The organism is Ruegeria sp. YTSA105, assembly GCF_059610225.1.
Genome location: NZ_JBXWNE010000015.1, coordinates 1 through 100395 on the forward strand (window position 1 = coordinate 1; position 100395 = coordinate 100395).

Here is a 100395-nt window from a genome sequence, read left to right on the forward strand (position 1 = left end):
AGAAGAGATCAGACATGTTCACCGCTCGTTTTTGAACCGTGAATCACGCCGCAAAACGGAAATCAATGGGTCCTGACGCTAGACAATATGCAATGGAAACAAGAGGCAGATCAGGGGCTAATTCGGGGGTCAGTTGCACCGCTTACGCTTAAAGAATACATCAACGGATTCTACAACCCGGGCCACCGACATTCAGCACTGAGCGGGAGCATCCGGTCGCATATTGAGGGTTCGGGCATCCGTATCAAGAAAAAACCGACGCAAGCAGCGCCGGTTTTCATAGTCTCATCCTAAGAGACTGCTAACGGTGTCAGCCGAATACACGCCCCAGTGCGCCATCGACAGCATCGGTGATTTGGTCGATGTCATCCGCGGTGGCAATCAGCGCTGGTGAGAAGCACAGAGTGTTGTTCCGACCGGGGACCGAGCGGTTGGTGACGCCGATGATCACGCCTTGCGCCATGCAGTCGGCCACAACGGCCTGGGCAAGCTTCTCATCAACTGGCTCACGGGACGCGCGGTCTGCGACCAGCTCAGCCCCCAGGAACAAGCCTTTGCCGCGTACATCGCCGATGACCTTGTGCTTTTCCATCAGCGCCTGAAGGTTGCCCGTCATCCGGTCGCCCATGGCCGTGCAGTTGCCCAACAGGTTTTCATCCTCGATAATCCGCATGTTCTCGATCGCGGCCGCTGGACCGGCGGTGCAGCCACCAAATGTCGAGATATCGCGGAAATAGCCCATCGGGTCCGAGGCGTCTTCTTTGAACATGTCAAAGACTTCCTCAGTAGTTACCATGCAGGCGATGGCGGCATAGCCCGAGGCGACACCCTTGGCCATGGTCACAAAATCTGGCTTTACGCCATATTGTTGGTAACCGAACCAGGTGCCGGTGCGGCCCACGCCGCAGACGACCTCGTCGATATGCAGCAGGATATCGTATTTCTTGCAGATTTCCTGTACGCGCTGCCAATACCCTTCGGGCGCTTCGATCACGCCGCCACCGGCGGTCACGGGCTCAAGGCACAGGGCGCCAACCGTATCGGGGCCTTCGCGCAGGATCACCTCTTCGATCTGATCCGCGGCCCATTCGCCGAAATTCTCTTCGGGCGCGCCGTCCAGCTCGTGCTTGCGGTATTCCATGCAATGCGGCACGCGGATGAAACCGGGGGCGAAAGGCCCGTACTGCGCGTTGCGCTCGTCCTGACCACCTGCCGACATCGCTGCCAGGGTCGAGCCGTGATAGTCGCGGTCACGGTACAAAATCTTGGTCTTCTTGCCGCCGTATTTCTTGTGGGCGATTTGGCGAACCATCTTGAACGCCTTCTCATTCGCCTCGCTGCCCGAGTTGGTGTAATACACGCGGCTCATGCCAGGCATTTTCTCGATCAGCTTTTCGGCGAACAAAGCACCTGGGATCGAGCCTGCCGAGTTGGCGAAATAGCACAGCTTCATCAGCTGGTCGTAAACCGCCTTACAGATCGATTCGCGGCCATAGCCGACATTCACAGTCCATACGCCGCCCGATACAGCGTCCAGATGCTCTTTGCCTTTTTGATCCCAGACACGCATGCCCTTACCTTCGACAATGATGCGCGGGTCGTTGGTTTCAAAGGGTTTATGCTGGATCAAGTGGTGCCAAATATGGGCGCGGTCGGCTTCGACGACGCGGGAAAGATCGTTTTCGTTGAACGTGCCGTCCATGACATGTCCTTTCAAAATTAGCGTGTGCACATCTTGCAGAGGCGGTGTTGCCTCGGCTTGTATATTCGATGGCTCAGATCAGCGTGAATGGCCAGTACAAGATAGGGCCAGATCGGGTGGGTTGGTATCGCCAGTCGGGCACAGCACAGTTATTTGGCCGCCTCAGCCCGTATTTCTACGGGTTTGTCATGGGACTATGTTTGTGTTCAATTCGCGCAACTTGCGATTTGGGAGGATCCGCAGATGACAGGGGCCAACATATATGAACGCCACTTGGATCAATGCCAGGCGAATTATACGCCGCTGTCACCGCTAAGCTTTATCGAACGGACGGCGCAGGTCTACCCTGATTACCCGTCAGTTGTTTATGGCGTCCGCCGGTATTCCTGGGCCGAAACCTATACCCGTTGTCGTCGACTGGCGAGCGCTCTGGATAGGCGTGGAATAGGGCGAGGAGATACAGTTTCGATCATCGCAGCAAACATCCCCGAACTGTACGAGGCCCATTTTGGCGTTCCCATGGCCGGCGCCGTGCTGAACGCGATTAACACCCGGCTGGACGCGCCGATCATTGCCTTCATCCTGAACCATGCTGAATCCAAGGTGCTGCTGGTCGATCCGGAATTTTCTGCAATTGTGCAAGACGCATTGGAACAGGTTGATCACGATATTCTCGTCATCGATATCGAAGATCCCAGCTTTGACAGTGGCGAGAAACTGGGCAGCCTGACCTATGACGCGCTCTTGGCCGAGGGTGATCCTGAGTTCGCCTGGTCCCTGCCAGCGGATGAATGGGATGCGATCACCCTGAATTATACCTCGGGCACCACAGGCAATCCAAAAGGGGTTGTGTATCATCACCGCGGTGCGGCCCTGAATGCCCAATCTGATCTGCTTGATTGGGGCATGCCTCGGCATTCTATCTATCTGTGGACCTTGCCGATGTTCCACTGCAACGGCTGGTGTTTCCCTTGGGCCATGGCGGCAAATGCAGGGGTCTCGGTTTGCCTGCGGGCGGTGCGGGATGAGCCGATCTATGCCGCCTTCCGGGATGAGAAGGTCACGCATTTCTGCGGTGCACCGATTGTTCTGAACATGTTGGCCAACGCGCCTGATAACCTTAAGGATTTCGATCACGAGATCAAAGTGATGACCGCAGGCGCTCCACCTCCGGCGGCTGTAGTTAAGAAGATGGAGGATATGGGGATCGAAGTTACCCATGTCTATGGCCTGACCGAGACTTATGGTCCGTCCGTGGTCTGCGCCTGGAAGGATGAATGGAACAGCAAAGAAGGCGAAGAACGCGCCGCTTTGAAGGTTCGTCAGGGTGTGCGGTATTCGGCCCTGTCCGGCCTTATGGTGGCCGACCCGGATACGTTGGAACCCGTGCCTGCGGATGGCGAGACGCTGGGTGAGATTTTCATGCAGGGCAATGTTGTCATGAAAGGTTATCTCAAAAACTCCGATGCCACGGACAAGGCGTTCCGGGGCGGCTGGTTCGCCTCGGGCGATCTTGGGGTGATGCATGCGGATGGATATGTCGCACTCAAGGACCGGTCCAAAGATATCATCATCTCGGGAGGTGAGAATATCTCATCGGTTGAGGTTGAGGATATCTTGTACAAGCACCCCGCCGTGATGGAGGCCGCCGTGGTCGCCCGCCCCGATGACAAATGGGGCGAAACACCCTGCGCCTTTGTTGAACTCAAACCAGATGGGCAATCGACAGAGGCAGAGATCATCGCGTTCTGCCGGGACAACATGGCCCATTTCAAGGTGCCTAAGACGGTGGTCTTCGGTCCTTTGCCAAAGACCTCGACCGGCAAGATTCAGAAGTTCAAGCTGAGAGATCAGGCGAAGGCGTTGGGTTAAAGCTGGTCGAAGATCGACAGATCCAGATCCAGCATCTCACCCATCCAAATTGCGCGGTCGCGGTGGTCTGCCAGATGCTCGCCGGTTTCGGGATGGGTGAATATCGTCAACCCTTGCCGATTCAGCGTCAGCCAGGGAATGACCTGATCAAATGCGTCAGCTGCAAAGCCCAACTGGCAGCTCCACCTTGGATGTGGGCCTACATTGCGGGCGTGCATCCGCCCCATTGCAACTGGGAACAGGCGCACTGCTTCTTCACAGAGCTGCCGGGCGGTATCCTGCGTTTCTGCATCGAAATAGACATGGGCGTGATAGCCGATGATTTCGGGCATTGGGGCCTCCTGCATTTTGTTTTGAAGAACGTAAGGCAGGGGTCAGGCAATTCCCATTCGCATCGGCACACAGGCCCTGTGCAGAGGATCAGGTGGGGGCGTGTTGATCGGGATGCGCTGCGGCAAAGGCTGGGTGTTTGGCGCAGGCGGCCTCTACGCCCAGGATACGGGACAGGTCGGTCAGATCGACCTGATAGCGGCGGGCATTGTACATCTGTGGGACCAGGCACAGATCAGCCAGCCCTGGCTGCGGCCCAGTGCAATATGGGGTCTGTTGGAAACCGCCCAACTGGGCTTCGAACGCCAGTAGACCCGGTCGTATGAAATGGTTCATCCAGTTGCCAGGCATACCTTCTGCATTCCCACTGAGCGCGGTTGCATGGCGTGCGACTGACAAATTGCAGACTGGGTGAAGATCAATGGCGATGGTTTGTGCCAGCGCTAGTGCTTGTGCGCGAATACCGGGTTCCGCAGGAAGCAACCCCAGACCCCGTGTCATGTCCAGATAGTCGATGATTGCCAAAGATTGCGTCAGCCGCAGCCCGTCAATCTCAAGCACAGGAACCAGCCCCTGCGGGTTGCGCCTCAGATGCGCATCAGATTTGTGATCTCCGGCGACAAGATCGACAGACACCGCACGATAGGTGATGCCAGCCAAGTTTAACGCGATCCGCACCCGGTAGCTGGCCGACGAGCGCCAATAATCATACAGAACTACGCCACTCATCGCTGGCCTCCTGTTTGCGTCAGTTCTCGTTCAGCTTGGCGGCTTTCAGGGCTTCAGACAACACCTCGGCATTTCCGATATGGTTGGCTAGCACCAGTACCAGCCGCGCATTCAGCGCGTCGCTGTCGGATTTATCCAGCCCGTCATGGGCGGCGATCAGTTCAAAATAGAAATCATCTGCATTGTCCAGATTAGGGCTGAGGATCAGTTGGGTCATCTCGCTTACTCCTTACCGGTGGCCCTGCGGATCGCCTGCCGGAATGCGTTTTCTTCGTACGTATCACGGCGGGCGGCCACGTGTTGATCGGGACGGATCAGATAAACCGCGCTGGTGGCATCCCCCAGATAGCGGCGCTTGAGCGCCAGGGTCGGATCGTCCTTAACCGACAACGCCAAGCGGGTTGCCTGAACCCCGTCTTCCTCAAGAGTGTCTGGTGCGTCGGCGTCAATCGTCAAAAGGGTAAACTTGCCCGCGAGTTTCGGCAGCAGGAACGCGGCGCCGAGGGGGGCATCCGGGCACGCAGCGCCGGGACGGGTGATATCTGGCCCGTTCAGCGCATCTGCGGAATTCAAAGACGAGCCCGCATAGGTACAAGGTGTGCTCAGACGGCCGGAATTCACCAGAGGGCGCGCGAATTCGTAGTGCTCGCCCAGGTCAAGAACGGCGTCGCGCAACAGGCGGGACATCTGGGATTTCGGCGTGATAAAGTCGGTCGAGCGACTGGAATAGGCAATATTCTCATCAGCGGCCTGCACCCGTTCATGGCTGAAGCTATCCAGCAAATAATCGGGCGCTTTTCCGTCGATAACCAGCTTCAGCTTCCAACACAGGTTGTCCGAATCCTGCACACCCGAATTGGCCCCACGCGCACCAAACGGGCTAACCTGATGGGCGCTGTCGCCGGCAAACAGGACGCGGCCATACCGGAATCGCTCCATCCGGCGACACTGGAAGGTATAGATCGAGACCCATTCCAAATCGAATTCGACATCTTCGCCCAGCATCTCCTTGAGGCGCGGGATCACATTCTCGGGCCGTTTTTCCCGTTCCTTGTCGATATCCCAACCCAGTTGCAGGTCAATGCGCCAGACATTGTCGGGCTGTTTGTGCAGCAGGGCGGATTGCCCCCTGTTGAACGGTGGATCAAACCAGAACCAGCGTTCGGAAGGAAAGTCAGCCTCCATCACGACATCAGCTATCAGGAAATTATCTTCGAACACGCGCCCGTCGAAATCCAACCCGAGCATCCTGCGGGCCGGAGAGTGCGCGCCGTCACAGGCGATCAACCAGTCGGCTTCTATGTTGTAGGGGCCTTCGGGGGTCTCTACCTCAAGCGTGACATGGTCCTCATGGGTGCCGATCGCCTCGACCCTATTGCGGCCGCGAATATCGATTGGCGCGCCTTCAGCTTGGAGTGCGCGCACGCGGTCCACAAGGATCTGTTCTAGGTGATATTGCTGCAGATTGATAAATGCCGGATTGGCATAGCCTTGGTCTGGCTGCAAATTGAATTCATAGATCTGTCTTGTGTCGAAAAAGACCTTGCCGGTATCCCAAAGAACACCTTTCCGGACCAAGGGCTCTGCGCATCCAAGCCTGTCGGCTATGTCCAGCGTGCGCTGTGAAAAACAGATGGCCCGGCTGCCAAAGCTGACCTTGTCATTTTCGTCCAGAACGACAACCTCAACGCCCTGTTGTGCCAGATCAATAGCTGTGGCCAAGCCGATTGGCCCGGCGCCGATGACGATCACCTTGTGGCGTATTGGGGCTACGGCGTCCTGATCGGGATTTCGCGCGTAGGCGTAAAGCGGTATTTCGAAGATCTTGTTCATGGGGCTCTCCCATTGCGCTGCGCTGAGGGTCCTTTCCACCAGCCGTTCATGCTCAGTGGTCCCGATCCCAGGGTCTCACCAATCCGTCCTGCGAAAAACGATCTGGATCAAATGCGACCGTATGTCCTTAACTCTGCAAGGCTTCCCACATCTCCAGATCTCGTTGGGCGGTCCAGATGCGCGGGGTGTCGATCCCGCGCGCCTCGTCATAGGCACGGGCGACGTTGAAGGGCAGGCAGTGTTCATAGATCGCGTAATCGGCGAATTTCGGGTCGCATTCGGCGCGCACCGCGTTCCATGCTTCCTTCAGGCTTCCTCCGCGCGCCGCAACCTTGGCTGCCGGACGATAGGTGCTGTCGACAAAATCGCGGGTGTTTTCGATGGCTGCATTGACCATGTCCTTGCCGACCAGGGCATCGCCACGGCCTGGCGCAATGGCGTCGACATCAAACCACTTGATCTCATCCAGTGTATCGCCCCAGTCGCCGAAATGCCCATCGCCGCAGTAGCAGGCCGAGTGATACTCGACGATGTCACCGGTAAACATCACATTCTGATCGGGTACATGGATCACGATATCGCCTGCTGTATGTGCGCGGCCCAGATGCATCAGGTCAATCCGACGTTTGCCCAGATACACCGTCATGGTGTCGCTGAACGTGGTCGTGGGCCAAGTCAGACCGGGAATGCTTTCGTGCCCTTCGAACAGGCGCGGGAAACGCTGGAACTCACTGTCCCAATCTTCCTGTCCCCGTTCCACCACCATCGCGCGGGCCATGTCTGACATCAGGATCTGCTGCGCCCCAAAGGCGCTGGCACCGAGAACACGGACGGCGTGATAATGGGTCAGCGCCACATGCGTGATCGGCTTGTCGGTGACCGAGCGCACGCATTCGATTACCTTGTTGGCCAAACGGGGCGTCGCCTGTGCCTCGACAATCATGACACTGTCATCACCGATGATGACGCCCGAATTCGGATCCCCTTCGGCGGTAAAGGCATAAAGCCCGTCTCCTACCTCGGTGAACGAGATTTTCTTTTCCGACATGTCCCCCTGGGACGCAAATGCCTTGGCCATTTGTGGTTCCTTATCGCGAGTATGGGTTTTCGAGAGCGGGCAGCACGGTTCCGGCACATTCGCCAAATCCGATCGTGTACCCTTTCCCCTTGGCCGCTCCTGTCAGGGTCAGCGTGTCGCCATCCTCGATAAAGCTGCGGCTTTCGCCGGTTTCCAGTGTCAGCGGCTCTTTCCCGCCCCAGCTGAGCTCCAGCAACGAACCGCGCTCGGGCTTTGTCGGGCCAGAGATCGTGCCGGACCCCAGCAGATCACCTGTGTTCATCGGGCAGCCCGACGTCGTGTGATGGGCCAACTGCTGTGCGGCGGAATAGTACATCTGACTATAGTTTGTTCGCGCGATTGTGGTTGCGGCCTTGCCGTCCGGAGCCATCGTGATCGACAGATCAATGTCATACAGCATCGGGCCGGTCTCTTTGAGGTGACCCAGCAACTCGAAATCCCGCTCGGGCGTGTCACAGCGGAAAGGTTCCAGCGCCGCCTTGGTCACGATCCATGGGCTGATCGACGTTGCGGTTGCCTTGGCCTGAAACGGCCCAAGCGGCTGATACTCCCACGCCTGAATATCGCGGGCGGACCAGTCATTCAGAAGGACATAGCCAAAGATATTGTCGTCTGCCTCTTGTACGGAAATTGGTCCGTTAGAGGGCGTGCCCACGATGGCGCCCATCTCAAGCTCGATGTCGAAACGACGGCTGGGAAGGAAGGCCGGAAGGTCCTGATCGGGGGATTTCAACTGGCCCCAGGGGCGGCGGATATCTGTTCCCGACACCACGACCGAAGACGCCCGGCCATTATACCCGATGGGAATATGCAGCCAGTTAGGGGGCAATGCATTCTCTGGTCCACGGAACATGGTGCCGACATTTTGGGCGTGGTGCCGACCGGCGTAGAAATCGGTATATTCGCTGACGGCAAAAGGCATGTGCAGCTCGGCATCTACCTGCGCCACAAGCAAAGGCGCGACGTCATCTTGTGCCGCGCTGCCTTCAGCCAGCAGATCCATCAGACGGTTGCGCAGCGCGGCCCAAACGGCGGGGCCTTGCTCCATCAGTGGGTTCCAGAAAGGCAGGTCGAACAGCGGTTCGTCGTCCAGAACGACCAGGCCCTCGGCCTCGGCTGCTGTGACATCAAGGATCATGTCGCCGATTGCAACACCACAATGCGGGTCTTCGCCACCTGTCGAAAACACGCCATAAGGCAGGTTGTTCAAAGGAAAAGTGTGATCGGCAGAATTGGCCGAGCTCACCCAGGATTTCTTCAATGGCATTTTGTCTCCAAACCTCTGTCAGGGGCCAAGATTTTTCGTCGAAAAATCTGCGACCTCAATCGGAATTATTTCTTGCCCGGTGTACCGTCGAACTTTTTCTCGAGCGACGTCCAGCAGTCAATGTAATCATCCTGCAGCGGGGCCTCGGTCGCTGCAAATGATGTCAGATGCTGCGGGAATCGGGTTTCGATCATGAAGGACATCGTATTATCCAACTTATCCGGTCCAAGGTTCGAATTCGACGCGTTGTCAAAGGCATCCTGGTCAGGTCCGTGCGGCAACATCATGTTGTGCAGACTCATGCCGCCGGGAACAAAGCCCTGTGGTTTGGCGTCATACTGGCCATAGATGTTCCCCATCAGCTCAGACATGATGTTCTTGTGATACCAAGGGGGGCGGAATGTATCTTCGGCCACCATCCAGCGTTCGCGGAACAGGACAAAGTCGATATTGGCCGTGCCCGGTTGTCCAGACGGCGCGGTGAGTACGGTGAAGATCGACGGGTCAGGGTGGTCAAACAGGATCGCCCCCACCGGGCAATATGTGCGCAGGTCGTATTTGTACGGGGCATAATTGCCGTGCCAGGCGACTACATCCAGCGGGCTTTGCCCAATCTTTGTGGTGTGGAACTGCCCGCACCATTTGACAGTGACGGTCGATGGTACCTCACGGTCTTCATAGGCCGCGATAGGTGCCTTGAAATCTCGTGGGTTAGCCATACAGTTGGCGCCGATCGGGCCGCGTCCGGGCAGTTCGAATTTTTGCCCGTAATTCTCGCAGACAAAGCCGCGAGCAGGGCCCTCAAGAACCTCAACCCGATAGACCAACCCGCGCGGCAGAATGGCGATTTCCTTGGGCTCAAGGTCGATGATCCCCAACTCGGTCGCAAAGCGCAGGCGGCCTTCTTGCGGCACCACCAGCAATTCGGAATCGGCCGAGAAGAAATAGTCATCCACCATCGATTCGGTGACCAGATAGATGTGGCTGGCCATCCCGACCTGCGTATTCACATCCCCTGCTGTGGTCATCGTGCGCATGCCTGTCAGCCATGTCAGCTCATCTTGGGTATGAGCGACGGGGTCCCAGCGATACTGGCCCAGGCTGGTAACATCTGGGTCAACACAAGGTGCCGATTTCCAATAGGGCAGGTCGATCTTATCGTAGCGATGCGAATGCTTCACCGAAGGGCGGATACGATAGCACCAGGTGCGCTCGGGTGGGTTGGCGGTAAAGGCAGTGCCGCTCAGTTGTTCACCGTATAGCCCATAGTTGCAGCGTTGAGGGCTGTTCATGCCCTGCGGCAGCGCACCGGGTAGGGCCTCGGTTTCGAAATCATTGCCAAAGCCGGGCATATAGCCCGGATGGGTGCCAGCGGGTGTACTGGCCTGGATCATTTTATGCGGGTCTGTCGGATGGTTCATCCTTGGCTCCTGCTGTTTTCTGCTTGTGAGATAATAGTTGATTTTGTAACTAACAAGCATGACAAAGACAGAAAGTACCGAAAGAGACGGGTTTGATCTGCTGGATTTCCTGCCCTATCTGCTGAACCGGGCAGCCGAGGAAAGCGCACTGGAATTTCAGCGTGTATACAAAGACCGCTATGGGATGCTGCGCACGGAATGGAGAGTGTTGTTTCATCTGGGCAATTACGGAGAATTGAGCGCGAAAGAAATCGGTCAACGCGCCCGGATTCACAAAACCAAGATAAGCCGCGCGGTCAGCAGGCTTGAGCAGCGCCGATTTCTTGTCAGAACCGTCAGCCAGACGGATCGCCGCGTTGAACATCTTGCATTGACCACGGCCGGACGGTCGGTTTATCGCGAATTGCGCGGTATTGCGCAGCAATATGATGCTCAGCTTGCCGCAATGTTTACAGAAAACGAGGCTACCTTGTTGCGCAAAATGTTGCGAAAGCTGGCTGATATGAATTGACCTCTGGTAATTCGAACCTTTCGCTCCCAGATGGAAGCCAGAGCGGACACAGGAATGTGAAATGACAGCCCCGAACCAAAACGCGGCAAAATCAAATGATCTGATCAACTGGCTGGTGACGCGGGGCCTTGAAGGTGCCGAAAAAGAAGAATTGCTGGATGGCTATTGCACCCGTCTGATTGAACTTGGTGTGCCCCTGATGCGATTTCACGCGGCGCAATCGGCGCTGCACCCGGTATATGGCGGCACCGGATACAGCTGGTATCAAGACACCGGCGGTGACTATCAGAAATTCGAGTATTCAGAAGAGACCAGAGAAGACTGGATGAGCAGTCCTCTATATGCGATTTTACATCACGATCTTGACGGCGTCCATGAACGCATGGTCGATCAGAACGAGCCCAGCCGCTATCCATTGATCAATGAATTACGCGAAGCTGGTGCGACCGAGTATTACGCTAAAAGTGTGAATTTCGACCCGCGATCGCAGACCTCAAAAAAAGCCGTAGATGGAGTCCTGTTGTCGTGGGCCTCGAACGCGCCGGATGGGTTTCGGGAACAGGATCTTGACCTTATCAATACGGCTCTGCCCCATTTGGGCCTGGCACTAAAGTCAGCCTCGAACGCGCGGATATCCAAAGATCTGATGCGCGTCTACTTAGGTCGGGATGCTGGACGGCGTGTTTTGTCGGGTGAAATTCGTCGCGGATCCCTACAGCAGATCGACGCCGTGATATGGAATTTCGACCTTGAAGGCTTTACCAGCCTCTCCGAGAATCTGCCCGGAATCGAGATCATCGATATGTTGAACGACTATCTGGCGGTTGCCGTTGGCGTCGTACACGATAATGGCGGCAATATTCTGAAGTTCATGGGCGATGGACTGATGGCTATGTTCAATGTCGGCGAGATTGAAGAGGACGTGCAGGCGGCCCTGCAGGCGGTTCCCATGTTGCAGGACCGGATCGCCGAACTGAATGCGCAGCGCGAATCCGCTGGACTGCCGGTGGCCAACTTCACACTGGCCTTGCATGCGGGCGAAATTCTGTATGGCAATATCGGTTCTGAGACACGTTTGGATTTCACGGTGATCGGCCCAGCGGTGAATCAGGCCGCGCGTATCGCTGGCATGCATCGGTCCTTGGGGCAACGGATACTGATCTCGGATGACGTAGCCCGCGCGGCGCAGCCCAGCGATCAGGATCTGATCTCGGTCGGGCGCTATATGCTGCGCGGTGTGGCCGAGCCGAAAGAGCTGTTTACGGTTTATAATGTTGCCGGAACGCAATCAGGCGTTTGAGCGTCCGGTTTGAGCCCATATTAGCGATTTTCTGCAACGCGGCGTAAGTCAGCTTCCGCAAAATCGGATGCAGTATAACCGCTTGACGACAGAAAAATTTCAGATTAGCCAACGTACAGGCTGTGGACGCCTGCCTCCCGCTGACTTTTGTCTTGGTTAAGTTCTGCGACTTAATTCTCTATCTACCTCTTTCCGCATATCGCGCGGATGGTAATGCGGGTCCCATCTCAAATTGCGCGATCAGGCAAGAGAGATATGGGACATGACTGATACCCCCACTAATACATTCACCGATGGGCCGCTTGGCACCATCTACTTTAGGACCGCATTTCCGATCATTTTCGTGATGGGGATGAATGGGCTTCTTTCTGTCGCAGATGCGCTGTTTCTGGGCATTTATGTAGGCCCTGATGCGCTGGCTGCGGTCACCTTGATGTTCCCGATTTACATGCTGATTGTGGCGCTTTCCACGCTTGTGGCTAACGGCATGTCGAGCCTTCTGGCGCGATCCCTTGGCGCGGGTGACATGAACGGCGCGCGTGCCACGTTTGCAGGCGCACATGGGCTGGCAATTGGATTGGGCGCAGTTCTGATAGTGTTGTTCCTTCTATTGGGCCAGCCAGTTGCATTGCTGGCCGCTGGTGGGTCAGAGACTTTGGCGCAGATGGGGTTGGTCTACCTGCGGATTACGGTGTTTTTCTCGCCACTGTTGTTCGTGTTGTCAGTCAATTCTGATGCGTTGCGCAACGAAGGGCGCGTGGGCTTCATGGCGGCGATGAGTCTGTTGGTTTCGATTGCAAACATCGGGTTCAACTACGTACTAATCGCCGTTCTGGACATGGGCGTCGCCGGGTCAGCCTATGGAACTGCGGCGGCACAAGCGCTCGCGTTTGCGATCATTTTTGCGTTCCGATTGTTTGGGGAAACATCGCTGCGTCCTGCGACCTTGCTGTCCCATTCCGCATGCGGAAAATGGCGGCGGATCCTCGCACTGGGTGCACCACAAAGCCTCAATTTCATTGGACTAGCTCTCGGGTCGGCCGCGATTATCTCAGCCCTGCAATGGATTGGTCGTCCGGGTTATGCCGACACAATTACTGCTTACGGGATCATCACGCGAGTCATCACCTTTGCTTTCCTGCCTCTTCTGGGCTTGTCGTTTGCAATGCAGACGATCACGGGCAACAACTATGGTGCTGAACTTTGGCAAAGGTCAGATGCAAGCCTGCGCATGGCACTTTGGGTCGCGTTTGTTTATTGCGCAATCGTGCAGGTCGTTGTGATTAGCATGCCTAGCCGGATCGCCAGCGCGTTTGTAGACGACACGTCGGTCATTGCAGAGGTTGCGCGCATCTTGCCGGTAATGACATGTGTCTTTTTCCTGTTGGGCCCGTTGATGATGATTGCGACCTATTTTCAGGCGATTGGATCTGCAGGAAAGGCAGCCCTTCTAGGGCTGACAAAACCTTATGCCTTTGCGATCCCGTTGACGTTCCTGTTGCCCCTCTGGTTTGGCGAAGTTGGCATCTGGTATGCGGGCCCGCTGGCCGAAGTGATGATGTTGGGTCTCACTGTTGTAGTGTTGTGGCTCTCCGCCCAAGACCCAGAGTTAAAATGGGGTATTTTCCACACCAAAAAAGGAGTGGCGTCATGAACACGCAATTTCCGTCAGCTACGCAAGCCAAGGATCAAGCTAAGCGTTTGCGCACAAAATTGACCGAAGAAGGGGCATCGATTGGCCATGCCAAGTCCCTCGAGTTGGTCGCCCACCAACACGGGTTCCGCGATTGGAACACGATGTTTGCAGCCATCGGAAACGGACCACCCAATGGATGGGCCATCGGGGACAAGGTCAGCGGAACGTATCTATCGCAACCGTTCACGGGGCATGTGGTCTCTATTTCGATCATGAAACCAGGATGGTTCCGGTTAGAGCTGCACTTGGATGAAGCCGTAGACGTTGTCACATCCGAAGGCTTCTCAAATTTCCGCTCGCGCATTCGTGGTGTAATTGGTCCCAAAGGACATTCTGTTGAACGGACAAGCGAAGGGCAGGCGCACCTTCAAATCAATTTATGCTGACTGGGAAATCCGGTTCTTAAATTTGTCAGCGGCTGTTGGCGCGATTGAAGCCGATGGCGGTCTTGTCCCGTAACCTGTGAATATGTCGTATTAGAAATTCTGCGCAATCGGCGAATGGCAGATTTTGCCGCTGTCTTGCGGCGGCGGAACCTGACCTCTTACGGAGATTTTCGTGCGCGAGCGCGCGCAGCAAAAATACCGAAGGTACAGATTGGGCTCAAAGCCGTCATCTGACAGTTTTTGTATGGTTCAAACGATCAGAAGTGGTGGCCGATGTCTGCTGTGCGGACAAACATGCCCCTGGTATTTTCCGCTCGAATGACCGCTTTGTACGCTTTGTGATCGCGGTGAAAAACATCTCTGGCGGGAAGTAGGCCTTCGGTGGTGATGTAAAACTGAACGGTTGCTGGATAAGATCAAACCTTCAATCTGACAGAAACAGTAGACTTCTTTCTGTGGAGAAAGCCTCTGATTGAGTTATGTAAATTGCAAGATTATCGAAGTCCTTTTGATCTGTTTGAAACGAACCCACGTTGTTGGCTTCGAGTACTGATTGATGGACCAAACCAAGGTTAAAAGGCCAAGAAGGTTTTTCCGTGAGGACCAAAGACGGCAATTGCCCAGCACCTGCACTCCGATTTTCTCTGGTAGGAAACTGAAAACACTGCATTTTCAGATCCTGAGTCTCTAGTATCCGGACCTGATACCGAGAGGCTTCCAAACAATAAGGCCTAGCCATCTTTTCGCATGGAAATACCGTTCATCCAACGTTCACATTCTATATATGCGCTTTTCATCTCTGCGAGCCATATTGTCCTACTGAATTTAAATACCGTTGGTTCACAGAAACAACCGACGAGTAACCATACCGCTGCTCAGAACACCGGCTTGTTCAGAGAACTTTGGCTCACTCTCACCATATACGGTGAAATGAAAAATACCGGTTTCGTTATCTTTGTCTGTTACGCACGCCCAGACAGTTGTGTCGCAAACTTTTCGAAAGACTAGAACCAGTGTTATGCTTTTTCACAACCCACCTATTCAATGTGGCGTGGTCAACTCGCACACTGCGTTCAGCCATGATCTCTCTATTACTTGCCCACGTAGTGCAAGTCCGCCAGCCACAAAGAAGTGCCTCTTCTGACCGTGAACTTGAAGTCAGTCTGGCCGTCATTCAAACCTGCACGCAGAAGATCGGCAATCGTATCTTGCCCATCGATATTTTCATCCGTCGGAAAATATGCTGTCAGCTGGTCGTTCGGTTTCAGAGTTGTGCCTGGGCCTACATCTTCTGGGACATGAACCACGCTCGTAACCCATTTTCCATTCTCAGCATATTGAGTTTGAAAAACGACGCCATTCGACAAGGTCGTGTCTTGTACGACACCCAGTGTAACGTCCCGCACTTCTACACCGTCTCTTGGGTTTGAAAGCCCGATGGTCACATCCATGGTTCCCTCTTGCGAAGGAGTAGCCCCAGATTGAAGTAGAACGGCAGCGATGGAGTTCAGATCATTGATTTCAATCCCATTGACAGAGTCAATACGCAGCCCCGCGTGAACCCAAACCGGGGCCTCGCTAGCGACGTATTCCACAGTATCGGGACTATCCGCCGACGCTACAAAAGGCAGAAGAACCTTCCATTCAGATTTCACTGAAGTCGGCCCTAAATCCTGAACGATTTGAGTGGTAGTATCAGCTTCGACATTCGCCTGATCTGTGTCGCCAGTGCTCACTTTAGCAGCAACTTCAACGCTAGCCTGCGCGCGCGATTCTGCCTCTGCCATCGCCATTGCGACTGCTTCGATCTCAGCCTGTGCTCGGGCTTGCGCTTCTGCTGCGGCTTTGGCTGCCGCTTCGACTTCGGCCTGCGCGCGCGCTTCTGCCTCTGCCGCGGCTTTGGCGGCCGCTTCAACCTCGGCTTGCGCGCGTGCTTCTGCCTCGACAGCGGCTTTGGCACGTGCTTCGGCTTCGGCTTGGGCCGCCGCCTGAGCAGCCGCTTCGGCCTCAGCCTGTGCACGAGCTTCCGATTCGGTTGCCGCTTTGGCGCGGGCTTCAGCTTCGGCCTGAGCCGCTGCCTGAGCTGCGGCTTCGGCCTCAGCACGCGCTATGGTCTCTGCCTGCGCGCGGGCTTCGGCTTGGGCCAGTCGTGCCTCGGCTTCTGCGACCCGTGCGGTGGCATCTGCGATTGCTTCTGCTGTCGCCGCTGCTTCGATCTCAGCTTGGGCGCGGGCTTCAGCTTCGGCAGCCAAAACGTCCTCTTGCGTTGCTTGTGGCTCGGAGGATGGTGAAAATGCTCCGATGGCCAGCACGCCGACTACGGCACCTACAACTCCAAATGCCAGCAGCCCGCCGGTTATTGCGACACGGTTGATTCCTCCGGATGAAGAGACCGCAACTCTAACATCCTGTTCAACGGCGGTCGGTTCGGTCAAGTGATCTATCGCCTCGAGCCACTCATCAGCGGTTTGAAAGCGATCCTTTGGCATCGCCGACATAGCCTTGTCGAGCGCTTCGAGAAAGACGTCATCATACTTATCAAAGCGCCCCTGCAAAGGTTTGCAAGGATCGGGCTTTTGCTCGGCAATCGCAGAAACCCGAGTCTGGCTGTCTGGCGCGCGCTCTCCGGTGATCACATGATAGAATGTTGCCGCCAAGGAATAGAGGTCGCTAAACGGTCCTTGCACGCCGTCAGTGACATAAAATTCCTGTGGGGAATAGCCATCCTTGACTGCGCGTAAGGCAGACAAAACACGGTTTGTTTTCCTATTTTGCTCACGCGCAGCACCAAAATCAATCAATACAGGTATCTTGTTGGGTCCGACCAGAATGTTGTCAGGCGATATGTCCCGATGCAACATCCCTTGCTTGTGCATAAATGCGACCGCATCCAGAATCTGCCGCAGGATCGACATGACATCGGCTTCGTCCAGCTGGGTTTCAGCGTCGTCGATTGCGTCCAAAAGGTCCGGGCCTTCAACGAAGTCCAGTGCCATATAGGCGGTGTCGTTGTCCTCAAAGACTTGGTGCACACCAACGATATTGGGGTGATCCATAGTTGCCAGGCGCTGGGCTTCGTTGATGAAGTGCCGCACAATCTGGCGAAGATCTTCTTTGTGTTTTTGCACACGAGCCTTCACCAGCAGATTCTGTCGGCGCGCGAACATGGCTGGAAAACACTCTTTGATGACCACCTTGCGGTTGAGACTGTCATTGGCCAGATAGGTAATGCCGAAGCCGCCGCTGTTCAGGTAGTGGTCAATTTTGTACTGACCATGCAACAACCGGGCGCCGGCAGGGAGATCATCTGCGGAAGAGGCTCCGATCATCTGACCCGTATCTTCATCACCAGTCGTTACTAGTTTCATTACGTTGCCCATGCCTCGTCCCGTCCGTTATCGTCCCTTGCACATCAGGAATTATTCAATTTCCAATCACAAAACGTTTCTCAGTTATACACACTCTTTACGCGAGTCCGTTTGTTTCGTGATTTCCAGTATGCACACTGTTCGATCCAAGTTGGTCAGCGTAGGAAGTCAGTAAATACAAACGTTTTACTTTTGCTTTATCGGAACCGGAACCATTGAACGGTTAAGCTATTTTGCAAAGGTTCACGACGCCTTCAAACATGTGATAATCTCAATCAAACCTTGTTTTAGCTATATGTTAGATCTTGGCTTTCAGATTAGCGGCAATGCAAGACGATCGAATGCCACGAGAGTAGTGGCGGCGCATGTTGTTTACCAACTGCGCGAAGATTTCGACCGAACGATTAGAATTCATGAATGTAGCCTGGTCAATTGACCCCTCAACTGGGGTGCGGATGGACATCAGCGTCTTGTAGCCACCTATGATTTCCAGAGCCTGAACCACGCAATCGTAGTCTACTGTTTCACCTTCGCATGAGTCGCAGTAGCGTTTTACGATGTTCAAGTATTTATCGGTTTCACTGATGCGAGAAATGCTTTCGTTCAAGCGAACCAAATCGACACTTTCAGGCAAGTCCGAGCCCCGGCCCAGCATCACTGTCGTGAACTGGTTGGCTTCGTCGGAAAAATGCTGATTGAGGTTCAACAGTCGTGCCAGTCGTTTGAGACCCAACAACCCCGAAACACGTTTGGGATTGGATTCTTCCACAAAGGCCCGCATCGTGATCGCCTTGTTTTCCCGCGCCATATAAGCTTCGATCCACTTGAGAAAACCGGCTTCGGACAGGCCGTAGTTTTCTGAAGGCATGGAATTGATCAGATCAAAGCGGCCGTTATTCAGTGTATTCCACAATACATACTCGGCGCCTTCAATCTCACCATGAGTTTGCAGTGCTATCGCATTGCTGATTGGCTGACGACCAACCCGATATCCAAAGATGGCCTCGCCGTGTTTTTGTAGGGCAGGATTGCTCAGAGCAAGCAACCAGTTTACGGTTCCCTTATCGGGATCCGGTGCACGAAGAAGCTGGTCTCGTGCCTGATGATTGATCAAGTAATCGGAAAATCCTCCAGGTACAGTATCGCGATCGATCTGACCAAGGATCATTTGCGCCGATGTGTTCCCCTGACTGGCCGCTTCCGACAAACCTTGCAGGCCTACGGCCTCGCTACCATTGAGCCAGCTGTCTACTGCGGATTTGTATGGGTCTTCCTGCGCGACAGCCGCCCCTGACAATTGCAGTAGGAAAACATTGGCCAATACTGCGAGCATTCTCATACGACGTTACTCCATTGAATTATCGTCTTGGTCACTGACCGTTGTATTCCCGTTCCGAAGCTGAGTTGGCGCTTCGCTACTGGGATGTGGTGACAACGTCTCGCAACCAGACTTCCACTCGGCGGTTGATACGGCGACCATTCTCAGTGTCGTTGCAACTTAGCGGCGAGATCTCACCATAACCCAGAGTTCGGATGGTTAACCCGTCCAGGCTGTTGGTAGGCGCTGCTTGTAGCAACGCATTGCTAACTTGTTTGGCACGCTGCTGACTGAGTGACCGGTTGGATCCCCCAGCGCCGACAGAGTCTGTGTATCCGATCAAAAGAAGTTCTTTGTTTGTGGTTTCTTCCTTGGCAAGCAACGAAGCAAGGCGCCTTATGTCGTCCTGTGCCCGCGTATCCAGGCGAGAGGATCCGAATGCAAACCGAAAGGTTATAGAACTACGGTCGGCACCGGACAGCTCAGCCGACATTTCCTGCAACTGTTTCAGGGTAACCTCTGCATCGGTTGGCATTACTGCGCCAAGATAGCGTAGTCCCTGCTCATTGGGGCCTTGCAGGGATTCACCAAGTGACACAAAGCCCGAAGCATCAATTGTCTCTTGCGCCTTTTCGCTTTCGAGGAATTGCATGAAGCGGTTCAACTGTGCTGGCGCAGTTTTGCCGGTATATGCATACAAGCGTCGGCTAAGCGGGTATTCTTCTGTCTTGATGGTGAAAGGTGTCGCTGGAACCTGAATTCCACAAACACCGCGAATTGCAAGAACCTTGGCCTCATCAGCACTTGCGAGGCTGGTAATTCCGATACCAAGCGGATCAGAAGCAACTGCTGCAGCCAATTCCGTGTCTGTTTCGAAAAAGCTTGTATCGCTCGCGTATGTTGCGCCCACGGGGTTCATGATCAGGTCATTGAAAACCAACGCAGTTCCGCTTTCAGGCGCTCGCATGTAAAGCTGGATCGGGGCATCGGGCCCACCAATCTGGCTCCAGTTGGATATGGCTCCGGAAAATATTCGCGCTAGATCCTGTTCGGCGACTGCCCGCAGTTGGTTACTTTGCGATGTAATAACAACTAGACCGTCCAGCGCAAAAATTTTCTCGTTTTCACTCGTGGTGATATCCCCGAGTCCAGCCTGCGATGCGCTCGCCAGCTCGTCGGGTTGAGCAGGGCGTGTGGTCACGGCCAGTGCTGAGTTCCCATCGACCAGTTGTTTGATCCCGTCTGCGGAGTCACCACCCATCAAGGAGACTTCGGCCAAAAACTCGCCTAGCTCGTTACGGAGCAGTAGCTTATCGACACCTTCTTCCTCAGAGCGCAAAGCAGTGCCGCCAATCTCCTCACCGAATTGCGTCGTAAGATCAGCGAATAAGACATCGACCAGGCGAGAAGAACCTGAAATGCCATATTCGACTGGACCTTCGTTCCGACTGGGGCAGGCTTCGCCAATGCATTCAACTTTGAAAGCGTCAACCGTGATTGTACCAACCACCGTTCGGAGTTCGTAATTGGCGCCATCAAAATCTATTAGCTCTCCGGTCAGAGTCATTCCGCCGTCTAAACTGTTCAACTGAACAGTTTCAGCGTTTGCCATGGTCGCGACGGACAACATCAACGCACCAGAGGTAGTTTTCAGGACCCGATTTAACATTTTCCTAACCTCAAACTTCTGATTATTGATTCTCGTTTTACTCAAGGTTGTTTCGCAAAATCTGATACAACCTTCATAATTTCTTAATGACGTAGCGGTACCCGGGAAGTTTAGTCAAGGCTGCAGCGGGGATACATAAAATTGCCTTGCTTCCCCCCACTTATGGACACGTTTGAGGCAGATTCTGACCACAGTTGGCGCTCTTTCTTAGCTTGTATCCGAAGCTGACGCGATTCAACGTCGAATTGAGTCGTGATTTTAGGGGCTCAGGTTTTCCCTGAGATTTCCCAGAACGAACCTCATACCTTTCTTGCCACGCATTCGCAGCCTTTGACCCAGGTGATTCTTAACTATTTCGGGCACTCGAACGGTTCTGTTGGAAAGTTCTGAACCCGGCGAGCGGTTTCAGCAATCGCTCGTGAGTTAGGCCGCGAGCTTGGCGAACTGCCGAAACGGACAGAATCCGGGTGTGAATTGCCCCTTGCGGATTATGTGAGGGACTTCGATATCATCCAAAGTTGCCGCTGCTGAAGCGAAGGGGTTGTGTCGCAAACTTTAAATGACGCGTACGGCACATGTGTGGGTTCAAGCCATTTAGATCAGCTTCAGCCACACTGGATGGCATTGAGGTAGTCAACATGATCCGGAAGAAACAATTCTCTAGTAATACAACCTCTGGCTTTCGGGTGTTTGCTGAGATCGCAGGATAATTGGGTCTAGCATAACGCTGGTTCTAGTCTTCGAAAAGTTGGCGACACAACCTTTGGGCCAGTCGCAAACGCGTAGCACTCCAGTTGGAGTCGTAGATGCCCATCATCGAGCACAAGCTGCAACTACACTTCGATTGTGAGGTATATAATTTTTGACACTGAGTATAATATTTCATACAACGTGTAAGTAATAATCGACTCACTAGAAGTGTTCTGTCCAATAGGGATTTCAGAAATGACCTACCAAGATCGCAATACGGTCGTCTCGATCTTCGTGAACCTCGCCGTTAGTGCATTTGTCGTTTCACGGCTTCTGGATATGAATGCCTCTGGATTGTTTGATGGCCCAGACGCTGTAAACAACTGGGCCCGCATGGTGATCTGGCTGATCCCCCTGGGCGTCGTGGCCACCATCATCGGCACCATACTGTTCAACATTGGGTTTGCGATTGTTACTCACGAACCCAAACCCAGCTTCGTCGTTGATGAACGTGACAAGATGTTCGAGCGCCGTGGCAGCTACGCCATCATTATCTTCGCGGGTGCGGGTTTTATCTCAGCTGTCGTCGCCATGGCTCTCAACGCATCAGCGCTCACTGGCTTCAACATCATCTATTTCGGAATGGCCTTCGGATCCCTGTCAGCAGATATTGTAAAATTTGCTAGCTATCGGCGGGGGTACTGATCCATGGGCAAGCTCAGGATCACCAACAATATTAGACGTCTACGCTTTGACGCAGATGAAATGACGCAAAAAGAACTCGCCGAAAAGGTTGGAGTCACCCGACAAACCATCGTTGCCATTGAAAACGCCAAATATTCACCAACGCTCGAACTGGCGATCTTGATTTCTCGTGTATTCGACAAGCCCCTCGAAAAAGTCTTCGACATCCAAGACGCCAGCTAAATCATCGCGTCTGCTGCACCCTACCAAAGGATTAGATATGTTCATCAAACCCACCCGGTTCTGGAATCTGATGGCGAGATCCTATGCCCGCCGTCCGGTCCAAAACCAAGCCGCCTATGAATACAAACTGGACATAACTGCAAGACACCTGTCCCCCCAAGACCGCATCCTGGAATTTGGCTGTGGCACAGGTACGACGGCGCTCATTCACGCCCCAAAAGTCGCCCATATCGACGCCATCGACTATTCATCCGAAATGATCTCAATCGCCCGGGAAAAAGCCGACGCGCAGGGTAGCAAGAACATCAACTTTGAAGTTAGCGCGTTCGAGTGCTGGCCTATTCCGGCGAAGGGTCAACAGTATGATGCCGTACTGGCTATGTCGATCCTGCACTTGGTACTGGATCTTGACGCGACACTGGACCGTGTTCGTAGTTCCTTGAAGGAAGGTGGCCTGTTCTTCAGCTCGACGGTCTGCCTGGAAGGTCTCGAGAAGTTCGTCATACCAGCTCTCGGGACCATCGGCCTATTGCCCAAGATCCGCGCCCTGACGCAAGAAATCCTTGTAGAGCGTATGCAAGCTCATGGGTTCGAAATTGAACAAAAGTGGCGTCCCGAAACGGGTTCGACTGCTTTCATCATCGCAAGGAACAGCGGTTAGTCGTTCGACATCTGACAACACTGACCCAGCCGTTCATGCACGCCGCCGAGAACGGCTGGAGAGAGCCCTGATTGACCTATGCTGATACACGCATGAATGTCCGCTATGGGGCAAGCAAAGCAATAGCGATGGTTGAGGCGATGATGCGAAGTACAATGTGGCGACGGATTGATGTCGTGGGCACAGAAGCCTGTTCGGTTAACCGTAACGGAACGTCTCGCGTAATCTCGGGCATGGCTGTCTACGTAGTTGAAAATTCTCCTGTCAGAATAGCTTATTCCGTGACCTGTAATGACGAATGGGAGTGTAGCGCCGCCACCGTACAGCGTTGGATTGGGGCAGATAGGGTTGATCTTGTTTTAGTGAAGCAAGACGATGGTACATGGACCTCGAATGACAAAGTTGTGGATGCTGTTGATGAATTGCTCGACATCGATCTTGGGTTTACACCGGCCACGAACACGAATGCGATCAAGCGACTCCAGCTAGGGATTGGAGATCAGGCAGAGTTCACTGCTGTTTGGTTGGATGATAAAACCTGGACATTCAAACCGCTGAAGCAACGATATGAGCGGCTGAACGAGAATACCTATAGGTACACTTCGATCAATAGTGGATACGAAGCAAATTTGACTGTCGATGGATTTGGTTTCGTTCGAGTTTACCCTGAGTATTGGAAAGCAGTGATAGCTTAGGCCCAACAAGGGCTCTAAAGCTAAAACGATTGCCAGAAACGGACTTTCGTTTTTCCAGGTGAGCGGCAGTATAGTCCGTCTACCCGTCGTAAAAAGCCTCTAAAAATCGATCTCAACACCCGGCAGGTTCAGCTCTTTCATCATGTCGCGCAATTCCTGACGTGCTGCGATGTTCGAAATGTTCAGCTGTTTGATCCCGATATCCTTGAGGTCCAATAGGGTCAACCCGCGCGGGAACAGCTCTCGGAAAATAACGCGTTCGGAAAAGCCCGAAGCAACCCGGAAGCCGATCCGCTGCGACAGCATCTCGATCGCGCGCTGCATCTTTTCCTTGTTGACCATGCGTTGGGTACCGACGCGGTTGCGCACAACGACCCAGTCGATGGGCTTCAGGCCGGCTTGCGCGCGCAGCTGGCGTGCGTTCCAGACCATCTCGGAATAGACCGACGGGCCCAGAATTTTCTCACCCTTTGAATCGATGCGTGCCAGCAGGTCAAAATCGATAAAACTGTCGTTCAGGGGAGTGATCAGCGTATCAGCCAGCGAATGCGCCACCTGGCTGAGACGGGTATGAGAGCCGGGGCAGTCGATCAGGATGAAATCGCTATCGCTTTCCAGCTCGGACACGGCCGCTGAGAGGCGGTGGTCATAGATGTTTTCTCCCGGTTTCAGCGTGCTTGCATCAATCTCGGGCAGGTCATGGTGGCGGGGGCTGGGAAGGGTCAGGTCCGCGCTTTTCAGAAAGCTATTCCGGTTCTCGAAATACCGTCCCAAGCTGCGTTGCCGCAGGTCCAGATCCAGGGTGCTGACCTTGTGACCCAGGCGGGCGAGTGCGGTGGCCACATGCATGGACACAGTCGATTTGCCCGCGCCGCCCTTCTCGTTCCCCACTACGATAATATGTGCCATGCCTGTATTCCCAAGTCTCACCGTGTTTGCGTACACGTTGTTGCAGGCCACTATATGTTGTGGAAAGCGGGAAGGGAAGAACCCGAAACAAGGTAGGGCTGCATAAAAAGCCCCTGTTGCGGAAATCTCAGCCTGCCCTTAGGCCGCTGACTTGCGAAAGCCGGGACTATGTTTCAATCTCCAGGCTTAAGGACTGTGAGAAAGACATGGCTTGGAGCATCTGTTTCTGAACGTACTGAATGTGGTGCTGCCGGTGCTGATCTGTGCCGGGGCTGGGTATGTACTGGCGTTGACCAAAACGCCCTTTGACAACAAGGTCATTGGCGCGATCGTTTCGCGGGTTGGATATCCCACACTGATCATCTCGCATCTGTCGGCCACAAAGATCGCTGTTGGAACGTTTCTGGACGTGATGGCCGCTGCGGTTTTGGCGATTGCCGGGTTTGGTGTTCTGGGATTTGCGGCGCTGAAGGTTATGCGTCTGCCGGCGCGGGCCTTTCTGACGCCTCTGATGCATGGGAATGTGGGCAATATCGGATTGCCAATCACCTTGCTTGCGTTAGGCGATGCGGGGATGGCCTATACGATGGCATTTGTAGTGGTCGTTCTTGTCAGCATCTTCACTGTAGGGATGTGGATACCAGCCAAAGAGTTTTCGCCCAGAAAGCTCGCCACCTCGCCGATCATATATGCGGTGGTCCTATCGCTGGTGCTGATGGCCAGCGGCTATAGCCTGCCTCAGCCTGTTGCGAAGTCATTCGATATCCTGGGTGGGCTTTCCATCCCGCTGATGCTGCTGACATTGGGCCACACATTGGCCAGCCTTCGGGTCAACCGCCTTGGGCGTGCGGTGACGCTGACCGCTTTGCACCTGGTGATGGCAGTTGCAATCGCCAGCGGGTTGGTCTGGACCTTCGGCTTTACAGGCGCTGAGCGCGGCGCGGTGATCCTGTGCTGTTTGATGCCGTCATCGGTGGCGACCTATTTGTTCATAGACCAGCATGTGCCGGAATACGGCCCCGATGTTGCCGGGTTCATACTGGTTTCGACGCTGACAACGATCATCGCTTTGCCGCTGGCACTGTCATACTGGATCTAAAGCTAGGCGGCTTGCACATTCCTGTTAAACTATCGTTGTGACGATCCAAAACCGCCACCCGTATTTAAGGACGTATTTGATGTTAAAAGCGAATTCATCTGATGCTGGCTCACGCGTTGTATTGGTCATGACGGCGATTTGCATGGTTGTTGTTGGCTTCAATTCCACGGCGGTTGCGACCATCCTGCCTGATCTTAAGAATGAGTTCGATCTGTCGCCTTCGGACCTGCAATGGGTCATGGCCATCTATACCGTGGTCAGTGCCACGTTGGTGACGATTATCAGTCGGCTGGGTGATATCACGGGCAAGCTGGGCGTGTTTCTGGTTGGCATGATCGTTTTTGCCATAGGCTCTGCCTCGGCCTTGTTCGCGCAGGACGGGGCGATGATGCTGTTTGGCCGTGGGGCGCAGGGGGCAGGGGCCGCAGCGCTGTTTGGCACGTCGTTGCCCTTGTTGACGGCAGCGACCCCGGAGGAAAAACGCGCCAGCGTTACCGGAGCATGGGGCGCCATCGTCGGACTGTCGATCGGGATCGGCCCTATCCTTGGCGGCGCATTCGCCCATTACATCAGTTGGAGAGCCGTATTCGCCACCGATCTGATCCTGCTGACCACCGCGTTTATCATTGGCTTGACCGTGAGAAAACGGAACTATGTACCGAACACGCGACTGGCCGGTGCCCGGTTCGATTATCTCGGCGCTGTGGCTCTTGTGCTGTTTCTGGGGCCGCTGTCATTTGCCCTGAGCAATGGGGAAAGTGGAGGATGGCAGGCACCGTTGACGCTGGTGCCGTTGGGTGTGGCCATGCTGGCCATGGTCGGCCTTGTGCTGGCTTCGCGCCGCAGTGAAGATCCGTTGGTCGAGCTGCGCTATTTCCTTCATCCGCGCTATTTCATGGCGGCAGCGGGGATGTTCCTTACCGGCTTTATGCTGTTTGGTTTTTTCGTCTACTTCAACACATTCGTCCAATCGCCTGATACATTCGGATACACGTCTGTCGGGGCTGGGCTTGCGATTATGCCGTTGAGCCTAAGCATGTTCGCGATCTCGGTCATCGCGCCCCGATTTCTTGCGCCCTACAGCTTTCAATGGCCTGTTGTGATCGGGCTGGGCGCAATGGCCGCTGGGTTTTTGTTGCTGACCACGATTACAGTTCCCACTCAATATGCGCAGATCTGGTGGAAGTTGATGATCGTCGGCATTGGTCTTGGTATCTGTTTCTCGCTGCTACCGCGTCTTGGGTTGCGGCTTTTGCCTGATGAGCATGTGGGGCAAGGCTCAGGTGTAATCAATGCCTGCCTCTATTTCGGGGCTACGTTGGGGGCTGTGGTCTGCGGGCTTGCCGAAGCCATCACCTCTCGTCGGGGTCTTACCGAAGTGATCGACGCGTTACCGGCCGGCTCGGCCCCCCGTGAAGATCTGGCTCATGCGCTGACCCACGGAACGCCCAGTCAAATCCAGCAACTGATCGCCGGCATGGATCCGACGTCGGGAAGTGCTCTGTCAAATGCTTTACGCGACCTGCAGGACAACGCTTTTGACAGCGCCATGATGGTGACGGCGATTGCGGCGCTGATCGGCGTGACGCTGGGGTTGATGTTGCTGCGCGGCCCTGTGCCCCCGGTGCACAGCGCGGCGGATCTGACACGCGCGAAGAATTCCTGAGGGATTGATCCTGACACGTTTCTTGTCAGGGCGGTGTCAGAGGTTTCGGGTAAAACGAAAAAGGCCGCCCAGAAGGGCGGCCTTTCGCATTCGAAACGGGTCAGGCTTAGAAGCCCAGACCTTCGTATTTCTTTTTGAACTTCGACACACGGCCACCGGCGTCCATCAGACGCGCGCCGCCACCGGTCCATGCGGGGTGCACGGAGGGGTCGATTTCCAGAGCCAGCTGATCGCCTTCGGAGCCCCAGGTGGATTTCATCTGAACTATGGTGCCATCGGTCATTTTGACGTCGATGACGTGATAATCGGGATGGATGTCTTTTTTCATCTTTCCGTTCCTTACGCTTCGGCGCCAGCTTTGGGCTTGTAGTTGGTGACCTCTGCGATACGTGCGGATTTACCGCGACGAGTGCGCAGATAATACAGTTTGGCGCGACGAACGCGGCCACGGCGGACAACGGTGATGCTGTCGATATTGGTTGAATACAGCGGGAACACACGCTCCACGCCTTCACCAAAGGAAATCTTACGCACGGTGAACGCACCGGCGATGGTGTTGCCACCTTTACGGGCGATGCAGACGCCTTCGTAGTTCTGAACACGGGTGCGCGACCCTTCGGTCACTTTAAAGCCGACACGAATGGTGTCACCGGCTTTGAAATCAGGGATGTCTTTCCCCAGGGCGGCAATCTGTTCCGCCTCAAGCTGTGCGATCAGGTCCATCGCAGGTTCTCCTATCTGCTCGTGGTTGGTCCACGAAGTTTGGGCACGGCCTGAGAGCTCTTGGTCTTCACCGGGTCCTGCGTACAGCCCGCCAGAGGTCAGATCGAATGTTCACTTGGTCTCTGGCCTGCCCGCCGCGCCGTGGCTGAAGAAAGCCGGGCGTCACGACATGATGCAAACCAAAACACCGGAGTCGCGAAGTTGCGGCACCGGATTGCGGTCATTTACGGGCATCGGGGGCAGGGATCAAGCCTAAATCGCCATGCAAGGCGGGGAAAACGGTGGGTTTCCGCCGCACGCAATCAGAACCATTGCCTTGCGGGGCTGATCAGGCAAACTGGACGTAATTATAAGAGCAGTCATTTGATACAGGATTAGATCATGCGCACCGCATTGATGCTCGCCGTCATGGCCTTTGCGACCCTGTCCTGCGGTCGCAGCAGCCCGCCGCCGCAACTGGTCGAGGCCCAGTCGTTTCCAGATGCTACGCCGCCCTCTGTGATCTTCCCAGCCTTTGCAGATGCAGACCCCCACGAATGGGAAGGGAGACATCCGGGGCATTACCCGGTGCACGGGCTGGACGTATCGCGCTGGCAAGGAGCGATAGACTGGCGCACCGCCAAGCAGTCCGGCGTTAGTTTCGTCTTTATCAAAGCGACCGAAGGGGGCGATGTCGCCGACCCCATGTTTGCCAGCCATCGGCAAGGTGCGCAGGCTGCGGGCGTGCCGTGGGGGGCATATCATTACTACTATTTCTGCCGGTCGGCGCGGGAACAGGCCCGCTGGTTCATCCAGAACGTACCCAAGGGATCGGATCTGCCACATGTGCTGGACATGGAGTGGACCCCGCATTCTAAGACCTGCACCTTGCGCCCCGATGGTGCGACGGTCCGGGCCGAGGCTCAACAGTTCCTGGATATCCTCGAACGCCACTATGGGCGCCGTCCGATCGTCTATACGACGGTGGATTTCTATGGTGATACGAATATCGGGCGGCTGCCCAAGACTGAGTTCTGGTTGCGTTCGGTCGCCGGTCATCCGCGAAATGTGTATCCCAAAGCGGTGTGGCGGCTCTGGCAATACACCGGCACCGGGCTGGTGCCCGGTGTTCAGGGGAGGGTTGATATCAATGTCTTCAACGGGCCACCGGAAATCTGGGCGCGCTGGAAATCTGGTAGCCCTTAGACTTTGGGCACCCCATAGGTTTCGATGGTGTCGCCCACGACGAAGTGATCAAGCCTGCATTCGCGCTTTTCCCCCCCGAATAATTCGGCAACCGGGACCGCTCAGCTGCGGGGCTCATATCACACGGGGGATGTCAGTCAGACGTCTCTTCCCGTTCACTCAGATAGGCCTCCCACAGATCGGGTCGCCGTTCGCGGGTGATCTGTTCGGACATATCGTGACGCCATTCGGCGATGCGACCATGATGGCCTGACATCAAAATCTCGGGGATTGGGCGGCCTTTCCATTCGGCCGGGCGGGTGTACTGGGGGTGCTCCAACAGGCCCGACGAAAAACTCTCTTCTTCGGCCGAGGCCTGATTGCCCAGAACGCCGGGGATCAGACGCACCGTGGCGTCGATCAGCGCTTGCGCGGCAATCTCGCCTCCGGTCATCACGAAATCCCCCAGCGAGACCTCTTGGACGCCGTAATGCTCCAGCACCCGTTCATCAACACCTTCAAACCGCCCACATAGCAGGGTCATGCCATCACAGCGCGCGAGGTTCTGCATCATGCGCTGGTCCATGCGGCGACCGCGCGGGCTAAGGTAGATCAGAGGCCAGTTTCCTTGCGCCTCGGTCATCGTGTGCTCGATTGCTTCGCCCAATACATCAGAGCGCAACACCATCCCCGCTCCGCCGCCGGCCGGGGTGTCGTCCACATTGCGATGCTTGCCGACACCGAACTGACGCAGGTCAACGGTTTCCAGCTGCCACAACCCTTCTTGCAGGGCTTTTCCAGTCAGGCTTTCGCCAAGAACTCCGGGAAAGGCCGACGGAAACAAGGTGATGATCTTGGCCTTCCACACCCCATGCAAATCGGGCGTGGGCGTAAGCAGTTCGCGCGGTTTCAGCGTAGGACGGATCGCCTTGCGACCATGAGATTTCGGGGACGTATCAGTCATGATGTACCAATCAGGTCTGTCTGCGCGCGTTCAATCACGGCAGTCTTTTGCGCCACCAGAGCCGCTTCGTCCAAGCGCGAACGGTTCAGTTCCAGCAACTCGGACAGGACGTCTTCGGGGAGCCGGGTATTGACCTGAGTCGGAGGCACCAGAAGGTTGGCCTTTTCACGCGACAGGTCCATAAATTCGGCAAAGGGGTCGCCAGGTCCAAGCCGTCGCAGTTGCAAATCTTCCAGCCATTCAGTCGTAACAGAGACGGAAGGCAGCTTTTCCTTGATGCGGCTGACGGTGTCTTGCAGCGGGGGCAGGTGGTCCAGGTTGTCGCGAAAGGTTTCAAAGTCAAAAACCTGTCGCATCCGTTCCAGATCATGTGCCCACAGGCTGCGCAACCAGCCTCCGCGCTGGCGCAGAGACAGGTATATCGTGATCTCAACCTCTTGCCCTGAAAATCGCTGGCGAATTGAATCCACCAGACAGGCAGCCAGATCGGGGGCCGCAGCATAGCCTTGGTCGATATTGCGGCTGGGCCTGAGGCCGGCGAAGTTTTCTTCGCTCAGGATCAGTCCCCGCTTGTCGCCGAAATCCAGGCTGTCCAGAAATTCGCGCAGCTGACTGCCAAACTCGGAGAGGGTTCCCACTGTTCCATAGACGGAATGGTTGGTGGCCGCGCGGGACAGGCCGGAATTGCGGGTGCGATACGGTAGGACCAGCGCAAAATGCGGCCAAATCAGCTCGCGATTTTCATAGAGGAAGGATTGCGCTGCTGTTGTGCCAGTTTTGTGCAGGCCCAGATGCAGCAGGACCCGACGCATCAGATCAGCCCTTCGGGCGGGTCGGCGACGATGCGGCCCTGTTCCAGATCAACTGTAGGAACCGACTCGAGTGTGAACGGTAGCAAAACAGTGGAATTCAGGCCCGGCCCGTGCAATTCCAACAGGTCCGCCGCACCGTGGTTCTGGACAGATTTAACCTGACCCAGCAACGCGCCCCCTGTGTCATAGACCGCAAGCCCGATCAGATCTGTGTGGTAGAACTCGTCATCAGGTAGCGAAGGCAACTGATCGCGCCGCGCAAACAGGCGCAGCCCCTTCAGGTCATCTGCCTGTTCCTTGGTTTCAACTCCGCCCAATCTGGCGGCAAAGCCATTCTTGATCGGACGAGTCAGGACCAGCGGATAGCGTTTCGCGCCCTGTTCATCCGTCAGCGGCGAATAGGCTTCGATATCCTCAGGGATCGCGCAATAGCTTTTCAGGCGCACTTCGCCGCGCACCCCGTATGAGCCCGCAACACTTCCTACGCAGATCAGGTCATTCATTTGGTCCATCCACCGTCACACATAGCCCGTCTTGCCATAACCCGCGTGCCTCACACGCTTCGCGCTGGTTCGAGCGTTCGAAAAACACGCCCACAATAAAGGCGATCATCAACAGGATAGGAAGCCGTAATAGTCCGAACATACGTCTATCGTACCTCCACAAGCAGGTTGTCGTCGCGGAATTCCCAGCCAGATTGCTGCAACTCGGGGGTTTCCGAGTGCTCTTCGGGCCATCCGACACAGAAGTAACCGATCAACCGCCAGCTATCCGACACGTTCAGATCACGCGCCATTCGTTCGGGGTCCAGAATAGACACCCATCCCAACCCCATCCCTTCGGTCCGCAAGGCAAGCCAGAACAGGGTGACTGCCGAGACCACGGAATAGCGCCGCATCTCGGGCATCGAACCTGCACCCAAACCGCGCCCCTTGTCGGTGGAATCGTCGCAGAACACGGCCAGCTGCACCGGTGCTTCCTGCATTCCCGTCAGTTTCAGCTGACTGTAGAGCCGCGCATTGTCGCCCGAGTATCCCTTTAGGGCCTGGGCATTCGCCGCCTGAAAGTTCTTAAGCGCAGCCTCACGCGCGGCGGTACTTTCGACTCGGACCACACGCCAAGGCTCGCTGAGCCCAACAGACGGCGCCAGTCGAAATGCGTCGAGGCAGCGCGTCAGCACTGCCTCGTCCACAGCATCGTCGCGAAACCGGCGCACATCGCGCCGGAGCCGCAACAACAGATCGAACTGCGCGCGAAAATCGTCGGTAAAGGTCTGATCCCGCACGCGCCGCCCTGCTTACTCTTCTGCTGCTGCTTCTTCAGCAGGCGCAGCAGCAGCTTCGGCAGCTTCAGCGGCCTTTGCAGCTTTTTCTTCCGCGCGCTCCTGAGCTTTCTTGCCCGGGGTACCCTTGTTGGGGTTGCTACGCTCAGCTTTTTCCTTGGCGCCGGCTGCTTCCAACATGCGGGCGATCCGGTCGGTGGGCTGGGCGCCCTGGTCCAGCCAGTACTGGATGCGCTCCATGTCCATTTTAACGCGCTCTTCGTTGTCTTTCGGCAGCAGCGGGTTGTAGGTGCCCAGCTTTTCGATGAAACGGCCGTCGCGCGGCATGCGGCTGTCGGCAGCCACGATGCGGTAGAAGGGACGCTTTTTCGAGCCGCCGCGGGCGAGACGAATTTTCATTGCCATGGTGGTATCTCCTTTAGATGGCGTGTGCCGGGAACGGCCCGGTCAATTCTGGTGTTTCTTATGGTGTCGGATGACTTCCTGAATGATGAAATTCAGAAAAGCCTTGGCGAAATCGGGGTCAAGATCGGCCTCTTTCGCCAGGTCTTCTAACCGTGCGATCTGCGCAGCTTCGCGCGTGGGATCGGACGGGGGAAGGTCGTGTGCCGCTTTCAGTTTGCCAACGGCTTGTGTGTGCTTGAACCGCTCGCCCAGTGTGTAAACCAGAATCGCGTCCAATCGATCGATGCTTTCGCGGTGGTCCTTGAGCAACGCGGCAGCCTGAGTCACGGGATTGGTCATTGGCCGGTCCTTTCGGTGGTCAAAGCAGGTTCGGATAAATCGAGCGTGGGATGGCGCCAGACCTGGCAGGGCTTGCCCATCACTTCGCCTTCGCGCTCGAAGCTAGCCCCCATACGCTCGGCCAAGGCACGAGAGCGCGTGTTTTCATGCGCGATATAGCTGATGACGCCATTCAAACCCTGTTGGCGCGCAGCATAGTCGCGAGCTGCAAGGGCTGCCTCGAAAGCCAGACCTTTGCCTTCCGCCCCGTCCATCAGGGTCCAGCCGAGTTCGGGTTCGTCCCAGCCAGGTACATCAATGATGCCAACCGCGCCAACAAAGCGACCGCTGGAATTCTCGGTCAGATGCCAAAGGCCGTAGCCTTTCAGCGCCCAGTGACCCAGACGCGTTGCCAGAGAGCTCCAGCTGCCCACCTGATCCCGCGGACCGCCAACCATATGGCTGCGCTCGGATGCATAGAAGGCAGTCAACTCAGGCAAGTCATCCGCATGCGGGGCCCGCAGAACAAGGCGTTCAGTTTCGATGATCGGGATGGAGAACGTCGTCATGCGTATGCCTCCACTCCACCGTTCTCAAGGTCTGATGGAGCCGGATGCCGCCAAACCTGCATCTCGCCATAGGCCGGGTGTTTATAGATGCTGTCAAACCGCGCACCCAATCGATCGGCCACGGCTCTGCTCGCCAGATTGTCGGGGTCGATCAGAGAAATAGCAGTATCCCAGCCCAGTACGTCATAGGCATATGTCCGTGCTGCGAGCGCCGCCTCGGTCGCGTATCCTTTGCCTGTTGCGCTGCTCATCAGTGTCCAGCCGATTTCCGGCTCAGGCCAGCTATGCGGAAACCACAGCCCTACATGGCCGATGTATTTGCCGGCGCCTTTTTCCTCTACCGCCCAATACCCATAGCCGCGAAGGGTCCAGTGACCCAGCAGTAGGGCAAGTGTCCGCCATGTCTCATCCGCACGTTTGGGACCGCCGACGAATTTCGATGCGTCGCTGGCAAAGAATGCTTCCAGCGCGCTGAAATCGTCCTCGCACGGGGCGCGCAGGATCAGGCGTTCGGTTTCAAGCCGGGGGATATGAGGTGCAGCGGCGGTCATTTACTTCTTTTTGCCAAATCCGCTGAGGCCCGGAGGCAGGGCCATGCCTCCGCCCATTCCGGGCATCTTGCCACCCATCGCTTTGGCCGCCTGCTCCAGCGCCTTGGGGTCCATGCCTGCCGCCATGTCTTCTGGCGAGGGGCCGCCTTTACCAAACATGCCCTTCATGGCCTGTTTCAGCATCTTGCCTTTGCCCATCTTGCCCATCTTCTTCATCATGTCCGACATCTGCCGGTGCATCTTGAGCAGCTTGTTGAGGTCGCTGACCTCCATACCCGAACCCGCCGCGATACGTTTCTTGCGGCTGGCTTGCAGCAGTTGCGGGTTGGCGCGTTCACGCTTGGTCATGGATTGGATCAAGGCGATCTGGCGCTTGAGCACCTTGTCATCCATGCCCGATTCTTCGACCTGTTTGGCCATCTTGCCCATGCCGGGCATCATGCCCATCATGCCTTGCATGCCGCCCATCTGGATCATCTGTTCCAGCTGCATCTTCAGGTCGTTCATGTTGAACTGACCTTTGACCATGCGCTTCATCATGCGCTCGGTCTGTTCGATCTCCATCGTTTCCTGGGCCTTTTCGACCAGGGCCACGATGTCGCCCATTCCCAGAATACGTCCTGCAATCCGGTCCGGCTCGAACGTCTCAAGCGCGTCCATCTTTTCGCCCAAGCCCACAAAGCGGATCGGTTTGCCGGTGACCGCGCGCATCGACAACGCCGCGCCACCGCGCCCGTCGCCATCCATCCGGGTCAGAACCACGCCCGAGATACCGACCTTGGCTTCGAATTCCTCGGCGACCTCAACGGCGACCTGACCGGTCAGACCGTCGACGACCAGCAGGGTTTCGCGCGGGTCGACCGCGTTGCGAACCTGCTCGACCTCGTTCATCAGCACTTCGTCGATGTGCAGACGGCCCGCGGTATCGAGCATATAGACGTCATAACCACCCAGCGTCGCTTGCTGCTTGGCGCGTTTGGCGATGTCGACGGGCTTCTGGCCGGGAACAATCGGCAGCGTATCGACGCCGACCTGCGTGCCCAGAACGGCCAGCTGATCCATCGCCGCCGGGCGATAAACATCCAGCGAGGCCATCAGGACCTTCTTGCCCTCTTTCTCTTTCAGGCGTTTGGCCAGCTTACCGGTGGTTGTCGTCTTACCCGAACCCTGCAAACCGACCATCAGGATCGGGGCAGGCGGGTTGTCGATCTTGAGCGCACCGGGATCATCCTCACCGCGCAGCACGTCAACCAGCGTGTCATGCACGATCTTGACGACCTGCTGGCCGGGGGTGATCGACTTGGTAACAGCCTGACCGGTGGCCTGATCCTGTACCGTCTTGACGAATTCCCGCGCGACCGGCAGCGAGACGTCAGCCTCAAGCAAGGCAACCCGTACTTCGCGCAGGGCGGTCTTGACGTCCTCTTCAGACAGCGCACCCTGTTTGGTCAGCCGGTCAAAGACGCCAGAGAGGCGTTCGGATAGATTTTCAAACATGCCTTCGGCCTCCTTAGCCAGTTTTGATGTGGCACCACCTATCTAGGAAGCACCGGTTAAATTCGCAATTTCCCTCGCACGCACGGATAAACGTGCAAGCCTGCCAAAAGGAATTGCCCCCACGGGCGAAACTCGCTGGTGGGGGGCGATCCCTGAACGACTCAAGGGACCGGAAGATCTGAGGCTTCCGGATGTTGGGCAGGGATTTAAGCTGAACGGCTAGCGGTGTCAACCTTGCGCGCGGGAAGCCAGTTATTGACCGCATCAACCAGCCGATGCGCACCACGACCGTTCGAGAATGCTTCGACGATGGGATGACGTCCCGCGCTCATCCCCTTGTCCAATATTAGCACAGGGCGATAGAGGGTGGATGACCCTTTGTCGCTTCTCGATGTCGTGCTTTCAATCTCCGCATGGGATAGGTTTGAAAGCACATGCTCGACAGTATCATAGCCAAAAACCGACTGCCTGCGGATCATAATGCGGTCTTCCTTTCGGTCCAGGATGACCTGAACACGGCGCACAAAGGCGCAGAATGCTCCAAAGCCCATTCCGCCGCCGAACAGTGCGAAGAAGATGCCGAACAAGATGCCCTCACCGCCTTCGCTGGCCAAGAACAGGCCTGCGCCGACAAATGCCAGAATGAAGAAGACCAGCATGATGCCGATAAACCAAGGGGTATCGGAAAGGATCAACTGGTTAGAGGAATTGCGCGTCACTTTCATGGCGGCACGCTAGCACCCGTTTTGCGGTTTGTCTCGGCTTGAAATAGTGCCCGTGTTGGGCGATGAGCGAGGCAGACAGGAGGTTCCCATGGACGCATCATCCGCTTTTCAAGACACATTGCCGCTCAGTTCCGATGGGCTGTTGGCGCAGCTGGATGCGTGGGGCCTGACCTATAGGCTGCATACCCACATCCCGCTGCGCACGGTTGAGGATGCGAAAGGCGTCGAAGATCAGTTTCTTGTGCCGGGTGAGCGTACCCTGCGCCTCAAGAACCTCTATCTGCGCGATAAGAAAAAGCGGAACTATCTGGTGACGCTGGAACAGAGCCGCGACATCGACCTCAAGGCGCTGGGCGCCGAGCTGGGTGTCGGCAGCCTGTCCTTTGGCTCGGCGGATCGGCTGTTGCAAAACCTCGGCATCCGCCCTGGGGCTGTCAGCCCGCTGGCGATGATCAACGGGGTGCAGAATGATGTACGCTTTTACATGGATGCTGCCGCACAACAGGCCGATGTGATCAACATGCATCCCTTGGTCAACGACCGCACAGTTGCCATATCGCGCGCTGATTTGATGGCCTTCTTCGATCGGATTACATGCGCGGTGAACTGGCTGCCCTGATCAGGGCACTAACGCCTCCTCCAGGGCCGCGGCCACATGTGCAGCGGACGGGTTGATGAACAGATGCCCGTCAGCCTCGAACACAGGGTCGTCCAGATGATCGGGAAAGGCCAGCGGCAGTTCCGTGCAGGCCAGAAGGATTGCGGTTCCGGGTTCGGCATGCCGGTTACAAAAGGCCAGCAGGCGCACACGGGCGCTTTCTGACGCGCCGCCGTAGAAATCACCGTCGATCATCGCTTGCATCTTTGCAATTTCGCTTTCGGGCAGGCGGGCGTTTGCGCTGATGCCAATCTCGCCCAGTTTGTTGGCATAGTGCGTCGCCTGCATCGTTACCGTGGTGCCCAGAACCAGCGCGCGCGTGGCCTCTGTCGAGGCCGTAACCTCGGCGGTTGCATCGAAGATGCTGAGAATGGGCATCGTAACGCCCTGTCGGATTGCATGCAGCCGCGCGTGGGGTGTGTTCGAGGCGATAATCCCAAAGTCACAGCCAGCGGCTTCAAGAGTTAACAAAGCTTCCCGAAATACAGCATCAAATCCGGTCCAACTGGCCTCATCGCCCGCGACGCCGCGTAGGGCGCGGGTTTTAGCCTGGGTCACGGACTCGATGGTCATGGGTGGGATGGGCAGAGGGGATCCATGTCCGCGCTGGGCGAAAAACCGCCCCGCGCCTTCGGCAATCGCCCGGTAATAATCAACGGTCGAGGCCCAGCCCACGCCGCCCAGAATGCCGATCTTTTTCATTGCGTGCGTCCAGTCTGCCCATTTGGTATCCAGGACAGACTGGACGTTTTCTGAGGTGAAGGTCAATCAGGCTGCCAGTTGCGAAACCGCATTTCGTGCATTGCTGAGAGAACCTTCGGCATCCAGCGCCAACTGGTCGGCGGCGACGATTTCGACGTCATGGATACCGATAAAGCCAAGTACATGCTTGGCATAGGTGGTGGCAAAATCGACATCAGACCCGACAGCTGTGCCACCCGACGCCACGGCTAAAACCGCGCGCTTTCCATCCAACAGGCCTTTTGGACCGCTTTCGGAATACGAAAAAGTCACTCCGACGCGGGCAATCAGGTCGATCCAGGCTTTGAACGCCGCGGGCACCGAGAAATTGTAGATCGGCAGGCCTATGACAAGCGTATCGGCCTGCTGCAGTTCAGTTACCAGCTCGTCAGACAGGGATAACTGGTCCTGTTGCATGGCACTGCGCTGATCGGCAGGGGTGAAATTTGCGCTGACCCAGGCTTCGGTCAGCAGCGGTAGAGGTGTGGCAAGGTCACGGCGAATTATGCGGTCAGCGCCCAAGTGATTGACGATGCGTGCCGACAGGTCACGAGTGGTCGAGCCTTCGCGGCGGGCCGATGCGTCGATATGCAGGATAGTTTTGGTCATGGTTCAATTTCCTTTGGTGTGCAGGATGTGTCTTGGCCCGATATGAGCGTTGCGCGAGCGAACAAAACTCTGGTAAGTCAACAGGGTCTGTTAGAATTTGCACAATGGAAAACCGCAGTGGACAACTGGGACGAGGTAAGAACCGCCTATCAGGTGGCGCGTATGGGAACGGTCAGTGGCGCGGCCGAGGTCCTGGGTGTGCATCATGCCACCGTCATTCGCCACATTGATGCAATTGAGGCCCGGCTGGCGGTCAAGCTGTTCCAGCGCCATGCGCGCGGCTATACCCCGACCGAAGCCGGAGAGGACCTGTTGCGTGTGGCACAGGCGACTGAGGATCAGTTCAATCAACTGATCGGCCGTATGAAGGGTCGGGGTGATGACGTGTCGGGCGAGTTGGTCGTGACGTCTCTGTCCTCTCTGGCATCTCTGGTGGTGCCGGTTCTTGCCGAGTTTCAGCGACGGCACCCGGAACTGATCGTCCGGTATCTGACCGGTGATCGGCTGTTTCGTCTGGAATATGGCGAAGCGCACGTGGCGATCCGTGCCGGGTCAGCGCCTGATCAGCCCGACAACGTGGTTCAGTCCTTTATGAAGCAAGAGGTCGGGTTATACGCCAGCACCGATTATGTCGCGCTGCACGGCAAGCCTGGCAGTCTCGATGACTTTGCAGATCATTCTTTCATCAGTACCGATGACGAAAACAGCCGAGCGCCGTTTTCCCGCTGGTTGCGCCAGACCGTGCCAGCCGAGCGCATCACCTTCCGTTGTACCAACAACTTCTGTATCCGCGAGGCGGTCCTGTCCGGCGCGGGTATCGGTTTCATGCCACGTTGGTCAGCTGCAGGAGATCCGAACCTGGTCGAAGTGATCGACCCGATGCCGGAATGGTTTGGTGATCTGTGGCTTGTTACCCATGTGGATCTGCATCGCACGACCAAGGTACAGGCCTTTCTGACCTATCTGAAAGAGCAATCCAAGAGCTGGGCAAAATGAGTCAACAGGCGCGTGGCCATCTGGCCATGCTGATTTTTTCGGCCCTGGTTGCAGGGAGTTTCTCGCTGGGGTCACTGATCGCCAATCAGATCGCGCCCGAAGCCATTACCGCGGCCCGGTTCGGCATCGCATCCGTGGTGATTGGGGGTGCCGCCCTTATGACCACCGGTCTGCCGCGCAGCGCGGCACAAGCCCCGTGGCGCTATTTGGTTCTGGGCGGAGTATTCGCGGCCTATTTCGTGTTGATGTTCTACGGGTTGAAAACTGCACCGCCTGTCAACGCGGCAGCGGTCTTTACGCTGACTCCGGTTATGGCCGCATTCGCCGGTTGGATCTTGTTGCGCCAGATCACCACACCAAGGATGGCGCTTGCACTGACCCTTGGGGCAGTCGGGGCGCTGTGGGTGATCTTTCGCGCCGATTGGCAAGCCGTGCGCGCGTTCGATATCGGGCAGGGGGAAATCATCTATTTCTGGGGCTGTGTCGCGCATGCTTTGTATACCCCCCTTGTACGCAAGCTGAACCGTGGAGAGCCTGCAGTGGTGTTTACCTTTGGTACGCTTCTGGCGGGATGCCTGATGCTGACGATCTACGGGTGGTCCGAGATCCGTGCCACCGACTGGGCGAACCTGCCAGCGATAGTCTGGGTGGGTTTGATTTATGTTTCAGTCTTTGCAACCGCGGCCAGTTTCGTGCTGGTTCAGTATTCAACGCTGCGCCTGCCATCGGCAAAGGTGATGGCTTATACTTATCTGGTTCCCAGTTGGGTCATTCTGTGGGAAATCTCTCTGGGGCAGCAGGCGGTTGGCCCTGTCGTCTATTTTGGTGCCGGTCTGACGATCCTGGCCCTGGTTTTGCTACTGAAATCCGAGGAGGGCAAACCCGCGCGTCCTTTGCCGCAAGCCGATTGAACTTGTGAAACGACCAAATTGTGTCAGGCTTGGCCCTAGACCAGAATATGAAACGTCCAAGGGGACGACATGAAACCAGTTCTTTCCATAATGATATTGGTGGCTTGCGGCGCCTGTGCCGGGTCATCTGAAGCGGATTTACAAGCCAGTTGCGAGGCGCTGGTCGCAGCCGAAACTGGAACGCGGCCCGGGGATGTTCGGGCATTGTCCACTGATGCCGAACCGGGCGGGTCGGTCACGACGGTTTCCGTTACCGGGGCCCAGGCCCCGTGGTTGTGTCGGGCGGACCCTTCGGGGGTCGTGACCGGTGTTGAATACAGTCAGGAAGGCTAGCCCGTTTCAATGTTTGACCAAGCGGGCGACGGTGTTGAGGCAGATCAAGGCCTGGCACCCTCTGGTTTCTCTATGCTTCAGGCCAAGGAGGAACGTCCCATGTACAGTCATATCATGATCCCGGTTGATCTTCATCTGCCACCCGAGGTGCGCAAGGCCGCCAAAGTTGCAGCAGCTATAGCCGAATGGCAGGGGGCCAAGATTACTTTGGTCAGTGTCACCGGCACCCAACCGGGTGACCCTGTTCAGTCAGATGCTGCGATTGACAAGAACTTACGTGATTTTGCCAAACAGTTGGCTGAAAGCAGCGGGATCGAAGTGGCGTATCGCAATATCCATTCGGTTGATGTCGCCGCCGAAGTTGACGGTGGCCTGACACGGACTGCCGAAGAAATCGAAGCTGACCTTATCGTCGTCGGCACCCATGCGCCGCGTATTACCGACTATATATTCTCGAGCCATGCGGGGTATCTGGCGAAACATGCCAGTGTCTCTGTTTTTGTAGTCAGGTAGGCGGATCATTCCTCGGCTGCGGGCAGTTCAACCTCAAGAAATCGTTCGAACGCGTCCAGATTGACCGGCTCGAACTGCCCGAACCCTTGCATCCAGACGGATGCGGATCGCAGCGCGTCAGGCTCCAGCTTGCACCACTTCACCCGTCCGCGCTTTTCCTGGCTGATCAAACCGGCTCTGGTCAGGATCACCAGGTGTTTTGAAATCGCGGCAAGCGACATCTCGAACGGTTCGGCGACATCCGTCACCGCCATGTCATCCTCCAGCAGCATCGCAAGGATGGCGCGGCGTGTGGGGTCGGCAAGGGCCGCAAAAACGGTATCGAGATCGTTGGACATACTCCTTTCCTAAAGCGCAAGAACCGGTTTGACAATTTTCGGTATGAGGTCACTGTGCCCCGGCATGTGTATCGGGGGTTGGGATGTCACTAAAATACTGGCTGGTGATTTGTATTCTTGGCATCGGCTGGGGCATGTCTTTCATGTTTAATGCCATTTTGCTGCGGGAACTTGGGCCGCTTTCGGTGTCGATGGGACGGGTTGCATTTGGGGCGCTGGGGTGCTGGGTCTATGTGATCGGGGCGCGATTGCCAGTCAATCTGACACTGACACGTGCGTTTGGGTTGTTGGGATTTGGTGCGCTCAGCTATGCTGCGCCCTTTGCCTTCTATGCGCTTGGGCAACAGCATATCGCTTCGGGTGTGGCAGGGATCGTCAATGCAACGACACCGGCCTTTGCCGTCATTGTTTCGCATTTCTGGCCCGGAAGTGAACGTGCCACCCTGTTAAAGTCTTTGGGCGTGGTTTGCGGTTTCACCGGCATCGTTGTGCTGTCCCTGCCTGTACTGGGCGGTGGCGCGTCGTCCGAATTTTGGGCGATCCTTCTGACACTTTGCGCACCGATCTGCTATGCGTTCTCAGTCAACATCGCGCGGGCCTTCCGGGATATGCAACCTGTGGTTCTGACCGCCCTTGCATTGACGGGTGCTACGCTGGCCATCACGCCCTTGGCGCTTTGGCAAGAAGGACTACCCCAAATAACCCGGGCCGAGACTTGGGCCTCGCTGGCGATGATCGGGTTTGTGCTGACATCCGCCGCCTTTATCGCGTTCTACTGGTTGCTGCCCAAGGTTGGCCCGACCAATATCTCGACAGTGACATTGATTGCGCCTGTTTCGGCGCTGGTGCTTGGAACATGGGTGCTGGGAGAAACCCTGCGGCCCGAGCATCTGCTGGGAATGGCAGCGATCTTCGCCGGTCTGCTGCTGATCGACGGGCGCGTGATCAGACGTATCTGGCAGGGGGTGTCGGGCAAAGATCAACCAAAAGGTTGAATATGCGGATTCCGTACCTTTGTACCCGCTTCCTGTGGTTCGGGCTGATCACGTCTATGCTGACTCGGAAAAAATGTCTTTAAAAACAATAGAGTAAAGTGCGGCAATTCGGGCTGCCAACGCCGTTGACTCTGCGCTCTCCGCCCCTTAGCACCGTGCCCAAGACTGTACGAGGGAAACGCCCGTGACTGATGATGACCAAAAGCAGCGTATGGCGCAGCTTGAGGCTAAGATCACGGCGGCAAAAAAGGCCAAGTCAAAGCCTGAGGCCCGTGCGGACGCCGATTATTCGGGAGGCGAGCTTGCCTGGCGGATGGTCATCGAAATGGTATCCGGTCTGGGGATCGGATTTGGCATCGGATACGGGCTGGACAGCCTGTTCGGGACAATCCCGATCTTCCTGGTGCTGTTCACATTGCTGGGTCTGGTCGCCGGAGTAAAGGTTATGCTCCGCAGCGCACAACAGGCGCAAGAGAAACAGATGGCCGACAAGGCCGACGAAGACGAGAGGGACTGAACGTGGCAACTGAGACCACCGCAGCAGAAGGCAGCAGCCTGGTTTTCCATCCGATGGATCAGTTCATCGTCAAACCGCTTTTTGGCGACGGTGCGATTGCTTGGTACACGCCCACTAACGTCACTCTGTGGCTGTTTTTCGCAATTCTCGCCGTGATCGGCCTGCTGGTGCTCAGCACGTCCAAGCGCGCCATTGTCCCGACGCGCATGCAGTCGGTGGCCGAACTGGCCTATGGCTTTATCTACAAGATGCTTGAAGACATCTGCGGCAAGGATGGCGTCAAATACTTCCCCTATGTCATGACCCTGTTCATGTTCATCGTGACCGCGAACTTCCTGGGTCTGATCCCGACCTCGTTCACAACTACATCGCATTTCGCCGTGACCATCCCACTGGCGCTGGCCGTGTTCCTGACTGTGACCATTCTGGGTTTTGTCAAGAACGGCGCCGGGTTCCTGGGCCTGTTCTGGGTCTCCAGCGCGCCGCTGGCGCTGCGCCCGATCTTGGCGATCATCGAGCTGATCTCGTATTTCGTGCGCCCGGTCAGCCACTCTATTCGTCTTGCTGGTAACGTCATGGCAGGCCACGCGGTTATCAAGGTTTTCGCAGGCTTCGCCGCGATTGCCGTGATCTCGCCAGTGTCCGTTCTGGCGATCACCGCAATGTACGGTCTTGAGGTCCTAGTGGCCTTTATCCAGGCCTACGTATTCACCATTCTGACCTGTGTATATCTGAAGGATGCACTGCATCCGTCGCACTAAGGTCCGATACCCAAACATCGAAACTTCCAATTCGTAAGGAGAAACATCATGGAAGGCGATCTCGCACACATCGGCGCAGGCCTGGCAGCAATCGGTTCCGGCGCAGCCGCAATCGGGGTGGGCAACGTAGCAGGCAACTTCCTGGCTGGCGCTCTGCGCAACCCTTCGGCGGCTGCTTCGCAGACCGCAACCCTGTTCATCGGTATCGCATTTGCAGAAGCCCTGGGGATCTTTGCATTCCTAGTTTCGCTGCTGCTGATGTTCGCCGTCTAATCTGCGGAACCTGATCCTTACGCGCAGGTGGGCCCAAGCCATAGCGGCCCACCTGTTGTAAAGACAACGTTCCGACGGAGGACATCATGGCGACAGAACCCGTATACGAAGAGGTGGCTGGCACCTGCGTTGACTCTCATGGGTCGGCGATTGGTATGCCTCAGCTTTGCTTCGATTGGTTCCCCAACCAGATTTTCTGGCTGGTCATCACGCTGGTCGTCATCTTTCTGGTCCTGTCCCGCGTGGCTCTGCCCCGCATCGCGGCAATCCTGGCGGAACGTCAGGGGACCATTACAAATGACCTGGCTGCGGCCGAAGATCTAAAGGCCAAAGCGGTCGAGGCTGAAGAGGCCTATAACAAGGCGCTGGCCGATGCCCGTTCTGAGGCACAGCGTATCGCTGCCGAAGCACGCGCCGAAATCCAGTCTGGTCTGGATGACGCGATTGCCAAGGCAGATGCTGAAATCGCTGCAAAAGCGGCTGAATCGGAAAAGGCTATTGCCGACATCCGTGCAGGTGCGCTGGAAAGCATTCAAATCGTTGCCAAGGATACGGCAGTAGAACTAGTTACCGCTCTGGGTGGCGAGGCTGATGCCAAAACCATCAACGGTGCGGTTGACGCGCAGACAAAAGGATAAGTGACATGCGGAACACTCTTGCCCTTATCCTGACATTTGCTGCCGCCAGCCCCGCGCTGGCCGCAAGTGGCCCGTTTTTCTCGCTTGGCAACACCGACTTTGTGGTTCTGCTGGGCTTCATCGTTTTCATCGCAGTCCTGTTCTACTTCAAGGTCCCGGGCATGATTGGTGGAGCGCTGGATAAGCGTGCCGAAGGCATCAAGTCCGAACTGGACGAAGCTCGCGCCCTGCATGAAGAAGCGCGCAGCCTGCTTGCCTCGTACGAGCGCAAGCAACGCGAGGTTCAGGGTCAGGCGGATGCCATCGTGGCCGCCGCAAAGGAAGATGCGGTTCTGGCAGCTGAGCAAGCCAAGGTCGATCTGGAGAAATCCATCGCGCGCCGTCTGGCGACCGCGCAGGACCAGATCGCTTCGGCTGAAGCGTCGGCTGTCAAGGAAGTCCGCGATCAGGCCATCACCGTTGCTATTTCTGCAGCCAATGCTGTGCTGGCCAAGCAGATGACCGCCACGCAGGCCAACAAGCTGATCGACGCATCCATTGCGGATGTGAACGAAAAGCTTCACTAAGACAATTCCGGCCCGGCAGCACATCTGCCGGGTCCGGACATTGGGCTGCGAATCTCGCGCCCCGCTTCCCGATTTGACCGGGGACCGATTGTCTGCGTTACATATTCGGAAACACTCCAACCAAATTTTGCGCCCGTGCGACGGCATATGCCGAAACCGGACTGGATAAGAGCCCTTTATGACCGAATTGCCGACGATCAGTGTCGTTATTCCCAACCTGAACTGCGTCGATTTCATCGAACGGACAATCCTCTCTGTGCTCGAGCAGGAATATCCCAAGCTGGACCTGATCCTGTCGGACGGCGGTAGCGCCGATGGTTCGATGGAGGTGGTCGAAAAGTACCGCGATGCGTTTTCACATATCATCTCGGGCCCGGATACCGGGCAGGCCAACGCTGTAAACAAAGGCTTTGCAGTGGCCACGGGCGACGTAATGGGTTGGATCAATTCGGACGATGTTCTTATTCCCGGCGGCCTTGCCACGGTAGGATCGCTGTTTGCGTTGAACAAAAACATGAATTGGATGACCGGGCGGGTCACGTGCATTGACGAGGAAGACAATGTCCTGACTGTACGGCGCCCAAAGCCTGTTTCACGGGTAAGACTGCTTGCCGGGGATTATCAGTGGGTTCAGCAGGAATCGACCTATTGGCGGCGTGACCTATGGGATCAGGTCGGGGGCCAACTGAACGAGAACCTCAAGCTTGCCGTCGACGGAGAGTTATGGCTGCGGTTTTCGCGACATACCGATTTGGTGCCCGTGCATGCTCAGGTTGGGGCTTTCCGGTTCCGCAAGGGCCAGCGGTCCGAAGCGGCTGAGGCTTACCATGCGGAAATGCTTCAGGCGATTGAGGTCGAGCGTCAGGCGCAGAGCCGGTCGGATGACCTGATCGGGGCGATATTGGACACGCCGTTGGAATTGCGCTCTCGGACCGAAGCTGAAGGGTTGTTTCCGTCGCTGTCCAGTCAGGACCCGAAGGCAATGAAACGGCCAAATTTGTGGGTTCACAGTCTTAAGCGGCGGCTGAACGGAATTTAACCCTCAAGGCCCTGCTGTTTCTTGCGCCTGCTGGTCCACCACACATAGGCCGCCAGGAGAGTGACTGCGATTTCGATCTTGAAGGTCCAATGGCTTAGAAAAGATAAAATCCAATGAGAATGCGTGGCCTGAACAACCACCAGCGGGTGGGTGAATTCGGAAATTGGCCAAGCCCATGCCACTTCGCCAACGATCGAATCCAAGGTCATATGCACCAGACCCCCGGCGCCGAAGGCTGCAGTAATGAGACCTGCGCGCGGGAATCTTAGCCGCAGCAGCAGGCCGAGCGTCAGGATGCCGAGCCAGAGCAGAGGGCGGTGTGTGAGGTATTCGTGATGGTGGTGGCTGCGATTGTCTACGAAATAGAACCACAGCAAATCGATATCCGGGGCGATGGAACCAATCATCGCAGCGGCAAACGCAGCTTTATCCAATCCGGGCGTCGTAGTGCGAAAGACCAGATACGCACCAGGTAGGTGCCCAATGAACATCAGTGCTGTCCTGTCTCATGGTCCAGGCGCTGCTGCGCAATGGCTTCGTTCCGCAGGGCTTTCTGGTGGTCTTCCATGCAGATGCGAACAAAGCCCAGATGCTCCTGGACTGCAACGCGCGCCGCCTCAGGGTCGCGAGCCTGCAGCGCTGAATTGATTTCCCGGTGCTGATCCAGAATGGCGTCTCGCGTCGTACGCTGCCGGAACATCATCTGCCGATTGTAGAAGACACCCTGTCGTAGCAGGTCGAACATCGACCGCATCATATGCAGCATGACCACGTTGTGACTGGCTTCAATGATGGCCATGTGGAACTGCGCATCCAGATGGGCCTCTTCCTCGGCCGCATTGCGGGCATGGGCGGCTTCCATCTTGTCAAAGATCGCCTGTACGACCTTCAGGTCGCTTTCCGACCCCAGTCTTGCCGCGCGTTCTGCTGCAAGCCCTTCCATGTCCCGACGGAAGGACAGATAGTCGAAAACCGCCTCGTCATGGCTGCTGAACAACCGGATCAGAGCCGGTGAAAAAGCCGAGCCTAAGACTTCGGCAACATAGATTCCTGACCCCGCCTTGGCTGTCAGCAAACCCTGATGCTGAAGATCAGAAATCGCTTCGCGCAGTGAGGGGCGTGAAACGCCCAGACGGTCGGCCAGTTCCCGTTCTGCAGGCAAACGTTCTCCCGGGCGCAGAATCCCGCGCAGAATCAGCAACTCGATTTGTTTGACCACCGCAATGGACAGCTTTTCAGTTTGGATCTTTTGGAAGGGCATGGCGGCGCGTTTTCGAAATTGGTCAATTCATATGACCACGTATCCGGGTCTGGTTCAAGCAGGGGGGTGGAGTTGAATTTAGGTCAGCAATATTGACATTATAAAATTTGCACCTAGGGTGGGTCGCAACAGGGCAGGAGGAGGCCAAGGATGACCCAGAATCTGTTTGCAACGCGCGCGTCCCGGATGAAAGCATCGGAAATTCGCGAGTTGTTGAAACTTCTTGATCAGCCGGGAATCATCTCGTTCGCCGGCGGCATCCCAGACCCAAACCTGTTTCCCACCGAGGCCTTTGCCCAAGCTTGTCAGGCCGCTTTGAATGCTGGGCCGCAGGCGCTGCAATATTCAGTCAGCGAGGGCTATGGTCCATTGCGCGAATGGCTTGTGCAGCATATGCGCGAGATCGGCGTCGATTGTAGTGTCGATAACATCCTGATCACCTCGGGATCGCAACAGGCCTTGGATTATCTGGGCAAGCTCTATTTGTCGCCAGGGGATACTGCGTTGATCGGCTGGCCGACCTATCTGGGGGCGATCAACGCCTTTGATGCCTATGAGCCCCGGTTCGACCGTCTTATGCTTAATGGCAATAGAGGTGCCGCCGAATATTCCGAAGCCGCAGGCGAGGGCGCGGTCAAATTCGCTTATCTGTCGCCTGATTTCGCAAATCCAACCGGTGAAACCGTTGACCTGCGTGGTCGAGAATACCTGCTGGATCTTGCCGATGATCTGAATATCGCGGTGATCGAGGACGGCGCCTATCAGGCTCTGCGCTATGAGGGTGACGCGATTCCTCCGGTCCTGGCGTTGGAACAGGCGCGAAAAGGGTCGATCGAGGCCTGCCGTACGATCTATTGCGGCAGCTTCTCGAAAACGCTGTCTCCGGGTTTGCGCGTTGGTTGGGTGGTGGCTGCCAAGCCTGTCATCTCGCAACTGGTGTTGGTCAAGCAGGCGGCGGATTTGCATTCGCCCACATTGAACCAGATGGCGGTTGAGCAGGTTGCGCGCACGCATTTTGACACACACATCCCACTGTTGCGGCAGGCCTATGGTGCCAGGCGTGATGCGATGCTGGAGGCGCTGCAACAGAACATGCCCGATGGTGTTCAGTGGACGCATCCGCACGGGGGCATGTTCATCTGGGTGACTCTGCCTGCCGGTATGAACGGGGCAGACCTGCTGGCCTGTGCGCTCGACACAGTGAAACTGGCCTTTGTGCCGGGTCGGGCCTTTTTCGCAGATGGTTCGGGCGCCAATACGATCCGGTTGAGTTTCTCGAACTCGGATGAGGATACGATCCGCGAAGGTATTCGCCGCTTGGGAACAGTACTTAGGGCCTGAGCGAAGGAAAGGTTCTGTTAACCAGTTTTGGCAATGATGCGGATATGATCCGGATTTTGTCTTTTCTGATGCTGGCAGCATGTTCGGCCGGGACCCCTCACTTTCGCGATGTTCAGGTGACGCGTATCGCTGTGAATGGCAGCGTATTTGATGTTCGCGTGCGCGGAGATCTGGCCGAAGCCGTTCGGGTTAATTCGCAATACGCTCCGCGTCTTGGCCCGATCCGCGAACGAGCGGCCATGGCGATGGCTCAGGTCTCGGGATGCCCGATACTGGATGTCCTGGGCGACGCGGCCGTGACCGTTGGCGTTTTGGGTTGTGACCGCGCCATGGGCAAGCGGTTGCTGCTGACGGCGGTTTCAGTCCCGAATTACGAATGCATTGATACCGGGCTGTTTCAAGACCTTGGTAACGGCGACGGCTATCAGGTCTTTGAGTGTACAGCCTACTGAATCGCGCTTTTTCTTGCGGATTTAGGCAAGATGTTGTGGATAAGTGGGCCATATATCCCATATCCTGCGCGACTCCGTTGACTCACCCCCAATCCGTTGCGCAGACTTCGAAGGTATAGGAATCACGGGACCCATTGCCTTTGCGCTTTAGCAAACTCAAACTCACCGGCTTCAAAAGCTTTGTTGATCCGACCGATCTGATTATCGCGGATGGGTTGACCGGTGTTGTGGGCCCTAATGGTTGTGGCAAATCCAATCTGCTGGAAGCTCTGCGTTGGGTGATGGGGGAAAACCGACCCAAATCCATGCGCGGTGGCGCGATGGAAGATGTGATTTTCGCCGGGGCCGCCACGCGGCCGGCCCGCAATTTTGCCGAAGTTGTGCTGACCATGGACAACTCCGAGCGGCTCGCGCCCTCGGGTTTCAATGACAGCGACCAGCTTGAGATTGTCCGCCGCATCACCCGAGATGTCGGCAGCGCCTATAAGACCAATGGCAAGGATGTGCGGGCGCGTGATGTGCAGATGTTGTTCGCCGACGCCTCAACGGGTGCGCATTCTCCGGCGCTGGTCGGACAGAACCGCATTGCCGAACTGATTAACGCCAAACCCCGCTCTCGCCGCCGCATTCTGGAAGAGGCGGCCGGAATTTCGGGCCTCTATCAGCGCCGACACGAGGCCGAGTTGAAGCTGAAGGGTACCGAGGCCAACCTGACTCGTGTGGATGACGTGCTGGAACAACTGGGCGGACAGCTGGCGCAGCTGGCCCGTCAGGCGCGTCAGGCCGCCCGCTATCGCGAAATCGGAGAGCAGCTGCGCCAAGCCGAAGGCTTGTTGCTCTATCGTCGCTGGAAAGAGGCCGACATGGCCCGCCAGCAGGCCGAGGAAAAGCTGCGCGAACGCCTGACCGAGGCGTCGCGCGCCGAAGCTGAAGCACGCTCTGCCGTCGCCAATCGGGCCGAAATCGAAGAAACCCTGCCGCCCCTGCGCGAGGAAGAGGCCATTGCCGCCGCCGTCCTGCAGCGCCAACAGGTGCAGCGGGATCAGCTGTCGGATCAGGAAACCCGCGCCCGTCAGACGATTGAAACATTGACTAATCGCATTCAGCAGCTTGGTAAGGATATCGAGCGCGAGGCCGGGCTGAACCGCGATGCGGGGCAGATGATCGAACGGCTGGAATGGGAAGCTCGTGAATTGGCCAAAGCTGCCGATGGCCACGACGAAAAAGTCGCCGAGGCCGCCGAGGTCGCGCGCGAAGCGGCCGCTGTCCTGCAAGACCGCGAAGACCACTTGTCACAAGAGACTGAGGATATGGCGCGTCTGGTTGCGCGCCACCAGTCCGGCCAGCGATTGGTCGACGACAGCCGCAAAACGCTGGCCAGGTCGGAAGGTGAAGAGGAAAAGGCCCGCGCAGCGGTGGATGAGGCGAAAACAGCCCTGACCCGCGCCGCCGAGGCATTTGAGGCCGCGCAAGAGGGTGAAGAAGAGGCTCGCGAGGCCTCTGAAGCCGCCGAAGAGGCACTGGCCGCCGCTGACGAGTTACGCAATGAGACCCAGGGCCGCGAGGCCGAGGCCCGTGCGAAAAGATCCGAAGCTGAAGGTGAGCTGGGTGCGATCCGCGCCGAAACCACAGCTCTGGCCAAGCTGGTTGAACGGGATACCGCAGAAGGCGGGCAGGTGCTCGACATGCTGCGTGTGGCTCCGGGTTATGAAAAGGCATTGGGCGCTGCGCTTGCGGATGATCTGAGGGCACCCTTGGTCGAGGGCGACGGGCCATCAGGCTGGGTACCGGTTGCTGGCTATGATGCCGATCAATCGCTGCCCAATGGGGCCGAGCCGCTGGCCTTGCATGTATCCGGTCCTGATCGCCTCAGCCGCCGGATCGCGCAGATCGGTTTGGTTGACGCGGATCAGGGCGCACGCTTGCAAGCCTCGCTGAAACCCGGTCAACGGTTGGTTTCGCGTTCGGGCGACCTGTGGCGGTGGGACGGATTCCGTGCCTGGGCCGAGGATGCGCCAAGTGCGGCCGCCCTGCGGCTTGAACAGCTCAACAAACTTGAGGCACTGAAACAGGAACTGGCCAGGACCGAGGCGCAGGCCGACGGGGCCCGCGCCGCGCACGAGACGCTGTCGCAACAACTGGCCGACGTGACCGAGGCTGACCGCCGCGCCCGCGAGGCACGCCGCGCCGCCGATCAGCGCATGGCTGAAACCGCGCGTCTGCTCAGCAGGGCCGAGGCCGATCGCAATCTGGCGCAGGGCAGGCTGGAAACGCTGGCGCTTGCCGTTGATCGCCACAAAGAGGATGCGATGTCCGCCCGCGCCCAACTGCGCGAGGCCGAGGGCGCCTTAACCGGTCTGGGCAATCTCGACAATGCCCGCGCGCAGGTCGAAGACATCAAACAGACGGTCGAGGCGGCGCGGATCACGATGCTGACTCACCGCTCGTCCCATGACGAGCTGCGCCGCGAGGGCGAGGCCCGTACCCGCCGTACACAAGAGGTCACCAAGGACCTCAGCGGTTGGCGGCACCGCCTGGACAGCGCCGAAAAGCGGATCTCGGAACTGGCCGAGCGCAAAGAAAGTTCCGAGGAAGAGCTATCCGAAGCGATGGCTGCTCCGGGCGAAATCGCCGAGGCGCGTGAAGAGTTGAACGAATTAATCGAAACTGCCGAAGCCCGCCGGGCCGAGGCCGCCGACAAGCTGGCTGCCGCCGAGTCCCGCCAGCGAGAGATTGTGCTGGCTGAGCGCGAAGCGGAACGTTTGGCTTCGGAAGCGCGCGAAAGCCGTGCCGCCGCTGAGGCGCGCTGTGATGCCGCCAAAGAGGCCGTATCGGCAGCGGCCGAGCGTATCGCTGAGGATCAACAGCTAACCCCGAACCAGTTGCTGAACCAGCTGGATGTGAATCCCGACCAGATGCCAGCTGCTGATGCTCTTGAGGCCGAGGTCAACCGCCACAAACGCCAGCGCGATGCGATGGGCGCAGTAAACCTGCGTGCCGAAGAGGACAGCAAAGATGTTCAGGAGGAATTCGACACGCTGGACGGCGAAAAGGCCGATCTCGAAGAAGCGATCAAAGCGCTGCGCAGCGGCATCTCCAGCCTCAACCGCGAAGGACGCGAACGGCTACTGACCGCGTTTGAACAGGTGAATTCGAACTTCGCCATGTTGTTCAAGCATCTCTTTGGTGGTGGCGAGGCCAATCTGGTCATGGTCGAAAGCGACGACCCGCTGGATGCCGGCCTTGAAATCATGTGCCAGCCGCCGGGCAAGAAACTGTCGACGCTCAGCCTGCTTTCGGGCGGTGAACAGACCCTGACCGCGACGGCCCTGATCTTTGGCGTCTTTCTGGCGAACCCGGCTCCGATCTGTGTTCTGGACGAGGTCGATGCGCCGCTGGATGATGCCAACGTGACCCGGTTCTGCGACCTGCTGGACGAGATGTGCCGCCAGACCGACACACGGTTCCTGATCATCACCCACCACGCGGTGACCATGGCGCGGATGGATCGTCTGTTCGGCGTCACCATGCAAGAACAGGGTGTCAGCCAGCTGGTCTCGGTTGATCTGAAGAAAGCCGAACAGATGGTCGCCTGACCTCTCACTGCAACGTTATGAGCGGTTTCGTAAGAATTGGGTTAGTCTGCTGCCATGACCCGTTTCCTGATCATCGCCCTACTGACTGCTACCCCTTTAGGGGCCGCGGAATGGACGACCAAGCCCGATGACGTCCCCCTGACCCAACAAGAGTTAACGGCGCTGGCGGGTCGGACGCTGACCTTTTATGATGACGGGCAGTCGCGATATTCGGCTGGCGGGGCCTATTCCTATACCTATGCCAGCGGAGAATCTGCGTTCGGAACCTATTCCATCGCGGAGGATGGCAGTATCTGCGTCCAATACAGAAACGGGTTCGGTCGATGTGATCTTTATGTCCTGAGTGCTGGACGCCTGATCCTGATCACGGAAAAGGGAGAGCGTTTCCCAGTACGGCCCGAGTGACATTCAAGAAACCGGGGCATCTGTTGAAAATGATCTGAAAATTTGGATCTTTGGTGGTCATTTAATCGTAATATTTCAAAATTAGATGGGGATCAGGGGCGAATTCTCACCCCGCGTTGTTGTAAGTTCCCGTATCAACAACGGATCAAAAGAGGCGGGTCGATGTGCAGATTTCTGGCTTGGGCGGGTGCGAAACGGTTTCTGGACGAACTTGTCATGGACCAGGAACAGTCGCTGGTGCATCAAAGCAGAAACGCCCTGATTGGCAAAACACCGATCAACGCGGATGGTTTTGGGTTGGCCTGGTATTCCGGGCGCGAAACGCCGTGTTTTTACAAAGACACCAACCCGGCTTGGTCGGATGCCAACCTGAAACAGTTGACCCATCACACGAAATCGCACCTGTTCCTGGCGCATGTACGTGCCTCAACTGGGACCGCCACGTCGCGGAACAACTGCCATCCTTTTGGCTGTGGTAAGTGGAGCTTTATGCATAACGGGCAGGCAGGTGGCCATGACCGTATCCGCCAACAGCTTGACGGGATGATACCGGGCCACCTGTACGATCATCGCCTTGGCGCAACTGAAAGCGAGGCGATTTTTCTGATCGCCCATGGCGAAGGGTTGGACGCCGAACCCATCGCCGCGATGGAGCGTGCGGTGCACCGTGTCGAAGTGCTTGCCCGCGCCAAAGGAAGCCTACCCCATATGCGCTTTGCCGCCTGCTGGTCCGATGGAGATCGCCTGTTTGCTGCGCGCTATGCCTCGGACCGTTTCGCACCCAGCCTGCATTACAGGCCCTGCGATGATGGGATCATTATCGCGTCTGAGCCGCTGGATGCGAAGAATGGCGATTGGGCCGAGATCCCGGCAAATACCGCCATCGAGACACGCGGCGATAGGCTGCAGATGCATGTGTTTGAGCCGAACGGGCGATCTTTGGACGCCGAAGTCGCCTAGATCGCCGTATCGAAGAGCGACTAGAGCCGGTTCAACAACTCAGCCGTTGGCCAGGCATCCGCAGGCAGGCCTAGTCGTGCTTGCTCTGACTGGACAGCCGCGCGGGTCCCTGCGCCCAGAATCCCGTCGATCTTGCCCACATTATGGCCGCGCGCCTGCAGCTTGCTTTGCAGCTGCTTCATCTGTGCACCAGATAAGCCTTGGGCCGCGTTGCCCGCGTCATAGACCTGTGCCCCTTCAAGCCGGGTGCCGAAATAGGCTGCGGTCAGCACATAGACAAAGCTCTGGTTCCATTCGAAATACACATCGAAATTTGGATAGGCCAAAAACGCCGGCCCGTTATGCCCCTGCGGCAGGATCAGCGAGGCGGGCAGGTTGGACAGCGACCCGTTGCGCGCCTGAACGCCCATCGCCTGCCAGTCAGAAATCGAACGCGGTTTGCCCGGGCCCGATAGCGACCAATCCATCCGTGCGGGTACGGTGACCTCTTGCAGCCAAGGCTGCCCCGGTTGCCAGCCCAGATGCGACAGCATCTTGGCGCCCGACATAAGCGCATCGGGCGCAGAGGTCTTTAGCGAAACCTTGCCGTCACCATCGCCATCGACCCCGTTTTCCAGAATGTCTCGGGGCAGCATCTGTACCATTCCAATCTCGCCAGCCCAAGCACCTGACGTGCGGGCCGGGTCGAAATTTCCCCGGCTGTACAGCTCAATCGCGGCGAACACCTGAGGCCGGAACAATTCTGGACGACGGCAATCATGCGCCAGTGTCACCAGCGCATTGCGGGTGTTGAAATCCCCCTGAAACGACCCGTAATCCGTTTCGAACGCCCAAAATGCCAACAGCACCCCGCGCGAGACACCATATTGTTGCTCGATCCGGTCAAACACCGCGTCGTATCTGCGCGACATGGCCTGACCCCGGTCGATCCGGTTTTGTGAAATCAGGTGTCGCGAAAAATCAATGAACGGTTTCTGGAACACGCCCTGTGCCCGGTCGGCTTTCAATACCGCGTTGTCTTGTTGCACACCTTTGAAGAAGGCATTGACGGTGGATTTGTCAAAGCCTTGCTGAACGGCCTCGGCCTTCAACCCCTTCACGAAGGAATTGAAACCCCCGCCACATTGGGCAAACGCAGGTGAAGCAAACAAGGCGGCGGCAACAAGGCCGGAAAGAAAACGCATGGACAGGTCCGTCAGATTATGAAGCTGACCCCAACCCACACTGACACGAGGCCAAGCGCAAGCCCCCATATCCTCCAAAGCATGTCGCATGCGCGGAAAACCTCTGGCGCGCCGATGTCGCGCGGGGCCTCGCCGTTGACCCAAGCCAGATCCCTGAGCTGCCCGTCATAGCTGCGCGGCCCGGCAAGGGCCACGCTCAGCGCGCGTGCCATTGCCGCCTCGGGCCAGCCAGCGTTGGGAGAGATATGGCGGCGCGCATCGCCCACCATCTGCTCCCATTTCGCCCATTGGTTTGACAAGATGACGATCAATAGAAAGGTCAGTCGTGCCGGAACCAGGTTCAGGACATCGTCCAACCGCGCAGCTGCCCATCCGAAATCACGGTATTTATCCGTGCGATAGCCGACCATGCTGTCGGCGGTATTGATCGCCTTGTAGACCAGAAGCCCTGGCAGGCCACCCACCAGAAACCAGAAGGCCGGCGCGATGACTCCGTCGCTGAGGTTTTCAGCCGCGCTCTCGATCGCGGATCGGGCGACCTGTGCTTCGGTCATGTCCTTGGTGTCGCGTGACACGATCATGGCGACCTTCGCGCGCCCATCGACCAGCGAGGTCTGCAAACCCTCGCCAACAGCGCGAACATGTTCCACCAGCGATTTTTGTGCCAACAGCACAGCGCAGATGATGGTGCCGATGATCGGGCCAAGCAAAGACAGAAGCCCCCCAAGCCCAGCGGCACCTGCGACCAGCAGCGCGGCAACAGCTATGCCCTTAAGGCGACGGTACGAGCCATGGTTCAGGCGGTCGTCAAGCCACTCGATGAGTTTACCAATCATAACGGCGGGGTGCCGGATGCGCGACCACAGCCAATCCGGCTCGCCCAGTGCCGCATCCAGACACATGGCGCAGACCAAGATAAAGGCGGTGCTCACAGGGCCGCCTCAAGCCGCGCCCAGCCATCTGCCGGTGGCAGGCCAAGGCGCAGATAGGTTTGCGAATAGGGGAATACACGACTCCAGATATGTGCGCGGGCCAGACGGTCTTGCCAGGCACTGGCGTCGTCGACCTGATAGAGCCGGAACAGGCTGGTGCCGCCGATCAGCTGCGCGCCTTTCTGCGTTACCATCCGATCCATCCGGGCGGCATCGGCCGCCAAAAGCAGGCGGGTCTCGTCAGCCCAGGCCGTGTCGCGCAGCGCTTGCTCTCCGATCCGCAAGGCGGGACCTGAGACCGCCCAAGGCCCGGTCAGATCGTTCAAACGTGCGATCAGACCGGAGCGTGCGATGGCAAATCCCAGCCGTAGCCCCGCCAGCCCCCAAAACTTGCCAAAGCTTTTCAGCACGATAACTCCGGGCCGGTCGGCAAGATGGATCAGCGAGGCATCGGGCGTGACGTCGCAAAAGCTCTCGTCGATAATCGTCAGGGGGGCATCCACATCGCCCACGCTCCAGATGCGCCCATCTGGGTTGTTGGGGTGCACGATCACGCGTGCCTCAACTGGGCCGGAGTGCTGTAGCGTCCAGCCCTGCACGGCAAAGGCGGCGGCATGTTCGTTATAGGTCGGAGTGGTAATCTGAACCCGGCCGGTTGCAGCCAGCGCAGGAATGCGGGCGATCAGAGCAGATGCGCCGGGCGCAGGCAGGATCTCTGCACCCTCGGGAACTGACCAGAAACTGCGGGCCGCATCGGCCAGCCGTTCAAATGCGCCATGGTCGGGCAATTCCATCCAATCCGATGGGGTGAGCCCGGCAACCTCGTATGGAACCGGATTGATTCCGGTGGACAGGTCGATCCAATCGGTTCGCTTGCCGCCATAAACTGACATGGCCCCATCCAGCCCACCGCCATGGTCCCGAGCGGCCCGCGGATTCAAATCTCTATTTTCGCGCGCCATCGGGCCCCTCGCCGGAATCACCAAATTTTGCCTGTTTCAAGCGGATTTCTGCCAGTTTTACAAGCAAATCCGCGTGATCAGGGGCGTGCTCCGGCTCGGTTAACACTTTGTTAATGAATTGGCGTGAACACAAACCTTAGGGGTCGGCACCACTCACCATAAATGTGCCGAGGTTGTTGAGAATGAATGTATTGATTGTTGAGAGTAACCCCGATTTAGGTCGGGTTTGGAAAAGGCATCTTGAACGCCAGGGTGCCGATGTCACGCTTGTGGCCGGTCAGGAGGATGCAATCCTCGCCCTGTATGGGGCCGAGTTTGAAATCATCGTTCTGGATTTGGTGCTGGAGACCGGCAGCGCTTTGGCCGTGGCAGACTTTGCCAGCTATCGCAGGCCCGAGGCCCGTGTGATTTTCGTGACCAACACCACTTTCTTTTCGGATGGCTCGATCTTTGCCCATAGCCCGAATGCCTGCGCCTATGTGCAAAGCGGCACGCCGCCAGAGGATCTGGCGGCGATGGTTGAGCATTACGCGGCGGGGCGCTGATCGCGCCCATGGGGCTCCAGATAGTTCAGGATCGGGTTCGTCGGGATGATCCGGTGCGGGTTAATGCTCTCATGGCTGTAGTGATAGTGGCGCACGATATGGTTTAAGTTCACGGTCCGCGCAACACCCGGCCACTGGTACAGCTCGCGGGTATAGGCCCACAGGTTGGGATAGTCGATCAGACGCCGCCGGTTGCATTTGAAATGCAGATGGTAGACCGGATCAAACCGGATCAGCGTGGTGAACAACCGCCAGTCGGCCTCGGTGATGCGGTCGCCCATCAGATAGCGGCTGGTGGACAGCCGGTCTTCGAGCCAGTCCAGCGTGTCAAAGAGCGGGCCAACGGCTGCGTCATACGCCGCCTGGCTGGTGGCAAAGCCGGATTTGTAGACCCCGTTATTGATGTCGGAATAGATGCGGGCATTGACCTGTTCGATTTCGTCACGCATTGCCTCGGGCCAGTAATCATCGGTGTTCCCGGTGATCCCGTCAAAGGCCGAGTTGAACATCCGGATGATTTCCGAACTTTCGTTCGAGACGATGGTTTCCTGTTCCTTGTCCCACAGGATTGGAACGGTTACGCGCCCCGAATAGGTCGGGTCAGCCTTGGTATAGATTTGGTGGGCATAGTCCATTCCGTACAGTACGTCGCCCGCCGCCCCGTGTTCGTCGGTTGCAAATGTCCATCCCTTGTTCAGCATGTCTGGGTGTACGACCGAAACCGGGATCAGATCGGACAGCTCTTTCAGTTCGCGGAATATCAGTGTCCTGTGGGCCCAGGGGCAGGCATGGCTGACATAAAGATGGTACCGGTCAGGTTCGGCTTTGAAGCCGCCCGTGCCGGAGGGTCCGGCGCTGCCATCAGCGGTCAACCAGTTGCGAAATTGCGCCGCGCTACGCTTGAAGGCGCCGCCTGTGGATTTGGTATCATACCATGTGTCGTGCCATTTGCCGTCGACCAATAGGCCCATGCTTGGATCCTCCGTAATGCGGTTTCCCGGAACATACGCTTTGAAGGGAACCGATCCTATGCGAGCCGCCGCGCATTGTGCCTGCGTTTTCGCACAGGTTGGAATGGGATTTCCGTGCAACAGGTTTGGATTCGACCGCGTTGAGTGATCGGCTTCACTGGATTTTTACAGTCTACGTTCCAAAATAGAGTCCGCTGCGGGGGAGTTTTGATATGAGTACCTATGTTTCCAAAGAAATCAGCGCCGAATTGGATGCTGCGCGAATCGCGAGTCTGAAGAAAACCAGCCGACTTCGTGTCGAATTGGGTGACAATACCTACAAAATTCTCCGATTGTGGAAGGATGGCTTCACCGTAGAGGCCGCGACCACGCCTCGATTGCGCGGTTTGGTCGATATCTACGATGGCGCGCGTCACTTATATCAATGCCTGATCATTGCCGATGAATGTGAGGCAGGCGAAATGCGCTATGAATTCAAGCGCAGCACGGCCGCCTCCGACAAGGCCCCATTGGATTTCTATCGATCTCCGGACGCGCCCATCGCGCTGCTTGGAAACAAGGACTAGGCATTTGCCCATCGGGTCTGCCGATGGGCATCCCGCTATTGCAGATCGGAAAACGCGTGTTTCAGCCGTTTGCTGGCCTCTTCAACACGCCCGCGTTGCGTCGCAAGATTGAACCGCTCGAATGTCTCTCCGCCCGCACCAAAGCCGGGGCCGGGCGAGGTGGCGATTTTTGCATCCTCGCGCAGACGCCGGGTAAATTCTGCGTGGTCCATTCCGGTGCCCGAGAAATCAATCCAAGCCAAAAAGGTTGCCTGTAGGGGCATTGACCACAGGCCAGGGATTTCTGCGATTGCAGCGTCAAAGATTTTTCGGTTGCTATCAAGATGGGCGATCTGTTCATCCACCCAAGCGGCCCCTTCAGGCGAATAGGCAGCGGTGATCATTGCGACTCCCAATGCGCTGGGATCATAATCCAGTGTCTGGATTCGGCGGCGCATCGCGGCGCGCAGGTCCGGGTCGGGAATGATCATATTCCCCGTCCGTTGACCTGCGATGTTGAAGGTCTTGGACGCTGCCGTCAGTGTCACGGTCCAGGGCCGCGCATCCAGCGCGGCGACATCCATCGGAACAAAGGTCGTGCCGGGATAGACCAGATCGTGGTGAATCTCGTCCGAAACCAGAACAAGGCCGTTCCGTTCTGCAAATGCCGCGACAGCACGCAATTCCTCTGGCGTCCAGACCCGGCCCGAGGGGTTCTGAGGCGAGCACCACAAAAGCATCTTCTCGGTTCCGTCCAGCCGCGATTGCGCGTCTTCCAGATCAAGGCCATAGCCGTCGCCGTCGCGCATCAGGGGGCACTCCACTACGCGCCGACCTGACTTGTTCACCTTATGTGCAAACTCATGGTAGACGGGTGTAAAGATGACCACTCCGTCGCCCGGACTGGTCCAGACATCGAGGCAGAGCGCAATCGCATTTCCCAGACCCTGCGACGTCAGAATCCAATCAGAATCGATCTCCCACCCGTGGCGGTTCTTCATCCACCATTGGACGGAATTCAGGTAGTCCGGGTGCATCCAGGAATATCCGAAAACACCGTGATCCGCCGCGTTACGCACAGCGTCGATCACACAAGGCGCCGTAGAATAGTCGGAATCGGCCGTCCACATTGCCAGACTGTCATCCGGCGAAAGGCCATACAGCTTTTCAAGCTTGTCCCATTTCGAACTGTTAGTGCCGCGGCGGTCGATCAGGTCGTTGAATGTCATATCTGCTCCATCTGTCCGGATGAAAGCTAGCCGCATATTCGGCAGGTGCAAGGGGGGCGTTGCGGCTTAGGGCGTGATGGCCTAAATCAACCTCATGAAACGCAATATACTGATCCATCCCGACCCCCGCCTGAAAAAGATCTGCTCTCCCGTAGTGGATCTGACGGACGAATTGCGCCAGCTGGCTGATGACATGCTTGAGACGATGTATGATGCGCCTGGTATCGGGCTGGCAGCGCCTCAGATTGGGATGCTGGACCGGCTGATCGTTATGGACTGTGTCAAGGAAGAGGGCGAGGCTCCACGCCCGCTGATTATGTTCAATCCCGAAGTGGTCGCGTCGTCTGACGAGACGAATGTCTACGAAGAAGGTTGTCTTTCGATCCCCGAACAATTCGCCGAAGTCACGCGCCCAAAGGTCGTGGACGTGGCTTGGATCGATCGTGATGGTAACGCGCAGCGAGAAACATTCGATGGCCTTTGGGCAACCTGTGTCCAGCATGAGATTGACCACCTGAACGGGAAGCTGTTCATCGACTATCTCAAGCCTATGAAACGCCAGATGATCACCCGAAAAATGCAAAAGCTGAAACGCGAGCAGGCGCGCGAATGACCGTTCGTACCTGCCTGCCATGGCCTGATAAGCGCCTGCGGACCAAAGCCGAAGATATCACCGAAATTACTGACGAGGTTCGTGCCATCTGGGATGACATGATCGACACGATGGAGGCGATGCCCGGCGTCGGCCTTGCCGCACCGCAGATCGGCGTGATGCTCCGGCTGGCGGTGGTCGATGGCTCGACCGAGAGGGGGCGGGCCGTGCGGCTGGCAAACCCTGAGATCCTGCACAGATCGGTCGAATTGCGCGAGCATGAAGAAGCCAGCCCAAACTTGCCTGGCGTGTCGGCTAAGGTGAAACGTCCCCGGGCTGTGACGGTAAAGTTTCTCAACGAAAAAGGCATCATCGACCGCCGTGACTTTGTCGGGATCGAAGCCACCAGCGTGCAGCACCAGATCGACCATCTAAACGGGCAGATGTATTTCGACAGGCTCAGCAAGGTCAAACGCGACATTCTGCTGCGCAAAGCTAAAAAGCTGGGGTAGGCATGCGGCTGATCTTTATGGGGACACCCGATTTCTCGGTTCCGGTGCTGGACGCGCTGATTGATGCGGGGCATGAGGTTGCCGCCGTCTACTGCCAGCCTCCGCGCCCAGCGGGCAGAGGCAAAAAGGATCGTCCAACCCCCGTTCATGCTCGGGCCGAGGCATTGGGGCTGACCGTTCGGCATCCGGTCTCATTGAAATTGGCGGAAGAACAGGACGCCTTTGCCGCGTTGAATGCGGATGTGGCTGTCGTCGTGGCCTATGGCCTGTTGTTGCCACAACCGATTCTGGATGCGCCATCGCAGGGATGCCTGAATATTCACGCGAGCCTGCTGCCGCGCTGGCGCGGGGCCGCGCCGATCCATCGGGCGATCATGGCGGGTGATGCGCAGACTGGTATTTGCATCATGCAGATGGAGGCTGGTCTGGATACCGGGCCAGTCCTGTTGCGGCGGGCCACCGACATTGGTGCGCAGGAGACCACAGGGCAGTTGCATGACCGGCTGTCTGAAATGGGCGCTTCTCTGATCGTCGAGGCACTGTCCAAACTGCCGAACCTGACGCCCGAGCCTCAACCCGACGACGGCGTGACCTATGCCGCCAAGATCGACAAGGCTGAGGCGCGTGTTGACTGGGCCAGACCCGCGGTCGAAATTGACCGTCAGATCCGTGGCCTGTCCCCCTTTCCCGGCGCCTGGACCGAGATGAATGGCGAGCGGATCAAGCTGCTTGGTTCCAAATTAGCTGAGGGGCAGGGTGTTGCAGGAGAGGTTCTTGACGACCAACTGAAGGTTGCCTGTGACGATGACGCGATCGAGCTGCTGCGCTTGCAACGGGCGGGTAAAGGGGCGCAGGATAGGGAAACTTTTCTGCGGGGGTGGCCGATTGCCGTTGGTACCCGCCTGTCATCGGAGTAGGCCGCCATGTTCATGATCCTGATGGGGACTGTCGTTATTGCTGGGATTGTCGGCTATCTGTCCGAGAAATCCGGCTTTACCCATAATGGCATTCTGCAGTCGATCATCATCTGCTTAGGTGGTGCATTCCTGTTCTATTTCGTGCGCATCATGTTCGGGGTCAGCTTTGGCCCGCCCGGTCTGGATGCAGTGCTGTCCTCTGTCGGGGCGCTGATCATCGTTCCGACCCATTGGAGGAAGTGACATGCCCCTCATCGCCCTGATCGTCATCGGCGCAGCTGCGGGTTTTCTGGCCACCCGCCTGATGCGGATTGAGGCAGATATCCCAACCACCATGCTGATCGGTATCATTGGTGCCTTGGTTGGTGGGTTTCTCCTGCGGGCATTGGTCACGATGATGGGCTGGCTGTCCGGGTTCATCGGCGCTGTGCTGGGCGCGCTTCTGGTGATCTGGATCTGGCAGACCTATATGCGCCGCTAAGCCTTGATCAAGGGCGACTGCGTGGCGGGCGGCTTTTGTAGACGGGCAGTTTCCAGCCGAACAGCAGCGATCCTGCCCGCAATGCCCAGCAGATCAGGGCGCAGGCGACAAGCACGGTCAGTTCCTCGAACCCCATCCGTTTGGCAATAACGGCCGCTACCGAGCCTGCAAGGGCGCAGGACACATAAAGCTCACCCTGTTTCAGCACCAGCGGAACCTCGTTGCAGACCACGTCCCGCATCAGGCCGCCAAAGCATCCGGTGGTGACACCCATCAACACCACGATCGTGCCGGATTGGTCCAAAGATAATGCGACGCCCGTGCCGGCAGCTACTGCAATGGACAGGGCGAAACTGTCCAACCAAACCAGCCAGTTATATCGGCTTTCGACCAGATGGGCTGTAAAGAACACAAGCACCGCCGCACTGCAGGCCATCAGGACATAGCTGGGCTGGCCAACCCAGAACACCGGATTCCGATCCAACAGCAGGTCACGCACCGTGCCGCCGCCAACGGCGGTCAGGCAGGCGATAAAGGCAAACCCTACAAGATCAAGCTGCGCGCGACTGGCGACCAATGCGCCAGTCAGCGCAAAAACCAGAACCGAGGCATAATCGAGCAGGTCCAAACCGCTCATGTCTGTGCCTTCTTTGGTTTGAATGGGGCCATGCCTGCGCGGGCAAGTTCATCGGCCTTTTCGTTTTCCGGGTGACCCGCATGGCCCTTGACCCATTCCCAAGTCACATCATGGCGCATCTGCGCCTCATCCAGCCGTTGCCACAGATCGACATTCTTAACCGGCTTCTTGTTCGAGGTCTTCCAGCCATTCTTTTTCCAGCCGAAGATCCAACCGGTGACGCCGTTTTTCACATAGGCGCTGTCAGTGATTACGGTGATTTTAGAGGCACGTTCAAGCGTTTCAAGCGCGCTGATCGCGGCCAGCAGTTCCATTCGGTTGTTGGTGGTTTCAGCTTCGCCGCCGCTCAGTTCACGCTGTTTCAGGACGGTGTCGCCTTCCATTGCACGCAGCAACACGCCCCAGCCACCCGGGCCTGGATTGCCGGAACAAGCACCGTCAGTATAGGCAAACAGTTCAGGCATGGGCCAGCACCAGAATGAAGCCATCGTAAGAACCCGCCAGACCTTTGCCGATCCCGGTCCTAATCCCGTCGATGGTAAAGCCGGCATCTGCCAGGGCCTCCTCGATCTCGTTCTGCGAGAAGTAGCTATAATAGCGATCCAGATGATCGCGATGTTCGCCCGTGCCCAGTTTGAGGCCCAGGAAAAAAACGCCCTGCGGTTTCAGCGCCCGGTGGATGGCCGCCAAATGGCGTGGGAAATCCTTGCGAGGCGCGTGCAGCAGCGAGAAGCTGGCGTAGATGCCGTCATATGCGGCCACTTCGGTCACGTCGTCGAAAGTACCCAGATGCGCGTCCACGCCATTGGCACGCGCATAGTCAACAAAAGCGGGCGTCGCATCCAGCGCATGCACGCTCAGGCCCTGGCGTAGAAAGAACGCGCTGTCTGACCCGGGGCCCGATCCCAGATCCAACACATGCCCCTTACCGACGGCATCGGCAAATTCCTGACGCGATGTCAGCTGCTCCGGTGGTAGAGGAACCTTGAGGTATTCGGCCACGTTGTTGGTATAGGCGTTGATAGTTTTGGGATCGCTCACAGATAGACTCCGACGGCAAGGCAGGCCAATACGACTGCGGTCAGCAAAATGCGCAACCGCATCCACCAGACTGGTGTTAGCCGCCAATACGAAAAGATGGCATCCAACACCAGTAGCCCGCCAAACCCCCACATCAGATTTGTGCCAGTGCTGACAGGCCCGCTGCCGGTTTTCAGAAAGGCCCACAGGGCGGGTAATGTGGACAGCGCATAACAGGTCGCGGCCTTGCTGCCAGAGGTTTTACTGGAAAACCCCCACAGCACGCCGGACATAAAGCTGAGGATGATCGCCCCATAATACAACTGGATATACGGACCGACAAAACGTGCGCCCAGTGCCTGTCGGCCCCAGTCGTTCAGATCGCCGTTCAGATAGGTCAGCGCGCCCCAGATGAAGGGGATCAGCCCGGCCAACCCCAGAAACAGCGGCGCCCTTGGTATGCCACTCATGCGGGTTGGCGCAGGACGCGCGGGACTTTGAACTCGACATTCTCGGTCGCTGTTTCGACCATCTCGACCGTCACATCGTAATGCTGTCTGAACGCATCAATAACTTCGTTGATCAGAACCTCGGGGGCAGAAGCGCCTGCTGTCAGAGCGATCGAAGAGATACCTTCGAGTGCGCGCCAGTCGATGTCGGTCGCGCGTTGCACCAGTTGGGCATAGCTGCATCCCGCGCGTGCCGCGACCTCGACCAAACGGCGCGAGTTTGATGAATTCGGCGCCCCCACAACCAACAGGGCATCGGACTTCCGGGCCACAACCTTGACCGCCTCTTGCCGGTTGGTTGTGGCGTAACAGATGTCTTCTTTGTGGGGGCCGACAATGGACGGGAACCGGGCCTGAAGTGCCTCGATGACATCCTTTGTGTCGTCAACCGACAGGGTCGTCTGAGTGACAAAGGCCAGTCTGTCAGGGTCGCGGACCTGGACGTCGGCGACATCTGCAACGGTTTCGACCAGCAAAACCTCTCCGTCCGGGAGCTGTCCCATGGTTCCGATGGTTTCGGGATGGCCCTTATGACCGATCATGATCATCTGCAGCCCGGCTTCGGCGTGGCGCTGTGCTTCGACATGGACTTTGGAGACCAGCGGGCAGGTGGCGTCTACATAGACCATCTGGCGCTGCGCCGCCGTCGCGGGTACCGATTTGGGAACCCCGTGCGCCGAGAATATCACTGGGCGATCGTCGGGGCAGTCTTCCAGCTCATCGACAAAGATCGCACCTTTGGCGCGCAGTCCATCGACCACGAATTTGTTATGGACAATCTCGTGCCGAACATAGACTGGGGCACCCCATTTCTGCAGCGCCATCTCGACAATCTTTATGGCCCTGTCGACACCAGCACAGAACCCGCGCGGGGCGGCAAGATAGAGGGTCAGGGGGGGCTTGGTCATGTCGCGTTCTCCTTACCGACACAGGTAAGTCTTTTCACGGCCATGGTCCAGTCAGGACAATGTCATTGATCCGACATGGTTCAATGCTAGCCAATAGGTGTTTTCAGCACCTGATCTTTGTTTAAAAGCGCGGCCAGGGTTTCCCCTGACCGCGCTAATTTTCAACCGAGTTTGCTTTGGGGCCAGGTTATTACCCGCCTGCGGCAACGGTGCGCGGTTCCATCGGCATTTCGCGCGGCGGGCGACCGATCACGTCGCGGAGATCTTCCAGCTCAATGAAGTTGTCGGCCTGGCGGCGCAATTCGTCCGAGATCATGGGGGGCTGGCTGCGGATGGTCGACACCACAGAAACGCGTACCCCCTGACGTTGCAGGCTTGCGATCAGCGGGCGGAAATCTCCGTCGCCGGAAAACAGCACGATATGGTCTACACGTGGTGCAAGCTCCATGGCATCGACGGTCAGTTCGATATCCATGTTACCTTTGACTTTCCGACGCCCCATGCTGTCGGTGTATTCTTTTGCCGGTTTCGTAACCATGGTGAAGCCATTGTAATGCAGCCAATCAACCAGTGGACGGATGGGCGAATACTCGTCATTTTCAAGTAGCGCTGTGTAATAGAAAGCTCTGAGCATCTTACCGCGGCGCATGAATTCCTGGCGCAGCAGTTTATAGTCAATGTCAAACCCCAGTGCTTTTGCGGCTGCATAAAGATTCGAGCCGTCGATGAACAGCGCTAGCCGTTCGTCTTTATAAAACATAAATAGATCCTTCCGGTACAAATCAGCGCGCTGCGTGTTACGTGAGTGAGGCTTGGGAAAATACAGCGCATTGATATCCCCATAATTAGGGGTTTTATGGTGTATCGCAAGTATGCAATTCGCCGAATATAGGGAGTAGGATGCGCAAAACCACCTCAAAAGCAGTGCTTGCCCTCGGCGCAAATCTCAAAGTGAGAGGTTTTGAGCCCCATCTGACGCTACGGCATGCCATTGACGCGATTTTGCGCCAGGGGCTGTTGATTCGGGCTGAAAGCCGCTTTTATGCGACCCCTTGTTTTCCTGAGGGCGCGGGCCCGGACTATGTGAATGCGGCCGTGTTGATCGAGACTGAAAGGTCACCCTTTGAGTTGCTGCAGATATTGCATGGAATTGAACATGATTACGGGCGTGAGAGGATTCAGCGCTGGGGAATGCGGACGTTGGATCTGGACCTGGTCTGTTACGATGATCTGGTTCTGCCCGACCGCGAGGTTTTTCAAAGCTGGTTATCTCTGCCACCCGAAGATCAGAAACAGCAGGCGCCGGATCAGTTGATCCTGCCGCACCCAAGGGTACAGGATCGTGCGTTTGTGCTTGTTCCCATGGCGGATGTTGCCCCGAACTGGCGGCATCCGATACTGGACCAGACCGTCATGGAAATGCTTGCGGGGCTTCCTTCGGACGATATTGCGGCAGTTACCCCGTTATGATTGGTGCATTTGCAGCATTTCCTGCTTGTCAAGGCAGGGATTCGCCCTTAGATAAACCTCTTCCTGACATGGATTCAGTAACGGAGAGCGCCCCATGGCCCGCGTGACGGTTGAAGATTGCGTAGACAAGGTTCCGAACCGGTTTGAACTGGTGATGCTTGCCGCCCATCGTGCGCGCGAGATTTCCGCCGGTGGTCCGATCACCGTTGACCGTGACAACGACAAAAACCCGGTTGTTTCTCTGCGTGAGATCGCTGACGAGACTCAAAGCGCTGATGAGCTGCGCGAGCGGCTGATTGAGGCCAACCAGACCCAAATCGAGGTCGACGAGCCTGAAGAAGACCAGATGGCGCTGCTGATGGGTGCGGAAACAGACAAGCCTGCGGATGACGACATGTCCGAAGAAAAGCTGCTGCGCGCTCTGATGGAGGCTCAAGGCCAGGGGTAATCCCCACAAATGAAGGTGCGGACCGGATGATTTCTGCTGAAGACCTGATTGCGCTGGTCCGCAACTACAATCCCAAGACGAATGCAGACCGCATTGCCAAAGCTTATGAGTTCGGCAAGCAGATGCATGATGGGCAATTCCGCCATTCTGGCGAGCCCTATTTCACCCACCCTGTTGCCGTTGCCGCCATCCTGACCGAACAGCGTCTGGATGATGCGACTATTATCACGGCGCTGCTGCACGATACGATCGAAGACACCAAGGCCAATTACGGCAAAGTGTCTGAGCTGTTTGGCGAAGAAGTCGCCAAGCTGGTTGATGGGGTCACCAAACTGACAAACCTTCAGCTGTCCAGCCGCGAAACCAAACAGGCCGAGAACTTCCGCAAGCTGTTCATGGCGATGTCCAAGGATTTGCGGGTCATTCTGGTCAAGCTGGCAGACCGTCTGCACAATATGCGCACAATCAAGGCGATGCGGCCCGAAAAGCAGATCGTCAAAGCGCGCGAGACGATGGATATCTACGCGCCGCTTGCAGGCCGTATGGGTATGCAATGGATGCGGGAAGAGCTGGAAGACCTCGCCTTCCGCGTTCTCAACTCTGAAGGCCGCCAGTCCATCATCCGCCGCTTCATCACGCTGCAGCGCGAAACGGGTGACGTGATCCACCGGATCACCGGCGACATGCGGCACGAACTTGAAAAGGCCGGGATTGAAGCCGAGGTTTTTGGCCGTGCCAAGAAACCCTATTCGATTTGGCGTAAGATGCAGGAAAAGGACCAGGGGTTCTCGCGTCTGTCCGACATCTACGGGTTCCGCATCATTACGCAAAGCGAAGAAGACTGCTATCGAACCCTTGGCGCGATCCACCAGCGTTGGCGCGCCGTGCCGGGGCGGTTTAAGGATTATATCAGTCAGCCGAAATCGAACGGTTACCGGTCGATCCACACCACCGTTTCAGGCCGTGACGGCAAGCGGGTCGAGGTTCAGATCCGCACCCGTCAGATGCATGATGTCGCCGAAACTGGCGTGGCCGCGCACTGGTCCTATCGGGATGGCGTGCGTTCGGAAAACCCCTTTGCAGTCGACCCGGCTAAGTGGATCGCCAACCTGACCGAACAATTCGACAGCGAAGAGGATCACGAGGATTTCCTCGAGGCGGTCAAGCTCGAGATGTATTCGGACCAGGTCTTTTGTTTCACGCCTAAGGGGGACGTGGTGAAACTGCCGCGTGGTGCGACGCCGATCGACTTTGCCTATGCCATCCACACGCGCATCGGGCACGCCTGTGTGGGGGCCAAGGTTGATGGTATTCGCGTGCCACTTTGGACCCGGATCAAGAACGGGCAGTCGGTGGATATCATAACAGCTGACGGTCAGACTCCCCAAGTCACGTGGTTGGAAATTGCCGTCACCGGCAAAGCCCGTACAGCCATTCGTCGCGCCCTGCGCGAGGTTGACCGAGAGCGGTTCATCAAGCTGGGCAAAGAACTCGCGCGATCGGGATTTGAACATGTCGGGCGCAAAGCGACCGACAAGGCGCTGGACACTGCTGCCAAGCATCTGCGCCTGAAAGACCGGCATGAGCTGCTGGCGCGCCTGGGCAGTGCAGAACTAACTGCCCATGATGTGGTCAGCGCCGTCTACCCAGAACTGACGCAGGATGATGGTGATGCCATTCCGATGCGCCGGGCCGTGATCGGTCTTGAGCCGGGGCAGAAGTTTGACCGCGCCCCTTGCTGCCAGCCATTGCCGGGTGAACGGATCGTCGGGATCACTTATCGCGGCAAAGGTGTTGTCGTGCATGCAATCGACTGTGATCGCCTGAGCGAATACGAGAGTGAGCCCAAACGCTGGGTCGATCTGCACTGGCACTCGGGAACTCACCCGGCTGTTTACGGGGCAACGATTGATGTTACGATTGGCAATGACGCAGGTGTGCTGGGTCGCATTTGTACATTGATCGGCGAGAAAAAGGCCAATATCTCGAACCTAGAATTTGTGGATCGCAAACCGGATTTTTACCGCCTGCTGGTCAACGTAGAACTGCGCGACCTTGAGCAGTTGCATTCGTTGATGTTGATGCTTGAGGCCGAAAGCGATGTTGCAGCGGTTGAACGTTTCAGAGACAGAGCTAAATCCGCAGTTGCGGCTGGCTGAGAAGGGGTGATCAGGAGTGGTATTCAAGCGCCGAGATCGACGCTCGCCTGTCCAGATCGCATCGGAATTCGTCTATCCTCGTGGTGGCTGGACCCGGGCCTTCCACTATGTGAAACACCGCGTCCGGCGATTGCCGGATTCACCTGAACGCATCGCCCGCGGGGTAGGGTTTGGAGTGTTTGCGGCCTTTACACCTTTTTACGGGCTGCATTTTGGCATTGCCGCCCTGGCTGCGCGATTGTTCAACGGCAATATGCTGGCTGCACTCAGCGGTACGTTTTTCGGAAACCCTTTGACCTATGTGCCCATCGGGGTGGTTTGCCTTCAGACCGGGCATTTCCTGTTGGGCACCGAGTTTGAAGAGGGCGACACCCATGGGCTTATGGGGAAGTTTGCCAATGCGATCGGTGATCTCAAAGACAACCTGATTGCAGTATTCACTGACCGGGTAGCTGACTGGCACGGGCTGGGAATTTTCTACGACGAGGTTTTCTTTCCGTACCTGATTGGCGGCATTCTTCCCGGATTGCTGGCTGGGGTGGTTTGCTACTATCTCAGCCTGCCGCTGGTCCACACCTATCAGCAACGGCGTCGCGACAGGATCAAAAAGAAGTTTGAAGAAATCAAACGTCTGGCTGAATCCGAGGCTGCCGTTCCAGAGTCAAACCAACTAGGCTCGAGCCAGGATTTGGGAAAGGAATCAAAGGATGTCTGAGAACCGTTTGCGTCTCGGTGTGAATATCGACCATGTGGCCACAGTGCGGAATGCACGTGGTGGGGTCTATCCCGACCCTTTGCGCGCGGCCACGCTGGCCGAGCAGGCCGGTGCAGATGGCATTACTGCCCATCTGCGCGAAGATCGCAGGCATATTTCGGACGCAGATATTGACGGGTTGATGGAGGTTCTTTCGGTACCTCTGAATTTTGAAATGGCAGCCACGCCCGAGATGCAACAAATCGCTTTGCGCCATAAGCCGCACGCGGTCTGCATCGTCCCCGAAAAGCGCGAGGAACGGACCACCGAAGGCGGGCTGGAAGTCGCGCGCGAAGAAAACAAACTGGCCCATTTCATTGCACCTTTGCGTGATGCGGGCTGTCGCGTGTCGATCTTTATCGCCGCCGACCGTCGCCAGATCGAGGCCGCGCATCGCATCGGCGCCGAAGTGATCGAACTGCACACAGGCGCCTATTGTGACGCCCATGCCGAAGGCAAACTGGATGAGGCAGCGCAAGAGCTGGAAGGCCTGCGCGACATGTCCACCTTTGCCCATTCGCTTGGCCTCGAAGTGCATGCCGGACATGGTCTGACATACGACACGGTCAAACCTGTCGCTGCTTTTCCCGAGGTGCGCGAGTTGAACATTGGTCACTTTCTGATTGGCGAATCGATCTTTTTGGGCATGACCCCCGCCATTCAGGAAATGCGCCGCCTGATGGATGAGGCGCGGGGATGATAACCTCGGGTTTCATAGCAATCTGGATCGCCTGGTTGATGGCCGGAGGCTCACCCGGTCCGGCAACCATGGGCATCGCCGGAACTGCAATGAACGAAGGCCGCCGCGCCGGTCTGGTCTTTGCACTGGGCATCTGTGCTGGGTCCGCTGCCTGGGGCATCGCCGCCGCGCTGGGCCTGTCGGCGATCATGTTGGCCAATGTCTGGGTGTTCGAAATGATCCGCTATGTCGGTGTAGCCTATCTGGGCTGGCTGGCGCTCAAGGCCCTGAAACGGGCGCTGTCGTCGGATGAGATGGCGTTGGGCAACCCGGTCACCGGCTCGCTACGCGCCATCTTTGCCAAAGGCGCGGCGATCCACCTGACCAACCCCAAGGCGATCCTCAGCTGGGGCTCGATCTACGCTATCGTTGCCCCGAATGACGCCAGCTTGCCGATGCTGCTTGGCTATTTCGGCCTACTTTACGCGGGCTCGCTTCTCATTTTCATCAGCTATGCATTCCTGTTCTCTTCCGAACGCACAGTCCGCGCCTACCGCCGCGCCCGCCGCTGGTTCGATTTTGCCTTTGCCGGGTTCTTTGGGGTGGCAAGTTACAAGATTTTGACGGTGCGGTTGTCATGATCCTAGGCATCGGCACAGACCTCGCAAACATAGACCGCATTCAGGGCACGCTCGACAGGTTTGGTGACCGATTCCGTAACCGCGTTTTTACCGACACTGAACAACGCAAGGCCGAACGCCGTGCAGACACAGCAGGCACATACGCCAAGCGCTGGGCCGCGAAAGAGGCGTGCTCCAAGGCGCTGGGCACCGGGCTTCGTATGGGGATTTCCTGGAAGGACATGGCTGTCACCAACCTTAAAACCGGCCAGCCAGTGATGCATGTGACCGGTTGGGCGGCGGAACGGCTCAACGATATGACCCCCGAGGGTCATGCGGCGATCATCCACGTCACCCTAACCGATGACCACCCCTGGGCGCAGGCCTTCGTGGTGATCGAGGCGCGCCCAATTCGCGAACGCAGCGCTCTGTCTTGACTAACCCCGCCGCGCCGCGCATGTAGCACCCCAACAAACCAAGGACCGGAGAGCAGCATGGCCGAAGACGTCAATACCGGAAATCCCGTTTGGGAGACGATCAAAACCATCGTCTATGCGCTGTTGATCGCGGGCGTTTTCCGTACCCTGTTCTTTCAGCCGTTCTGGATTCCGTCAGGGTCGATGAAACAGACCCTGTTGATCGGGGATTTCCTGTTCGTCAACAAAATGGCCTATGGCTATTCCTATGCTTCTTGCCCCAGTCTGATCATCCCCAGCGTCGGCCTGAATATCGACGCCGAAGATGTTTGCGGCTGGATGCAAAGCGATGACAACTCGCGTATCTGGGCCGGTGATCCCGAGCGCGGCGATGTGATCGTATTTCGCCATCCGGTGACGGGCCGCGACTACATCAAACGCCTGATTGGCCTGCCCGGTGATCGTATCCAGATCATTGAGGGCCAGATCATCTTGAACGGGACGCCGGTTCCACAGCAACCCGATGGGGTCTTTACCGAGGTCGCGGCTCCGCAAGGTCCGCAGGGTCTGCGCCCGCGCTGTGAAAACGGCCCGGTTGGCCGTGGTGGCGTGTGTGAGAAATCCCGCATGATCGAAACCCTGCCCAACGGGGTGTCCTATGATGTGCTCAATATCGGTAATCAGGGGTCGGACAATACCGGCGTCTATACAGTGCCCGAAGGCGAATACTTCTTTATGGGCGATAACCGCGACAATTCCAGCGACAGCCGCCTGCCGCAATCGGCCGGGGGTGTCGGATATGTACCCTATGAAAACCTGATTGGTCGTGCAGATCGCATCATGTTCTCCTCCGCTGGCCGGTCGATGCTGTTCTTCTGGACCTGGCGCGGAGACCGTTTCTTTAAGGCCGTGAATTGAAGCTATCCGCCGAAATAAAGGCGTTTCAAAAGCGTCTGGGGTATGAATTTGCCAACCCCGAGCTGTTGGTGCGCGCGTTGACCCATGGATCGGTTTCCTCGGCTACGCGCCCGGACAACCAGCGGCTCGAGTTTCTGGGCGACCGGGTGCTGGGTCTGGTGATGGCGACGGCCTTGCTGGAGGCGGACAAAAAGGCCAGCGAAGGTCAGCTTGCACCCCGGTTCAATGCGCTTGTGCGCAAAGAGGCCTGTGCAGATGTGGCGCTGCAGATTGATTTGGGTGCTGTACTGAAACTGGGCCGGTCTGAAATGCTGTCCGGTGGGCGGCGCAAACAAGCTTTGCTTGGCGACGCGATGGAGGCGGTCATCGCTGCAGTTTATCGCGACGCCGGGTTCGAGGTCGCCAGCGCCGTTATCCTAAAACTCTGGGGTGATCGCATCCACGATGTCGAGGCCGACGCCCGTGACGCCAAAACGGCGCTTCAGGAATGGGCGCAGGCACGGGGCCAGAAACCGCCCAGCTATGTCGAAGTCAGACGCTCTGGCCCGGACCATGCGCCGGTCTTCACCATTGCTGCGCGTCTTCAGGACGGGGCAGAAGAGCAGGCAACAGCAGGGTCAAAGCGTCAGGCCGAACAGGCGGCTGCCAAGTCGTTGCTGGACCGTTTGCAGAATTAGTCTACCGGGTAAAAATAGTCGGTCTCCTGAGGGCTGGCCGGAAATGCCTATCGGTCGAACCCGGGTCATTTCCGGTGACGGGTCGCCCACTATACCCCACCCAATGCCATCCTGAACGCATGTGCCAAAGCTGCAAATCGCTCTGGTCCGCTGCCTCTTTCTGCGATAGGGAGGCCCATCTGCAAACAGGATCAAACCCCAGATGACGACACGCGCCGGATTTATCGCCCTGATCGGAGAGCCCAACGCAGGCAAATCCACCCTTCTGAATCGCATGGTCGGGGCCAAGGTCTCGATCGTGACACATAAGGTTCAGACGACCCGCGCCCGCATCCGGGGCGTGGCGATGGAAGGTGATGCACAGCTGGTCTTTGTGGACACGCCGGGCCTTTTCAAACCGCGCCGCCGTCTGGATCGGGCAATGGTGGCCGCCGCATGGGGCGGGGCCGCGGATGCCGATGTGGTTGTCCTGATGGTCGAAGCGCATCGTGGCATTACCGAGGGCGTAGAGCGCATCCTTGAAGGTCTGAATGAGATCGGGCAGGGCCGCACCGTCGCGCTGGCCATCAACAAGATCGACAGGGTGCAGTCCGAAGTTTTGCTGGCCCTGACCAGCAACCTCAATTCGCGCTACGCGTTTGCCGAGACCTTCATGATCTCGGCCGAGAAAGGCCATGGGGTTGACGATCTGCGTAAATGGCTGGCAGGCGAATTGCCCGAAAGCCCGTGGCTGTATCCCGAAGACCAGATCGCTGATCTGCCATTGCGTATGATTGCGGCGGAAATGACACGCGAAAAGCTGACCCTGAGGCTGCATCAGGAACTGCCCTATCAGCTGACCGTCGAGACCGAGAATTGGGAAGAGCGCAAGGACGGGTCGGCAAAGATCGACCAGATCATCTATGTCATGCGCGACGGCCATAAAGGTATCGTTCTGGGCAAAAAGGGCGAGACCATCAAGGCCGTCAGCCAGGCGGCCCGTGCCGAGCTGGAAGAGTTCCTTGATCGCAAGATCCACCTGTTCCTGCAGGTCAAAGTCCGGCCAAACTGGCTGGAGGAATCTGAGCGCTATTCGGAAATGGGTCTGGAATTCAAAGACGGAAACGCATGACGCGACTGACGGCAGACTTCTGGGTTCACGCCTATCTGGCACGGTTGCGATTTCAGGAAATACCGGCCTTTGTTGTGGCCCATGGTGACGACACAGCCGGCGCGGTTTTGATCAAGCTCAACACGTTGGACGGTCAGGCCACAGCCTTCCAGCGCAGCTTTGATCTGATGAGCGGTGAGCGCAAGTGGGTTGAACTCTCCTCTGGTCCCGAGGCCGATGTGGACGAGGCGATCCAACGCCAGCGCAGCTTTGACCCTGACCTCTGGGTGATAGAGGTCGAAGACCGGCAGGGGCGCCATTTGCTGGGTGAGGACGGTCTGGATTAGCGGTACTAGCACAGACGCGGAGCAGGCCTCTGCCAAAGTTATGGCATAGGTCTTGGTAAGACGGTCCATTTTGCTATTTGTACGCGTATTTAACGGATGGTGCGGAAACGGGTCGTTGCAGCCTATGACAAGGATAGAGGTCTTACGTTGGCTGAAACAATTGGTCAGAAGTTCATAAAGTCAAACCTTGGTCTTGTGATGAAGCACTTCGAGGGCTTCATGGTATTTGTCGGCATTTTAGGCCCATTTGCCACGCTTCCACAGCTTGTGAAGCTCTTCTTTACCCACTCTCAACTCTCAACATGCGTCGGGCCAATCGCTGTTAACATGGTCGCTCTATGCGGCGTTGTCTTTGCTTTGGTTCATCTACGGTCTGATCGTCAAGAAGTTGCCCATCTATATTGGCAACGGCATTTCTATGGTGCTGAACCTTCTTATGGTACTGGGTATCCTGATCCACGCGGGGGTCACGTTCTGACCCAATAGGTCGACGATTTCCCTGTCTCTCTTGCAGTGGTCCCGGCTTTGCGTTCTTTTGCTCGGGCAGGACTGACCCACAAGATTGGACACGCTTTGGACTGGCGCGACCACGGCATACTTCTGACCTCACGCCGCCATGGCGAAACGGCGGCGATTATCGAAGTCTTTACCGAAGGCCACGGTCGTCATGCCGGCGTCGTACGTGGTGGAACCAGCCGCAAGATTGCGCCGATCCTGCAGCCCGGGGCACAATTAGATGTGCTTTGGCGCGCACGGCTCGAGGAGCATATCGGCACTTTTCAGGTCGAGCCCCTGCGGTCGCGGGCGGCGGCGGCGTTTTCGGGTAGGCTTGCGCTGGCCGGATTGAATGCGGTGGTGGCCCTGCTCTCGTTCTGTTTGCCTGAGCGCGAAGCGCATCCGCGCATCTATAAACAAACCGAACAGTTGATGGACCTGCTGGGTCAGGACGAAATTTGGGTGCTTGCCTATCTGCGGTGGGAATTGTCGCTGTTGGAAGAGCTGGGGTTTGGCCTTGACCTGACACGCTGTGCCGTGTCGGGGGTAACAGAAGGTTTGGAATATGTTTCTCCGAAAACAGGTCGTGCGGTCAGCGTTGATGGGGCAGGGGACTGGGTGGATAGGTTGCTTCCCTTGCCACCTTGCCTGCGTGGCGTGGGCGACGCGCCGGATACCGAATTGGTGCAAGGATTGTTGACCACCGGACATTTTCTAGAGAACCGTGTTGCTCCGTCGTTGGGGAACAACCCTCTGCCCGGCGCACGGGCGCGGTTTATTGATCAGATCAATCGGCAGCTTTGAACACCATTTCCTGCCCGTCCTCATTGCGCAAAATCAGCAGGTTCCCTGATACTTCGGATTGGGTCATGACAAGCAAGGCGGCGAAATAGATCCCTTCTGCCTCAAGCCCGGCACAGGCGGCACGGGTCGCTGTCAGGCTGGTCAGCTCAAACCATGGATAGGGCGCGTTAAGCCTGCCCGTGTAGCTGTTGCAGGGGGCGCTGCCCGCTACTTTGCCTTCTTCCGGAAATCGCAATAAGGCACTGGCATTGTAGGGCTGACCGTTGATCTCTTGCAGGGCCCATTCCCGTTCGGCAGCACCATAGGCCGCAACGGTTTCATCCTTCTGACAATGGAGTAATCCGGAAAGGGAAAGCAGCATTATGTAACGCAACATGGCAGAATTCCTGAAATCAGCGAAGAACAGTTTCCTGGGCTTGGACACATTGTTTTGAACCGACTAAGTAAAGGGTCGGATACAATGCTGACCGTTGACTTGTAAAACATCTTAGACATATTGAATGCGAATAATGGGCCTTTCTTTGGATTTGAATAGCTCCTGTGAGTTTTAGTGCCGGTAATTGTATCCGGTTGTGTTTTGTTCTGATGTGGTAAGGTTGGAGCTTCGTTTTGACCAGAAATGACGATGTTGGCAACGGGCGGACACGAACAGCTGTTAAGGTTTTTGTGGCTCTATTCTATGTGCTCTTTCTCTTCCTGTTGGTGGAGCTTCTTTCATACTATGCTGTGGTTCATGTGTTCGATAACTCGCTGGGAAATACGGCAGAGCGGCATCTATACTCTTCGATCCGTGGTCACAAACTGAACCCAGAGTATCAGCGCGGATTTGATACTGGCGGACAGCGTATCCATTCCGATCAGGGGTTCCGCCACGATACGCTGATTGAACAGCCAAAACCCGACGACACGTTCCGCATCTTTCTGATGGGTGGCTCAACTGCTTATGCCATCGGATCGCAGGGCAGTATTTATCCTGACCATCCTACGCTCACCAATCAGGAAACGGTTGCATATTTCCTGCAGCAGGACCTGCGCGAGCGGTTGGGCGATCAGATGCCCGGTGTGACGATTGAGGTGATCAACGCCGGAGTTGTTGCGTATCACAGTTTTCAACATGTGTTGTACCTGTACGAGACGCTATATCAATACAGCCCGGACATGATTGTGTTTCTGGATGGTCACAACGATTTTTACAATGTCGGAGTTGATAACCCGGTTCAAAGCTATGGCTATTCATCGGCAAGGATGGTTGACGCTTTGAACGATCGTAAGCCGTTCTTTTCCTTGTACGCATTTCTGAGATACCCGGCGCAATATTTCTATACCTTCAAAATGGCGTCAAAGCTCACACAAGGTCTTTACGACCGCTATGAGGCGCCCAAATATAATACCTCTGGGGATGTTACAGCCTTGCAAAGAGACTTTTCAGCAGAGCTTGCGCAGACTGCAAAGGTCGGATTTTTGCGCAATTACAAGCTGATCGAAACATTCGGCGACTACCACGGGTTTTGCTATCACGTCTTTTTGCAGCCTGAGGTCGTCTATGAGGACACCAATGTCCTAAGCGAGACCGACCGCGAAATCGCCCAGCTCACGCGGGATTGGTACAAGCCGGGACGCGAAGATCTGATGCATCGCGCGCGGGTCGATTTCCCTGCTTTGTTTGAAGAGGCCAATGTGCCTTTCACCGATATTGCCGAGATCGGCGGTCCCCTCCACAAAGACAAGGTGCTGTATGTCGATTACACGCATCTGACGCCCGAAGGGTCAAAGCTGGTGGCTGCGCGGATGCTGCCCGTGGTGGCGGAACGGATCAGCCAGTGTAAGACCCCGTCCTGACCTCAGTAGGGTTGCTCTCCGTTTAGCAAAGCGGTGCGCACCTCCATGCGGGTACGCCAGTTGTATCGCGTATCTTCGCGCGTTGGCGCCCATGTCAGCGCGCCACTGTTGCGCCATGGGTCAAGGATGATGCCTTCGAACATCGTGTCGCCCTTTGCGCTGATCACTGCGGAATGGTGGATGATCCTCAGCGGCGTTGGCGGTGATGTAGCCCAGTGCATTTCCAGGGTGCGGAAGTTTTCTGCCCTTAAACGGCTGGTCATCGCTTCGGCCCAGTCGTTGCACAGGCCGCGCTCACGAAATCCGTTAATGACCTTGGCGTTGTGGATGATGGCCGGGTCGGTAACCTGCCATTCTCGGGCCAGACGCTGCGAATAGGTATAGGCAATGGTGGCCGCCTTCTGTGCCTCGGCTGGATCAACCGCGGGACCCATGGAACGGATGGCCAACGCCAGTTCGTCTATGTCGTTCTGCGTTGCTGTCGGCTGAGAGGTGGTGGCACAGCCAGCAAGGGCCAAGGCCGCAAGCGTGGCCAGAAGGGCAAGAATGGATCGGGTCATGTGGTTCGCCGCTGGTTCGTGATCGCACGCTGATCTACCGGGAATATCGGCGCTGCGATAGGGGGAAGTTTCTGCCGTGGCTGGTCATGGCTGAACGTAGACAGCAGGGAAGGTAAGGGCAGGATTTCGAGGATCTGAGGGCTGCAGTAGTTTGGGCAAAAAAAGACCCGGCGCGCGCCGGGTCAAGTCGGGGAAACAGGGTTGCCGTTACAGGTTAGCTCAGCAAACGCCGCGCGATCACCTGTGCCTGAATTTCGGCAGCCCCTTCAAAAATATTGAGAATACGTGCGTCACACAGCACGCGACTGATCTTGTATTCCAGTGCAAAGCCGTTGCCGCCGTGGATCTGCAGGCCGTTATCGGCAGCAGCCCAGGCCACGCGGGCGCCCAGCAGCTTGGCCATCCCGGCCTCAAGATCGCAGCGATGACCGTTGTCTTTTTCCCAAGCCGAGAAATAGGTCAGCTGTCGTGCGATCATGATCTCGACCGCCATCATCGCCAGCTTGCCGGACACGCGGGGGAAGTTGATCAGCGACTTGCCGAACTGTTTGCGGTCCTGCGCATATTGCATGGCGATGTCCAGCGCGCTTTGGGCCACACCGATGGCGCGGGCTGCGGTCTGAATGCGGGCGGATTCGAAGGTTTCCATGAGCTGCTTAAAGCCTTTGCCTTCTTCGCCGCCCAGTAGGTTCTCACCCTTGACCTTGAACCCATCGAAGCCCAACTCGTATTCTTTCATCCCGCGATAACCCAGAACTTCGATCTCGCCACCGGTCATGCCTGGGGTGGGGAAGGGGTTGTCGTCCGTGCCGGGCGTCTTTTCCGCCAGGAACATCGACAGGCCGCGATGATCGGAAGTGTCAGAGTTGGTGCGCGCCAGCAAAGTCATCACATGGGTCCGGGCCGCATGGGTGATCCAGGTCTTGTTGCCGGTGATCTCGTAATCACCTTCGGCATTCTTGACTGCTCGGGCGCGCAAGCTGCCCAGATCAGAGCCTGTGTTGGGTTCAGTGAAAACTGCTGTCGGCAGTATCTCGGCGCTGGCGATCTTGGGCAGCCACTGCGCTTTTTGCTCATCCGTTCCACCGGCAATGATCAGCTCGGCCGCGATCTCGGACCGGGTGCCCAGCGATCCGACGCCGATATAGCCGCGCGACAATTCTTCGGACACCACGCACATCGAGGCCTTGGAAAGGCCAAACCCTCCGAACTCTTCGGGGATGGTCAGGCCAAATACACCCATCTCGGCAAGTTCCTCGATGATCCCCATCGGGATCAGCTCATCCTTGAGGTGCCAATCATGGGCGTTTGGTTCGACCTTTTCCTGGGCATAGCGGCGGAACTGGTCGCGGATCATTTCCAGTTCTTCGTCCAGGCCCGACATTCCGAACATCGTGGCACCGGCCTGTTCTTCCATCAGTTCAACCAAGCGACCGCGTGCGGCCTGTGAATTGGCCTGTGCCATCAGTGTCTGAACTTCGGTGCATTGGAAACCGGACAGCGCGTCCCAGCCCAGACCCATGTCCTGAAGACGCAAAATCTCGCCCTGGTTCATTGGGATGCCGCCCGCGACCTGATGCAGGTATTCACCAAAGGCGATTTGGTGCAGCAGCTGTTCGATCTCGCCGAATTTGCCTTCTGCCTCCAAAGCATCGGCCCAGCGCTGCATCTGCTGCAGCGACTGGTTGTATGTCGCCAGCCATGCCAACCCATGGGCGGCGGTCTGATTGGCCTCGATCAGAGCACCGGACACGCGACCATCTTCTGTCACCATCACGCGGACCGACTCGCGGGCGCGTTCGAATACGGTGTCCACGGCGGGCAGAGCCGCACGTGTCAGCGTTAGAAGCTCGGGCAAAATCGCGGATGTAATCATCTGGGTCATATCCTGTCCGTCATGGGCCATGAATCAGCTCTCTCCTAAAGTCGTCTGGTCATATCATGCTGCACATGCAGCGCAACAAAAATACGAATTATGCGACTAAAAAGTTCTAAAGTTGCTTGATCATTTTTGCAGTGCAGCACCTGTCAGGAGTGATATCAGGGGGACATGACGTTGTTTTCTATGCTCTCTGCCCAAGAACTGCTGCTGGCCTGTGGGGTTGCCTTCATTGCCGGTTGGGTCAAAGGCATGGTCGGGTTCGCCATGCCAATGGTTCTGATCTCGGGGCTGAGCATGTTCCTTTCGCCGGATATGGCGATCGCGGGGCTTATCCTGCCAACCCTGGTGACAAATGGGGTGCAGGCATTGCGCGGGGGTGTTCCGGCCGCCGTGTCCTCGATCCGTCAGTTCCGTGTATTTCTGGTTGTCGGGTTGGTGTTTCTGCTGATTGGTGCTCAGTTGGTCAGCGCAGTGCCAGCATCAACTTTTTTGTTGATGATTGGCATCCCGGTGACAGTCTTTGCATTGATCCAGGTATTGGGGCTGCGTCTGAAATTGGCCAGCCCATCTGCCCGAATAGAGGGCATGATCGCTGCGGTTGCAGGCTTTGTCGGGGGGATGTCTGGAATTTGGGGACCACCAACCGTGGCTTATCTGACCGCCTTAAACACCCCGAAAGCGGTGCAGATGCGTGTGCAGGGGGTCATCTATGGTTTGGGGGCGCTGGCGTTGCTGTTCGCGCATATGGGCTCCGGGATTTTCCGCGCCGAAACCGCTCCGTTCTCGGCTGCTCTGGTGCTGCCGGGGCTGGCGGGCATGTGGGTGGGGTTGCAACTGCAGGCGCGCATAGATCAGGCGCTGTTTCGCAAGATCACCCTGTTCGTGCTGCTTATCGCAGGGCTGAACCTGTTGCGACGCGGGCTGATGGGCTAGGCACGCCGATCTATCGCGCGCAGCGTGAAATAGAGCCCCAGCATCAGAAAGAACAGGCCCGAGATATCGCCGATCAGGAAGGCGATATATTCCAGCCCACCGCTGCCAAAAGCCAGGTTGGTCAGTACGGACACCAATACTGACGTGACGATCCCGACCCCCATCACGCAGGACCAGCATGGTTTGCGGTCCGGGTGGGGAAACAGATCGAAGCCGACCCATTTGCATAGGTAAAATACAGCAGGAACGGTTGTGACGGCGATTGCTATGGCGGCCAGACGGTTGGGCAGGAAGACGTCGCTTCCGCCGAGAAAGGCAAAGACAAGAAAGACACCGGGCAAGAGCGCTAAAATCGCCCGCCACCCCAACAACCAAGCAGAGAGCACACGCACACCATGCGGGAGAAACAGCAGGCTGGCCTTGCTGGGATATTCGGGGAAGAATACGTTCTGCAGTGGCATCAGAACCTCGAACGTAAGGAACGAGGCAATTACGTAGGCCAGTGAGGCAAAGAACGTTTCAGAGGCCCATCTGCGCACGGCGGTCAGCCAGCAATGCGCAGATCAAACGCTTTATTACTTAGGCGCATGCACAACATACCGTCCACGGTTCGCGCTACCGCTTTGTGACAAATACCCCTTCTGCACCAGCGACTTCAGAGCACGAAAAAAGGTCGGGCGCGAGACGCTTTGCACAAGCGTGTGTTCAATCAACCCAAATGTCCGAACTTCCTGGTCAGCTTTGGACAGTTCTTCGGCGGCGTAATAGATATCGCGCTCTACCGGTGAGAGTTGTTCCAGCCCCAGCGTGCGCTCCATGCTTTGCATCAGTTTGCGCAGTTCGGTCAGTTTCAAGATTTCAGTCATTTCGTTACCTGTCGTTTCCCATGTCACGCGCTGCGACAAAGCAGCGGTATGAGACGAACTGAAATCTGAATGTTCAGAAAGTCTCATATTGACACTCATCCCCATTGGCATACACTTGCTATCTGATTAGGTTTCTCAATTCGCGAATGTGAGTGCGCGGCTGAGTTACCCAAGGTATTTTTAAACAACGCCCGGCGCGATTGCGTCGGGCGAATTTGTCTTAATGACATCATTGGATAGCTTAAACCGGCAAATCGGGCAACGAATTTGTAGGGACACCTTACGTTAGACGTATAAGGACGATTGCCAACAGATGTGCTGTCCGAAAAAAGGGGAGAGGTTTGCCCCCCTTTTGCAACATTAACCGATTGCTACGGCTTTGATGTCTTCATCGATAAAAGGCAGATACTGCTCAAAGTTTTCAGCAAACATCTGAACCAGCTTCTCAGCCTGTTTATCGAAAGCGGCCTGGTCGTCCCAGGTGCGTCGCGGATCCAGCAGAACTTCGGCGACACCGGGGACGGAAACCGGCACATCAAAGCCAAAATTCGCATCCTTGCGGAATTCCGCATCCCGAAGCGATCCATCCAGAGCGGCAGTCAGCAAACCGCGGGTCGCACGGATCGGCATCCGGCTGCCAACGCCATAGGCGCCGCCAGTCCAGCCGGTATTCACCAGCCAGCAGGTCGCGCCGTGCTGGGCGATCTTGTCGCGCAGCAGGTTGCCATAGACTTCTGGGCGACGCGGCATGAACGGCGCGCCAAAGCATGTCGAGAATGTGGGTTGGGGCTCGGTCACGCCGCGCTCTGTGCCAGCAACCTTCGAGGTGAAGCCCGACAGGAAGTGGTACATCGCCTGAGCGGGGGTCAGCCGCGCAATCGGGGGCAGAACACCAAACGCGTCACAAGTCAGCATGATGATGTTCTTCGGATGCCCGCCCAACGCGCTTTTCGAGGCATTGGAGATATACTCGAGCGGATAGGCGCAACGCATGTTTGCGGTCAGCGAGTCATCTTCGAAATCCAGCTCCTTGGTCTCGGGATCGAAAACCATATTCTCGATCACGGTGCCGAATTTGCTGGTGGTTGCATAGATCTCGGGTTCGGCCTCGGCGTTCAGGTTGATCGTCTTGGCATAGCACCCGCCCTCGAAGTTGAAAGTGCCACGGTCTGACCATCCATGTTCGTCATCGCCAATCAAGGTGCGGGCCGGATCAGCGGACAGGGTGGTCTTGCCAGTTCCCGAGAGGCCAAAGAAGACCGCGGTATCTACGGGGTTACCGACCGCGTGGTTCGCCGAGCAATGCATCGGCATCACGCCTTTTTCAGGCAGCATGTAATTCAGTAGGGTGAAGACGGATTTCTTGTTTTCACCGGCATATTCTGTGCCGCCGATCAGAATCAATTTGCGGTCGAAGTTCAGTGCGATCACTGTCTCGCTACGGCAGTTGTGCTTGGCCGGATCAGCCTGGAAGCTGGGACAGTTGATGATTGTGAAATCCGCGATGAACTCATCCAGGTCTTCACGATCCGGGCGGCGCAGCAAGTGACGGATGAACAGATTATGCCATGCCAGTTCGGTGACCATGCGCACGTTGATCGAATAAGCGGGGTCGGCGCCGCCGACCAGGTCCTGCACAAAATAGTCACGACCCTTCATGTGCTCGATCATATCGGCATAAAGCGTTTCGAAACCCTCAGGGCTCATCTCGGCGTTGTTTTCCCACCAGATCGAATCGGCGACACTGTCGGTGCGGACAACATGTTTGTCCTTGGGAGAACGGCCAGTGAACTTGCCGGTACTGACAAGAAAAGCTCCGCCATTGCCAAGTGTACCTTCACCCCGCTTGAGGGCTTCTTCAATCAGTGCCGGTTCCATGAAGTTGTAATAGACATTGCCCAGACCCTCGATGCCCTGATCTTCGAGGCGGAATTGCGGGTTCACCCGTCCAGATGTCATGTGTGTCTTCTCCTGTGGCGGCGCGGCGGCAGATTGGCCAAGGTGCGCTCTTGGGGCAGTGTACCGGGAAAACCGGCGATTGGGCGGGTCTTATCATGGTCGTTTAGGGCGTGAACAGGACGGTTTGGCGCAGTTAGCGCAACCAAGTTCAGGTTTAGCGCCACCATGTTTTTTCTGCCGGAAATACAGACACTTTTCGAAGACCATTAACGGCTTTTTTGCCGCATGTGTGTGACAACAATCGCACGATTCGTAGATGGTGATTGATTCGCGGCCATAAAAACGACAAAAATGCCCTACAAATAAGCGAATTGTTTCGTATGAGAGCAGGAATAGGGGTTAACCCGATGTCAAAGATTGCACTGGTGGATGACGACAGGAACATTCTGACGTCCGTATCCATGACGCTCGAAGCCGAGGGTTTCGAGGTAGAAACGTATAACGACGGGCAGGCTGCTCTGGATGCGTTTAACAAGAAGCTGCCCGATATGGCAGTGCTGGATATCAAGATGCCGCGTATGGATGGCATGGATTTGCTGCAGCGACTGCGGCAGAAGACCCAGATGCCGGTGATCTTTCTGACTTCGAAAGATGACGAGATCGACGAAGTTCTGGGTTTGCGTATGGGTGCTGATGATTATGTCAAAAAGCCCTTTTCGCAACGGTTGCTAGTAGAACGGATACGGGCCTTGCTGCGCCGTCAGGAAGCGACCTCGGGTGATCCCGTGGCTGCCAACACAGGCGACGCCAAGGTGATGGAACGAGGCGAATTGCGGATGGACCCCTTGCGCCACGCGGTGAGCTGGAAGGGATCGGATGTCTCTTTGACAGTGACCGAGTTCCTGCTGCTGCAGGCCTTGGCGCAGCGTCCGGGATTTGTCAAAAGCCGCGATCAGCTGATGGATGTTGCCTATGACGATCAGGTCTATGTAGATGACCGCACGATCGACAGCCACATCAAGCGTCTGCGCAAAAAGATGCGCGCTGCTGATCCGGAGTTTTCGGCCATCGAAACGTTGTATGGTATTGGGTATCGGTACAACGAAGAATAAGCGTGGCCTAAGTTAAGGGGTTACTGGGTCTCGTGCGCGATACTGAGCAAGAAAACGAGTTACGCGACGGTGACGTCGTTCTTGGGGATGACTGGGTCATCCCCCAGAGCGACGATTCCGCCGAACTCAGGGCCACACGCGGCCGCCGCAATCTGTTTTCCCTACGGGGCTCGCCTCTGGCGCGCAAGATCATCACATTCAACATGATTGCATTGGTGATTCTGGTCACCGGATTGCTATATCTGGATAATTCGCGAGAAGAACAGGTGCAGCAGACCGCCCGGAACTTGGTTGGTGATGCGCAGTTGGTCAGCAACGTATTTGAAACCCAGCTGCGACAGAATGTGACTGGCATTACCCGCGACGCGGCCATCCTGGATGTCAAAGATACGTTGGCTGGTCTCAGCCTGCCGGTCGGCGGTGAAGTCTTTGTTTACGATGCTCGTGGGACGCTGATTGGTTGGACGCGCGGCGCGCCTGCGGTCTCAGAGATGCCGGTCATGCTGCGCTCAGAAGCTGATGCGCAGACTGGAAGCACACTGATCAGTGATGCCTTGAACGCGGTCTGGACCGGGCTGTCCAAAGTGTTCAAACAAGATGAAACCAGCGAAGCGCCAACCTTGGCCCAACGCGTTCAGGCCATCATTCCACAGGCGCTGACCGGACATATTCAGGTTCAGGCGGTTCAGGATGACGCAGGCGAAACGGTTATCGTTGCTGCGGCCCCGATCCAACTGGATGGAAAGCCCGTTGGCGCGGTTGCCATGGCCGGTCCCGCCGGAGAAATCGACGCATTGGCCCGCCGTGATCAAGAGCGGATCCTGCGCATGTTCGTCGTGGCGCTTTTGGTGTCAGTCGGATTGAGCCTTGTCCTAGCATCGACCATCGCCAACCCATTGGCCGACCTGGCATCCGCCGCCGAGATGGGCAAAGACCGCGGTGCGGGGGTCAACCCGGGCCGCATCCGCATCCCCGATCTGAGCGCGCGACCGGACGAAATTGGACGACTCAGCCGAGCTTTGCGCGGCATGGTTACAGCGCTGTACAACCGGATTGATGCAAACGAACAATTCGCGGCAGATGTGGCGCATGAGATCAAAAACCCCCTAGCCAGCCTTCAATCTGCTGTGGGCACGTTGCGCATGGTTAAAAGAGACGACCAGCGCGATAAGCTGATGGGTGTGATCGAACATGATGTCCGTCGGCTGGATCGTCTGGTCAGCGACATTTCGAACGCCTCGCGCCTGGATGCCGAACTGGTCAAGGAGGAAGAGCAGCCATTTGATTTGTTGAACCTGATCGGAAACCTCGGTCAGTATCTGGGCGAGGATGCGCGCGCCAAGGGAATCGATTACATCACTGATCTGCCGCCCGAACCAATCACCGTGACCGGGCTTGAGGCGCGATTGGCGCAGGTGTTCGTAAACCTGATCACCAATGCGATTTCCTTCTGCGAAGAAAGCGATGCCATACGTGTGTGGGTACGCCGGCGCGAGGATCGGGTTCTGGTCGTTGTAGAAGACACCGGCCCAGGCATCCCCGAGCAAGCCCTGACCAAAGTGTTCAAACGGTTCTATTCCCAACGTCCCGTTGAACATTTCGGCAATAACTCGGGGTTGGGTCTGGCGATCTCGAAACAGATTGTCGAGGCGCATGGCGGGGTGATTTGGGCCGAGAATATCCGCCCGACCGAAGCGGACATAACATCAGACCCTCAGGGCGCGCGATTCGTCGTGGGCCTGCCGGTTTGACGCGGTGAGCACGTCCGCACTCTCCTCTGTTGAACACAAAGATACTGCCATCGTTCACGCCTCTTGCGTCGCGGTAGCAGACCGTGCTGTTTTGATCGTGGGGCCTTCGGGCACCGGGAAGTCAGCGCTGTCTTTGCAGATGATGGCGTTGGGGGCCGATCTGGTCGCGGACGATCGGGTTCGGTTGTATATGGATGGCAATCTCGCCTTGGCAGAGGCGGCTCCAAATATCGGTGGACTGATCGAGGCAAGAGGTCTTGGCCTGTTGCGGGCAGTCTCGGTTGGGCCGGTGCCGGTTGGCTTTGTGGTGGACATGGCGCAAGAAGAACCCGAGCGCCTGCCAGAACCCCGTTCAATTCTTATCCTGAGGCAAACTGTTCCCTTGCTTCGGGGCGCTGGCGTCTCCAATTTACCAGCAGCGCTATTGCTACTGATGAAAAACGGGTGCGCAGACCCGGAATGGCCCAATCAATGACGACCCAAAGACGCATCGTACTTGTCACCGGCCCATCCGGCGCAGGCCGGTCCACCGCAATCCGTGTGTTAGAGGATCTGGGGTTCGAGGCCATCGACAACCTTCCCATGGGTCTTTTGCTGCGTCTATTAGACGGGCCAAAAACCGACCGTCCCATGGCGCTTGGTATTGATGCGCGCAACCGCGATTTTTCCACGATTGGCGTCATCGAATTGCTGGCTAAGCTTCGGTGGATGGAACAGGTTGACCTGACCACGCTTTATCTCGATTGCAGCGATGAAGTCCTGCTGCGCCGGTATTCGGAAACCCGCAGACGTCACCCGGTGTCTGCGGATGCCAGCCCTGAAACCGGCGTGCGCCAGGAAAAAGAGTCGCTGGCCCCAATTCGTGAACTTGCAGATACGTTGATCGACACCACGCCACTGAATGTTCACCAACTGCGCGAAGAGGTAGAGCGTTGGTTTGCACCTCAGGGTGGGCGGCATCTGGCGGTAACCATCGAATCATTTTCCTATAAGCGTGGTTTGCCTCGCGGATTGGATATGGTCTTTGACTGCCGTTTTCTCACCAACCCGTACTGGCGTCCCGAGCTTCGGGCCGAAGATGGTCGCAATTCGGATGTGGCGAGCTATATTCAAACCGACGCGAACTATGCGCCTTTCTTCGAAAGGGTAGTTGACCTGCTGACTTTGTTGTTGCCCGCCTACCGGGCCGAGGGCAAAGCCTACCTGTCCGTGGCCTTTGGCTGTACCGGAGGGCAACACAGATCGGTTGCAATGGCCGAAGCGGTTGCAAGGGCCCTTGCAGAGGGGGGGCAGCAAGTGGCAATTAGGCATCGCGAAATGGAAAGACGATCGTTGAATGTGAGGCCGGATTGATCGGGATCGTACTCGTAGCACATGGTGGGCTGGCCAAAGAATATTTGGCCGCGATGCAGCATGTGGTCGGCAATCAGCCCGGCCTGGCCGCGATCTCGATCGAGGCCGATCATGATCGCGAAGCGAAGCAATCGGAAATCTGTGCGGCCGCCGACAGTGTTGATGTTGGTGACGGTGTTGTCGTCGTGACCGATCTGTTTGGCGGAAGCCCGTCGAATCTCAGCCTGCGTGCCTGCGCGCCGCAGGATCGCCGTATCCTTTACGGCGCAAATCTTCCCATGTTGATAAAACTGGCCAAATCCCGCCACCTGCCGATTGGCGAAGCCGTGCGGCAGGCAATGGAAGCTGGACGTAAGTATATCAATGCGCAAAATGTGACGTTTGACGAGAACCGGACAGATAAAGAATGACCACCCGAAGCTTGAAAATTATCAATGAAAAGGGCCTGCATGCCCGCGCCTCTGCCAAGCTGGTTGAGTTGGTAGAAGGGTTCGACGCTCAGGCCGAGGTGTCGAAAGACGGGCTTTCCGCATCCGGCGACAGCATTATGGGTCTTTTGATGTTGGCAGCGTCTCGTGGAACGACTATTGACGTCGAGACGTCCGGACCGGATGCTGAGGCGTTGGCTGATGCGTTGGAGACTCTGGTGAACGACAAGTTCGGAGAAGGTTTCTGACCGCACCCGCCGTGATACGAAGAACGGGATAACCAGGAATTGGCGGAAACAACGCACGAGACCAAGACAGGCCCGGTGGTGGATGGGACCAAGGACCAGGGCGAGATCTATGATCGTAAGACCCTGACCTACGCAAACTCGTTCGACGACCCTTGGACTGCAACAGCGATCCGCACCATTGAATGGTGTACGGGTAAGTTGACCATTTTGGGTATGGTTAACAAGTTCGAGAAGCAGAATGAACAATTCCGCGGCCAACGGTTCTGGGCAGGTGCGCTTAATATAATGGGCATCGACCTGACCACACCAGAGGAACAGATCGCGCGTATTCCAAAAACGGGGCCCGTGGTCGTCGTAGCCAACCATCCCCATGGCATGGTCGACGGCATGATTTTGGCAGAGCTGATCGGCAGGGTCCGCAGCGACTATCGGATCTTGACCCGTTCGGTTCTGACAGGTTTGGACGAGGCGGCGACGTCGTTCATGATTCCGGTGCCCTTCCCGCACGATCCCGAGGCACAGGCCAAGATGCTTGAGATGCGCGGCAATGCGATGGAGCATCTGAAAAACGGGGGCGTTGTGGCCTTGTTCCCTTCAGGCGTTGTGATGTCTTCGGATGACTGGTTCGGGCCGGTGATCGAGCGTGAGTGGAACGTGTTCACGGCCAAAATGATCCGTCGATCCGGCGCGCAGGTCCTGCCGATCTTTTTCCCTGGCAGGAATTCGCGTGCCTACCAGATCGCCAACAAACTTTCTGCGATTCTGCGCCAGGGTTTGTTGCTGCACGAGATCGTTCGATCCTGCAACAAACCGCAATCCCCGGTGATCGGAGAACCGATCTCGGATGAGGATATGCAGCTGCTGGAGCGAGATCCGCGCGGCTTTATGGCTTGGCTCAGAAAGCACACGCTGGGTCTTGGGCAGGCAACCAAGCTCTGACCTGCAATTTCACCTGATCAGGACAATCTCGTGGCTGCGCCCGGATGAATTCCGGGCGGTGGCCTTTACCGGGTCGGCACTGGCGCCTCGCCCCGATAGTCATAAAAACCACGCTGCGTTTTACGTCCCAGCCAGCCCGCTTCGACATATTTCGTCAACAGCGGACAAGGGCGATATTTGGTATCGGCCAATCCATCATGCAGCACGTTCATAATGGCCAAACAGGTGTCCAGACCGATAAAGTCAGCCAGTTCTAGTGGTCCCATCGGGTGGTTTGCGCCCAATTTCATCGATTGGTCAATCGACTGAACATTCCCCACGCCTTCATACAGGGTGTATACGGCCTCGTTGATCATCGGCATCAGGATGCGGTTGACAATGAAAGCCGGGAAATCTTCGGCGCTGGCGGCGGTTTTGCCCAGGCGGTCTACAACGGCCTTACAGGCAGCAAATGTTGGTTGATCCGTAGCAATGCCCCGGATCAGTTCAACCAGTTGCATCACCGGAACTGGGTTCATGAAGTGAAAACCCATAAAGCGTTCGGGCCGGTCTGTTCGGCTCGCCAAACGTGTGATCGAAATAGATGACGTATTTGACGTCAGGATTGTATGCGGTTGCAGATGTGGCAGCAAACTTTCGAAAATGGCTTGTTTGACGGTCTCACGCTCGGTTGCGGCCTCGATCACCAGGTCAGTCTGGCCCAGCTGTGGCAGCTCCATTGTGGTCGTGATGCGTTTCAGCGCGGATTGCATCTCCTCATCCGAAATTTTTCCGCGCGATGCCTGGCGCGCCATATTTCCTTCAATCGTCGCCATGGCGCTGTTCAGCGCGTCCTGGCTAACGTCGTTCAGCAGAACGTCATATTCCGCCAAAGCCAGTACGTGGGCGATACCATTGCCCATTTGGCCTGCGCCAATCACTCCGACTGATTTTACATCCATTTTTTGATGCCTCTGTGCCACGGGGTAGGATGACACTATCGGCAGATCGGGGCGGGCGGCAAGGGGATCAGACCGTTCGACTTTGCTTCAAATGCGCACATTAGGAGATTCTCAAGACTTGCGGCTGCAAGATGGCATCCGGGTGAAAATTGGGTGAGTGATATGAGCTATCATCAAGCTGGCTCGGGGCGACTCGAGCATGACGTGTGCCAATACGGTGAGTCACGATTGTGGTTTCGTGGGCCAATGCGTTCGCTGGAGAAGTCATTTGTGGCCTGCGCAGGTGGGACCGAAACATTCGGGCGATTCGTCGAGCAGCCATTCGCGGCAGTTCTCGAAGAGAGGTTGGACAGACGGTGCCTGAATTTCGGAAGCCTTTTTTGCGGCGTAGATGCGCTGTGCTATGACACGGAGTTGAGGGGTTTACTGAACCAAGCAGAGCTCTGCGTGGTGCAGCTTAGCGACATATTGGGGCAGTCCAATCGATTCTACCGGGTTCATCCCCGACGCAACGACCGTTTTCTGGCTCCGACAGAGGATCTGAAATCTCTCTATCCCGAGATCGACTTTGCCGATGTCCATTTCGTACATCACCTGATGATTTTGTTGCAGGGCCGCAATGATGCGCGGTTCGAGGTAATCGCAGAAGAGCTGCGACGGAATTGGATCGACCGCATTGGGGGGCTTGTTGAGGCGCTTGAAGCGCCTGTTGTCTTGTTGAATTTGCAGGTCCTGCGTGAGGCAGAAAGTGATCAGCCCAAGCACGGTGCTGATATTCGGATCACGCCACAGATGATCGAGGCCCTGCGCCCTCTCAGCGCCGAGATCGTTGAGGTGACGGTCAGCGTGTCGGGGCAGTCCGATGAGCTTGAAGATATGCTGTTTGGAACACTGCAACAGCCCATGGCGGAATATATGATAGGTCCTGCGGCACACAGGTCGATTGCTGACGCCTTGGTCGGTCCGATCAGAAACCTGCAATGAAAAGGGCCCGCCGATGGCGGGCCCAATGCAAGATTCTTCGTGGAAAAGTCTAGCCCGTTGATCAGCCGAGTTTCTCGGTCAGTTCCGGAACGGCCTGGAACAGGTCGGCGACCAGACCGTAATCGGCAACCTGGAAGATCGGCGCTTCTTCGTCTTTGTTGATCGCCACGATGATTTTCGAGTCTTTCATACCTGCCAGATGCTGAATCGCACCCGAGATGCCGACAGCGACATACAGATCCGGGGCAACAACCTTGCCGGTCTGACCCACCTGCCAATCGTTCGGAGCATAGCCCGAGTCGACTGCGGCGCGCGATGCGCCTACTGCGGCCCCCAGCTTGTCAGCGAGACCTTCGATCAGCTTGAAGTCCTCTTCAGAACCGACACCACGGCCACCCGACACAACAACGCCAGCCGAAGTCAGCTCGGGGCGGTCGCTTGTGGCTACCTTGTCTTCGACCCAGGACGATAGACCGGGGTTCTCGCCGACCGAGATGGTCTCAACTGCTGCCGAGCCATCTTCGCCCGCAGCATCAAAACTTGCGGTTCGGAAAGTGACGACTTTTTTGGCGTCCACAGATTTGACGGTTTGGATCGCGTTGCCCGCATAGATTGGGCGTTCGAAGGTCGAGCCGTCGACGACACCGGACGCGTCCGAGATGACCATGACGTCCAGCAGCGCGGCAACGCGCGGCATAACGTTCTTGGCATCGGTGGTGGCGGGGGCAACGATGTGCTCATAACCATCAGCCAGACCTACGATCAGCGCAGCGGTGGATTCTGCCAGGCGATGGCCCAGCGATTCGTCCTCGGCGACCAGAACCTTTGAGACGCCGGTGATCTTGGCGGCAGCTTCACCGGCAGCAGCAGCGGAACCGCCTGCGGCCAGAACGGTTACATCACCCAGTGCCTTTGCTGCGTTTACAGCTTTGGCGGTTGCGTCCAGCGCCAGTTCACCATTGTTGACTTCGGCGAGAAGAAGAACAGCCATTACACAGCCCCCGCTTCTTTGAGTTTCGCGACAAGCTCGTCTACCGAGCCGACGATGATGCCAGCGGCACGTGCCTGTGGTTCTTCGGTTTTGACGACTTCCAGGCGCGGCGAGACGTCGACGCCGTAATCGGCGGCGGTTTTCTCGTCCAGTGGCTTTTTCTTCGCCTTCATGATATTGGGCAGCGACGCGTAACGGGGCTCGTTCAGGCGCAGGTCCACGGTCACGATTGTCGGCATTTTGACGCTGATGGTTTGCATGCCACCATCGACTTCGCGAGTGATCTTTGCGCTGTCGCCGTCGATGTCGATGTCGGACGCAAAGGTGCCTTGTGACCAGCCCAAAAGAGCTGACAACATCTGACCAGTTGCATTCATGTCGTTGTCGATAGACTGCTTGCCGCACAGAACGATACCGGGCTGCTCTTCCTCGACCACTTTGGCCAGGATCTTGGCAACGGCCAGGGGTTCGATGTCCTGATGGACATCATCTGCAGCAATGACCAGGATGGCACGGTCCGCGCCCATGGCCAGCGCAGTGCGCAGTGTTTCCTGGGCTTGTTTTACGCCGATAGAAACGACGACGACTTCGTCTGCCTTGCCGGCTTCTTTCAGACGGATTGCCTCTTCGACAGAAATTTCGTCGAACGGGTTCATCGACATTTTGACATTGGCGAGATCGACACCGCTGCCATCCGCTTTGACGCGAACTTTAACGTTATAGTCAATCACGCGTTTGACAGGCACGAGTACCTTCATTTTGCGCTAGCTCCTCACAAAAAACGGCAAGCCGCGTCGCGACTCCACCAATGTTCATGAGGGCTTGAATAGCGATTCAATTCAGGCGGCAACAGGGCAAAATCGTCACGTCATCTGCAACGGACGTCGCGTTTTGCTATTTTTGACGTGACCAAGCACCACACACCCACCCAAAAAGCCAGGAAGCTATCGGTTTGCACCCGCCCGTCGGGCCGGGGCTTCGCCCTTCCGGTCGCCGCCGCGTCCACTGGACGCAACGCCGCTTTCAGCGGTTCGCGCCCGGAACCCACAGAACATCTTCGGTTCCGTTTTCATTGGCACAACGGGCTGCGACGAAGAACCAGTCGCTCAGACGGTTCAGGTACTTGACTGCGGTTTCGTTGACCGGCTCCATGTTGGTCAGCTCAACCGCAAGCCGTTCGGCCCGGCGAGATACGGTTCGACATACATGCAGATGCGCCGCAAGACGCGAGCCACCGGGCAGGATGAAACTGCGCAGCGGTTCCAAGGCTTCGTTCATCGAGTCGATTTCAACCTCGAGCCGGTCAATCTGCGAGGGCACGATGCGCAGAGGCGGATAGTCTGCTTCGGCATCCTTTTCCATATCGGGACGACAGAAATCTGCGCCCAGATCAAATAAGTCATTCTGAATGCGGGCGAGTGCAGCTTCGACATCCCCATCTGCCTCGGTCCGGGCGACGCCGACAAAGGCGTTCAACTCGTCCACGGTGCCATAAGCGGTCACGCGGCCCGAGTATTTGGCAACGCGTTCGCCATTGCCGAGAGCGGTTTTGCCATCATCACCGGTGCGGGTGTAAATCTTGTTCAATACGACCATTTACTGACCTCCCTGACCGCGCAGCCAGACGTAAAGCACGATCAGAATCACGGCGATGAACTGAAACAGGATACGCAGGCGCATATACTTGTTGCTTTTCAGTGCCGCGTCCCTGCCGCTTTTGCCAAAATTCGAGATGCCAAGCGCCAATACGACGACAACCGCCGCCATGGCCAAAAGCAAAATGACCATCATTAGGTCCATGAGTACACCGTCCGCGTTTCTGTTTGCCTAGGGCTATCATCTAGCCCCGTGCGTGCCAAAAGCGAACGGGTTATTTCGCCTCAGACCCCTGCAAGGATGCGGTCAATCGCACGTGTCGATAGAATGCGGCGCAAACAACCGGCGATAAATGTAGGTGTTGTCACATAGTATCGGGGGCGCGGGCGCTTGGATTCTACGGCGTGGGCCAGCTTGGTCGTAACCGCTGATGCGGGCAGTTCAAACCGATCCGGCCCCGACGATTCGTACAGTCTTTTCAACAAAGAGGACTCATACCGCTCGCGCAGGGCCGAGTTTTGCCAGTTGATGAACCGCTCGAAGAATGGGATTGAGTTTTCGCGGATTTTAGATGTGATCGGGCCAGGTTCGATCAAAATGACCTTGATCCCCGTATCAGCCAGTTCCAGGCGCAGTGTATCCGTCAGCCCTTCGATTGCATATTTCGTGGCCACATAGGCGCCGCGCCACGGATAGGCCACCAGACCCAGCACCGAAGAGTTCTGAACGATTCGCCCGTGTCCTTGACTGCGCATAATCGGGATGACCTGCCTGGTCAGTTCGTGCCAGCCAAAGAAGTTCGCCTCGAAAATCTGACGCAGGCCTTCGGTCGGCAGGTCCTCGACCGCGCCGGGCAGGCCATGTGCGCCATTGTTGAACAGCGCGTCCAGGGTGCCTCCGGTGGCCTCCAACACTTCGTTCAAACCCGACGATATGCTGGCCGTATCGGTATAATCAATGCGCGGGCTTTCAAACCCCTGCGCCCGCAACCGGTCGCAATCGCGCTGTTGTTTGCACGAGGCAAACACGCGCCAACCCCGCGCGCGCATCCCATGCGCCGCATCCAGTCCGATGCCCGATGAGCAGCCAGTAATTAGAATGGTCTTCTGCATGATTTTCCCGATTCTGAACCAGCCCCAAGCTAGGGTGCACAGAGTATGGGAACAATCATTGCTCCACGTCAGTCTGGTGTTTTTCTGACCAAAGAGGTCGAAATCCACCCCACCTGTTGCTGCGGCAACACGCGCAGTCGCAACCATCCGGTGCCCGAGTCACTTAGCACCTCGACCTTCTGGCCGATGCGCGCTTTGCCAACAATCGGGTAGATCGTTCCAGGGCCGTCACGCATGTTCACGCGGGTCCCGGAGATTTCCCGGATATCTTTCCTGGGTTCAGGCTGGGCGGCGGGTTCAGGCTGCACGTCCTTGGTGATTTGCTTCAGGCCAGTTACACCGTCTTCCAGAGAAGCAAGCGTGATGCTGGCAGTCTGATCGTCAAACACCGAAAGCGCGTTGAAAGTGTCCAGACTGGCGGGTTCTGCGACAATCGCTGCGACTGCTGGCTGGGGATCAATCGGGCGCTCGCGCACGACCGGCGAGCGCATAGCGACATTTGTCACAAGCTCTTTTGCCGGAGACGGTGCTACGGTTTTTGGGGCCGCTTTCGAGGCGACTCGCACAGGCTGTTCCGACCGCACACCGCGCGGTTCGAAATTAGGCCCGCCACTCATGACGTAAAAGCACCAGCCAAGTGCAGCGAAACTCATTACAATCAGGCGCGTCATGGCGCATCCCCCGGTCGATCAATCAAAACAAAAAAAGGCAGCAGACTAATGTCAGACATCCTAGCATAATTCGCGACCCAAGTCGAAAAACGGGGGAAATCGGGGGGTTGCCTCCCCCTGTTGCAAAAAGCGCCACTTGTCCCCAGTAAAATATGTCTTGCTTGCTTTACCCGCGCGCCCTTGCGTCGTATCACATCATCTATGAATGATACGATCGACGACCCCAATATGGTGGCCCCCGAAAACGGGGGCGAAGTAGCCGAACCGCTGCGCCGCGCGATTGGTGAACGTTATCTGACCTATGCGCTGTCCACCATCATGCACCGGGCCTTGCCCGATGCACGGGATGGTCTGAAGCCAGTGCATCGTCGAATCCTCTATGCGATGCGCGAACTGCGACTCAGTGCAACGGGCGGGTTCCGTAAGTCGGCGAAAATCTCGGGCGATGTGATGGGTAACTATCACCCGCACGGCGATGCCGCGATTTATGACGCGATGGCGCGTTTGGCGCAGGATTTTAATGTGCGCTATCCGCTGGTCGACGGGCAGGGGAATTTCGGCAATATCGACGGCGATAACCCGGCGGCCTCTCGTTATACCGAGGCTCGGATGACCATCGTGGCCGAGGCTCTGCTTGAGGGTCTGAACGAGGATGCTGTCGATTTCCGTGACAACTATGACGGCACGCTGACCGAACCGGTGGTTCTGCCCGCGCAATTTCCGAATCTGCTGGCCAATGGCTCCAGCGGTATTGCGGTGGGCATGGCGACGAATATCCCGCCACATAACATCTGGGAACTGTGTGACGCCTGTTTGCATCTGATCAAGACGCCGGATGCGCGCGACGATACGCTTCTGAACTACGTGCCCGGACCGGATTTTCCAACCGGCGGCGTAATCGTTGAACCGCCTGCGAATATCGCGCAGGCCTATCGCACCGGGCGCGGGTCATTCCGCCTGCGCTGTAAGTTCGAGGTCGAGGATCTGGGCCGCGGTCAGTGGCAGATTGTCGTCACCGAGATTCCCTATCAGGTTCAGAAATCGAAGCTGATCGAAAAGATCGCCGAGCTGATTCAGACCAAGAAAATCCCGATCCTTGGCGACGTTCGTGACGAATCCGCAGATGACATTCGCCTGATCCTTGAGCCGCGTTCCAAGAACGTGGACCCCGAGGTACTGATGGGCATGCTTTACCGTAACTCAGACCTTGAGGTGCGGTTCAGCCTGAACATGAACGTGCTGATCGACGGGGTGACACCCAAAGTCTGCTCGATGAAGGAAGTGCTGCGCGCTTTCCTGGATCACCGGCAAGAGGTTCTGCTGCGCCGGTCGCGCCACCGGATGGCCAAGATCGACCATCGGCTGGAGGTGTTGGAGGGCTTTATCGTTGCCTTCCTGAATCTTGACCGCGTGATCGACATTATCCGCTATGACGATGACCCCAAGGCTGCGCTGATGCGCGAAGACTGGGGCATCGACCATGTCCGCGCCACCAATGAGGCCGACTATGTCTCGCCCAAACCGGGCGAGGGTGAGCTGTCCGAGGTCCAGGTCGACGCAATTCTCAACATGCGTCTGCGCAGCTTGCGCCGTCTGGAAGAGATGGAGCTGGTTCGCGAACGCGATGAGCTGATGTTGGAACGTGCCAATCTCGAAGATCTGCTAGCCGACGAAAGCCTGCAATGGGCCAGCATCGCCGAGCAACTGAAAGAGACCAAGAAAACCTTCGGCAAGGACTATGAGGGCGGAGCGCGGCGCACCCAGTTTGCCGAAGCCGGTCAGGTCGAAGAGGTCCCGCTTGAGGCGATGATCGACCGCGAACCGATCACGGTTGTCTGCTCTCAGATGGGCTGGATTCGCGCCATGACCGGCCATATCGACCTGAACCGCGAGTTGAAGTTCAAGGATGGCGATGGGCCACGGTTCATCTTCCATGCGGAAACCACCGATCGGCTGCTGGTCTTTGCCTCGAACGGTCGATTCTATACCATCAGTGCCGCGAATCTGCCCGGCGGTCGGGGTATGGGCGAGCCGCTGCGCCTGATGGTCGACCTGCCGAATGAGGCGCAGATAATCGACATCCTGATCCACAAACCGGGGCGCAAGCTGCTGGTGGCCTCGGATGCGGGTAACGGCTTCACCGTGCCCGAGGATGACGTGCTGGCACAGACCCGAAACGGCAAACAGGTGCTGAACGTCAAAGGCGACGAAACAGCGATTATCTGTAAGGCGATCGAAGGTGACCACGTTGCAGTGGTTTCTCAGAACGGCAAGTTTCTGGTCTTCCCGACCGAGGAACTGCCTGAAATGACCCGCGGCAAGGGCGTTCGCCTGCAGAAATACAATATGGCGCGCGGGCGGCAGGGGACGCTGGAATTGGACGGCGGGCTGTCAGATATCACCACCTTCAACTGGGAAGAGGGCCTGAAATGGTCCATGGGTGGCGACAAGACCCGGCACGAGGCAGATCTTTCGCAATGGCTGGCCAAGCGTGCCAGCGTCGGGAAAAAGCCGCCATACGGCTTCCCGCGTGATTTTAAATTCTCCTGATCAGGCCCGGTCACAGAGGATTTATGCCGATACGGCTTGGCACAAGCCGTATCGGTGCGTTAGATCAAAGAAAAACAGGCCTATCGAGACGAGACATGTTGCGCATTTTGACACTGATCACCGGATTGGCCCTGATGGGCGCCTGCACCCAAACGCAGGTTTACGAAGAGCCTGAGTCGCTGGGCGAATTCAAGTTGCGGGTAAACTATGCCTTTGCCGATAAGGCGGTGCAGGGGCCGGTAAGCCGGGATGCGACGCCCGACGAATGGACTGCGGCCATTCAAAACGCGGTGGACATCCGCCTTGGGCGCTATACGGGCGCTCAGGAATACGACATCGGCATCAGCCTCGAGGGCTATATGCTGGCCCCTCCCGGAATTCCGGTGATCTACAACCCCAAGAGCACTGCGATTGTTCTGGTCAACGTTTATGACGTGAACAAGAAAGAGTTTCTTGCCAAAGGTAAGCAATTCCAGGTGCTGGAAGACACAACCGGCGGCAGTGCCCTGAAAGGTTCGGGCCATGAACGGACAAAACAAGAGCAAATGAGCGGGCTGGCTCTGAAAGTTGCGGACCGAGTCGAAGAATGGTTGGCCGAGGAACATTTGGAAAACGGTTGGTTCGACCGGCGTCCCGAACTGATCCAGCCACTCGATTCAGGTGAAGCAACGCAAAATCCGGCTTAAAGAACGGCATTTCCCGCAGGATGTGCTTGATTTTCTCCTTTGAACCCAATATCTCGCGCGCGCAGATGTAACCACGGGACCAAGGGTCCCCCAAAGCACAAAAGGGCGCCTGAGGAATGGCAAAGGAAAAGTTTGAGCGTAATAAGCCGCACGTCAACATCGGCACGATTGGCCACGTTGACCACGGCAAGAC

116 protein-coding genes are annotated in these 100395 nt (G+C 56.9%); 61 read left to right on the forward strand and 55 right to left on the reverse strand.

The window, feature by feature from the left end; all coding sequences use genetic code 11:
* Positions 1 to 310 precede the first annotated feature (310 nt).
* Positions 311 to 1702: an aminotransferase family protein gene (locus tag AC2FH2_RS16240; RefSeq protein WP_281995847.1), complete on the reverse strand. Its 1392-nt coding sequence runs from the start codon at positions 1700 to 1702 to the stop codon at positions 311 to 313.
* A 243-nt stretch (positions 1703 to 1945) separates the two neighbouring features.
* Between AC2FH2_RS16240 and AC2FH2_RS16245 the strand changes: the two genes are divergently transcribed.
* On the forward strand, positions 1946 to 3574 hold the full coding sequence (locus AC2FH2_RS16245) for an acyl-CoA synthetase (protein WP_496824409.1): 1629 nt from the start codon (positions 1946 to 1948) through the stop codon (positions 3572 to 3574).
* Here the strand turns inward: AC2FH2_RS16245 and AC2FH2_RS16250 are convergent.
* From AC2FH2_RS16250 to hmgA, 7 genes are all read right to left on the reverse strand, one after another.
* Positions 3571 to 3906 (reverse strand): DOPA 4,5-dioxygenase family protein, encoded by a 336-nt coding sequence (locus tag AC2FH2_RS16250; RefSeq protein ID WP_142639094.1) that lies wholly within the window; start codon positions 3904 to 3906, stop codon positions 3571 to 3573. The genes AC2FH2_RS16245 and AC2FH2_RS16250 overlap by 4 nt on opposite strands.
* Positions 3907 to 3994: 88 nt before the next feature.
* Positions 3995 to 4633 (reverse strand): maleylacetoacetate isomerase, encoded by a 639-nt coding sequence (gene maiA / locus AC2FH2_RS16255; RefSeq protein ID WP_496824410.1) that lies wholly within the window; start codon positions 4631 to 4633, stop codon positions 3995 to 3997.
* A 19-nt stretch (positions 4634 to 4652) separates the two neighbouring features.
* Entirely contained in the window at positions 4653 to 4850 is a 198-nt protein-coding gene (locus tag AC2FH2_RS16260) for a DUF2783 domain-containing protein (RefSeq protein WP_496824412.1), read from the reverse strand.
* A gap of 5 nt (positions 4851 to 4855) precedes the next feature.
* The gene (locus AC2FH2_RS16265) at positions 4856 to 6466 is read right to left on the reverse strand and encodes an FAD-dependent oxidoreductase (protein ID WP_496824414.1); all 1611 of its coding nucleotides are present in this window, start codon (positions 6464 to 6466) and stop codon (positions 4856 to 4858) included.
* A gap of 127 nt (positions 6467 to 6593) precedes the next feature.
* Entirely contained in the window at positions 6594 to 7544 is a 951-nt protein-coding gene (locus AC2FH2_RS16270) for an MBL fold metallo-hydrolase (protein WP_271951490.1), read from the reverse strand.
* 10 nt (positions 7545 to 7554) lie between these two features.
* Positions 7555 to 8811 (reverse strand): fumarylacetoacetase, encoded by a 1257-nt coding sequence (gene fahA, locus AC2FH2_RS16275; RefSeq protein WP_496824416.1) that lies wholly within the window; start codon positions 8809 to 8811, stop codon positions 7555 to 7557.
* A gap of 65 nt (positions 8812 to 8876) precedes the next feature.
* On the reverse strand, positions 8877 to 10232 hold the full coding sequence (hmgA, locus tag AC2FH2_RS16280) for a homogentisate 1,2-dioxygenase (RefSeq protein WP_496824418.1): 1356 nt from the start codon (positions 10230 to 10232) through the stop codon (positions 8877 to 8879).
* A gap of 58 nt (positions 10233 to 10290) precedes the next feature.
* Here hmgA and AC2FH2_RS16285 point away from each other — a divergent pair, with 58 nt between their 5' ends.
* The 4 genes from AC2FH2_RS16285 to AC2FH2_RS16300 all read left to right on the forward strand — a co-directional run bounded on the left by AC2FH2_RS16285 (position 10291) and on the right by AC2FH2_RS16300 (position 14125).
* On the forward strand, positions 10291 to 10743 hold the full coding sequence (locus AC2FH2_RS16285; RefSeq protein WP_142639108.1) for a MarR family winged helix-turn-helix transcriptional regulator: 453 nt from the start codon (positions 10291 to 10293) through the stop codon (positions 10741 to 10743).
* A 61-nt stretch (positions 10744 to 10804) separates the two neighbouring features.
* Entirely contained in the window at positions 10805 to 12043 is a 1239-nt protein-coding gene (locus AC2FH2_RS16290; RefSeq protein ID WP_496824420.1) for an adenylate/guanylate cyclase domain-containing protein, read from the forward strand.
* Positions 12044 to 12305: 262 nt separating this feature from the next.
* On the forward strand, positions 12306 to 13697 hold the full coding sequence (locus AC2FH2_RS16295) for an MATE family efflux transporter (RefSeq protein ID WP_496824422.1): 1392 nt from the start codon (positions 12306 to 12308) through the stop codon (positions 13695 to 13697).
* Positions 13694 to 14125, forward strand: a complete 432-nt coding sequence (locus AC2FH2_RS16300; protein ID WP_496824424.1) for a glyoxalase superfamily protein — start codon at positions 13694 to 13696, stop codon at positions 14123 to 14125. The genes AC2FH2_RS16295 and AC2FH2_RS16300 overlap by 4 nt, the downstream gene beginning before the upstream one ends.
* 1091 nt (positions 14126 to 15216) lie before the next feature.
* Here the strand turns inward: AC2FH2_RS16300 and AC2FH2_RS16305 are convergent.
* The 3 genes from AC2FH2_RS16305 to AC2FH2_RS16315 all read right to left on the reverse strand — a co-directional run bounded on the left by AC2FH2_RS16305 (position 15217) and on the right by AC2FH2_RS16315 (position 20480).
* Positions 15217 to 17493 carry a serine/threonine-protein kinase gene (locus tag AC2FH2_RS16305; RefSeq protein ID WP_496824426.1) on the reverse strand — a complete coding sequence of 759 codons (2277 nt, stop codon included), beginning with the start codon at positions 17491 to 17493 and terminating at the stop codon, positions 15217 to 15219.
* 298 nt (positions 17494 to 17791) lie between these two features.
* Positions 17792 to 18814: a hypothetical protein gene (locus tag AC2FH2_RS16310; protein WP_271951478.1), complete on the reverse strand. Its 1023-nt coding sequence runs from the start codon at positions 18812 to 18814 to the stop codon at positions 17792 to 17794.
* Between the two features lie 94 nt (positions 18815 to 18908).
* Positions 18909 to 20480, reverse strand: a complete 1572-nt coding sequence (locus tag AC2FH2_RS16315; RefSeq protein ID WP_496803705.1) for a phosphate ABC transporter substrate-binding/OmpA family protein — start codon at positions 20478 to 20480, stop codon at positions 18909 to 18911.
* Between the two features lie 945 nt (positions 20481 to 21425).
* Between AC2FH2_RS16315 and AC2FH2_RS16320 the strand changes: the two genes are divergently transcribed.
* The 4 genes from AC2FH2_RS16320 (at position 21426) to AC2FH2_RS16335 (ending at position 23453) form a co-directional block, all read left to right on the forward strand.
* Complete coding sequence (locus AC2FH2_RS16320; RefSeq protein WP_142639122.1) at positions 21426 to 21875, forward strand: hypothetical protein; 450 nt, start codon at positions 21426 to 21428, stop codon at positions 21873 to 21875.
* 3 nt (positions 21876 to 21878) lie between these two features.
* The gene (locus tag AC2FH2_RS16325; protein ID WP_142639124.1) at positions 21879 to 22097 is read left to right on the forward strand and encodes a helix-turn-helix transcriptional regulator; all 219 of its coding nucleotides are present in this window, start codon (positions 21879 to 21881) and stop codon (positions 22095 to 22097) included.
* A gap of 37 nt (positions 22098 to 22134) precedes the next feature.
* Positions 22135 to 22758, forward strand: coding sequence for a class I SAM-dependent methyltransferase (locus AC2FH2_RS16330; protein ID WP_142639126.1), 624 nt, complete (start codon positions 22135 to 22137; stop codon positions 22756 to 22758).
* A gap of 71 nt (positions 22759 to 22829) precedes the next feature.
* Positions 22830 to 23453 carry a putative glycolipid-binding domain-containing protein gene (locus AC2FH2_RS16335; RefSeq protein WP_496824429.1) on the forward strand — a complete coding sequence of 208 codons (624 nt, stop codon included), beginning with the start codon at positions 22830 to 22832 and terminating at the stop codon, positions 23451 to 23453.
* A gap of 99 nt (positions 23454 to 23552) precedes the next feature.
* On the opposite strand, the gene AC2FH2_RS16340 is transcribed toward AC2FH2_RS16335, so the two are convergent.
* On the reverse strand, positions 23553 to 24362 hold the full coding sequence (locus AC2FH2_RS16340; protein ID WP_142639130.1) for a division plane positioning ATPase MipZ: 810 nt from the start codon (positions 24360 to 24362) through the stop codon (positions 23553 to 23555).
* Positions 24363 to 24573: 211 nt separating this feature from the next.
* Here AC2FH2_RS16340 and AC2FH2_RS16345 point away from each other — a divergent pair, with 211 nt between their 5' ends.
* Both AC2FH2_RS16345 and AC2FH2_RS16350 read left to right on the forward strand, forming a co-directional pair.
* Positions 24574 to 25461: an AEC family transporter gene (locus AC2FH2_RS16345; protein ID WP_281995858.1), complete on the forward strand. Its 888-nt coding sequence runs from the start codon at positions 24574 to 24576 to the stop codon at positions 25459 to 25461.
* 79 nt (positions 25462 to 25540) lie between these two features.
* Entirely contained in the window at positions 25541 to 27127 is a 1587-nt protein-coding gene (locus AC2FH2_RS16350) for an MFS transporter (protein WP_496824430.1), read from the forward strand.
* Between the two features lie 106 nt (positions 27128 to 27233).
* Here the strand turns inward: AC2FH2_RS16350 and rpmE are convergent, their stop codons facing one another.
* Both rpmE and rplS read right to left on the reverse strand, forming a co-directional pair.
* On the reverse strand, positions 27234 to 27455 hold the full coding sequence (gene rpmE, locus AC2FH2_RS16355) for a 50S ribosomal protein L31 (RefSeq protein ID WP_142639136.1): 222 nt from the start codon (positions 27453 to 27455) through the stop codon (positions 27234 to 27236).
* A gap of 11 nt (positions 27456 to 27466) precedes the next feature.
* The gene (rplS, locus tag AC2FH2_RS16360) at positions 27467 to 27850 is read right to left on the reverse strand and encodes a 50S ribosomal protein L19 (RefSeq protein ID WP_142639138.1); all 384 of its coding nucleotides are present in this window, start codon (positions 27848 to 27850) and stop codon (positions 27467 to 27469) included.
* A gap of 381 nt (positions 27851 to 28231) precedes the next feature.
* On the opposite strand from rplS, the gene AC2FH2_RS16365 reads away from it, so the two are divergent.
* Positions 28232 to 29035: a glycoside hydrolase family 25 protein gene (locus AC2FH2_RS16365; protein ID WP_142639140.1), complete on the forward strand. Its 804-nt coding sequence runs from the start codon at positions 28232 to 28234 to the stop codon at positions 29033 to 29035.
* A 133-nt stretch (positions 29036 to 29168) separates the two neighbouring features.
* Here the strand turns inward: AC2FH2_RS16365 and trmD are convergent, their stop codons facing one another.
* The 11 genes from trmD to AC2FH2_RS16420 form a co-directional block, all read right to left on the reverse strand.
* Positions 29169 to 29978: a tRNA (guanosine(37)-N1)-methyltransferase TrmD gene (gene trmD / locus AC2FH2_RS16370; protein WP_271951461.1), complete on the reverse strand. Its 810-nt coding sequence runs from the start codon at positions 29976 to 29978 to the stop codon at positions 29169 to 29171.
* On the reverse strand, positions 29975 to 30790 hold the full coding sequence (locus AC2FH2_RS16375; RefSeq protein ID WP_496790014.1) for a hypothetical protein: 816 nt from the start codon (positions 30788 to 30790) through the stop codon (positions 29975 to 29977). Before AC2FH2_RS16375 ends, trmD begins: the two co-directional genes overlap by 4 nt.
* Positions 30790 to 31293 carry a ribosome maturation factor RimM gene (gene rimM / locus AC2FH2_RS16380; protein ID WP_281973529.1) on the reverse strand — a complete coding sequence of 168 codons (504 nt, stop codon included), beginning with the start codon at positions 31291 to 31293 and terminating at the stop codon, positions 30790 to 30792. The genes AC2FH2_RS16375 and rimM overlap by 1 nt, the downstream gene beginning before the upstream one ends.
* Positions 31286 to 31435 (reverse strand): hypothetical protein, encoded by a 150-nt coding sequence (locus AC2FH2_RS16385; protein WP_185956731.1) that lies wholly within the window; start codon positions 31433 to 31435, stop codon positions 31286 to 31288. Before AC2FH2_RS16385 ends, rimM begins: the two co-directional genes overlap by 8 nt.
* A 4-nt stretch (positions 31436 to 31439) precedes the next feature.
* On the reverse strand, positions 31440 to 32075 hold the full coding sequence (bluB, locus tag AC2FH2_RS16390; RefSeq protein WP_271951454.1) for a 5,6-dimethylbenzimidazole synthase: 636 nt from the start codon (positions 32073 to 32075) through the stop codon (positions 31440 to 31442).
* A 12-nt stretch (positions 32076 to 32087) separates the two neighbouring features.
* The gene (gene rpsP / locus AC2FH2_RS16395; protein WP_142639148.1) at positions 32088 to 32477 is read right to left on the reverse strand and encodes a 30S ribosomal protein S16; all 390 of its coding nucleotides are present in this window, start codon (positions 32475 to 32477) and stop codon (positions 32088 to 32090) included.
* 42 nt (positions 32478 to 32519) lie between these two features.
* Complete coding sequence (locus tag AC2FH2_RS16400; protein WP_142639150.1) at positions 32520 to 32816, reverse strand: chorismate mutase; 297 nt, start codon at positions 32814 to 32816, stop codon at positions 32520 to 32522.
* A complete protein-coding gene (locus AC2FH2_RS16405; RefSeq protein WP_142639152.1) occupies positions 32813 to 33364 on the reverse strand; it encodes a GNAT family N-acetyltransferase in 552 nt (183 codons plus the stop codon). Before AC2FH2_RS16405 ends, AC2FH2_RS16400 begins: the two co-directional genes overlap by 4 nt.
* Positions 33361 to 33915, reverse strand: coding sequence for a GNAT family N-acetyltransferase (locus tag AC2FH2_RS16410; RefSeq protein ID WP_142639154.1), 555 nt, complete (start codon positions 33913 to 33915; stop codon positions 33361 to 33363). The genes AC2FH2_RS16405 and AC2FH2_RS16410 overlap by 4 nt, the downstream gene beginning before the upstream one ends.
* Positions 33916 to 35412: a signal recognition particle protein gene (ffh, locus tag AC2FH2_RS16415; RefSeq protein WP_496824433.1), complete on the reverse strand. Its 1497-nt coding sequence runs from the start codon at positions 35410 to 35412 to the stop codon at positions 33916 to 33918.
* Positions 35413 to 35618: 206 nt separating this feature from the next.
* Positions 35619 to 36137, reverse strand: coding sequence for a hypothetical protein (locus AC2FH2_RS16420; protein WP_496824435.1), 519 nt, complete (start codon positions 36135 to 36137; stop codon positions 35619 to 35621).
* 88 nt (positions 36138 to 36225) lie between these two features.
* On the opposite strand from AC2FH2_RS16420, the gene AC2FH2_RS16425 reads away from it, so the two are divergent.
* The gene (locus tag AC2FH2_RS16425; RefSeq protein WP_142639160.1) at positions 36226 to 36756 is read left to right on the forward strand and encodes a prolyl-tRNA synthetase associated domain-containing protein; all 531 of its coding nucleotides are present in this window, start codon (positions 36226 to 36228) and stop codon (positions 36754 to 36756) included.
* Here AC2FH2_RS16425 and AC2FH2_RS16430 read toward each other — a convergent pair whose 3' ends face one another.
* Entirely contained in the window at positions 36757 to 37497 is a 741-nt protein-coding gene (locus AC2FH2_RS16430) for an aspartate/glutamate racemase family protein (protein ID WP_496694515.1), read from the reverse strand.
* Positions 37498 to 37563: 66 nt separating this feature from the next.
* Positions 37564 to 38145 (reverse strand): FMN-dependent NADH-azoreductase, encoded by a 582-nt coding sequence (locus tag AC2FH2_RS16435; RefSeq protein WP_271951444.1) that lies wholly within the window; start codon positions 38143 to 38145, stop codon positions 37564 to 37566.
* Positions 38146 to 38262: 117 nt separating this feature from the next.
* On the opposite strand from AC2FH2_RS16435, the gene AC2FH2_RS16440 reads away from it, so the two are divergent.
* From AC2FH2_RS16440 to AC2FH2_RS16455, 4 genes are all read left to right on the forward strand, one after another.
* Positions 38263 to 39141, forward strand: coding sequence for a LysR family transcriptional regulator (locus AC2FH2_RS16440; RefSeq protein WP_142639300.1), 879 nt, complete (start codon positions 38263 to 38265; stop codon positions 39139 to 39141).
* Positions 39138 to 40052 (forward strand): DMT family transporter, encoded by a 915-nt coding sequence (locus AC2FH2_RS16445; protein ID WP_271951443.1) that lies wholly within the window; start codon positions 39138 to 39140, stop codon positions 40050 to 40052. Before AC2FH2_RS16440 ends, AC2FH2_RS16445 begins: the two co-directional genes overlap by 4 nt.
* Positions 40053 to 40121: 69 nt before the next feature.
* Complete coding sequence (locus AC2FH2_RS16450) at positions 40122 to 40385, forward strand: hypothetical protein (RefSeq protein ID WP_496824438.1); 264 nt, start codon at positions 40122 to 40124, stop codon at positions 40383 to 40385.
* Between the two features lie 9 nt (positions 40386 to 40394).
* A complete protein-coding gene (locus tag AC2FH2_RS16455) occupies positions 40395 to 40898 on the forward strand; it encodes a universal stress protein (RefSeq protein WP_496690335.1) in 504 nt (167 codons plus the stop codon).
* A 5-nt stretch (positions 40899 to 40903) separates the two neighbouring features.
* Here the strand turns inward: AC2FH2_RS16455 and AC2FH2_RS16460 are convergent, their stop codons facing one another.
* Positions 40904 to 41236, reverse strand: a complete 333-nt coding sequence (locus tag AC2FH2_RS16460) for an ArsR/SmtB family transcription factor (protein WP_142639170.1) — start codon at positions 41234 to 41236, stop codon at positions 40904 to 40906.
* 83 nt (positions 41237 to 41319) lie between these two features.
* Here AC2FH2_RS16460 and AC2FH2_RS16465 point away from each other — a divergent pair, with 83 nt between their 5' ends.
* From AC2FH2_RS16465 to AC2FH2_RS16495, 7 genes are all read left to right on the forward strand, one after another.
* Entirely contained in the window at positions 41320 to 42231 is a 912-nt protein-coding gene (locus AC2FH2_RS16465; RefSeq protein ID WP_271951437.1) for a DMT family transporter, read from the forward strand.
* Between the two features lie 184 nt (positions 42232 to 42415).
* Positions 42416 to 42748: an AtpZ/AtpI family protein gene (locus tag AC2FH2_RS16470; RefSeq protein WP_142639174.1), complete on the forward strand. Its 333-nt coding sequence runs from the start codon at positions 42416 to 42418 to the stop codon at positions 42746 to 42748.
* A gap of 2 nt (positions 42749 to 42750) precedes the next feature.
* On the forward strand, positions 42751 to 43509 hold the full coding sequence (locus AC2FH2_RS16475; protein WP_142639176.1) for a F0F1 ATP synthase subunit A: 759 nt from the start codon (positions 42751 to 42753) through the stop codon (positions 43507 to 43509).
* Between the two features lie 48 nt (positions 43510 to 43557).
* A complete protein-coding gene (locus tag AC2FH2_RS16480; RefSeq protein WP_005981269.1) occupies positions 43558 to 43782 on the forward strand; it encodes a F0F1 ATP synthase subunit C in 225 nt (74 codons plus the stop codon).
* Positions 43783 to 43868: 86 nt separating this feature from the next.
* The gene (locus tag AC2FH2_RS16485; RefSeq protein ID WP_271951428.1) at positions 43869 to 44420 is read left to right on the forward strand and encodes a F0F1 ATP synthase subunit B'; all 552 of its coding nucleotides are present in this window, start codon (positions 43869 to 43871) and stop codon (positions 44418 to 44420) included.
* 5 nt (positions 44421 to 44425) lie between these two features.
* On the forward strand, positions 44426 to 44986 hold the full coding sequence (locus AC2FH2_RS16490; RefSeq protein WP_271951426.1) for a F0F1 ATP synthase subunit B: 561 nt from the start codon (positions 44426 to 44428) through the stop codon (positions 44984 to 44986).
* A 178-nt stretch (positions 44987 to 45164) separates the two neighbouring features.
* Positions 45165 to 46025: a glycosyltransferase family 2 protein gene (locus tag AC2FH2_RS16495; RefSeq protein ID WP_496824439.1), complete on the forward strand. Its 861-nt coding sequence runs from the start codon at positions 45165 to 45167 to the stop codon at positions 46023 to 46025.
* Here the strand turns inward: AC2FH2_RS16495 and AC2FH2_RS16500 are convergent.
* Together AC2FH2_RS16500 and AC2FH2_RS16505 are read right to left on the reverse strand one after the other, a co-directional pair.
* Positions 46022 to 46516, reverse strand: coding sequence for a metal-dependent hydrolase (locus AC2FH2_RS16500; RefSeq protein ID WP_496824440.1), 495 nt, complete (start codon positions 46514 to 46516; stop codon positions 46022 to 46024). The genes AC2FH2_RS16495 and AC2FH2_RS16500 overlap by 4 nt on opposite strands.
* On the reverse strand, positions 46516 to 47286 hold the full coding sequence (locus AC2FH2_RS16505; protein ID WP_142639185.1) for an FCD domain-containing protein: 771 nt from the start codon (positions 47284 to 47286) through the stop codon (positions 46516 to 46518). The genes AC2FH2_RS16500 and AC2FH2_RS16505 overlap by 1 nt, the downstream gene beginning before the upstream one ends.
* Before the next feature lie 150 nt (positions 47287 to 47436).
* Here AC2FH2_RS16505 and AC2FH2_RS16510 point away from each other — a divergent pair, with 150 nt between their 5' ends.
* The 5 genes from AC2FH2_RS16510 to AC2FH2_RS16530 all read left to right on the forward strand — a co-directional run bounded on the left by AC2FH2_RS16510 (position 47437) and on the right by AC2FH2_RS16530 (position 54040).
* Positions 47437 to 48627 carry an aminotransferase-like domain-containing protein gene (locus AC2FH2_RS16510; RefSeq protein ID WP_496824441.1) on the forward strand — a complete coding sequence of 397 codons (1191 nt, stop codon included), beginning with the start codon at positions 47437 to 47439 and terminating at the stop codon, positions 48625 to 48627.
* A gap of 44 nt (positions 48628 to 48671) precedes the next feature.
* Entirely contained in the window at positions 48672 to 49079 is a 408-nt protein-coding gene (locus AC2FH2_RS16515; protein ID WP_281995869.1) for a hypothetical protein, read from the forward strand.
* Between the two features lie 140 nt (positions 49080 to 49219).
* Entirely contained in the window at positions 49220 to 52675 is a 3456-nt protein-coding gene (locus AC2FH2_RS16520; RefSeq protein WP_496824466.1) for a chromosome segregation SMC family protein, read from the forward strand.
* A 54-nt stretch (positions 52676 to 52729) separates the two neighbouring features.
* Positions 52730 to 53080, forward strand: a complete 351-nt coding sequence (locus tag AC2FH2_RS16525; RefSeq protein ID WP_281973514.1) for a hypothetical protein — start codon at positions 52730 to 52732, stop codon at positions 53078 to 53080.
* 162 nt (positions 53081 to 53242) lie between these two features.
* Positions 53243 to 54040, forward strand: a complete 798-nt coding sequence (locus AC2FH2_RS16530) for a class II glutamine amidotransferase (RefSeq protein ID WP_142639195.1) — start codon at positions 53243 to 53245, stop codon at positions 54038 to 54040.
* Positions 54041 to 54060: 20 nt separating this feature from the next.
* On the opposite strand, the gene AC2FH2_RS16535 is transcribed toward AC2FH2_RS16530, so the two are convergent.
* The 3 genes from AC2FH2_RS16535 to AC2FH2_RS16545 are packed head-to-tail and all read right to left on the reverse strand — an operon-like array spanning position 54061 to position 57118.
* Positions 54061 to 55224, reverse strand: coding sequence for a lytic murein transglycosylase (locus AC2FH2_RS16535; RefSeq protein WP_496824442.1), 1164 nt, complete (start codon positions 55222 to 55224; stop codon positions 54061 to 54063).
* A gap of 11 nt (positions 55225 to 55235) precedes the next feature.
* Complete coding sequence (gene cbiB / locus AC2FH2_RS16540; protein ID WP_496824444.1) at positions 55236 to 56156, reverse strand: adenosylcobinamide-phosphate synthase CbiB; 921 nt, start codon at positions 56154 to 56156, stop codon at positions 55236 to 55238.
* The gene (locus AC2FH2_RS16545) at positions 56153 to 57118 is read right to left on the reverse strand and encodes a threonine-phosphate decarboxylase (RefSeq protein WP_496824446.1); all 966 of its coding nucleotides are present in this window, start codon (positions 57116 to 57118) and stop codon (positions 56153 to 56155) included. The genes cbiB and AC2FH2_RS16545 overlap by 4 nt, the downstream gene beginning before the upstream one ends.
* Before the next feature lie 182 nt (positions 57119 to 57300).
* On the opposite strand from AC2FH2_RS16545, the gene AC2FH2_RS16550 reads away from it, so the two are divergent.
* Complete coding sequence (locus tag AC2FH2_RS16550; RefSeq protein ID WP_271951393.1) at positions 57301 to 57663, forward strand: response regulator transcription factor; 363 nt, start codon at positions 57301 to 57303, stop codon at positions 57661 to 57663.
* Here AC2FH2_RS16550 and AC2FH2_RS16555 read toward each other — a convergent pair.
* Positions 57645 to 58634: a glutathione S-transferase family protein gene (locus AC2FH2_RS16555; RefSeq protein WP_271951390.1), complete on the reverse strand. Its 990-nt coding sequence runs from the start codon at positions 58632 to 58634 to the stop codon at positions 57645 to 57647. The genes AC2FH2_RS16550 and AC2FH2_RS16555 overlap by 19 nt on opposite strands.
* A 212-nt stretch (positions 58635 to 58846) precedes the next feature.
* On the opposite strand from AC2FH2_RS16555, the gene AC2FH2_RS16560 reads away from it, so the two are divergent.
* Entirely contained in the window at positions 58847 to 59200 is a 354-nt protein-coding gene (locus AC2FH2_RS16560) for a hypothetical protein (RefSeq protein WP_142639206.1), read from the forward strand.
* Positions 59201 to 59235: 35 nt separating this feature from the next.
* Here the strand turns inward: AC2FH2_RS16560 and AC2FH2_RS16565 are convergent, their stop codons facing one another.
* The gene (locus tag AC2FH2_RS16565; protein ID WP_496824448.1) at positions 59236 to 60408 is read right to left on the reverse strand and encodes a MalY/PatB family protein; all 1173 of its coding nucleotides are present in this window, start codon (positions 60406 to 60408) and stop codon (positions 59236 to 59238) included.
* Between the two features lie 94 nt (positions 60409 to 60502).
* On the opposite strand from AC2FH2_RS16565, the gene def (AC2FH2_RS16570) reads away from it, so the two are divergent.
* Genes def (AC2FH2_RS16570) through AC2FH2_RS16590 form a run of 5 tightly spaced genes read left to right on the forward strand, consistent with a single transcriptional unit; the run spans position 60503 to position 62910 of the window.
* Positions 60503 to 61021, forward strand: a complete 519-nt coding sequence (gene def, locus AC2FH2_RS16570; RefSeq protein WP_271951383.1) for a peptide deformylase — start codon at positions 60503 to 60505, stop codon at positions 61019 to 61021.
* The gene (gene def, locus AC2FH2_RS16575; RefSeq protein ID WP_496709624.1) at positions 61018 to 61512 is read left to right on the forward strand and encodes a peptide deformylase; all 495 of its coding nucleotides are present in this window, start codon (positions 61018 to 61020) and stop codon (positions 61510 to 61512) included. The genes def (AC2FH2_RS16570) and def (AC2FH2_RS16575) overlap by 4 nt, the downstream gene beginning before the upstream one ends.
* 2 nt (positions 61513 to 61514) lie before the next feature.
* Positions 61515 to 62429 carry a methionyl-tRNA formyltransferase gene (fmt, locus tag AC2FH2_RS16580; RefSeq protein ID WP_271951379.1) on the forward strand — a complete coding sequence of 305 codons (915 nt, stop codon included), beginning with the start codon at positions 61515 to 61517 and terminating at the stop codon, positions 62427 to 62429.
* Between the two features lie 6 nt (positions 62430 to 62435).
* Positions 62436 to 62672: a hypothetical protein gene (locus tag AC2FH2_RS16585; RefSeq protein WP_496690325.1), complete on the forward strand. Its 237-nt coding sequence runs from the start codon at positions 62436 to 62438 to the stop codon at positions 62670 to 62672.
* A 1-nt stretch (position 62673) separates the two neighbouring features.
* A complete protein-coding gene (locus AC2FH2_RS16590; RefSeq protein WP_271951375.1) occupies positions 62674 to 62910 on the forward strand; it encodes a GlsB/YeaQ/YmgE family stress response membrane protein in 237 nt (78 codons plus the stop codon).
* A gap of 7 nt (positions 62911 to 62917) precedes the next feature.
* Here the strand turns inward: AC2FH2_RS16590 and AC2FH2_RS16595 are convergent, their stop codons facing one another.
* From AC2FH2_RS16595 to AC2FH2_RS16620, 6 genes are all read right to left on the reverse strand, one after another.
* Positions 62918 to 63547: a trimeric intracellular cation channel family protein gene (locus AC2FH2_RS16595; RefSeq protein WP_496694505.1), complete on the reverse strand. Its 630-nt coding sequence runs from the start codon at positions 63545 to 63547 to the stop codon at positions 62918 to 62920.
* Positions 63544 to 64011, reverse strand: coding sequence for a ribonuclease HI (gene rnhA, locus AC2FH2_RS16600; RefSeq protein WP_142639217.1), 468 nt, complete (start codon positions 64009 to 64011; stop codon positions 63544 to 63546). Before rnhA ends, AC2FH2_RS16595 begins: the two co-directional genes overlap by 4 nt.
* Entirely contained in the window at positions 64004 to 64588 is a 585-nt protein-coding gene (locus tag AC2FH2_RS16605; protein ID WP_496690323.1) for a class I SAM-dependent DNA methyltransferase, read from the reverse strand. The genes rnhA and AC2FH2_RS16605 overlap by 8 nt, the downstream gene beginning before the upstream one ends.
* Positions 64585 to 65037, reverse strand: coding sequence for a DUF3429 domain-containing protein (locus tag AC2FH2_RS16610; protein ID WP_496678771.1), 453 nt, complete (start codon positions 65035 to 65037; stop codon positions 64585 to 64587). Before AC2FH2_RS16610 ends, AC2FH2_RS16605 begins: the two co-directional genes overlap by 4 nt.
* Positions 65034 to 65984: a 4-hydroxy-3-methylbut-2-enyl diphosphate reductase gene (ispH, locus tag AC2FH2_RS16615; protein WP_496690322.1), complete on the reverse strand. Its 951-nt coding sequence runs from the start codon at positions 65982 to 65984 to the stop codon at positions 65034 to 65036. Before ispH ends, AC2FH2_RS16610 begins: the two co-directional genes overlap by 4 nt.
* A 190-nt stretch (positions 65985 to 66174) precedes the next feature.
* Positions 66175 to 66744, reverse strand: coding sequence for a LabA-like NYN domain-containing protein (locus AC2FH2_RS16620; protein ID WP_142639223.1), 570 nt, complete (start codon positions 66742 to 66744; stop codon positions 66175 to 66177).
* 140 nt (positions 66745 to 66884) lie between these two features.
* Between AC2FH2_RS16620 and folK the strand changes: the two genes are divergently transcribed.
* From folK to recO, 13 genes are all read left to right on the forward strand, one after another.
* Entirely contained in the window at positions 66885 to 67454 is a 570-nt protein-coding gene (gene folK, locus AC2FH2_RS16625; protein WP_142639232.1) for a 2-amino-4-hydroxy-6-hydroxymethyldihydropteridine diphosphokinase, read from the forward strand.
* A 94-nt stretch (positions 67455 to 67548) separates the two neighbouring features.
* Entirely contained in the window at positions 67549 to 67902 is a 354-nt protein-coding gene (rpoZ, locus tag AC2FH2_RS16630; RefSeq protein ID WP_142639234.1) for a DNA-directed RNA polymerase subunit omega, read from the forward strand.
* Positions 67903 to 67928: 26 nt separating this feature from the next.
* Positions 67929 to 70061 (forward strand): RelA/SpoT family protein, encoded by a 2133-nt coding sequence (locus AC2FH2_RS16635; RefSeq protein ID WP_142639236.1) that lies wholly within the window; start codon positions 67929 to 67931, stop codon positions 70059 to 70061.
* Between the two features lie 16 nt (positions 70062 to 70077).
* Positions 70078 to 70776 carry a DUF2062 domain-containing protein gene (locus AC2FH2_RS16640; protein ID WP_142639238.1) on the forward strand — a complete coding sequence of 233 codons (699 nt, stop codon included), beginning with the start codon at positions 70078 to 70080 and terminating at the stop codon, positions 70774 to 70776.
* Entirely contained in the window at positions 70769 to 71515 is a 747-nt protein-coding gene (locus AC2FH2_RS16645) for a pyridoxine 5'-phosphate synthase (protein ID WP_281995877.1), read from the forward strand. The genes AC2FH2_RS16640 and AC2FH2_RS16645 overlap by 8 nt, the downstream gene beginning before the upstream one ends.
* A complete protein-coding gene (locus AC2FH2_RS16650; protein ID WP_142639243.1) occupies positions 71512 to 72135 on the forward strand; it encodes a LysE family translocator in 624 nt (207 codons plus the stop codon). The genes AC2FH2_RS16645 and AC2FH2_RS16650 overlap by 4 nt, the downstream gene beginning before the upstream one ends.
* Positions 72132 to 72551 (forward strand): holo-ACP synthase, encoded by a 420-nt coding sequence (gene acpS / locus AC2FH2_RS16655; protein WP_142639245.1) that lies wholly within the window; start codon positions 72132 to 72134, stop codon positions 72549 to 72551. The genes AC2FH2_RS16650 and acpS overlap by 4 nt, the downstream gene beginning before the upstream one ends.
* A 57-nt stretch (positions 72552 to 72608) precedes the next feature.
* Positions 72609 to 73448, forward strand: coding sequence for a signal peptidase I (gene lepB / locus AC2FH2_RS16660; protein ID WP_496824450.1), 840 nt, complete (start codon positions 72609 to 72611; stop codon positions 73446 to 73448).
* A complete protein-coding gene (gene rnc / locus AC2FH2_RS16665; protein WP_496678783.1) occupies positions 73445 to 74125 on the forward strand; it encodes a ribonuclease III in 681 nt (226 codons plus the stop codon). The genes lepB and rnc overlap by 4 nt, the downstream gene beginning before the upstream one ends.
* Before the next feature lie 202 nt (positions 74126 to 74327).
* Positions 74328 to 75236, forward strand: coding sequence for a GTPase Era (gene era / locus AC2FH2_RS16670; protein WP_496824451.1), 909 nt, complete (start codon positions 74328 to 74330; stop codon positions 75234 to 75236).
* Positions 75233 to 75562, forward strand: a complete 330-nt coding sequence (locus tag AC2FH2_RS16675; RefSeq protein ID WP_496690317.1) for a DUF1491 family protein — start codon at positions 75233 to 75235, stop codon at positions 75560 to 75562. The genes era and AC2FH2_RS16675 overlap by 4 nt, the downstream gene beginning before the upstream one ends.
* Before the next feature lie 352 nt (positions 75563 to 75914).
* A complete protein-coding gene (locus AC2FH2_RS16680) occupies positions 75915 to 76040 on the forward strand; it encodes a hypothetical protein (protein WP_496824452.1) in 126 nt (41 codons plus the stop codon).
* 95 nt (positions 76041 to 76135) lie between these two features.
* Entirely contained in the window at positions 76136 to 76861 is a 726-nt protein-coding gene (gene recO / locus AC2FH2_RS16685; protein WP_496824468.1) for a DNA repair protein RecO, read from the forward strand.
* On the opposite strand, the gene AC2FH2_RS16690 is transcribed toward recO, so the two are convergent.
* Positions 76845 to 77237: an META domain-containing protein gene (locus AC2FH2_RS16690; protein WP_496824453.1), complete on the reverse strand. Its 393-nt coding sequence runs from the start codon at positions 77235 to 77237 to the stop codon at positions 76845 to 76847. The genes recO and AC2FH2_RS16690 overlap by 17 nt on opposite strands.
* Before the next feature lie 326 nt (positions 77238 to 77563).
* On the opposite strand from AC2FH2_RS16690, the gene AC2FH2_RS16695 reads away from it, so the two are divergent.
* Positions 77564 to 78700, forward strand: coding sequence for an SGNH/GDSL hydrolase family protein (locus AC2FH2_RS16695; protein ID WP_496824455.1), 1137 nt, complete (start codon positions 77564 to 77566; stop codon positions 78698 to 78700).
* A gap of 2 nt (positions 78701 to 78702) precedes the next feature.
* Here AC2FH2_RS16695 and AC2FH2_RS16700 read toward each other — a convergent pair whose 3' ends face one another.
* Together AC2FH2_RS16700 and AC2FH2_RS16705 are read right to left on the reverse strand one after the other, a co-directional pair.
* Complete coding sequence (locus tag AC2FH2_RS16700) at positions 78703 to 79260, reverse strand: hypothetical protein (RefSeq protein WP_281973496.1); 558 nt, start codon at positions 79258 to 79260, stop codon at positions 78703 to 78705.
* 214 nt (positions 79261 to 79474) lie between these two features.
* The gene (locus tag AC2FH2_RS16705) at positions 79475 to 81166 is read right to left on the reverse strand and encodes an acyl-CoA dehydrogenase family protein (protein WP_496824457.1); all 1692 of its coding nucleotides are present in this window, start codon (positions 81164 to 81166) and stop codon (positions 79475 to 79477) included.
* A gap of 144 nt (positions 81167 to 81310) precedes the next feature.
* On the opposite strand from AC2FH2_RS16705, the gene AC2FH2_RS16710 reads away from it, so the two are divergent.
* Positions 81311 to 82075, forward strand: a complete 765-nt coding sequence (locus AC2FH2_RS16710) for a sulfite exporter TauE/SafE family protein (protein ID WP_496694498.1) — start codon at positions 81311 to 81313, stop codon at positions 82073 to 82075.
* Here the strand turns inward: AC2FH2_RS16710 and AC2FH2_RS16715 are convergent.
* From AC2FH2_RS16715 to AC2FH2_RS16725, 3 genes are all read right to left on the reverse strand, one after another.
* A complete protein-coding gene (locus AC2FH2_RS16715) occupies positions 82072 to 82614 on the reverse strand; it encodes a hypothetical protein (protein ID WP_496824459.1) in 543 nt (180 codons plus the stop codon). The two genes, AC2FH2_RS16710 and AC2FH2_RS16715, sit on opposite strands and share 4 nt — an antisense overlap.
* A gap of 36 nt (positions 82615 to 82650) precedes the next feature.
* The gene (locus tag AC2FH2_RS16720) at positions 82651 to 83028 is read right to left on the reverse strand and encodes a hypothetical protein (RefSeq protein WP_246097302.1); all 378 of its coding nucleotides are present in this window, start codon (positions 83026 to 83028) and stop codon (positions 82651 to 82653) included.
* 273 nt (positions 83029 to 83301) lie between these two features.
* Positions 83302 to 84900: a phosphoenolpyruvate carboxykinase gene (locus tag AC2FH2_RS16725; protein WP_142639267.1), complete on the reverse strand. Its 1599-nt coding sequence runs from the start codon at positions 84898 to 84900 to the stop codon at positions 83302 to 83304.
* A gap of 347 nt (positions 84901 to 85247) precedes the next feature.
* On the opposite strand from AC2FH2_RS16725, the gene AC2FH2_RS16730 reads away from it, so the two are divergent.
* Genes AC2FH2_RS16730 through AC2FH2_RS16760 form a run of 7 tightly spaced genes read left to right on the forward strand, consistent with a single transcriptional unit; the run spans position 85248 to position 90671 of the window.
* Entirely contained in the window at positions 85248 to 85952 is a 705-nt protein-coding gene (locus tag AC2FH2_RS16730) for a response regulator transcription factor (RefSeq protein WP_142639269.1), read from the forward strand.
* 32 nt (positions 85953 to 85984) lie between these two features.
* Positions 85985 to 87703, forward strand: a complete 1719-nt coding sequence (locus tag AC2FH2_RS16735; protein WP_496690310.1) for a sensor histidine kinase — start codon at positions 85985 to 85987, stop codon at positions 87701 to 87703.
* Between the two features lie 4 nt (positions 87704 to 87707).
* Positions 87708 to 88178, forward strand: a complete 471-nt coding sequence (locus AC2FH2_RS16740) for an HPr kinase/phosphorylase (protein WP_496690309.1) — start codon at positions 87708 to 87710, stop codon at positions 88176 to 88178.
* The gene (rapZ, locus tag AC2FH2_RS16745; RefSeq protein ID WP_246097304.1) at positions 88163 to 89056 is read left to right on the forward strand and encodes an RNase adapter RapZ; all 894 of its coding nucleotides are present in this window, start codon (positions 88163 to 88165) and stop codon (positions 89054 to 89056) included. The genes AC2FH2_RS16740 and rapZ overlap by 16 nt, the downstream gene beginning before the upstream one ends.
* Positions 89053 to 89466: a PTS sugar transporter subunit IIA gene (locus AC2FH2_RS16750; protein WP_142639275.1), complete on the forward strand. Its 414-nt coding sequence runs from the start codon at positions 89053 to 89055 to the stop codon at positions 89464 to 89466. Before rapZ ends, AC2FH2_RS16750 begins: the two co-directional genes overlap by 4 nt.
* The gene (locus AC2FH2_RS16755) at positions 89463 to 89732 is read left to right on the forward strand and encodes an HPr family phosphocarrier protein (protein ID WP_142639277.1); all 270 of its coding nucleotides are present in this window, start codon (positions 89463 to 89465) and stop codon (positions 89730 to 89732) included. The genes AC2FH2_RS16750 and AC2FH2_RS16755 overlap by 4 nt, the downstream gene beginning before the upstream one ends.
* A gap of 39 nt (positions 89733 to 89771) precedes the next feature.
* Positions 89772 to 90671: a lysophospholipid acyltransferase family protein gene (locus tag AC2FH2_RS16760; protein WP_271951305.1), complete on the forward strand. Its 900-nt coding sequence runs from the start codon at positions 89772 to 89774 to the stop codon at positions 90669 to 90671.
* 65 nt (positions 90672 to 90736) lie between these two features.
* Here the strand turns inward: AC2FH2_RS16760 and AC2FH2_RS16765 are convergent, their stop codons facing one another.
* Positions 90737 to 91612 (reverse strand): 3-hydroxybutyryl-CoA dehydrogenase, encoded by an 876-nt coding sequence (locus tag AC2FH2_RS16765; RefSeq protein WP_142639281.1) that lies wholly within the window; start codon positions 91610 to 91612, stop codon positions 90737 to 90739.
* Positions 91613 to 91774: 162 nt separating this feature from the next.
* Here AC2FH2_RS16765 and AC2FH2_RS16770 point away from each other — a divergent pair, with 162 nt between their 5' ends.
* Positions 91775 to 92596: a DUF6473 family protein gene (locus AC2FH2_RS16770; RefSeq protein ID WP_496824461.1), complete on the forward strand. Its 822-nt coding sequence runs from the start codon at positions 91775 to 91777 to the stop codon at positions 92594 to 92596.
* Positions 92597 to 92657: 61 nt separating this feature from the next.
* Here AC2FH2_RS16770 and AC2FH2_RS16775 read toward each other — a convergent pair whose 3' ends face one another.
* From AC2FH2_RS16775 to AC2FH2_RS16800, 6 genes are all read right to left on the reverse strand, one after another.
* Positions 92658 to 93587, reverse strand: a complete 930-nt coding sequence (locus tag AC2FH2_RS16775; RefSeq protein ID WP_142639283.1) for an electron transfer flavoprotein subunit alpha/FixB family protein — start codon at positions 93585 to 93587, stop codon at positions 92658 to 92660.
* Positions 93587 to 94345, reverse strand: coding sequence for an electron transfer flavoprotein subunit beta/FixA family protein (locus AC2FH2_RS16780; RefSeq protein WP_271951297.1), 759 nt, complete (start codon positions 94343 to 94345; stop codon positions 93587 to 93589). The genes AC2FH2_RS16775 and AC2FH2_RS16780 overlap by 1 nt, the downstream gene beginning before the upstream one ends.
* A gap of 265 nt (positions 94346 to 94610) precedes the next feature.
* Positions 94611 to 95183 (reverse strand): cob(I)yrinic acid a,c-diamide adenosyltransferase, encoded by a 573-nt coding sequence (locus AC2FH2_RS16785; protein WP_496703730.1) that lies wholly within the window; start codon positions 95181 to 95183, stop codon positions 94611 to 94613.
* Complete coding sequence (locus AC2FH2_RS16790) at positions 95184 to 95387, reverse strand: twin transmembrane helix small protein (RefSeq protein WP_142639289.1); 204 nt, start codon at positions 95385 to 95387, stop codon at positions 95184 to 95186.
* An 80-nt stretch (positions 95388 to 95467) separates the two neighbouring features.
* On the reverse strand, positions 95468 to 96295 hold the full coding sequence (locus AC2FH2_RS16795) for an SDR family NAD(P)-dependent oxidoreductase (RefSeq protein ID WP_271951289.1): 828 nt from the start codon (positions 96293 to 96295) through the stop codon (positions 95468 to 95470).
* Between the two features lie 68 nt (positions 96296 to 96363).
* Positions 96364 to 96966, reverse strand: a complete 603-nt coding sequence (locus tag AC2FH2_RS16800; protein WP_246097307.1) for an SH3 domain-containing protein — start codon at positions 96964 to 96966, stop codon at positions 96364 to 96366.
* A 201-nt stretch (positions 96967 to 97167) separates the two neighbouring features.
* On the opposite strand from AC2FH2_RS16800, the gene AC2FH2_RS16805 reads away from it, so the two are divergent.
* Complete coding sequence (locus AC2FH2_RS16805; protein ID WP_496824464.1) at positions 97168 to 99516, forward strand: DNA topoisomerase IV subunit A; 2349 nt, start codon at positions 97168 to 97170, stop codon at positions 99514 to 99516.
* A 95-nt stretch (positions 99517 to 99611) separates the two neighbouring features.
* Positions 99612 to 100202: a hypothetical protein gene (locus tag AC2FH2_RS16810; protein WP_496678806.1), complete on the forward strand. Its 591-nt coding sequence runs from the start codon at positions 99612 to 99614 to the stop codon at positions 100200 to 100202.
* On the opposite strand, the gene AC2FH2_RS16815 is transcribed toward AC2FH2_RS16810, so the two are convergent.
* Positions 100199 to 100395, reverse strand: a 197-nt coding sequence (locus tag AC2FH2_RS16815) for a hypothetical protein (RefSeq protein ID WP_271951280.1), incomplete at its 5' end; no start/stop codon positions are given. The two genes, AC2FH2_RS16810 and AC2FH2_RS16815, sit on opposite strands and share 4 nt — an antisense overlap.

What these genes read in the sequence shown, in the direction of transcription:
- AC2FH2_RS16240 (WP_281995847.1), bottom strand. Translation starts at nt 1,702, where the DNA reads ATGGACGGCACGTTCAACGAAAACGATCTTTCCCGCGTCGTCGAAGCC.
- AC2FH2_RS16245 (WP_496824409.1), top strand. Translation starts at nt 1,946, where the DNA reads ATGACAGGGGCCAACATATATGAACGCCACTTGGATCAATGCCAGGCG.
- AC2FH2_RS16250 (WP_142639094.1), bottom strand. Translation starts at nt 3,906, where the DNA reads ATGCCCGAAATCATCGGCTATCACGCCCATGTCTATTTCGATGCAGAA.
- maiA (WP_496824410.1), bottom strand. Translation starts at nt 4,633, where the DNA reads ATGAGTGGCGTAGTTCTGTATGATTATTGGCGCTCGTCGGCCAGCTAC.
- AC2FH2_RS16260 (WP_496824412.1), bottom strand. Translation starts at nt 4,850, where the DNA reads ATGACCCAACTGATCCTCAGCCCTAATCTGGACAATGCAGATGATTTC.
- AC2FH2_RS16265 (WP_496824414.1), bottom strand. Translation starts at nt 6,466, where the DNA reads ATGAACAAGATCTTCGAAATACCGCTTTACGCCTACGCGCGAAATCCC.
- AC2FH2_RS16270 (WP_271951490.1), bottom strand. Translation starts at nt 7,544, where the DNA reads ATGGCCAAGGCATTTGCGTCCCAGGGGGACATGTCGGAAAAGAAAATC.
- fahA (WP_496824416.1), bottom strand. Translation starts at nt 8,811, where the DNA reads ATGCCATTGAAGAAATCCTGGGTGAGCTCGGCCAATTCTGCCGATCAC.
- hmgA (WP_496824418.1), bottom strand. Translation starts at nt 10,232, where the DNA reads ATGAACCATCCGACAGACCCGCATAAAATGATCCAGGCCAGTACACCC.
- AC2FH2_RS16285 (WP_142639108.1), top strand. Translation starts at nt 10,291, where the DNA reads ATGACAAAGACAGAAAGTACCGAAAGAGACGGGTTTGATCTGCTGGAT.
- AC2FH2_RS16290 (WP_496824420.1), top strand. Translation starts at nt 10,805, where the DNA reads ATGACAGCCCCGAACCAAAACGCGGCAAAATCAAATGATCTGATCAAC.
- AC2FH2_RS16295 (WP_496824422.1), top strand. Translation starts at nt 12,306, where the DNA reads ATGACTGATACCCCCACTAATACATTCACCGATGGGCCGCTTGGCACC.
- AC2FH2_RS16300 (WP_496824424.1), top strand. Translation starts at nt 13,694, where the DNA reads ATGAACACGCAATTTCCGTCAGCTACGCAAGCCAAGGATCAAGCTAAG.
- AC2FH2_RS16305 (WP_496824426.1), bottom strand. Translation starts at nt 17,493, where the DNA reads ATGAAACTAGTAACGACTGGTGATGAAGATACGGGTCAGATGATCGGA.
- AC2FH2_RS16315 (WP_496803705.1), bottom strand. Translation starts at nt 20,480, where the DNA reads ATGTTAAATCGGGTCCTGAAAACTACCTCTGGTGCGTTGATGTTGTCC.
- AC2FH2_RS16320 (WP_142639122.1), top strand. Translation starts at nt 21,426, where the DNA reads ATGACCTACCAAGATCGCAATACGGTCGTCTCGATCTTCGTGAACCTC.
- AC2FH2_RS16325 (WP_142639124.1), top strand. Translation starts at nt 21,879, where the DNA reads ATGGGCAAGCTCAGGATCACCAACAATATTAGACGTCTACGCTTTGAC.
- AC2FH2_RS16330 (WP_142639126.1), top strand. Translation starts at nt 22,135, where the DNA reads ATGTTCATCAAACCCACCCGGTTCTGGAATCTGATGGCGAGATCCTAT.
- AC2FH2_RS16340 (WP_142639130.1), bottom strand. Translation starts at nt 24,362, where the DNA reads ATGGCACATATTATCGTAGTGGGGAACGAGAAGGGCGGCGCGGGCAAA.
- AC2FH2_RS16350 (WP_496824430.1), top strand. Translation starts at nt 25,541, where the DNA reads ATGTTAAAAGCGAATTCATCTGATGCTGGCTCACGCGTTGTATTGGTC.
- rpmE (WP_142639136.1), bottom strand. Translation starts at nt 27,455, where the DNA reads ATGAAAAAAGACATCCATCCCGATTATCACGTCATCGACGTCAAAATG.
- rplS (WP_142639138.1), bottom strand. Translation starts at nt 27,850, where the DNA reads ATGGACCTGATCGCACAGCTTGAGGCGGAACAGATTGCCGCCCTGGGG.
- AC2FH2_RS16365 (WP_142639140.1), top strand. Translation starts at nt 28,232, where the DNA reads ATGCGCACCGCATTGATGCTCGCCGTCATGGCCTTTGCGACCCTGTCC.
- trmD (WP_271951461.1), bottom strand. Translation starts at nt 29,978, where the DNA reads ATGACTGATACGTCCCCGAAATCTCATGGTCGCAAGGCGATCCGTCCT.
- AC2FH2_RS16375 (WP_496790014.1), bottom strand. Translation starts at nt 30,790, where the DNA reads ATGCGTCGGGTCCTGCTGCATCTGGGCCTGCACAAAACTGGCACAACA.
- rimM (WP_281973529.1), bottom strand. Translation starts at nt 31,293, where the DNA reads ATGAATGACCTGATCTGCGTAGGAAGTGTTGCGGGCTCATACGGGGTG.
- AC2FH2_RS16385 (WP_185956731.1), bottom strand. Translation starts at nt 31,435, where the DNA reads ATGTTCGGACTATTACGGCTTCCTATCCTGTTGATGATCGCCTTTATT.
- rpsP (WP_142639148.1), bottom strand. Translation starts at nt 32,477, where the DNA reads ATGGCAATGAAAATTCGTCTCGCCCGCGGCGGCTCGAAAAAGCGTCCC.
- AC2FH2_RS16400 (WP_142639150.1), bottom strand. Translation starts at nt 32,816, where the DNA reads ATGACCAATCCCGTGACTCAGGCTGCCGCGTTGCTCAAGGACCACCGC.
- AC2FH2_RS16405 (WP_142639152.1), bottom strand. Translation starts at nt 33,364, where the DNA reads ATGACGACGTTCTCCATCCCGATCATCGAAACTGAACGCCTTGTTCTG.
- AC2FH2_RS16410 (WP_142639154.1), bottom strand. Translation starts at nt 33,915, where the DNA reads ATGACCGCCGCTGCACCTCATATCCCCCGGCTTGAAACCGAACGCCTG.
- ffh (WP_496824433.1), bottom strand. Translation starts at nt 35,412, where the DNA reads ATGTTTGAAAATCTATCCGAACGCCTCTCTGGCGTCTTTGACCGGCTG.
- AC2FH2_RS16420 (WP_496824435.1), bottom strand. Translation starts at nt 36,137, where the DNA reads ATGAAAGTGACGCGCAATTCCTCTAACCAGTTGATCCTTTCCGATACC.
- AC2FH2_RS16425 (WP_142639160.1), top strand. Translation starts at nt 36,226, where the DNA reads ATGGACGCATCATCCGCTTTTCAAGACACATTGCCGCTCAGTTCCGAT.
- AC2FH2_RS16430 (WP_496694515.1), bottom strand. Translation starts at nt 37,497, where the DNA reads ATGAAAAAGATCGGCATTCTGGGCGGCGTGGGCTGGGCCTCGACCGTT.
- AC2FH2_RS16435 (WP_271951444.1), bottom strand. Translation starts at nt 38,145, where the DNA reads ATGACCAAAACTATCCTGCATATCGACGCATCGGCCCGCCGCGAAGGC.
- AC2FH2_RS16445 (WP_271951443.1), top strand. Translation starts at nt 39,138, where the DNA reads ATGAGTCAACAGGCGCGTGGCCATCTGGCCATGCTGATTTTTTCGGCC.
- AC2FH2_RS16450 (WP_496824438.1), top strand. Translation starts at nt 40,122, where the DNA reads ATGAAACCAGTTCTTTCCATAATGATATTGGTGGCTTGCGGCGCCTGT.
- AC2FH2_RS16455 (WP_496690335.1), top strand. Translation starts at nt 40,395, where the DNA reads ATGTTTGACCAAGCGGGCGACGGTGTTGAGGCAGATCAAGGCCTGGCA.
- AC2FH2_RS16460 (WP_142639170.1), bottom strand. Translation starts at nt 41,236, where the DNA reads ATGTCCAACGATCTCGATACCGTTTTTGCGGCCCTTGCCGACCCCACA.
- AC2FH2_RS16465 (WP_271951437.1), top strand. Translation starts at nt 41,320, where the DNA reads ATGTCACTAAAATACTGGCTGGTGATTTGTATTCTTGGCATCGGCTGG.
- AC2FH2_RS16480 (WP_005981269.1), top strand. Translation starts at nt 43,558, where the DNA reads ATGGAAGGCGATCTCGCACACATCGGCGCAGGCCTGGCAGCAATCGGT.
- AC2FH2_RS16485 (WP_271951428.1), top strand. Translation starts at nt 43,869, where the DNA reads ATGGCGACAGAACCCGTATACGAAGAGGTGGCTGGCACCTGCGTTGAC.
- AC2FH2_RS16490 (WP_271951426.1), top strand. Translation starts at nt 44,426, where the DNA reads ATGCGGAACACTCTTGCCCTTATCCTGACATTTGCTGCCGCCAGCCCC.
- AC2FH2_RS16495 (WP_496824439.1), top strand. Translation starts at nt 45,165, where the DNA reads ATGACCGAATTGCCGACGATCAGTGTCGTTATTCCCAACCTGAACTGC.
- AC2FH2_RS16500 (WP_496824440.1), bottom strand. Translation starts at nt 46,516, where the DNA reads ATGTTCATTGGGCACCTACCTGGTGCGTATCTGGTCTTTCGCACTACG.
- AC2FH2_RS16505 (WP_142639185.1), bottom strand. Translation starts at nt 47,286, where the DNA reads ATGCCCTTCCAAAAGATCCAAACTGAAAAGCTGTCCATTGCGGTGGTC.
- AC2FH2_RS16510 (WP_496824441.1), top strand. Translation starts at nt 47,437, where the DNA reads ATGACCCAGAATCTGTTTGCAACGCGCGCGTCCCGGATGAAAGCATCG.
- AC2FH2_RS16515 (WP_281995869.1), top strand. Translation starts at nt 48,672, where the DNA reads ATGATCCGGATTTTGTCTTTTCTGATGCTGGCAGCATGTTCGGCCGGG.
- AC2FH2_RS16525 (WP_281973514.1), top strand. Translation starts at nt 52,730, where the DNA reads ATGACCCGTTTCCTGATCATCGCCCTACTGACTGCTACCCCTTTAGGG.
- AC2FH2_RS16530 (WP_142639195.1), top strand. Translation starts at nt 53,243, where the DNA reads ATGTGCAGATTTCTGGCTTGGGCGGGTGCGAAACGGTTTCTGGACGAA.
- AC2FH2_RS16535 (WP_496824442.1), bottom strand. Translation starts at nt 55,224, where the DNA reads ATGCGTTTTCTTTCCGGCCTTGTTGCCGCCGCCTTGTTTGCTTCACCT.
- AC2FH2_RS16545 (WP_496824446.1), bottom strand. Translation starts at nt 57,118, where the DNA reads ATGGCGCGCGAAAATAGAGATTTGAATCCGCGGGCCGCTCGGGACCAT.
- AC2FH2_RS16550 (WP_271951393.1), top strand. Translation starts at nt 57,301, where the DNA reads ATGAATGTATTGATTGTTGAGAGTAACCCCGATTTAGGTCGGGTTTGG.
- AC2FH2_RS16555 (WP_271951390.1), bottom strand. Translation starts at nt 58,634, where the DNA reads ATGGGCCTATTGGTCGACGGCAAATGGCACGACACATGGTATGATACC.
- AC2FH2_RS16560 (WP_142639206.1), top strand. Translation starts at nt 58,847, where the DNA reads ATGAGTACCTATGTTTCCAAAGAAATCAGCGCCGAATTGGATGCTGCG.
- AC2FH2_RS16565 (WP_496824448.1), bottom strand. Translation starts at nt 60,408, where the DNA reads ATGACATTCAACGACCTGATCGACCGCCGCGGCACTAACAGTTCGAAA.
- def (WP_271951383.1), top strand. Translation starts at nt 60,503, where the DNA reads ATGAAACGCAATATACTGATCCATCCCGACCCCCGCCTGAAAAAGATC.
- def (WP_496709624.1), top strand. Translation starts at nt 61,018, where the DNA reads ATGACCGTTCGTACCTGCCTGCCATGGCCTGATAAGCGCCTGCGGACC.
- fmt (WP_271951379.1), top strand. Translation starts at nt 61,515, where the DNA reads ATGCGGCTGATCTTTATGGGGACACCCGATTTCTCGGTTCCGGTGCTG.
- AC2FH2_RS16585 (WP_496690325.1), top strand. Translation starts at nt 62,436, where the DNA reads ATGTTCATGATCCTGATGGGGACTGTCGTTATTGCTGGGATTGTCGGC.
- AC2FH2_RS16590 (WP_271951375.1), top strand. Translation starts at nt 62,674, where the DNA reads ATGCCCCTCATCGCCCTGATCGTCATCGGCGCAGCTGCGGGTTTTCTG.
- AC2FH2_RS16595 (WP_496694505.1), bottom strand. Translation starts at nt 63,547, where the DNA reads ATGAGCGGTTTGGACCTGCTCGATTATGCCTCGGTTCTGGTTTTTGCG.
- rnhA (WP_142639217.1), bottom strand. Translation starts at nt 64,011, where the DNA reads ATGCCTGAACTGTTTGCCTATACTGACGGTGCTTGTTCCGGCAATCCA.
- AC2FH2_RS16610 (WP_496678771.1), bottom strand. Translation starts at nt 65,037, where the DNA reads ATGAGTGGCATACCAAGGGCGCCGCTGTTTCTGGGGTTGGCCGGGCTG.
- ispH (WP_496690322.1), bottom strand. Translation starts at nt 65,984, where the DNA reads ATGACCAAGCCCCCCCTGACCCTCTATCTTGCCGCCCCGCGCGGGTTC.
- AC2FH2_RS16620 (WP_142639223.1), bottom strand. Translation starts at nt 66,744, where the DNA reads ATGTTTTATAAAGACGAACGGCTAGCGCTGTTCATCGACGGCTCGAAT.
- folK (WP_142639232.1), top strand. Translation starts at nt 66,885, where the DNA reads ATGCGCAAAACCACCTCAAAAGCAGTGCTTGCCCTCGGCGCAAATCTC.
- rpoZ (WP_142639234.1), top strand. Translation starts at nt 67,549, where the DNA reads ATGGCCCGCGTGACGGTTGAAGATTGCGTAGACAAGGTTCCGAACCGG.
- AC2FH2_RS16635 (WP_142639236.1), top strand. Translation starts at nt 67,929, where the DNA reads ATGATTTCTGCTGAAGACCTGATTGCGCTGGTCCGCAACTACAATCCC.
- AC2FH2_RS16645 (WP_281995877.1), top strand. Translation starts at nt 70,769, where the DNA reads ATGTCTGAGAACCGTTTGCGTCTCGGTGTGAATATCGACCATGTGGCC.
- AC2FH2_RS16650 (WP_142639243.1), top strand. Translation starts at nt 71,512, where the DNA reads ATGATAACCTCGGGTTTCATAGCAATCTGGATCGCCTGGTTGATGGCC.
- acpS (WP_142639245.1), top strand. Translation starts at nt 72,132, where the DNA reads ATGATCCTAGGCATCGGCACAGACCTCGCAAACATAGACCGCATTCAG.
- lepB (WP_496824450.1), top strand. Translation starts at nt 72,609, where the DNA reads ATGGCCGAAGACGTCAATACCGGAAATCCCGTTTGGGAGACGATCAAA.
- era (WP_496824451.1), top strand. Translation starts at nt 74,328, where the DNA reads ATGACGACACGCGCCGGATTTATCGCCCTGATCGGAGAGCCCAACGCA.
- AC2FH2_RS16675 (WP_496690317.1), top strand. Translation starts at nt 75,233, where the DNA reads ATGACGCGACTGACGGCAGACTTCTGGGTTCACGCCTATCTGGCACGG.
- AC2FH2_RS16690 (WP_496824453.1), bottom strand. Translation starts at nt 77,237, where the DNA reads ATGTTGCGTTACATAATGCTGCTTTCCCTTTCCGGATTACTCCATTGT.
- AC2FH2_RS16700 (WP_281973496.1), bottom strand. Translation starts at nt 79,260, where the DNA reads ATGACCCGATCCATTCTTGCCCTTCTGGCCACGCTTGCGGCCTTGGCC.
- AC2FH2_RS16705 (WP_496824457.1), bottom strand. Translation starts at nt 81,166, where the DNA reads ATGGCCCATGACGGACAGGATATGACCCAGATGATTACATCCGCGATT.
- AC2FH2_RS16710 (WP_496694498.1), top strand. Translation starts at nt 81,311, where the DNA reads ATGACGTTGTTTTCTATGCTCTCTGCCCAAGAACTGCTGCTGGCCTGT.
- AC2FH2_RS16720 (WP_246097302.1), bottom strand. Translation starts at nt 83,028, where the DNA reads ATGAGACTTTCTGAACATTCAGATTTCAGTTCGTCTCATACCGCTGCT.
- AC2FH2_RS16725 (WP_142639267.1), bottom strand. Translation starts at nt 84,900, where the DNA reads ATGACATCTGGACGGGTGAACCCGCAATTCCGCCTCGAAGATCAGGGC.
- AC2FH2_RS16730 (WP_142639269.1), top strand. Translation starts at nt 85,248, where the DNA reads ATGTCAAAGATTGCACTGGTGGATGACGACAGGAACATTCTGACGTCC.
- rapZ (WP_246097304.1), top strand. Translation starts at nt 88,163, where the DNA reads ATGGCCCAATCAATGACGACCCAAAGACGCATCGTACTTGTCACCGGC.
- AC2FH2_RS16755 (WP_142639277.1), top strand. Translation starts at nt 89,463, where the DNA reads ATGACCACCCGAAGCTTGAAAATTATCAATGAAAAGGGCCTGCATGCC.
- AC2FH2_RS16765 (WP_142639281.1), bottom strand. Translation starts at nt 91,612, where the DNA reads ATGGATGTAAAATCAGTCGGAGTGATTGGCGCAGGCCAAATGGGCAAT.
- AC2FH2_RS16770 (WP_496824461.1), top strand. Translation starts at nt 91,775, where the DNA reads ATGAGCTATCATCAAGCTGGCTCGGGGCGACTCGAGCATGACGTGTGC.
- AC2FH2_RS16775 (WP_142639283.1), bottom strand. Translation starts at nt 93,587, where the DNA reads ATGGCTGTTCTTCTTCTCGCCGAAGTCAACAATGGTGAACTGGCGCTG.
- AC2FH2_RS16780 (WP_271951297.1), bottom strand. Translation starts at nt 94,345, where the DNA reads ATGAAGGTACTCGTGCCTGTCAAACGCGTGATTGACTATAACGTTAAA.
- AC2FH2_RS16785 (WP_496703730.1), bottom strand. Translation starts at nt 95,183, where the DNA reads ATGGTCGTATTGAACAAGATTTACACCCGCACCGGTGATGATGGCAAA.
- AC2FH2_RS16790 (WP_142639289.1), bottom strand. Translation starts at nt 95,387, where the DNA reads ATGGACCTAATGATGGTCATTTTGCTTTTGGCCATGGCGGCGGTTGTC.
- AC2FH2_RS16795 (WP_271951289.1), bottom strand. Translation starts at nt 96,295, where the DNA reads ATGCAGAAGACCATTCTAATTACTGGCTGCTCATCGGGCATCGGACTG.
- AC2FH2_RS16800 (WP_246097307.1), bottom strand. Translation starts at nt 96,966, where the DNA reads ATGACGCGCCTGATTGTAATGAGTTTCGCTGCACTTGGCTGGTGCTTT.
- AC2FH2_RS16805 (WP_496824464.1), top strand. Translation starts at nt 97,168, where the DNA reads ATGAATGATACGATCGACGACCCCAATATGGTGGCCCCCGAAAACGGG.
- AC2FH2_RS16810 (WP_496678806.1), top strand. Translation starts at nt 99,612, where the DNA reads ATGTTGCGCATTTTGACACTGATCACCGGATTGGCCCTGATGGGCGCC.